The following is a 91,997-nucleotide window of genomic DNA, read 5'->3' as shown; positions in this document are numbered from 1 at the left end:
GTCCCACTACGGCACGGGCTCGGCAACGACACGACCGGTCCGTCCGCGGGCGGTGGCGTGCGGTGGACACCTCCTCACAAGCCGAGTAGGGAGGGGGCATGGCGAACACATCGGCAGAAGACACTGATCCCGCCGACGGACACTCGGCGATCCAACACGACGTGGTGATCGTGGGTGCCGGATTCGCTGGCCTCTACGCCGCCAAGCAACTGGGACGCTCCGGCGTGGACGTGCTGTTACTCGACCAGAACAACTACCACCAGTTCCAGCCGCTGCTCTACCAGGCGGCGACCGCGCAGATCGCGATCTCCACCGTGGCGCGCCCGCTGCGCGGCATCCTGCGTCGCCAACGGGAGCACGTGACGATCAGGACCGCGCGCGTGGCCTCCGTCGACGCCGCCGCCAAGACCGTCACCACCGACGACGGTCTGACGTACCGCGGCCGGATCCTCGTGCTGGCCACCGGGTCCGAACCCAACTTCTTCGACACCCCAGGAGCGCGCGAGCTGGCGTACCCGCTGTACTCCGTCGACGACGCCACCAGCCTGTCCTCGGCGATGCTCGGCGCGCTCGAGCGAGCCGCCGCCACCCGCGACGCCGCGGAGCGTCGGGGCACATTCGCGGTGGTCGTGGTGGGGGCGGGCCCCAACGGGGTCGAGACCGCCGGCGCGATCGCGGAGAACATCAAGTTCGTGGTGTCGGAGTACTACTCGGACGAGTTCGCCTCCGCGCAGTGCGAGGTGCATCTGGTCGACATGGTCGACACCGTCCTGCCTCCGTTCTCGGAGCGCTCGCAGAAGTACACCCGCCGCAGCCTCGAAGAACTCGGGGTCAGGATCCACCTGGGCAGAGCGGTCTCCTCGGTTTCCACCAGCGGCGTGGCGCTCGAGGACGGCACCGAGTTACCGGCCGCCATCGTCATCTGGACCGCGGGGCTCAAGGCCTCCGGTTTGCTGGAGCCCGCCGGTCTGACGACCGGCCGGGGCGGGCGTGTGGACGTCGAACCCGACCTCACCGCCCCCGGACTGCCCGACGTGTACGTCCTCGGCGACGCCGCGAACATCACCGATGCCAAGGGCCGCGCACTGCCCCAACTGGGCTCTGTGGCCAAACAGTCCGGCACCTGGGCGGCCGACAACATCTGCGCGGACCTCCAAGGGCGGGAACGAAAGCCGTTCCGTTTCCGCGACATGGGCGTGATGGCTATGGTCGGCCGCGGCCACGCGGTCGCGGAGATGGGCCCGCGCCGGTTCCAGATCCAGGGCATGCTCGCCTTCCTGGCCTGGCTCGGAGTGCACCTCGTCCTGCTGTCGGGCTGGTCCCAGCGCGCCGCCGCACTCGTGTCGTGGTTCCGCGACTACCTCACCCGCAGCCGCCCGCAGGTCGTGGTGCACCAGCCGGACGAGTACGCGCGCGCCCGCCGGAAGGGCCCCACCGAGCCCGCCACACCCACCACCGGCGCCAACGCCGAATCCGCGACCAGAACCGCAACCGGGGTCGCCACCCCGGGCGAGAGGAGTCAGTCATGACGGACATCACGAACGTCACCGTGTTCGGAACCGGTGTACTCGGTTCCCAGATCATCATGCAGGCGGCCTACCACGGGAAGACCGTGACGGGCTACGACATCTCCGACGAGCTCCTGTCCGAGCTTCCGGAGCGGTGGGAATGGATGCGCGACTACTACAGGCGCGACCTGCCGGACTTCGACGAGAAGCGCTTCGACGAGGCCATCGCCTCCATCCGCACCACCACCGACATCCCCGAGGCCGTCGCCGACGCCGAGCTGGTGATCGAGGCAGTGCCGGAGAAGCTCGAGCTCAAGAAAGACGTGTGGACGAAGATCGGCCAGAGCGCGCCCGAGAAGACCATTTTCGCCACCAACACCTCCACGCTCCGTCCCAGTGACTTCGCCGCCGAGACCGGACGGCCCGAGAAGTTCCTCGCCCTGCACTTCGCCAACCTCGTCTGGCGCTACAACACCGGCGAGGTGATGGTCGCGCAGCAGACCGACCGGAAGTACTTCGACATCGTGCTCGGGTTCGCCGCCGAGATCGGACTCGTGCCGGTGCCCGTCCTCAAAGAGACGCCCGGATACCTCCTCAACGGGCTGCTCGTCCCCTGGCTGAACGCCGGCGCGGAGCTCTACGTCAACGGCATCGCCAACCCCGCCGACATCGACAACGTCTGGCGCACCGCCACCGGCTCGCCGGCCGGCCCGTTCCAGGTCTACGACACGGTCGGCTTCAACGTCGCCGCCAACATCGCCCGTGCCTCCGGCGACCCGACGCGGATCAAGTTCGCGGACATGCTCCAGAAGGGCATCGACGCCGGCAAGGCCGGCCTCGGCGACGGGGAGGGCTTCTACACCTACGACTCCGACGGCAACGTGCAGGAGCCGGTCACCAGCTGGAACCACACCTGAGCCGACGCGGGAGAGCTTGGCCACATTTCCTTGCACGGCCGTGCAATCGTGCAGAGTTCCTGCAAAACTCCTCGGGTCAGCACGTCCCCCGACCCGAGGATCCTGCAGCATGGCGACATTTCTCTACCGCATCGGACGATCGGCCTATCTGCACAGATGGAGGTTCATCGCCGCCTGGCTGCTGCTGATCATCGGCATGGGCACCGCCGCGGCCACCCTGTCCCAGCAGACGAGCACCACCTTCTCCATCCCCGGACTCGAATCCATCGAGACCCAGGAGGCCATGCAGGAGCGGTTCGCCGGATCAGAGGATCAACTGCAGGCGCCCACGGGCACCGTCGTGATCCAGGCCCCCGAGGGCACGACGCTCACCGACCCCGGGGTGAGCGAGGACGTCGACGCCTTCCTGGCCGACGTCCGTGAACTCGACTACCTCACCGCGACGGACGCGATCGTCAACCCCGTCCTGGCGGCCGCGGGCATGACGCAACAGATGACGGAGGCCAAGGCCGCGCAGGGGCTCCCTCCCGAGCAGATCGACGCCGACATTGCGGCCCTGAGCCCGTTGAGCGAGGACGAGACGACCGGCACCGTCCAGATCGAGTTCGCGGCCGAGAGCACGATGGAGGTCGAGGCCGCCGACCAGGAGGCCTTCGCCGATCTCGTCGCCGAGTACCAGGACACGCTGACCATCGCCTACTCGGGCAATGCGTTCCAGATGAACGAGATCAGCGCGACCGGCGAGATCATCGGCATCGCCGTCGCCGCGGTCATCCTCACGCTGACCTTCGGCTCCCTGATCGCCGCCGGCATGCCGCTGCTCACCGGTGTCACCGGTGTGGGAATCGGCATCGCGGGCGTCTTCGCGGCCACCCGGTTCACCGACACCATCAACACCATGACGCCGACGCTGGCGTCCATGATCGGTCTCGCGGTGGGCATCGACTACGCCCTGTTCATCGTCTCGCGCTACCGCACGGAACTCGTCAAATACATCGGTGGCAATGACCTCGAGCCGCGGGAACTGGCCGCCAAACTCAAGGAGATCGACTTCCGCCAGCGGGCCCACTTGGCCGGATTGGCCGTGGGTAAGGCCGGTTCCGCGGTGGTCTTCGCCGGGTTGACCGTCCTCATCGCGTTGGCCGCGCTGTCGATCATCAACATCCCGTTCCTCACCGCGATGGCGCTCTCCGCCGCCGCCACCGTCGCGATCGCGGTACTCGTCGCGATCACGCTGCTCCCGGCCATCCTCGGCGCCGTCGGCACCAAGGTGTTCGGCGCTCGCATCGGGGGCGTCAAGGCCCCCGACCCGGAGGATGAGAAGCCGACGATGGGCCTGACGTGGGTCCGCCGGGTGCGCGCGCACCCGATCCTCTTCGGCGCGGCGAGCATCCTCCTGCTGATCCTGCTGGCGCTGCCCGCCGTGAACCTGCGACTGGCCATGCCCTCGGACGGCACCATGGCCCCCGACACCCCCAACCGGATCGCCTACGACATCACCGCGGAGAAGTTCGGCCCCGGGCGCAACGCCCCGATGATCGCTTTCGTCGACACCCTCGAGGTCCCGGAGGAGGAGCGGCCCGCAGCGTGGGCCACCGCGGCGACGGACATCCAGTCGATCGACGGCGTACTTAATGCCCAGATCATCGAGCCGAACGAGGCCGGCGACGCGGCACAAGTGCTCATCACCCCCGAGTACGGCGCCACCGACGAGCGCGCCGCGGACGTGTTGGAGAGCATCCGCGGCGGAGTCGGTGACTTCGAGGCGCAGACCGGAGGCACCTACTCGGTCACCGGCGTCACCCCGATCTACGAGGACATCTCCGAAAGGCTCTCCGAGGTCCTGCTCCCCTACGTCGGCATCGTGCTCGCGCTCGCGTTCCTGCTGCTCATGCTCGTCTTCCGATCGATCTGGGTGCCGCTGATCGCCGCGCTGGGCTTCGCCCTGTCGGTGGCAGCCACCTTCGGACTCACGGTGGCGATCTGGCAGGAGGGCTGGCTCGGGATCGTCTCCGATCCGCAGCCGGTCATCAGCTTCCTGCCGATCATGCTCATCGGCATCGTGTTCGGCCTGGCCATGGACTACCAGGTCTTCCTGGTCACCCGGATGCGCGAGGGCTGGGTCCACGGCAAGACGGCGCACAACGCGGTCTCCAACGGGTTCAAGCACGGCGCCCGCGTGGTCACCGCCGCCGCACTGATCATGATGAGCGTCTTCGCCGCCTTCATGACGATCGACGAGCAGTTCATCAAGGTGATGGGCTTCGCCCTCGCGGTCGCGGTGTTCTTCGACGCCTTCATCGTCCGCATGACCATCATCCCGGCCGTGATGTTCCTGCTCGGCGAGAACGCCTGGAAGATCCCGCGCTGGCTCGATCGGATCCTGCCCACCGTCGACGTCGAGGGCTCGGCCCTGGAAGAGAAGGACGACGACGACAACGTCGCCGGTGGACCGGACGAGTCCCGGGACGCCGTCGCCGCCGGACGCCACTCGTCGATGACGGTGGCCGACCAGTCTCCCACCGCCGGGAAGCACGAGGACCGTGGCGAGACCTCTGACGGAGGTGCCGGGAGCCGGCAGCGTGACTAGTCTGCGCGAGCGCAAGAAGGCTGACACCCGGACACGGCTTTCGGTGGCGGCGGTGGAACTCCTCATCAGCCACGGTGTGGAAGGGGCCACCGTCGCCGCCATCGCCGAGCGGGCCGGCGTATCCACGCGGACGTTTCACAACTACTTCGCCCGCCGTGAGGACGCGTTCCTGCACTTCGTCCGCGAACAGGTCGCGCGGTGGGCGGAGCAGGTGAAGAACGCACCCTCTGACATGTCTGCGCTGCGCATCCTCCACGGCATCCTCAAGGAGGCCTACACCCGGCCGGCGGACGACATCGTCGCTCTCGGTAACCTCGTGGTCCTCGGTGAGCGGATCGGGTTCCTCCTGGGCCCGGAGAGGCGACCCGACATCGAGGACATCCTCGGTCCCCTGTACGAGGCGGTCCGTCAGCGTGTGGCGAACGGCACCGAGTTCCGTGCCCGGCTCACGGTGGATCTGAGTATGGCCGCCAGCGGCGCCGCGCTGAGAAAGCACGCGACACGGCAACGCGAGGGCGACCCCTCCCTAGCCGATCTGCTCGACGAGGCCTTCGAGGTGCTCGCTCACGGAGTCGGCAGTTAGCCCCGAGGAGGTTCGGGCGCCCGCAAGAGCGGCCGACCCGCAGGGCGCGGCCACACGGCACAGCGCGCCCGTCCTCCCCGTCGGCCCAACGAGAAGAGCGTTCCGCGCACATGCCTCTCGGGCGATGTGCGCGGAACGCTCTTGGCGACGCTCGAACGCTACTTGACCAGCAGCTCCGCGATCTGGATGGTGTTGAGCGCCGCACCCTTACGCAGGTTGTCGCCCGACACCACCAGGTTCAGCCCCTTGTTGCCCTCGATCGACTGGTCCTGACGGATACGACCGACCAGCGACTCGTCGATGCCCGCGGCCTCGAGCGGGGTCGGCACGTCCACGACCTTGACGCCCGGCGCGTTCGACAGCAGCTCACGCGCCTGATCGGGCGTGATGTCCTTGTCGAACTCCGCGTTGATGGTCAGCGTGTGGCCGGTGTACACGGGCACGCGCACGCAGGTCCCCGCCACAGGCAACTCCGGAAGCCCGAGGATCTTGCGCGACTCGTTGCGCAGCTTCTGCTCCTCGTCCGTCTCCTCCGAGCCGTCGTCCACGATCGACCCCGCCATCGGCAGCACGTTGAACGCGATCGGCGCCACGTACGGTCCCGTGTCACCGGCCTGCAGCGCGCTGCCGTCGTGCACCAGCTCGTGCCCGGCCGCCACATTGTTGGTCACCTGCTCGTTGAGCGTGTCCACGCCGGCCAGGCCCGAGCCCGAGACCGCCTGGTAGGTCGACACCACGAGCCGCTTGAGCCCCGCCGCGTCATGCAGCACCTTGAGCACCGGCATCGCGGCCATGGTGGTGCAGTTCGGGTTGGCGATGATCCCCTTCGGCGGGTTCTGCGCCTTGTCGGGATTGACCTCGGAGACCACGAGGGGAACGTCCGGGTCCTTGCGCCAGGCGGAGGAATTGTCGACGACGACGGCGCCGGCCGCCGCGAAACGGGGCGCCTGCTCCTTGGACATCGTTCCGCCGGCCGAGAAGAGGGCGATGTCGATGCCCTTGAGCTCCTCATCGGTCGTGGCCGCGGTGTCCTCCACCACGATGTCCTCACCACGGAACTCCAGCGTGGTGCCCGCCGACCGGGCGGAGGCGAAGAAACGGACCTTGTCAGCCGGGAAGTTCCGTTCCTCGAGCAGTGTGCGCATGACGCGCCCCACCTGGCCCGTTGCTCCGACTACGGCGACAGTGGTCATCTGAGAGGTCAACTCCTGAAAGTCTGCACTAGCTCCGGCCCGTCGCGGACGGGTTCTCCGTCCTGCGCTCGACCGACCGGCAAAGTACCATCTTACCGTTCACGCGGCACGCCCACCGTTGCCCGCGTCACAGGAAGCGCTCAGGTCGTCGAGAGAGTGGGCTCGGCGCGGGCGCGCTACGGCCTCCCCCGATCAGCCGTCAGTCCGGTGCTGGCCTCCCCCGATCAGCCGTCAGTCCGGTCAGCGTTTCGCCAGGTCGCGTTTCGAGAAAGCGTTCCGGAGTGACGGCTGAGCCGTGGAATGCGCGCATGCGGCCCGTGGATTGCTCGCGTGGTCCCCATGGGTGGCTCATGTGCGGCCCGCGGAGGGCGCGTGCCCCGGGCTACTTCCACATCCGCCGTGCGCCTCCACAGGCCCGGGCGAGAACGCCGGTTTTTGGGCAGGTGCAGCGGACGGCCACCCCGATGATGTGCCCATGGCCCACTCCGACCTCGAACCGCTCCGCTTCCATGACCTCGTTCGCGCCCGGGGCAGACGGCGCGCCACGGTCGGCCGACGCCGGTCGCACATGGGCGTGTGGCTCCCGTCCGAGTCCCCACGCAGTCTGCTCGGTGAGCTCGAGGCGCTCACTGTCGTCTGCCCACGTGTCGTGGCAACCGGATGGACCGCCGCCGCGATACACGGACACCCGTGGCCGCCGCGGTCCCACGATCTCGAGGTGGCCAGCGGATCGAATCGCGTGCGGCGTCCGGGCGTGCTGTCCCGGCAGTTCGAGATCCCGGAGGAGCACTGGCGCGAGATTCGTGGTCCGCACGGTCGACCGGTCCGCGTCGCAGTGCTCGACCGGGCGCTGTTCGACCTCGCCCGGTACCTTCCCCGCGACCAAGCGGTGGTAGCGCTTGACGGTGCCGGCCGGCTCGGCATGGACGCGGGGGCGGCAGTCGCCCGGATGGCCGAACTGAACCCGGGGGTGTCCAGGCGGTCGCTCGCACTGAGCCACGCATCGCTATGCGATCCCCTCAGCGAGTCCCCGATGGAGAGCAGGTTGAGGCTGTTCGCCCGAGATCTCGGCCTCGACCATCTGGTGGTCCAGTACCGCGTGCCCGGAACCATCTATCGCCTGGATCTCGCCGACCCGGCCCGCAAGATCGCGATCGAGTACGACGGGGCGCACCACGGGTACTCCGACCAGCACACGATGGACGTCGAGCGGCGCAACCGACTGGAGGCGCTCGGCTGGACGGTCATCGTGGTGACCAAGCGGCAGCTGTTCGGTACCCCGGCGGAACTGGCCGAGCAGCTACGCCGGGCGTTCGGGCTCTCGGCGTGATCGGAGCCGCGCGGACAAGCCCGCCTCCCGCCCCCGCCACGCAGCACGCCCCCGCGGCTGCACTGCCCCGCCCCCGCGCCCGCAACGCAGACGAGCCGTCACTCCGGTCAGCGTTTCCCCAGGTGGATTTCCCGGAAAACGTACCGTAGTGACGGCTCGCGTCGACAGCGTCAGGTCAGCGGCCGGTGCCGGCGTAGACAATGGCCTCCTCGTCGCCGCCGAGCTCGAAGGCGTCGTGCAGCGCGCGCACGCAGTCGTTCAGCTCCTCCTCGCGGACGAGGGCCGAGATGCGGATCTCGGAGGTGGAGATGAGCTCGATGTTGATGCCGGCGGCGGAGATGGCCTCGCAGAAGGTGGCGGTGACGCCGGGGTGAGACTTCATGCCGGCGCCGACGAGGGAGACCTTGCCGACGTTGTCGTCGTAGAGGACCTGGTCGATGCCCAGCTGGTCCTTGGCCTTGGACAGGACCTCGGTCGCCTTGGCGCCCACCTCGAGCGGACAGGTGAAGGTGATATCGGTCTTGCCGGAGGACTTGGACACGTTCTGCAGGACCATGTCGATGTTGATCTCGGCGTCGGCGACCATGCGGAACACCTTGGCGGCGTAGCCGGGCTGGTCGGGGATGCCCACGACGGTGATCTTGGCCTCGGAGGCGTCGTGCGCGACTCCGGTTAGCAGTGCGTCTTCCATGGGGATGTCCTCCACATTTCCGGCGACGAGGGTGCCGGGGTCGTTCGAATACGAAGAGCGGACGCGCAGCGGAACCTGGTTCCGGCGAGCGAACTCGACGCTGCGCAGGTTGAGGATCTTGGAGCCCACGGCCGCCATCTCCTGCATCTCCTCGTAGGAGATCGTGTCGAGCTTGCGGGCGTTGGGCACGATCCGCGGATCGGCGGTGTAGATGCCGTCGACGTCCGAGTAGATCTCGCACACGTCCGCGTCGAGGGCGGCGGCCAGGGCGACGGCGGTCGTGTCGGAGCCGCCACGGCCGAGAGTGGTGACGTCACGGGTCTCGCGAGACACACCCTGGAAGCCGGCGACGAGGGCGATCTTGCCCTCGGCGAGCGCCTCCTGGACGCGGCCCGGGGTGATGTCGATGATCCGACTGTTGCCGTGCCGGGTGGTGGTGATGATCCCGGCCTGGGATCCGGTGAACGAGTACGCCTCGTGCCCGAACGAACTGATCGCCATCGCGAGCAGCGCATTGGAGATGCGCTCGCCCGAGGTCAGCAGCATGTCCATCTCACGCTGCGGCGGGGCGGGACAGACCTGGTCGGCCAGGTCCAGCAGTTCGTCAGTGGTGTCTCCCATCGCCGAGGCGACCACCACTACGTCGTTCCCGGCCTTCTTGGTATCCACAATCCGTTCGGCCACCCGACGGATTCGCTCTGCGGACTCCACGGAGGAGCCGCCGTACTTCTGCACTACCAGTGCCACGCGGTCACACCCTTCCGGTGCTGATCGGTTCTACCCGGCTGGCCGGATCCCCCGGCATTCCCAGCGCGATCCGGAACACCCGGTTCACTCCGGCAATCCCGGCCTCGCCCGGCTCTGCCGGACCGTTTTATCTTTTCCATCTGATCCGGCTTCACTGACAATTTCCGGCCATTCGTGCCCCCACTTTACTGGAGGTGTTTACTCGTGATCGATGACGGAAACCTGGGCAGCGATCATTCTGGCCCTCGCGTCCGCACTCAGCCAGGCTTTCGGCACGGTGATGCGCCACCGGACGATGGGCCGCGCCGGGGGCCGGATCGAGAGCCGTTTCGGTGTCCTCTCCAGCAGGTACTGGTGGGCGGGAATGATCATCAGCCTCGCCGGATTCCTGTTCCAGGGCCTGGCACTGGCGTACGGCTCGCTGATCCTCGTGCAGACGATCTCCGTGATGTCGCTCATCTTCGCCCTCCCCCTGGGCGCGTGGATCGTGCGTCGCCGCGTCACCAAGACCGAACTCTGGTGGGGCCACGTCCTCACCGCGTGCGTCATGGTGCTGATCGCGTTCGGCCGTCCGACAGGAGGGGACGCGCATCCGCCGCTGTGGCAGTGGTCGCTCGCGTGCGTGGGCGGCGGGCTCACGGTGGCGGCACTCCTGCGCGTGGCACACAGCCGACACACCAGCGGCGGCCGGGCGGTGTTGTTCGGCGTCGCAGGCGGCACGGCGTTCGCGTACGTCGCCCTGTTCACCAAGGGAGTGGCGGACCGGTGGCACGCGGGCGGTGTGTGGGAGGTGGTGACGACGGGCGAGGTGTACGCGCTCGCCGCGGCGGCCGTGCTGGCGCTGACGTTGCAGCAGAAGTCGTTCGAGGTGGGCGCGGTCCACCAGGCGGTGCCGGCCTCGACCGTCACGACGCCGGTGGTGTCCCTGGTGCTGGGCGTCGTGGTGCTCGGCGAGCGCTTCGGCGCCGACGACATGGAGCTGGTGCTGCTCGGAGCGACCCTGGCGCTGATGGGCGTGGCGACCGTCGCGCTGGCGCGCAAGGACGTGGGACCGGAACCGCCGGGTCGTCACCGCGAACTCGCGTCCGAGGGGGACGACGACGCCGCGGAAGTTGTTGCCGAGGTCGACGCTGATGCCAAGAATACGGCCGATGCCGAGGCCGAGGGTGATGCTGAAGCTGGTGCTGAAGCTGATGCCACGGTCGATCCCGACGGTCCAGTTCAGATCGAGAGGCCCCTACGACCTGGGAATTCGATCTAAGATCCAGCCATGAGAACCAGAAGCCGACGGTCCGTGGCCGGATACGTCGCCGTCGTCGTCGGAACCCTCGCCGCAACCCTGACGGCGACCGTCACCGCGACGGCCCCCGCCGCCGACGCTGTGGTCGCAGGCACCCCGGCCGGCCCCGCGCCCTGGGCGGTGCAGATCACCACCTTCCACAACATCCCGGGCACCCCGTGCACCGGAGTGGTGGTCGCGCCGCGCTGGGTCGCCACCGCCGCTCACTGCGGCCCGGCTGACCCGCGCGCCTACACCCTCGGCTTCGGCAACTACGGCGCGCTCCCCACCGGCCTCGCCCACACCGCCTCCGCGGGGACACCCACCTCAGTCGGCGGATTCGGCTCCCTCGACACCGGTAGCCTCGGACGACACTCCCCGGTGGCCGCCTACCACGCACCCGCCGGCGACGTGATGCTCCTCAAACTCCGCCACCCCGCGCCCTCGCCCTCCGTCAAGCGCGCCGCCGCCGACCCCGCCCCCGGGTCGATCCTGCGGTTCCACGGCTTCGGCAGCATCGCCCCCGGCCCCACCGCCCCGCGCTCGACCGAGCTCCGCACCGGGCTGACCCGCCTCGAGACCATGGCACCGCGCGGCGGCAGCTGGATCGGCAACAACCACACCATCGAGGGCGGGTACGGCTTCGGCGACTCCGGTGGTCCGATCTTCCACGGCGACCTCCTGGTGGGCCTCCACTCCGGATCTGACGCCGGGCGGCGACAGTTGAACGGCACGCTGCCCGGCCGGTACGAATCGATCCCCGCCCAGAACGGATGGATCGACTGGATGATCGCCCACCGGTGACCGTGGCGGTGCCCACGTGGTGAGCGTGGCGGTGCCCGCGTGGTGACCGTGGCGGTGCCCACGTCACGGGGCATCCCATGCCGAATCGCCGTGCTTTTGCCACACTGAACGAATGAACCCGGCGGATTTGGTCATACGTCGCGCCTCGCGCGCCGACGTCGACCTCGTGCTGTCCGGCGACGACCTGTTCGACTGCCCACCCACCGCCGAGTGGACGCAGGACTTCCTCGACCGCGGGTCCAACCTGCTCGTCCTGGCCCTCGACGGCGACACCCCCGTCGGCATGCTCGTCGCCGTGGAGACCAGCCACCTCGGTGCCAGCCCCGACCTGTTCGTCTACGGGATCAGAGTCCGCGAGGAGTTCCGCGGCCAGCGCCTGGCGCACCGGATGGTGGACAAGGCCGTCAAGGTGGCCGAGGAAGCCGGCTGCAGCAGAGTGTGGGGATCAGTGCACCGCACCGAGACGCAGGACGTGCGCATCCTCGGCGCGGGCGCCCCGTTCACCTCGCCCGACCCGACGGACAGCGGGGCCACCCACCTCACCACCTTCGAGATCCCGATCCCGTGACGCCCCGGCATGAGGTCCGGCAATCCCGATCCCGTGACGCCCGGCATGAGGTCCGGCAATCCCGATCCCGTGAGGCTCGGCATGAGGCCCGGCACATGAGCCCCGGCGAAACGGTGTATCGTGACCGCCATGCAGCGCGTGCTCCTTCTTGGGTGCCGCGGCGGGGCCCGCTGAGGCGGACCGGCTCCCCGTCGCGGGGTCTCGTCGCGCCGGTCCGATCCTCACGATCGTTTTGAACGGAAAGTAGCCCCCTGCAATGAATCCTGCTGACGCATTCATCTCGTCGTCGTCGACCATCACTCCCCCCTCCAAGCCCGGTCACCCCGACCAGCCCGCTTGGAACACCCAGCGCGGTTCCTCCATGCCGGCGCACCGGTACCGGCCGTTCGCCGAGGAGGTCGAGGACGTCACGCTGACCGACCGGACCTGGCCCGACACGGTCATCACCCGCGCCCCCCAGTGGTGCGCCGTGGACCTGCGCGACGGCAACCAGGCCCTGATCGACCCCATGAGCCCCGCCCGCAAGCGCCGCATGTTCGAGCTGCTGGTGCGCATGGGCTACAAGGAGATCGAGGTCGGCTTCCCGTCCGCCTCGCAGACGGACTACGACTTCGTGCGCGAGATCATCGAGGACAACGCGATCCCCGAGGACGTGACCATCCAGGTGCTGGTCCAGTGCCGCGAGGACCTCATCCGCCGCACGTTCGAGGCCTGCGAGGGCGCGTCGAACGTGATCGTGCACTTCTACAACTCCACCTCGATCCTGCAGCGCAAGGTCGTGTTCCGTAAGGACCGCGACGCGATCAAGAAGATCGCCACCGACGCCGCCGAACTGGTCACCACCGTCGCGAAGGACTACCCGGACACCACCTGGCGCTGGCAGTACTCGCCCGAGTCGTTCACTGGCACCGAGCTGGCGTTCTCCAAGGAGATCTGTGACGCGGTGACCGAGGTCGTGGGCGCGACCCCCGAGAACCCGATCATCATCAACCTGCCGGCAACGGTCGAGATGGCCACGCCCAACGTGTACGCCGACCAGATCGAGTGGATGCACCGCAACCTGGCGCACCGCGACGCGACCATCCTGTCGCTGCACCCGCACAACGACCGCGGGACCGGCGTGGCCGCCGCCGAGCTCGGCTACCAGGCCGGCGCCGACCGGATCGAGGGCTGCCTGTTCGGCAACGGCGAGCGCACCGGCAACGTGTGCCTGGTGACCCTGGGCATGAACATGCTGACCCGCGGCGTGGACCCCCAGATCAACTTCTCGGACATGGACGAGATCCGGCGCACCGTCGAGTACGCCAACCAGATGCCCGTCCACGAGCGGCACCCCTACGGCGGCGACCTGGTGTTCACCGCCTTCTCGGGCTCGCACCAGGACGCCATCAACAAGGGCTTCGACGCCCTGCAGGCCGAGGCCGACTCCCGCGGCGAGGACGTCGCCGACATCACGTGGGAGGTGCCCTACCTGCCCATCGACCCCAAGGACGAAGGCCGCACCTACGAGGCCGTGATCCGCGTGAACTCGCAGTCCGGCAAGGGCGGCGTCGCCTACATCATGAAGAGCGACTACGGCCTGCAGCTGCCGCGGCGACTGCAGATGGAGTTCTCGCAGATCGTCCAGAACGTCACCGACTCCGAGGGCGGCGAGGTGACGCCCAAGGCGATGTGGGACATCTTCTCGCTGGAGTACCTGGACCGCGTCTCCCCCATGGAGCGCATGTCGCAGCACCTGGTGCCCGCCGAGACCGATGACGGCGAGGACACCATCGAGGCCGTGGTGAAGTGGAAGGGCGAGACCCGCGAGCTCACCGGCACCGGCAACGGCCCGCTGGCCGCGTTCGTCGCCGCCCTGAACGAGGCGTTCGACGACGAGGTTCGGATCCTCGACTACTCCGAGCACGCCATGACCGCAGGCGACGACGCCACCGCCGCCGCCTACGTCGAGGTGCAGTTCGGCAACCGCGTGTTCTGGGGTGTGGGCCGAGCCGGCTCGATCACCACCGCCTCGCTGCGCGCCGTGGTCTCCGCCGTGAACCGCGCCTACGCCGATGAGGCCGACACCGGGGCCACCGGCTCCACCGAGGGCGCCCGCACCTGGGCGCCCTGAGGGGCTGAGGCTCCTGAGCCGGGGCCGTAGTCCATCGCCGAGGGGGCTTCGCACACATCGCTCGATGAGCCGTGTGCGAAGCCCTCTTCGCGTTGTCCGGATCTGTGCGGTGCGAGGCTGCGCAGGCAGTCGGCCGGGGCCGCGAAGTCGCTTCCGGGATAGCGACTTTGACGGTCGTCCGGTCAACGCTCCGGGCACCGCTACCGATGACCGGGTGGTCGTTGTTGTCGTCGTCGTCCCCCTTCACTTCTCGTCGGGAAATGCCCCCGTCGAGCCTGAGCAGAACCTGTGCACTTTGCCCCGCACACCCCGGATTATCACCTCATCAGCCACATCGGTCACAGGTATCACTTCGGTAACGAAGGTCTCGATTTGGTTACGTATAGGGCGTAATGTGGCGGCCGTTCGCGCCGATATGTACGGCGTCTGTTCATCGCATTCTCTGTGTCTGGAGTTTCCGTTATGCCCGTGTCACGCCGTGGCTTCCTCACTGCCGCTTCGGTCGGGGTGGGCGCAGCCGTCGCCTCCACCGTCCGCGGCCCCATCGCCGGGGCCAATCCGCTGACCACCGGATCCCTCGGCGTCGCCCAGGACGTGATGCAGTCGATCTCCACCGGAAGCGGGATGATCCAGCCCAACGGCCCACTCGGCTACGTGGGCGTCACGTTCCCGAACGCCGACGACCTCGCCGCGCGCATCCGCTTCGCCTTCCCCGACGGCTCCGTGGGCGACTGGCAGAACCTCGAGCTCATGGACACCGCCCCCGACGCCGGTAGCGTTCCGGCCTCCGAGCTCGTCGCCGCGCCCGACGGCGCCGTGAGCTACGAGGTCGACGCCCCCAAGGGCTCCGAGGCCACCGTCTTCGACGACGGCCGCGGCACCCCCCGCAACTACTCGCTCGGCAGCGTCGACACCCTCGGCCTGCCGATCATCCCGCGCGCGGCGTGGGGCGCGGGCGACGTCCCCGGATTCCGCTGGGCCCCGTCCTACTTCCCGGCGCAGTCCATCACGATCCACCACACCGCCGGCGCCGTCAGCCCCAACCGGGCCGGCACCGTCCTGGCGACGTACAACTACCACGCCAACACCCTGGGCTGGGGCGACATCGGCTACCACCTGCTGATCGACCCCGAGGGCCGCATCTACCAGGGCCGCGGCGGCACGCCCGCCGGCAACGCCGTCTTCCAGTTCCCGCCGGTCCTCGGGATCGCCCCGCCGGTCGTCACCGGCGGCCATGTCGGCGGATTCAACAACGGCAACATCGGCATCAGCCTGCTCGGCGACTTCACCTGGAATCCGCCCACCGCGGCCGCCGTCGGCACCACCATCGACTGCGTGCGCGCTCTGTGCAACGCCACCGGCATCAACCCCCGCGGCGGCGTCAACTATCGCAACCCCGAGGGCGGCGCCGTGCGACCCATGCCCGCCGTCTCGGGCCACCGCGAATGGGGCGGGACCGCCTGCCCCGGCAACGCCTTCTTCCCGCAGATGCAGTTCATCCGCGACCAGGCCGCCAACGGCTGGACTCCACGCGCCGTCTCCTCCGCCGCACTCGGGTCCACTGGCGGCTCCTGAGCCCGGAGCGGCCCGAGCGCCCTGCGGCACACACCGGCGCACACGCCGGTACACGACGTCAGCCCCCGACTGGCCCGCTAGATTCCGCGGCCCGGTCGGGGGCTGACGTCGTGTCGGGGGCTGATGTCGTCTGATGCCGGGCCGGGCGGCCGTGCAGGCTCAAGCACCAACGAGCCGTCACTCCGGTCAGCGTTTCCCCAGGAGAGGGATCGCGAAAACGTACCGGAGTGACGGCTCAGCGGAAAAGGGGCCGGCGAGGCGGGCAGCGGCAGTGGCGCAGCGCAGCGCGGCGGCGGCTGGACGGCGCCGGAGGGTGCGTCAGTCGTCGCGGCGGCCCGGCAGGACGAGTCCCACGACCCAGTTGACGAGGGCGATAACGATCCCGCCGAAGAACGCCGCCCAGAAGCCGCTGACGAGGTACTCGGCGCCGAATGGCTGGAACGTCGTGGTGATCCAGCCGGTCAGCATGAGCATCAGCGCGTTGACGACCAGCAGGAACAGGCCGAGCGTGAGGATCGTCAGCGGCAGCGAGAGCAGCTTGACGATCGGCTTGACCACCGCGTTGACCAGCGTGAACACCACCGCCACGATGAGAAGCGCCGTGATGGTGGGCACGCTGATCTGGTCGTCGATGGCACCGGCGCCCGGCGCGTAGACGCCCACGGTCTCACGCAGATCGATTCCGGGCACGATCAGCGTGGTCACCCACAGGGCGAGCGTGTTAACGATGAGTCCGAGCACCAGTGCCATCTTCAGACCAACTCCCTAGACATATGAATCCGCCACCTCGAGCGCACGATCAAAGATATCCAGTCCCGCGTTGACCTCGTCGGCCGTGATGGTGCACGGCGGGACGATGTGGAAGCGGTTGTAGTTCATGAACAGCAGCAGGCCGTCCTTCTTGGCCGCACCGAAGGTCTTGTTCATGGCCTCTGAAGAACCACCGTACGGGGCGAGCGGCTCGCGGGTCTCGCGGTCCGCCACCATCTCCACCGCCCAGAACACGCCCAGACCGCGGACCTCGCCGATCGACTTGTGCTTCTCGGCGAGCTCGCGCAGGCGCGGACCGATCACGTCCTCGCCGATCGTGCGCGCGTTCTCGACGATCTTCTCGTCGCGCATGAGGTTGATGGTCGCCACCACGGACGCCGCCGCGAGCGGGTGACCGGCGTAGGTGAGACCGCCCGTGTACGGGGTCTTCTCGAACGACGCGGCGATCCGGTCGTGCAGGATCACGCCACCGATCGGGACGTATCCCGAGTTGGAGCCCTTGGCGAAGGTGATGAGGTCGGGCGCCCAGTCGTCGTCGCCGGAACGGAAGTTGTCCAGGGCCAGCCACTCGCCGGTGCGTCCGAAGCCGGACATGACCTCGTCGCAGATCATGACGATGCCGTACTTGTCACAGATCTCGCGGACACCGCGCAGGTAGTCGGCCGGCGGCACCATGATGCCGACGGTCCCGGGCACGGACTCGATGATCAGGGCCGCGAAGTGGTCCGGGCCCTCGAGCCCGATGAGGTTGTCGAGGTGCTCGAGCGCGCGGTCGCACTCCTGCTTCTCGTTCTCAGCGTAGAACTGCGACCGGTACAGGAACGGGGCGTGGAAGTGCACGGCGCCGGTGTTGCCGAGATCGTTGGCCCAGCGGCGGGTGTCGCCGGTGAGGTTCATCGACGTGGTGGTGGCTCCGTGGTAGCTGCGGAACGCCGAGAGGGTCTTGTGACGGCCGGTGTGCTTGCGCGCCATACGGATCGCGTGCTCGACGGCCTCGGTGCCGGCGTTGGTGAAGAACACGCGGTTCATGCCGGCGGGCGCGACCTCGGCCACGAGGCGGGCGGCCTCGGCGCGGGCGGCGTTGGCGTGCGCCGGGTTGATGGTGCACAGCTCGGCAGCCTGGTCCTGGATCGCCTTGACGACCACCGGGTGCTGGTGGCCGATATTGGTGTTGACCAGCTGTGAGGTGAAGTCCAGCAGGCGGTTGCCGTCGCCATCGGTGAGGTAGCTGCCCTCCGCGGCGGTGACGACCATCGGGTCCGATGCGCCCCACGCTGACCACGGGGCCAGGACGTGAGCGCGCTCCTTCTCGTAGACCTCACGGGCGGCGGCGTTCTGCGGAGCGGGCACGGTGTTCCTCTCGTCGACAACAAGGGTCTCGGTGCACCCATCATGTCAGCATTGTCGCGCCTGATCAGCCCAGGAATCCACGATGCGGAATTCGTTGGAGCCCCGAAGCAGAGCGGCCCGAGCAGAGCGCCCCTAGAAGCGTCACCCTGGAAGTGCGCCCGAAGCAGAGCTGCCCGAGCAGAGCGCCACTAGAAGAGCGACTCCTGCGCATCATCGACCGGACGGGCCGGGGTCACGGGGCGTCCGGGCGCCACGTCGGCGAGCATCTCCACGAGTCGCGCCGACGGGACCAGTTCGAGGCCCTTCTTCCGGGCGAACGCGGCGCGTCCGCGCACGGCGTTCGGGGCGTCGCACACCGCCAGGGACGTGCGGGATCCGAGCCGGTCCGCCACGTAGAGACCGGCGTCGACGACGACGGAGGCGATCTCGTCCGGATCGCAGTCCACGTCCTGCGTGAAGACCACCTCCATGCCCTGCACCAACCCGCCACCGCGCTTGAGCCGACCGGCCGGACGCCACACCCTCGGCGCCGCCAGTGCCTGCGCCCACACCGTCGACACGAGGTACCCCGTGTCGGGATGCGGGACCATCTCGGAAAGCCGCCGGACCGTCGGCGTGACATCTTTCTCGGCCGCCACGCCCAACAGGCCGGAGAACACCCCGGCCAACACCACCGCGTCGTCATACGCGTCATGGGCCGCCCGCTGCTCGACCCCGAAATGCCCGGCGAGCGTGGACAGTTTGAGGTCCGCCGTGGATAGGTGCAGACGGCCCGCCAGGTCGAGCGTGCACACGTACCGCGTCAGCGGCGGCTCCAGTCCCGCACGCCGGGCCTCCGCCGCCAGGAACGAGGCGTCGAACGCCGCGTTGTGGGCCACGACCGTCCTCCCCTCGAGCATCCGGCCGAGCTCTGCCGCGACGTCGGCGAAGCGGGGCTTGCCGGCGAGCAGGGCCGGGGTGAGTCCGTGCACGTGGACGGGGCCCGGATCGACTCCCGGGTTGAGGAGCGTCGTGAACTCGTCCGTCACCTCGCCGTCGTCGTCCACCACCACCGCGGCCACCGACAGCACCCGGTCGACGGCGGGCTTCATGCCCGACGTCTCCACGTCCACGACCACCCATTCCGCCATGCCGACCATCGTGGCACGGCCCTGCGACACCGTCCCCGCCACCCGCGATCCACCCGCGCCCCAACCCCAATCCACCCGCGACCCGCCCTACCCTGGATCGCCGTTCGCCCACTGTTTTCCGCGCTGTCGGACTCGGCGGATATTCTCGGGAGCGATTCGTTCAGGCCGGCCCTCGGGCACCGGCACGGTTCCAGGAGTGCGACGTGCGGCGTTACCGGTCGGATACCCCTGCCGCGCGGCGTCGCGACGCCCCGGCCCGGCTCCGGCGCACGCTCCTGACGTGGGCGTGCGGGTACCTGGTGGTCTGCCTCGGCGCCCTGGCCGGACTGGTGGCGACCGCGCCCGGCCCCTCCCAGCCGCGCACGAGCCCCTCCCACGCGTCGACGATGCACGAGTCCGGCAGCGATGCCCTGCTTCCGGCAGCCCGGGACGGCAAGGTCTCCGTCGACCCCTTCGTCGCGCGCCCGCTGCCCGACGGCTGGGCGAGGGTCCGGCCGATCCTGTCCGGCGCGGTCCGGGAAATGAACTCCGGGGGCAACGAGGTCGCGGCGTGCGTGCTGGCGATCGACGCCCCGGACGAACGGATGACCTGCGCGGGTGACGACGAGCCGAGGTACGCCGCTTCCGTGATCAAGATCGCCTTCGCGGTGGGCGCGCTCGAGGCCTGGAACGGCAACACCAGCGCCACGACCCCCTACGGCAGGCTCGGAACGCTTCTCGACAACGCGATCGAGGTGTCGGACAACGACGCCGCGAACCTCCTCTACGACCTCTCCGTGGACGGACCCACCGCGCCCGAGACCGACAGTTCCATCGAGGCCATCAACGACATCGCCGCCCGCGTGGGTCTGGAGGACGAGTTCCACACCGGCGGCGCGTTCCGCTACGTCTGGACCGGCGACATGAGCGTGGTGACCGCCAGCGGCAGCGTCCGCTACCTGGCCGAACTCGTCCGCGCGGCCGACGGGCGGGCGACCGGGGACGACGCGCTCACCTCCCAGAAGATCGCCCGGCAGGTGCTGGCGCGGATGCTCCGGCAGGAGCGGGACTGGAAGCTCGCCGCCGACCTGCCCAAGGGATCGGTCGCCAACAAGACCGGCGAGACGGACACGGAATCGCACGACATCGCCGTGGTCAACACCGCCACCGGCCGGTACGCGATCGCGGTGATCGGCTCGGTGAACGGGATGTTCACTCCCGCCGACGACGCGATGGCGGCGCTCGGCTCGGACGTCGTGACCGCGCTCGGCGGTGCGGCTCGGTTCTAACCGCACCGGGCTGCATAGACTCATCGCATGAGTTCCCGCGCGCAGAACGGCCCGGCCTCCTCCACCACCGCGCCCGGCGCCACGGCGTCGACGTCCTCCCCCACCGCGTTGTCGGTGCGCGGTCGCGCCGCGGCCGGCGCCGGTCGCCTCGCGGCGTGGGCGTCGCGGGTGTCGGGACGGGGGTCCGGCGGGATGATCGCCGGACTGGTGTCCCTGAAGTTGGATCCGGGCCTCATGGCGCAACTCGCCGCCGGGCGTCGGTCGGCGTTGGTGACGGGGACCAACGGTAAGTCGACGACGACGAGGATGCTCACCGCCGCCCTGTCGACAGTCGGCCCGGTGGCGACCAACGCCAACGGCGACAACATGGACGCCGGGATCGTGACCGCACTCGGGGCCGACCGTACGTCGCGGCTCGCGGCGATCGAGGTGGACGAGCTGCACGTGCCGTCGGTGGCGGTCAACACCCGTCCCGAGGCGATCGTCCTGCTCAACCTCAGCCGCGACCAGCTGGACCGGGTCGGTGAGATCAACTCGATCGAGCGGCGACTGCGCGCCGGGGTCGCCGAGCAGCCGCAGGCCACGCTGGTCGCGAACTGTGACGACGTGATGATCACCTCGGTCGCCTTCGACCATCCCGACGTGGTGTGGGTGGCGGCCGGCGCCCCGTGGGCCGGGGACTCGGTGAGCTGCCCACGCACCGGTGAGCCCATCACCCGGACGATCGACGCCACCGGCGCCGCGCGCTGGCGGTCCACGACGCCCCTGGACGACGGTCGGGAGTTCGCCCGCCCCGAGCCCGACTGGTGGCTCGACGACGAGAACATCTACGGCCCCGACGGCTTCTCCTCACCCATGACACTCGCCCTGCCCGGCCGGGCCAATCGCGGCAACGCCGCCCAGGCCGTTGCCGCCGCGGTGGCGATGGGCGCCGATCCGGCCGCCGCGGTGCGGGCCGTGGAGGGTGTCGACGACGTGGCGGGCCGCTACTCGACCGTCGCCGTGGACGGACGGGGTGCGCACCTGCTGCTCGCCAAGAACCCGGCCGGTTGGCAGGAGGCGCTCGGCATGATCGACACCTCCGCCGACGGACTGGTGATCGCGGTGAACGGCCAGATGGGTGACGGCGTGGACCTGTCCTGGCTGTGGGACGTGCGCTTCGAGTCGTTCGCGGGCGTGTCCGTGTTCGCCTCGGGCGAGCGAGCCGCCGATCTCTCCGTGCGGCTGACCTACGCCGGGATCGACCACGTGCTCGAGGAGGATCCCCTCACGGCGATCAAGCGGTGCCCGCCCGGTCGGGTCGAGGTGTTGGCCAACTACACGGCGTTCCGGGACCTGAGTCGCGCGCTCGCCACCGCCGGAAAGGGGAAGTGATGACCACACAGGATTCGGCAGCCTCGGGTAGCGCGGGCGCAGGCGCGGCGTCCTCGCCTGCGGCGCCTTCGGGCTCCGCAGGCGCAGGTGCGGCGGCCTCGCCGCTCGACACCGTCTCCCCCACCTCGGCGCGCCCCACCGAGTCGACGGTCCGGATCGGCCTGGTGCTCCCGGACGTCATGGGAACCTACGGGGACGACGGCAACTCGCTCATCCTCCGGCAGCGCCTGAGGTGGCGTGGCCACGACGCCGAGATCGTGCGGATCACCCTCGACGACGAAGTCCCCGACTCGTGCGACATCTACGCAGTCGGCGGCGGCGAGGACGCGGCGCAGAAACTGGCGTCCCGGCACCTGGCCGGATCGCCGGGCCTGCAGCGCGCCGCCGCCCGGGGTGTCCCGGTGCTCGCGATCTGCGCCGGCATGCAGGTGTTCGGTGAGTGGTTCGTCGTCTCCGACGGTTCCCGCGCGCCAGGCTTGGGGCTCCTCGACATCACCACGTCGCCGCAGACCGCCAGGTCTATCGGCGAGTTGGTGGTGCAGCCGAAGCTCGACGGGCTCACCCAGCAGTTGACCGGCTTCGAGAACCACATGGGCGCCACCGTCCTCGGCCCGGACGCCTCGCCGCTGGGCCGCGTCCTGGCCGGCACCGGCAACGGCGTCCCCGCGGACTCCGACGCCGTGGCCTCCCCGGCATCCGCTCCCGCGCCTGCCGGGGCTGGCGCTACGTCCGGTGCCGGCGCCACCTCCGGGGCCGCCAATGCCTCCGGTGCCGGCGCCACCTCCGGCGGGCGAGTCGAGGGCGTGGTCCAGAGCTCGATCATCGCCACCTATATGCACGGTCCGGTGCTGGCGCGCAATCCTGAGCTCGCCGACCTGCTCCTCTGCCGAGCGCTGGGCGTGGAGTCGCTGCCCCCGGTGGACGTTCCGGCGGTGGAGCAGCTGCGACGGGAGCGGATCGCCGCCGCTGGCCGCTGACCCCGCCGCTCCCCTCGCCGGTTGCAAGACATCGCCCCGCAGCTGCCTGACCTCAGGTGCGCTGCGGGGCCGATTTCTCGCGCATTCTGTCGGGCAGCCGGAGGGCGATGTCTTGCAGCTGTCGTGGGGTACGTCATGCAACTGTCGTGGGGTACGTCGTGCGACTCCCTGGAGGGACGGGCGGGGTGGGGTGGGCGGTCAGGTCTGCGACAACCGATAGGCGCTCGGGCTCAGTCCGGTTCTGCCCTTGAACCCACGACTGAACTGCGACACTTCCCGGTAGCCGACTCTCACGGCGACCTCGGCGATCGGCAGGTCCGTCACAGAGAGGAGCCGCTTGGCTTCCGACATCCGTTGGTCCATCAGCCAGGTCCTCGGGGTGGAGCCGACCTGGGCGAACAGCTTCTGTACGTACCTGACGGACATGAACATCGCGGCCGAGGCGGACGCAACGGACAGAGTCGGGTCGGCGAGATGATCCCGGAGGTAACCCTGGAGCCGTTGCCTGTCCATCCCGTGATAGTCCGGCGCCTCCACACACAGTGACGGCACGAGCGGTCCCCCTTCGTTCCGATCAGTCGGACTCGCAGCCCGGCCTGACACTCTGCCGCGAGAGTCAGGCCGGGCTCTCCGTCCTCAGCTCGATACGGAGACAGGCTCCTCCGCAGGTGCGGCACCCGGGCCGAAGTCCGCGAACTTCTCGCGATGCTCCGCCAGCGGCAGCGGGCTCGGGGTGCCGTAGGTGAAGTAGGTCTCCCACGGCAGCTTCGCTCCACCGATCGCGAGGCCCGTGTCTATATCCGACAGCTGCCAGATCTGGGTCTCCAGGTCCGGCTGGAGATGGAGGAAACCGGGCTCACCGAAGAGTTCGATTCGGTTTCCGCCGGGCTCGAAGACGTACAGGAACTGCCCCTGGGTGATGCCGTGGGTGTCGGGGCCGGCTTCGATCTCGATGTCGTACTCACGGAACATCTCCGCGGCATCGATGTTGTGCTGGGCATTGCCGTAGAAGAATGCGATGTGGTGCAGACGCCCCTTCCCACCGGTCATGTCCCGCATGCAGGCAACTTCGTGACCGAGGATGTTAGAGCTCATCCACGCGCCGATCTGAGTGTCACCATCGAGCACGCTCTCGGTGGTGCGGAAACCGAGGTTGCGCTCAAAGGTGTCGCGGACGCCGCCCACGTCGGAGGCCATGAGATTCAGGTGGTCCAGGCGCTTGACCGGCATGCCCTGCAGCGGCTTACGCGACTTGCGGGTGACGATCTTGCTGCTCAGCTCCGGTGGCGCCACGTAGTTGTCCGCCTCCCACATGATGTGGATGTTGTGGCCGTCCGCCGACTTGAAGGCGAAAGTCTTGCCGTACCCGAGCTCCTCGCCGTCAGGAATCCAGTTGCACTCGTTGCCGTCGGCGCGGAGAGAATCCAGCCGACGGTCGAGGGCCTCGGGCGATGTGGTGCGTAGGCCCATGTGTCCCAGTCCCGGCTCGGCGGACTCGGTGATCTTGAGGCTCCACTGGTACGGGTCCTCGTAACCCCGCAGGTAGGTGGATTGCCCTTCCCGTTTGGTGACGTACATGCCGAGGAGCTTGGTGAAGAAATCCTCCGTCTCCTGCGGCTTGGGGCTGAGCAATTCCACACGTGCGAGGTGCGCGATCTCGTGTCGCAGCGTGGCCTCCGTGATGTCACTCATGTGTTCTTCCTCTCGAGTGGGGGGCGCCCCGGCGGACGACCCGTGAGTGATGGATGCCACAAGTGTGGGTCGGCCTCAATAGTGGCGCCCATCACATTCGGATAGCAGGAATAGCTGATCCGTCCTGAATCCGGCTAATTCGGCAAAGCCGAACTCCAGCCGGATTTCGCCGCTTCCGTCCATATCGTCGTGGCCTACACCACATTCACTGCCATGAGGAGACAGACATGAGCCGTCTGACAGCAGCGATCGTCGGGTCCGGCAACATCGGCACCGACCTCATGTACAAGCTGTTGCGATCCGACACCGTCCAGCCGGTCGCGATGATCGGTATCGACCCCGCGAGCGAGGGATTGGAGCGCGCCCGCGCCGAGGGCCTCGAGGCGTCGGCCGGCGGCGCCGATTGGCTGTTCGAGCAGGATGTACGCCCAGACCTCGTGTTTGAGGCCACGTCCGCGAAGATCCACGCCGCCACTGCCCCCCGCTACGCCGAGGCCGGGGTCGTCGCGATCGACCTGACACCGGCCTCGGTCGGCCCTTACGTGGTGCCATCGGTGAACCTCGACGCTCACCTCGACGCTCCGAACCTCAACATGGTCAGCTGCGCCGGACAGGCGACCATCCCGATCCTGCACGCAATCAATACGGTCGCCGACGCCTCGTACGGCGAGATCGTGGCCGCGATCTCCTCGAAGAGCGCCGGGCCCGGCACCCGTCAGAACCTCAGCGAGTTCACCGAGAAGACCGGCGTCGCCCTGGCGCAGGTCGCGGGTGCGGACCGCGCCAAGTGCATCTCGATCATCAATCCGGCCGAGCCGCCCATGAACATGCGCGACACCATCTACGCACGAGTGCGTGACGCCGACGCCGCGGCGATCGAGCGGGCCGTGGTCGAGCGGGTCGCCGAGGTGCAGAAGTACGTCCCCGGCTACGGGCTCCATCTGGTCGACGTCGACGGCGACCTGGTCACAGTAATGGTGGAGGTGGTGGGCGCCGGGGACTACCTCCCCACCTACGCGGGCAATCTCGACATCATCACCGCGGCCGCGGCGCACGTCGCCGAGGTCATCGCGGACCGCAACCTCGTGAAGGGAACCGCACAGTGAGCTCAGAAAAGAGCATCACGCTCGTCGACACCACCCTCCGGGACGGCATGTCCAGCGTGTCCCACCAGTTCACCGCCCAGAATGTCGCGGACATCGCACGCGGTCTGGACCGGGCCGGGGTCACGACCATCGAGGTCGCGCACGGAATCGGCATCGGCGCCTCGTCGATCCAGTACGGACCCGCCGCCGAAACCGACCCCGATTACGTCCGCGCCGCGGTGGAAGCCGTGGAGAACGCCGACATCGCGGTGCTCTATGTCCCCGGCATCGCCACGGTCGGTAATCTCCGCGACGCGATCTCCGCTGGTATCTCCACCGTCCGCGTGGCCGTGCACTGCACCGAGGCCGACTGCGCTCAGCAGCCCGTCGAGTGGGCCAAGGCACAGGGCCTCCGGGTCATGTGCTTCCTCATGATGAGCCACAAGCTCGAGCCCGCTGACCTCGCCGCGCAGGCCGCGCTGCTCGACTCGTACGGTGCCGACGTGGTGTACGTGGTCGACTCCGCCGGCGCGATGGTCCCCCGCCAAGCCGGCGAGCGGGTCACGGCCCTTCGCGACCGGATCTCGGCGGATGTCGGCTTCCACGCCCACAACAATCTCGGAGTGGGTATCGCCAACGCGCTCACCGCCGCCGAGTGCGGTGCCACCTTCATCGACGGCTCTCTGCGGGGCCTCGGTGCCAGTGCCGGCAACGCGCAGACCGAGGTCCTCGCCGCGGCCTTCGAGCGTGCCGGCTGGGAGACGAACGTGGACCTGTTCCCCCTCATCGACACCGCAGAGCAGGTCCTGGCCCCACTGATGAAGGAGCCACAGATCATCGACGAGACCGCGCTGGTCCTGGGGTACGCGGGCGTGTACTCCACCTTCTTCCACCCGACCAAGCGCGCGGCCAAGAAGTTCGGCGTCCCCACCCGCGACATCCTCATGGAGCTCGGTCGACGCGGCGTCATCGGCGGACAGGAGGACATGATCATCGATGTGGCCTCGCAGCTCGCCGGCCGCTCGTACACCGACCCGACCCGCGCGGCGACCGTCCACGCACACTGAGTCACCGAGTACGCACACCGAGAGGCACGACATGACCACCACCATCAAGCACTTCATCGGCGGCCGGTGGACCGACTCCGCCGACGGACGAACCTTTGAGACCCGCGACCCCCACGACGGCAGCCTGCTGGCGGAGGTCGCCCGCGGCGGCGCGGTTGACGGGGAGGCGGCGATCGCAGCCGCCCGCCGCGCATTCGACGAAGGACCGTGGCCCCGGATGACCCCCAAGGAGCGCGCTGCGATCCTCCACCGGCTCGCCGACAAGGTGGACGAACACCGCGACGAGCTTGCCATGCTGGAGACGCGGGACGGCGGCAAGGCCATCTCGCAGACCAGCCACGCCGACATCCCGCGCGTGGCCCTCAACCTACGGTTCTTCGCCGACTACGTGGCGATGGCGGGCAACGAGGCCTACCCGGACGGGGACCTGTTCTCCTACGTCCTCTACCCGGCGGCAGGCGTGGTCGCGGCGATCAGCCCGTGGAACGCCCCGCTCATGCTGGCCACGTGGAAGATCGCCCCGGCACTGGCGTTCGGCAACACCGTGGTGCTCAAACCCGCACCACAGACTCCGCTCACCGCCGCCCGGTTCGCCGAACTCGCGGTCGAGGCCGGAATGCCGGAGGGAGTACTCAACGTCGTGCACGGCTTCGGCGGCGACGAGGTCGCGGGACCGCTCACCTCGGATCCCCGCGTCGACCGCATCACGTTCACCGGGTCCAGCGCAACAGGCGTGAAGATCCTCCAGTCCGCCGCGGTCAACCACACCCCGGTCTCCGCGGAGATGGGAGGCAAGTCCGCCAACATCATCTTCGCCGATGCCGACCTGGACATCGCGGTCCCCAAGGCCCTGCGCGCGATCTTCGCCGGCAACGGCCAGGTCTGCCTCTCGGGCACACGCCTACTGGTGCAGAACTCGATCCGCGACGAGTTCCTCGAGCGCTTCGTCTCCGAGACCGCCAAGCTCAAGGTCGGCGACCCCAAGGACCCGGAGACGTTCGTCGGCCCACTCATCACGGACGATCACCTGTCCAAGGTGTCGGGCTACGTGGATCTGGCCCGCGAGGAAGGCGGCGAGGTGGTCATGGGCGGCGCCCGCCTGACCTCCGCTGCGCACGCGGCCGGCTTCTACTACCCGCCGACCATCATCACGGGCCTCACGAATCAGGACCGCGTGGCGCGCGAGGAAATCTTCGGCCCAGTGGAGACCGTGCTCGGGTTCGACACCGAGGACGAGGCACTGCGCATCGCCAACGACAGCCCCTACGGGCTCGCCGGCATGCTGTTCACCACCAACCTCGACCGCGCCCACCGCATGGCCGCCAACTGGAAGGCGGGGACGGTCTGGATCAATACGTTCTTCGAGCGTGACCTGCGCCTACCGTTCGGCGGCGAAGGCATAAGTGGCCTCGGCCGCGAGGGCGGCCAGTTCTCGCGCGACTTCTTCACCGAACCCCGCGCGGTGACCATCCGGTTGAATACGGAGACCCGATGACCGGGATCTGCGTGATCGTGGGAGCGACCGGGGCGATGGGCGCCTCGGTAGCCCGCCGCCTTTCCACCGAAGGCAGACGGGTCCTCGCGATCGCGCGGAACGCCGAGCAACTCGACGCCCTCGCCGCTGAGCTCCATACCGCCGGCCGCGGCGGCGGCGCCAGACATGCGGGCGTCGTCCCATGCGTTGCCGACATCGGGGACCCGTCCTCCGTCGCCGCCATCCGCGGCACGTTGGACGCTGCGGGCGTGACCCGCGTCGACCTGGCCCTCATGGCGGCGGGCCTGCCCGTCGGCGGATCACTCGATGTGATGCCGACTGAGGACCTGGCACTGGCGGCCGGCTTCAAGTCGGTGGCGACGCTGCATCTGTTGCGAGCGGTCGAGGACCGACTGGTCGAGGGATCGCGCTTCGTCGCCGTCGCCGGGTCGCTGGGACTGGAGCCCGGCCCCGCGGACGCCGCACCGGGCACCTCCAACGCTGCACTGATCAATCTCATGCGGCAGCTGTCCCAACGAAAGGGCGCCGACGGGGTCACCGTCCATACCCTCGCGCCCGGTCCCGTCGAGACTCCCCGTCTGCGGGAGTTCGCGAGGCGCGAGTCCGCCGAGACCGGAGTTCCGGAAGCGGAGATCTGGCAGCGCTACATCAGCAGGACCTCGACCGGCCGCCTTCCCTCCCTTGACGAGATCTCGTGGTTTGTGTCCACGCTCCTCGCCCCCCAGGCGTCTGTGCTACACGGCGCCGTAGTCAGCCTCGACGGCGGAGTCCGAAGGAATCTATTCTGATGCCCATTGCACATGTACACCTAGTCGCAGGGACGTACCCTGCCGAGCAGCTCAAGGAGTTCCAGTCGCGGGTCACCGCACTGTATTGCGAGGTGCTGTCCAGCCCCGTCGAGCGCGTCCGCGTGTTCGTCGCTGAATACCCGGCCGCGCACGTCATGGTGGCCGGCCGTCAGGTGGCCTCCCGCGGGGACGCTGCGCCGTACTTCACCATGCGGGTTCTCGCGGGCCGACCGCCCGAGCAGGGGCGTGCCCTGCTCGAGGGGGTCACCGACCTGCTCGTTGACGTACTCGGTTACGAACGCGAGCTGGTCCGTGGCGAGCTGGTCACGTTGGATCCGGCGCACTGGGCCATCGGCGGGCGCGTCGCGGCCGACGTGCGCGGCGCCGAGATCCGCGCACGTGAGGACGGCGGATAGAGTCGTTCCCACCGGTGCCCGCCGCGCTGGACCGACGTAAACGACGACGACAACGCGGCCGACTACTTAAGTCGGTCGCGTTGTCGTCGTCATCATCTCCAGATCGTTCCCACGACCAAGCCCGGCTCCCAGCGGTGTGCGGGAGCCGGACGGACTCGTGTGGCGGTACCGAAAACCAGGTCAGGTCTCGGATCCGGCGTCGCGCTCGGCGATCGTCACGTCGGCGGCCGCGAAGTGCGTGCGCGGCACCTCACGGACGATCACTCGAACGCTGACGAGCGGCGCGTCGAGGGCTCGTGCTGCGGCAGCGCTGAGCTCGTGGATGAGCGAACGGATCGCCTCCGGGCTGCGGCCCTCGGAGACGGTCGCTTCGATGATCGGCACGGTGTCCTCCTCTACTGATTTGTGGCGGTGGCCCCGCGGACGGTGACCAGACCAAGGTTGGTGAAGTGCGCGGAGATCGCCCGGCCAGGAGTGAGCGGCACCGCGTCGGTCATGCCGCCGGTGAGGATCACCCAGCCGGGTTCGATCGCGAGCCCACGCTCGGCGAGCGTATTGGCGGCGAAGGCCAGCGCCTCGGCCGGGTGTCCGTGCACGGCGGCACCGGTGGCCGAGTCCACCACCTCCCCGTCCACCTCAAGCACACACGCCTCCAGCCCGAGGTCGAGCCCGTACGGCGAAACCGAGGTGGGCCCGGTGACGTACTTGCCCGAGGAGTTGTTGTCCGCGATCGCGTCCATCATGGTGAAGGTGTAACCGGAGAAGCGGGAGTCGATGATCTCCAGCGCGCCCACCACGCTGCTCACCGCGGCGATCGCGGTGGCGGCGGTCTGGCCCGGCCCCTCGAGCCGTTCACCCATCACGAACGCGATCTCGGGCTCGACCCGCGGATGGATCATCTCCTCGCACACGATCGGCTCGCCCGGCGGGAGATACATGGCGTCGGTGAGCCACGCCGTGGACGGCGAGTCGACGTTGACCTGCCGCTGCTTGGCCTTGGAGGTGACGCCGAGCTTGACCCCGGTCAGGGTCTCGCCGCGCCCGGTCCGAACCCGTAGGGCGATGTCCTGTGCGGCGTAGGCCGCCGGCAGGTCCAGCCCGTCCCACTGCGCCTTGATCGAGGTCAACGCCGTGACGGAGGCCTCGGCGTCGAGGCAGCGCTGCGCGACGACCGCGGGGCTCCAGGTGGTCTCGGTGGTCATCACGCAGCTCCTTCACTCTGGGGGCGACCCATGATGGCGGTGGTGGTGCCGATCCCGCCGATGTCGGCGACGATCACGTCGCCGGGTGACACGTCAAAGGCCGAGGTCATCGACCCCGGCAGCACGATGTGGCCGGGCTCCAGCGTCGTCCCGAGCGGGCCGACGGTGTTGGCGAGCCACACCAGGGAGTTGATGGGGGAACCGAGGACCGCGCCGCCGGCACCGGTCGCGACCAGCTCACCGTTACGGTAGAGGTTGCAGCCAGTCAGTCTCAGGTCCACGTCGCGGACCCCGACCGGGGTGCTGCCCAGTATCACCCCGCCCGAAGAGGCATTGTCGGAGACCGTGTCGAAGATCCCGATCTTCCAGTCGGAGACCCGGGAGTCGACGATCTCGAGGGCGGGCAGGACGAAATCGATCGCGGCGATGGCCTCGGCCGTGGTCACCCCGGGGCCCTTGAGTGGCTCACCCAGCACGAACGCGATCTCGGGCTCGATACGCGGCTGCAGGAACGTCCCGTGCGGGATGGGTGTCTGTTCCTGGTGGATCATGCTCTGCGTGAGATGCCCGAAGTCGGGCTGGTCCACGCCGACCATGCGCTGCATCGCCCGGGATGAGAGCCCCACCTTGTGGCCCACGACCCGGTCTCCATCTGCGACCCACCGGTCCACCTGCCGCTGCTGCACCCGGTACGCCACGTCGAGCCCGAGCCCGGGGAAGCGCTCGGTCAGCGGCGCGACGGTACGTCTGCTGCCGTAGGCGCCGAGCAACTCGTCGGCGATCTGATCGATCTGGTCCATGTTCTCCTCTGTTCTGTCGAAAAGGTCCGGGGCCCCGGTCACATCGCGGGGCGGATCTCCCGCACGTCGGGGGTGGTCTGCTGATCGACCGTCAGCTTTCCGGCCTTGGCGGTGTCGCTGACGGTCCTGGTGATCTCCGCCGCTGCGGCGACCACTGCCTGCGTGATCTCGGCTCGGCGGGAGGCGTACCTGTCCTTTGGCGCGCTCGAACTGACCGCAGCGATCACCACCCCCATGTCATCCCGGATGGGGGCTGCCGTGCAGTGGATCTCCGCGACCGCCTCGCCCCGGTCCACGGCGAACCCCTGCCTTCGGATGGCTCGGAGTTCCGCGAGCATCGCCTCGGGATCCGTGATGGTGGCCGGTGTGCGTCGGGGCAGGGTCTGCCGCTCGAGGAACATCTCGATATCGGCTTGCCCCTGGTAGGCGAGCAGGAGTTTGCCGACTCCTGTGCAGTGCAGGTCGAGGCGTGCGCCGATCCGGGCGCCCTGGACGGTGACATTGTGGGTACCCATGACCTTGTCCACGTACAGGACCTGCATGCGCTCCATCACCGCGAGGTGGGAGGTCTCGCCGTGCTGCGCCACCAGGTTGTCCAGGACGGGTGCGGCGATACTCCGGACGTCGAGGCGGCCGCGGAGCGCCTCCGCTAACTCGACCACCCGCCACCCGATCCGGTAACGGCCGCGGACGCGGCACTGGAGCAGGCCGATGTCCACCAGGCTGGTGAGCAGCGCATGAGTGCTGGACCGGGGTATCCCCAGCGCCTCCGACACCTCGCTTACTCCCCATTCAGGCGCGTCAACGCTGAACAAATCCAGAACCGGTCCGAGCTTGCGCACGGTGGACAGCGAACTCATCAGCTCCCCATTTCTCCGCGACAGGGTGGTGTTCCCACCATAGGTGGGGCGTTACCCGCATTCCATGACATAACACGCACATCTGGGCCCGGGCGCCTGACCGGGCGCGTTCCCCGATCACGCCCGTGACACCCCTGGCGGCGGTCAGTCACCGTCCACCACCACGATGAGGTCGTCGGCCTCGACCTGGGTGGCTCCGGCCAGCGCGACGCGGGAGACGGTGCCGCCTCGGGGGCTGGTGATCGCGGCCTCCATCTTCATGGCCTCGATGGTCGCGACGGTCCCACCTGCCTCGACGTGGTCGCCCGCAGTCACCACGACGGTCACCACGCCCGCGAACGGTGCGGCCACATGTCCCGGGTCGGCGTGGTCCGCCTTCTCCGCCACGGGAACGTCCACGGCCACGGACCGGTCCACCACCCGGACGGGACGGAGCTGACCGTTGAGGATGCACATGACGGTCCGGTACCCGTGCTCGTCCGCCTCCCCGATCGCCTCGAGTCCGATGAGCAGTTCCACGCCCGGCTCGAGCCGGACCCGGTGTTCGTCCCGGTCACGCAGCCCGTAGAAGAACTGGTTGGAGGAGATCGTGGAGGTGTCACCGTATGTCTCTCGGTGCTCCTCGTACTCGGCGGTCGGGCCCGGGAAGAGCAGCTGGTTGAGCCGTCGACGCCGCTCGGGGCCGGGTACCTCCAGCGCGGCGTGGTCCTCGACGCTCAGGGGGACGACGTCGCGGGTGGCCGACCGTCCGGCCAGAGCCGCGGTGCGCAGTGGCTCGGGCCACCCGCCGACCGGTTCTCCGAGTTCGCCGCCAAGGAAGCCGATCACCGAGTCGGGGATGTCATAGGAGCCCGGGTCCCGCGCGAACTCGTCGGCCGTGATCCCGCGCCCCACGAGCGTCAGGGCGAGGTCGCCGACCACCTTCGACGACGGGGTGACCTTGATCAGTCGGCCGAGGAGCCGGTCGGCGTCGGCGTAGGCGGTCTCGACCTGCTCGAACCGGTCCGCCAGCCCCAGGGATACCGCCTGCTGCCTCAGGTTGGACAGCTGCCCACCGGGGATCTCGTGGGTGTACACCCGACCGGTCGGCGACGGCAGGCCCGACTCGAACGGCGCATACACCTTGCGCACCGCCTCCCAGTACGGCTCCAGGGCGCATACCGACGCCAGATCGAGCCCGGTGTCCCGCTCGGTGTGTGCGGTCGCGGCGACGATCGCCGACAGTGCCGGTTGACTGGTCGTCCCGGCGAGGGCGGCACTGGCGCCGTCCACGACGTCGGCACCCGCCTCCCAGGCGGCGAGGTAGGTGGCCAGCTGGCCACCCGGGGTGTCATGGGTGTGGACATGGATCGGCAGATCGAACTCGGACCGCAGTGCGCCGACGAGCTTCGCCGCGGCCGGAGCCCGGAGCAGACCGGCCATGTCCTTGATCGCCAGCACGTGCGCGCCGGCGTCCACGATCTGCTCGGCCAGGCGCAGGTAGTAGTCAAGTGTGTAGAGGTCCTCACGGGGATCCATCAGGTCCCCGGTGTAGCTCATCGCCACCTCGGCGACGGTGGTGCCGGTCCCGCGGACGGCATCGATGGCCGGGCGCATGGCGTCGACATTGTTGAGCGCGTCGAAGATCCGGAAGATGTCGACGCCCACCGCAGCGGCCTCGTCGACGAACGCCGAGGTCACCTTCGGCGGGTAGTGGGTGTAGCCGACCGTGTTGGCGCCGCGCAGCAACATCTGGAGACAGATGTTGGGGATCGCCTCCCGCAGCCGGGCGAGTCGCTCCCAGGGATCCTCTTTGAGGAACCGGAGTGCCACGTCGTAGGTCGCCCCGCCCCAGCACTCCACCGACAGCAGCTCCGGGGTCAGCGAGGCGACATAGGGCGCCACCTCCAACAGGTCGTTGGTGCGCAGCCGGGTCGCGAGCAGGGACTGGTGGGCATCACGGAACGTCGTGTCGGTCACGCCGAGTGCGGGTCGGGCCCGCAGGTCGGTGGCGAATCCCTCCGGCCCCAGTGCGAGCAGCCGCTGCCGCGACCCGTCCACCGGGCGGGTCAGGTCAGCGGGGCCGTCCCCCGAACGCATATCCGACGGCGCCCCCCGGACAGCGCCGTCCCCTCCCGCGGCGCCGGGCCTCGGTAGCTTCTCGCTCGGATAGACCGTCGTCGGTCGCGGTCCGTGTGGCTTGTTGACTGTCACGTCCGCCAGGTACCGCAGGATCCGGGTCCCGCGATCGGACGTTGTGCGGGCGGTCAGCAACTCCGGCCGGTCCCCGATGAACGACGTGGTCACCTGACCGGCCCGGAAGTCCGGGTCGTCGAGCAGCGCCTGCAGGAACGGCACGTTCGTCGCCACGCCACGGATCCGGAACTCGGCCAGTGCGCGGCCGGCGCGTGCCACGGCGGTCTCCAGATCCCGTCCGCGGCAGGTCAGCTTAACCAGCATCGAATCGAAATGGGGGCTGACCTCGGCGCCGACGGACGTCCCGCCGTCCAGCCGGATCCCGGCGCCCCCGGGGGTCCGGTAGGCGGTGATGCGCCCGGTGTCCGGCCGGAAGCCGTTGGCGGGGTCCTCGGTGGTGATCCGACACTGCAGTGCCGCGCCCCGGATCCCGATCCGGTCCTGCGTCAGGCCCATGTCCGTCAGCGTCTCCCCCGAGGCGATCCGCAGCTGCGCGGCCACCAGGTCGACGTCGGTGATCTCCTCGGTCACGGTGTGCTCGACCTGGATTCGAGGGTTCATCTCGATGAACACATGCCGGCCTCGCTCGTCGAGCAGGAACTCCACCGTCCCGGCGCACGTGTACCCGATGTGTCGGGCAAAGGCCACGGCATCGGCGCAGATCCGGTCCCGCAGGTCTGCCGGCAGGTTCGGCGCCGGCGCCATCTCCACTACTTTCTGGTGCCGCCGCTGCACACTGCAGTCGCGTTCGTAGAGGTGGATCACCTCGCCGGAGGTGTCCGCGAGGATCTGCACCTCGATGTGCCGCGGATTGACCACGGCCTGTTCCACGTACACCGTCGGATCGCCGAACGCGGATTCCGCCTCCCGGGAGGCCGAGGCGATGGCCTCGGCCAAGTCCTCCTGGCGCTCCACACGCCGCACCCCGCGACCGCCGCCACCCGCGACGGCCTTGACGAAGACCGGGAACGCCATGCCCTCGGCGGCCGCCACCAGGTCCTCCGGATCGGCCGACGGCGGGGTCGACGCCAGCACCGGGATCCCCGCCTCCCGAGCCGCCGCCACCGCGCGCGATTTGTCGCCGGTGAGCTCCAGGACCGCCGCAGACGGTCCGACGAACACCAGTCCCGCCGCCTCGCACGCCGCAGCCAGGTCAGGGTTCTCCGAGAGGAACCCGTATCCCGGGTACACCGCATCCGCACCGGCGTCGTGCGCGGTCCGCACGACCTCCTCGACCGACAGGTAGGCGCGCACGGGGTGTCCGGGCTCGCCGATCTGATACGACTCGTCGGCCTTGAGGCGATGCACCGAGTTGCGGTCCTCGTACGGGAACACCGCCACCGTCTTCACCCCGAGCTCGACCGCCGCACGGAACGCACGGATCGCGATCTCGCCCCTGTTGGCGACCAGTACCTTGTCGATCATCTCGTTCTCCTCTGATTTGCGGGGAGCGGGTGTCTATCTCAGCGTGCCTCACGCCGGGTGGCGGAGCGGGCGATCGGGGCGCCCCGCCCCGGGGGGTCAGCCCCGGGGCTCGAAGACCTGCACGTCCCGGTCGTTGATCTCGAATGTCATGAGGTCCACGCCCACCGCGAGGGGGCCCGAGTAGGTCTCCCGGGTCCGCTCGACGAGCGTCTCCATGGGCAGGTCGGGGATGCGCGGGGGCGCACCGTTGACGATGTGCGAGTACGCGGCCATCGCGGGGGCGACGGAGGTGAAGATCTCGCCGGCCTGTCGCGGGTTGGTGTGGTGCGCGTACACCGTCTCAACCACCGGGAGGGTGGGGTCGACGAAGTCGGCCACCTCGTGGATCAGCAGGTCCACGCCCTCGCCGTAGGTCAGCACGTTGGGCGTGGGCCGCGTGTCGCCGCTGATGAGCACGGAGCTCTCGCCGTTGTCCACGCGGAAGCCGACCGCCGGGTCGATCGCGCCGACCGGATCGTGCTCGACGGTGAACATCGTCACCGTCACCCCGTCCTTCTCGAAGATCACGCCGTCGTCGTCGAACTCGTGCGGCTCGATCCCGGTGGTCGACGGGTCCACCTCACCGTCCGCCACGCGCACGTCGATGTCGTTCTGGTGGGTCAGCTGCAGCCCCTCCGCGATCTGCCCGACGCCGGTCGGACCGTACAGCTGGAAGCTGCCCTCGCGCCCTCCGAGCGCGGGGATGTAGGAGCTCATCCACAGGTCGGCGAGGCCGTTGACGTGGTCGGAGTGGAAGTGCGTCAGGAACACCCCGTCCACCTGCCCGGCCGACAGCCCCACCTGGTTGAGTCGGATCGTCGCGCCGCGCCCGGCGTCGAAGAGAAGGTCCTGACCGCCGGCCCGGACGAGAGTCGACATCCCGAACCGCTCGGCACTGGGGACGGGGCTGCCGGTACCCAGAAGCGTCACCGTCATCTCCGCGTCGCCGGTGGGGGTGGGTGCCGGGTCCCCGGCGTCGACGGATCCGACCGAGCCGGATGACGACGACGACAACGACTGCGCCTCCGATGTGGCGCAGGCGACGAGGGTGACGCTCAGAGCCCCCGCGAGGAGCGGGAGCGCGAACGAGCGGTTCGGGAGTCTCATGGGGTCCTCATGTGGTCCGGGGAACGGTGTCCCCCCACTTTCCCCCAGTGATGTGTCGACAATCACAGCGTTCTGGCACTCGGGATCTCGATGCCTATGCGACGCCCCCTATCCGGTCTTTCCGAATAGGGGGCGTCACAGGGGCGTTGCATTTACGACTACTTCCGCCCGGCCCGGACCTCATCCCCGGCAAGGGCTCACGCCGAGCGGGCCACCGCTACCGGATCGCCCGCGGCGGGCGTGAACTCCTCGCGGTGCATCAGTCGACTCGGCATCCGGCGGCGTCGCAACACCTTGACCCCGGCCTCGATCATCGCCGGCGGCCCGCAGAGGAAGGCGACGTGCCCGCGGCAGGTCGAGTAGTCCTCCAGCACCGCCTCGGTGATCAACCCGCGGGCCCCGTCCCAGCTACTCTCCCCCGGCTCGTCGCTGAGCACGGGGTGATAGCTGAAGGTGTCGGGATACGCGTCCCGGAGATCGCGGAAGAACTCCACGTCGTAGAGGTCGGACGCGGTCCGGCACCCGTGGTACAGGCTGATCTTCGGAAGCAGGTTGTTCTCCAGCGCGTGGACGGCGATCGACTTGAGCGGGGCCAGTCCGGTCCCGCCGCCGATGAGGATCGCGGTCTCCTCCTGCACCCCGTCCAAGAGGAAGGTTCCCAGCGGGCCACGTAGCTGCACCTCGTGCCCCTCGGCCAGGTCCCGGAAAATCCACCCGTCGGTGGCGGCGCCACCGGACACTCTACGGATGTGGAATTCCAACCTGGTGCCATCGCATGGGGTGCTCGCGATGGAGTACTGCCGGCGGAGGTCGGTGCCGGGAACGCTGAACTCGCAGTACTGCCCCGGGCTGAACTCCATCGGCTCGTCGACCTGCACGACCAGCCGGACCGTGTCGGACGCGACGGTGGTGAGTTCGATGACCCTGCCCGTGTGATCCTTCAGCGGATGCGAGACGCGACGCCCCTTGTCCTCGCCCAGCACCGACGCGGTGAGGTCCGACGTCGGCCGGGCCTGGCACGCCAGTGCCAGGCCCGCGGAGCGGTCGCACGGGGGCAGGACATCCGTGCAGGAGGAGCCGTGGTCGACAGTCCCTTCCTCGATCTTGAACTTGCACGTCCCGCAGGTGCCCTGCGAGCACGCATGCGCCATCCAGGCGCCGGCCCTCAAGGCCGATTCGAGTACCGGCTGGTCACCGGGAGCGTCAAACCGTGTGCCATCGCCGAGAGTCACGGAGTACGACATGACCTCACACCTCCCAGGTAACTCGCAAGCCCTGCGGCCCGCGGAAAGTCCAACCCCAGAACGTCACGTCCTCGTCAGGGTCTGCCTCGATGTTTGGGATCGCCTCGAACAGTTCCTCCAGGGCGATTCGCACGATCGACATCCCGACATGCACGCCGGCACAGGCGTGCCGGCCGGCCCCGAACGCCAGGTGCGGCATGGTGGGTCGGTCAAGGTCGAACTGCTCGGGGCTGTCCCAGGTGTCAGAATCGCGGTTCGCCGAACCGTACGTGAGCAGCACCGGGGTTCCAGCCGGGATGTCCACTCCGGAGACCGTCATATCGCAGTTAGCCACCTTGACCGCGGCTACCCAGATGGGCGCCACCCAGCGGGCGGCCTCGTTAGCCGCGCGCGGGATGAGAGCCGGCTCGTCGATGACCCGCTCCAGCTGCGCGGGGTCCCGCAGGAGCGCTGTCAGCGTCGTCGTCATGACATGGCCCGGCTCCTGGAGGGCACCGAGGAGGAAGACGTAGATGTTCGGGTAGATCTTTTCCCTGGACTGGAGCTCACCTTCTGCGCCACCGTCATGCAGCCAGTGCGAGAGCAGGGAGTGGTCCGGGTTCTCCGCCCAGTTGTCCAACAGCGGATCGACCACCTCTTGGATCTCCTCGCGCACCGCGTCCGCTGCCTCGAAGAGTTCGAGATTGAGGAAGTCGCCCTTGTCATCGACCGCTGCGTTTCCGAATGCCAACGCGAGAGTCTTGAACCACCGGACCAGAGTCTCTGCAGGAACGTTCGTCAGTCCCATGAGGTCGCCGACCGCCCGCACACTCACCGGGGCGAAGTACTCCTCCTGGATATCCGCCCGACCCTTCTCGTCGAGTTGCTCGAGCAGGTGACGGGCATAGGGCCGAACCATGTCGTCGATATACCCGTCCACCGAAGCGGGCCTCAGACCCGGGTCGATCATCTTCCGTAGTTCGACGTGCTCGTCGCCGTTGGCTGCGAGTACCGTACCCGTGCCGAAGGTGCGCTCGCCCGAGGGCAAGATCACCGTGGTCCAGTTCTCACTGTCCTGAGCGATGGCCATGCACGCCTCGCGCGTCGACGCGACGTGGAGCCCCACCGCGGGCACGAACGCCACCGGGGCCTCGTCTCGGAGCCGGTCGTGGACGGCGTTCGGGTCCTCGTTGAGCTGCTCCATCGTCACCGAGTCGATCCAGTTGGTTGTTGCGGACATCGGTTCTACTCCTTGAGCTGTCGGACCTGCCCGGTCCGGATTTGGCAGAACGTGCACGGCTGCTTCCGAGCAACGATCCGGCTGGTGTGATGTGGAACACTATTGACGAGTGGGAGGGGTGGCCATGACGCCGAGTGCACAGAAGTTTGACGAAAAGCGCACCGCCGGAAAGTGCGGTCCCGCACCGGATCCGGCGCCACGGTCCGGCGCCACGGCCCGTACCGTGTGCACGCGCGGACTGTCCGCGAGCGAGGGCCGCGAGCAGTGGAGGGAGGCCCTGGAGTCGACCTTCTGCGAGATGGATGTGAAGTGGCCGCGGCGGGACACCGGCTTCTCCGCCGACCTGTCCAGTAGCGACATCGACGTCCTCCATCTAAGCCGTGTCCGGGCCGATCCCCACCGGGTCACGCGCTCGCCCGCGATGGTGGGCACCGATCAGCGAGACGACCTCTTGCTGCTGCTGGCCGTGGGCGGGGAACTGACCGTGTCCCAGCGCGACCGGAGCGTCACGCTCTCTGACGGATCGTTCAGCATGGTCGACGCCGCGGCGCCGTTCATCGTCGAGGGGCGCACCGAGTTCGATCAGATCGTCCTGCACATGCCGAGGGCACTGCTGGCAGCGCGACTGCCGGACGACACGCTGGTCTCCTCACTCGGCGTGGGGCAGTGCGGGGCCACCGGGCTCGGCGGGATGCTGTCGCGCTTCCTCGTGGACTTGTCCCAGACCAACGACAACCTCTCCGACGGAGCCCTGGCCACCACGGCGAGCACGGTGCTGGATCTCCTGGCGACAACCGTCGGGGAGCGCGTCCCGACACACAACCCGACCGCGCGCGGGCATCGACGGGATCTCCTCCGCGTGCAGCACGAGATGATCCGAACCCTGCACCTTCCCGGACGGGGCCTGGCCGAGATCAGCGCCGATCTGGGCATGTCGGTGCGGTATGTCCATAAGCTGTTCGAGATCACGGAGTTCACCCCCCGCGGCTTCCTCACCGAGGAGCGGCTGAAACGGGCCCGGTGGCTGCTGGTGGACTCCGACCGGTCGGTCGCCGAGGTGGGCGCACTGGTCGGCTACCGGGATGTCTCGCACTTCAGCCGGGCGTTCAGCAGCCGATTCGGGACCAGCCCCTCTCGATTCCGCGCGTCCCCCCACTCGCCCAACCGCTGACCTTTCGGTTAGTCGTGACTTATCGTGTCGGCATGTGTGAGAGCTGCGGAACCGGGACCGACACCGCCTACGAGCCGGGCCGGGCGCCCGACATCGCGGAGGAGTCGCGGGTGGTCCGCGCGCTCTGGGAGCCGCTCGGCCTGCCGGGCATCATCGACGTCCACACACACTTCATGCCGAAGAACGTCATGGACAAGGTATGGGACTACTTCGGTACGGCCGGGCCGAAGATCGGGCGCCAGTGGCCGATCACGTACAAGGAAGCCGAGGACGAGCGGGTGGAGCGGCTGCGCGCGTACGGCGTGATCGCGTTCTCCTCGATGCTGTACCCGCACCGACCCGACATGGCCGCGTGGCTGAACTCGTGGTCGGTCGATTTCGCGGCCCGTCACCCCGACTGCCTGCACACGTCGACGTTCTTCCCCGAGCCGTCAGCCGGCGAGTACGTCCGGGACGCGATCGAGTCCGGGACGCGAGTGTTCAAGTCCCACATCCAGGTAGGCGAGTACGACCCACGCGACCCACTCCTCGATCCTGTGTGGGGCCAGCTCACCGAGTCCCGGATCCCGACGGTCATCCACTGCGGCGGTGGCCCGGTGCCGGGCGAATTCACCGGGCCGGAGCCGGTCGCCGCGGTGCTCGAGCGGTTCCCCGACCTGCCGCTCATAATCGCCCACATGGGCATGATCGAGTACTCGGACTTCCTGGACCTGGCGGAGAAGTACCCGAACGTCTACCTGGACACGACCATGGCGTTCACCGATTTCACCGAGAAGATCGGCCCGTTCCCCAAGTCGGACTACGGCCGGCTCGCGGACCTGGGCGACAAGATCCTGCTGGGCACCGATTTCCCCAACATCCCGTACCCGTACGCGGAGCAGCTCAAGGCGCTGTTGTCGCTCGGAGTGGGCGAAGAATGGCTGCGCGCGGTGTGGCACGGCAATGCTGCGAGGCTGTTCGACCTCTGACCCTCGCGCCCGCCGGGAGCGGGGCGGGGTCGGCCCCTCCCGGCGCGCGGTCGGGCCTCCGGGCTCAGACGCCGAAGGCCGCCGGGTAGCGGATGGTCCCGCTCGGCGGGGTGTGCGCGTCGTCGAGGACGAGCGCCATCATGGACTCGTCGGGCACCTCGAACGGCGCGCGGATGCCTATCCGGGAGGCCGGTGTGAACCCGAACCGCGGGTAGTAGTCAGCATGTCCCAGCACCAGCACGAGCTTCTCCCCCATCTCCCGGGCCGCGTCCAGGGCGGCGCGGATGGCGGCGGAACCGGCCCCACGCCTCTGCACCTCGGGCAGGACGGAGCAGGGGGCCAGTGCGAGGGCGGGTTCTTCGTCGACATGACACCGGGTGATCAGCGCGTGCCCGACGGGAGCGCCGTCCGGCGTGGTGGTGATCCAGCTCAGTCCGTCGATCCACGCCTCGTCGTCAGCGCGCAGGGCCTCGACCAGGTCGGCTTCCTCGGCTGTGGGAAATGCCTGCAGGGTGATGTGGCGGATCGCAGGGATGTCGCCCGCGGTCTCAGCGCGGGTTATCCACGTGCTCATTGGAGCTCCGTTCCACGTCGTCGGTCGTCGGACGGGACGCCGCGGACGCCTCTGTTCGGTGCTCGGTCCGGGGCCACGAGACCTCTGACTCAGCGATCGCGGCCTCAGAGACCTCGACCTCTGCGGGATCGGGCTCAGTGGGTTCAGTCGGGGGCGGCGGGGTATCGATGTGCTCGGGCGCCAGAACTCTGGCCGAGCCCTGGGGTCGTGACCTCTCGCCGGAGAGGATGCGTCGACCGGAGAGTGCACTGCCCAGGGTCAGCTCGTCGGCGAACTCGAGGTCCGCTCCCATCGGCAGGCCGGAGGCCAGACGCGACACCACGAGATCAGGGAACGGACGCAGCAGCCGGGCGAGGTACGTGCTGGTCGCCTCGCCCGTGGTATTGGGGTCGGTGGCGATGATGATCTCGGCGATCTCGGTGCCGTCCGTCTCCTGGCCGACGCGGCGCATAAGTCCGGCGATCCGCAGCTCGTTGGGCCCGATTCCATTGATGGGATCGAGCGCACCGCCGAGGACGTGGTACAGACCGTGGAACTCACGCGTCCGCTCGATGGCCTCGATGTCCTTGGGCTCCTCGACCACGCACACGAGGCTCGGATCGCGACGGGGATCAGAGCAGATCCGGCAGCGCTCCGCGGCGGCGACGGTGCCACAGATCTCGCAGTAGGTGATCCCGTCGACGACGGCCTTCAGCGCGGTCCGGAGCCGTTCGACTGACTCCGGCTCACTCTGGAGCAGGTGGAACGCCAGGCGTTGCGCCGACTTGGGCCCGATGCCCGGCAGCTTGCCGAACTCGTCGATGAGGTTCTGGACCGGTCCTTCGTACATCGCGCTTTCCCGTGCTCTTCCTGTCCCGGCGGTGAGAGCACCGTCGGGTGGCGGGCCTTCCACCTCACAGCGGAATCCCGCGGGACCGGGTCGATATCACCAAAGGGTCGGATCGACCCGGTCCTCGTGGGCGGTATCCGGCATGCACCGGATCCCGCGGGCTCACATTCCGAGGCCGCCCATCATGTCGCCGAGGCCGCCGCCGGAGGCCAGCGGGCCGAGGCGGGTCTCAGCGAGGTTCTGGACCTGGGTGTGGGCGTCGCCGAACGCGCCGACGAGGAGGTCCTGCAAGGTCTCGATGTCCTCCGGGTCGACGACCTTCGGATCGATCGTCACGCCGGTGACCTCGCCCGTGCCGCGCATGGACACGGTGACGAGCCCGCCGCCGGCCTTGCCGTCGACCGTGCTGGCGGCGATCTCCTGCTGCGCCTCGGCGAGCTGGGCCTGCATCTGCTGGGCCTGCTGGAGGAGTGCGTTCATGTCGGGTCCGGGCTGCATATCGGGGTCCTTTCGGCGGGGTGATTGTCCGTGCCTGTTCCTGCCCGGGGGCAGCCCCGGTCGGTCGGCACCCAGGGTAACCGTCCGTTCCGACAGTGCGCCGCGCCCGCGCCGCCTACAGCCCCTTAGCGGTCGATCGGGCGGGCTCCGAGATGCTCCTTGAGCAGCGCTAGGGCCATGTCCTCACCGGTTCGGTGGTCGAGATTCTGCGGGCCACTGGTACGCGCCTCATCGATCATCTCGTCCTCGGTGATAGGCGGCGCCTCGGGCTCGTCCGGCTCGGGCTCCTCGGGCGGCGGCGGGATGTCGTCGTACCCGCCCGCGCCGCTGCCGTGTGCGGCACCGGCGTCGCGGACCCTCCGCTCCCATCCACGGGGCTCGGGCTGTTGGGCAGTCGCGGGAGCCTCGCTGGCAGGCGTGGCCGGTCCGCCCGGTCCGACTCCGGCAGGGCCCTGGGCTGCGGACCCCTGGGTGGCGGGTCCCTGAGCAGCGGGGGCCGGTGCGGGAGTTGTGCCGCCACCGGCGGGCTGGCGACCGGCGGGGGCGCCGCCTGACGGTGTGCCACCTCCCGGGGCACCACCGCGTGGTGCACTGCCGGACGTGCAGGTGATCTCCCACTGGCCTCCGACGACCTCGGTGATCGAATCAGTGATGGCCGTGGCGTTGTGTGGTTGCGTCAGACGCTTGGCGAGCGGCGCATAGTCGTGAACCAGGTGTATGACCTGGCCGTCGACCCCGGCGACCGTAGCACCGGCGAGCATGACCTCCACGGTCCGGGTCCGCGTGCGCACGGCATCCCTGATCGCGGGCCAAGCTCGGCGGATGTCCTCCGCCTCGATCACTGTTCCGGAACTGCTGGCTGCAGGCGCGGACTCAGGTGCCGGTGCAGCAGCAGCAGCGGCCGGTGTGGGCTCCGCAGCAGGTGCACTCGACGGAGCGGGCGCTGCCGCCGGCGTAGGTGCAGACGCCGATGTGGGTGCGCACTGGTTCTGCGGGGAGACAACGACGTCCTCGGACGGAGCATGATCGGCGTCCGTCGCCGGAGTGGGCCCGGGCTGACCCTGCGTCGTCGGCTGCCCGTTATGCGACTGCTCGTTCGGCGACTGTCGTGCCGCCTGCTGGCCGGCCACGGACTCACCCGGCACCGTCGGTGCGGCGGGGTTCGGGGCGACCACGGGCCTGGCGGCCTCCGATACGGGCTCCGGGAGCTCGTGCGCAGGCGGCTCGTGCGCCGATGACTGAGGTACCGCCGTCGCATGCTCGGGCACCGCTGACTCGGTCATCGCGGGCGCGGGAGTCGCAGACTCAGGGGTCGCGGCCGCCGGTGTCGGCGGCTCGACTGCCGGGGCAACCGGCGCAGGAGCCTGCGGCTGTGCCGCCTCCGCCGCGGGTTGCTTTTGCTGCTGCGACCGACGAACGAACTTGGGTCGGCCCTCGGCGGGAGCCGCCGTCCCGGCAGTCTGCGGAGCGGAGGCGCCGCCGGGGCCTGCGGCCGCCGTGTCGTCGTCGTCAGATCGTCTCCCACCACCGACGGCCGGCCGCGCACCCACGGGCGCGGCACCACCACCGCCCGCGGGCCGACCGGCCTCGAGGGACTCGATGCGCTGGAGCAGCGCGGCCACCGAGTCGTCAGCGGACGGGAGCAGCAACTTCGCGCAGAGGATCTCCAGCAGCAGCCGCGGCGAGGTGGCCCCGCGCATCGACCCCAGCCCCTCGTGCACCATGTCGGCACACCGGGCCAACGTGGCGGCGCCGATGTTCTCCGCCTGCCGGCGCATGGTCTCGGCCTGCTCCACCGGCGCGTCCACGAGGCCACGCTCGATGGCCTGCGGAACGGACTGCACCATGATCAGGTCGCGCAGGCGCTGCAACAGGTCGGCGGCGAACCGGCGCGGATCGTGCCCGGCCTCCACCACCTTGTCGACGGTCCGGAACAGAGTGGCGCCGTCCCCCACCGCGAGCGCGTCCACCGTGTCATCGATCAACGCGACCTCGGTAGCACCCAGCAGTGCGACGGCGCGCGGGTACGTGATGCCCTCGTCCCCGGCACCGGCCATGAGCTGGTCCAGGACGCTGAGCGTGTCACGCGGCGACCCGCCACCGGCGCGGATGACGAGCGGAAACACCGTCGGGTCCACCTGCACGCGCTCCTGGTCGCAGATGCGCTCGAGCAGTCCGCGCATGGACGACGGCGTGAGCAGCCGGAACGGGTAGTGGTGCGTACGCGAGCGGATGGTCGGCAGGACCTTGTCCGGCTCGGTGGTGGCGAAGATGAAGATGAGGTGTTCCGGCGGCTCCTCCACGATCTTCAGCAGGGCGTTGAAACCCGCGTTGGTGACCATGTGGGCCTCATCGATGATGAGGACGCGGTACCGCGAGGACGCCGGCGCGAAGAAGGCGCGCTCGCGGAGATCACGCGTGTCGTCCACACCACCGTGGCTCGCCGCGTCGAGCTCCGTCACGTCCAGCGTGCCGCTGCCGCCGGGGGCCAACGCAATGCACGAATCGCACTCACCACACGGATCGGGAGTGGGCCCCTGGACGCAGTTGAGCGAGCGGGCGAGGATCCGCGCGGACGAGGTCTTGCCACAGCCGCGCGGCCCGGAGAACAGGTAGGCGTGGTTGATACGACCGGAGGACAACGCCACCGAGAGCGGGTCGGTGACGTGCTCCTGCCCCACTACCTCCGAGAACGAAGCGGGACGGTACTTCCGATAGAGAGCCACGCCTTGAGGGTACCGACGGGGTCCGACATCGACTACGACGACGTGGTGCGCGGAAGCCGCCCGTGAAATGACCGGAGGGGCCGCGCTCTGCGCAGCCCCTCCCGACGTCCCTCGCGCGACGATTCGGGCCCCCTCAGACCCCCGCGGCGCGGTTCCCGAACCGGGTGCTTCGGCGTCGGCCCCTCGCAGCCCCTCAGCTGCACTCCGACGCCCGACCCATGTGGCTCGGACGTCTAGATACAACCAGAAGGCCACGGAGTGAACAAGGCCAAATCTTTGTTGACAGACGCTCAACACGGCCACCGGACGTCGTTCGCGCATGTCAGAGCGGTCGACACACGTCAGCGCTGAGGGAGCAGATTTCTAGAACGTGCCCTAGATCACGTAGGCGGAGCGTTGCAGGTCACTCCATATGGCCCACAACGATTGGCGACGTGCACGCCCAGCCGGGGCGCCGGACCAACACCGATACGAACCGCCGAACCGCGTTACACCGGCGGCCGGATCAATGCTGCCGCGTCACCTAGCGGCACGGCAGGCCGCGAGGAGCGCACACAATCCCACGATCTCCATCGCAGCCTCGACCTCGGCCAGCGGCGGGAGCGTCGGCGCCAGGCGGATGTGACGATCGTCCGGATCGTTGCCGTACGGGTACGCGGCGCCCGCCGGGGTCAGTGCGACCCCGGCCTCCTTGGCCAGTCGCACGGTCTCGGTCGCCGTGCCGTCGACCACCTCGAGATCGATGAAGTAGCCACCCTCGGGCATCGCCCAGGACGCGATCCCGTACTCCCCGAGACGACGGGTCAGGATCTCGTCCGCGGCCGCGAACTTCGGCGCGATGCTCTCGCGATGGGCGAGCATGTGCGCACGGACGCCCTCGGCGTCCCCGAAGAAACGGGCGTGTGCCAACTGGTTGACCTTGTTCGGCCCGATGGTCCGGACCGACGCGTGCTTCAGGTACCAGTCGAGGTTGGCCTCGGAGGAGGACAGGAAGGACACGCCCGCGCCCGCGAACGTGATCTTGGAGGTCGAGCAGACCTGGAGGAAGCGGTTCGGGTTCCCCGCCTCGGCGGCGACCGTGTCGACGTCCGGAACCTTGGGGAAGTCGGTGGTGAGCGTGTGGACGACGTACGCGTTGTCCCAGATCACGCGAAAATCGGGGGCAGCCGTGGTCATCCGGGCCAGGCGCGACACCGTGTGGTCGTCGTACACCGCGCCGGTGGGGTTGGAGAAGATCGGCACGCACCACATGCCCTTGATCGACGGATCGTCGGCGACGAGCCGCTCGACCACGTCCATGTCCGGGCCGGTCGGGCCCAGAGGCACCGGGATCATCTCGATGCCGAGCGCCTGGGTGATCCCGAAGTGGCGGTCGTAGCCGGGCACGGGGCACAGCCACCGCAGCGCGGGCTCGTCCTTCCACGGGCGCTCGGAGTCGGGAGTGCCGAAGAGCATCGCGAACGTCAGCGCGTCGTACATGATCGACAGGCTCGCGTTGTCCTGCGCGATCAGGCGGTCGGGGTCGACCCCCAGCAGCTCGGCGAAGATCGCCCTCAGCTCGGGCAGGCCGGCGCCGCCGCCGTAGTTGCGGACGTCGGTCGCGCCCGAGGTGTGGTCCCCCTCGCCCGGGAGCGCCAGGAGACGTTCGGACAGAGCCAACTGCTCCGGCGACGGCTTGCCGCGCGTCAGGTCCAGCGACAATCCCTTGTCCGCCAGTGCCGCGTATTCCGACGCCAGCTGCGACTCGAGGCCGGCGAGTTCGTCGTGGGAGAGATCGGACAGCGCCACTGTGGCCTCCGTCTGGTTCGACAACTGGGGATGTGGTGCCCTGTGAATACATAAGGGGACCCCGCGCACCCGCCAGAGCCCGCTGACCCTTGCTGCCTTCCGGCCCTGGGGGAGTTCACAGGATGGACGCCGCGCGGGGTCCACGGGTGAGTCTACCGGTGCCACCCGACCCGCCGCACACGACCCGCCTCCCCCACCCCTCCCTGTCCGGGCTCGCCATCCCGGTTTGCCTCCGATTCGCCGGGCTGGGTAAAGTGCTCCCCGGAGGATTCGCCTAGTGGCCTATGGCGCTCGCCTGGAACGCGGGTTGGGGTTTATAGCCCCTCAGGGGTTCAAATCCCCTATCCTCCGCCGCAGACGCGGCCCGGAGTTCTCGAGCCCGGGCCGCGTCTTCTTTTTCCGCACAAGCGCTCGCCCTTGCGCCCGTCACCTCAGTCGTCACTGCGTCCATCGCCTCAGCCCTCGCGAGTGACCGACCCCGCGTGACCATCGACGTGGACCTGCACACCAGGCGCGAGCCGCTCCATCGCCCCTCCACCGCGAGTACCGCCGGAATCCCGACCTCCCGGGCCACGATCGCCGCGTGGGAGAGCACGCCGCCCGTTTCCGTCACGACCGCGGCCCCGACGGAGAACAGCGGGGTCCACGCCGGGTCGGTCTCGCGATAGATCAGCACATCGCCCGGCCGCACCCGCCGGAAGTCCGCCGGACCGCGCACGTGCCACCGACTTGCGCTCGTGGACCGGGCTCGGGCGGCGGCAGCCGGTGATCGCGGCGGCGTTTGCCGTGCTGCTCCTGGCCCTGGCCGGGATCCCGCTGACCAGTGGGTTCATCGCCAAGTTCGCCGTATTCTCGGCGGCCGTTGATGCCGGTGCCGTGTGGCTGGTGGTGCTCGGCGTATTGGGGTCGACGCCGCACCCTCCGTGGCGTTCGTCCAGCGGCCTGCCGCGCTCGCGGTCGTCGGGGTGACCGTGGCGATCACCCTGGTACTCGGCGTCCTCCCCCAGCCGCTGCTCGACCTGGCCGGCGCGGCCTCGACGTTCGCGGGCGGGCTTCTCGGGGGTTGAGGTCGAGGGTTGAAGTCGGGAGTTGAGCGGGCCCCGGGCGTCGCGGGCCTGGGTCAGCCGTCGTCGAGGTCTGGTTGACGGTCGTACCGCCCACCGCCGCCGACCATCCGGACGACCACAGCGACCAGACCTGCCATCGGCACGATCATCGCCACGAGAATTACCACGGGCATGCCCCCGCTCTCCGAGGTCGCGGCGATCGTTATTCCGGTTTCTCCGAGCGCGAGCAGGAGCAGTGCCGCCGCGGCGAGCAGGTACAGGTCTTCCCGGATGAGTCGCTCGAACCGGCGCAGCCTCCCGGGAGCCGCGGTCCACCACGGGCTGTTCGGGGCGCTGACCAGGTTAGGGGCGCGGAGCACGACCCGCGATATGAGCAGAGCCGGCGCCACCATCACCGCGGCGAGCACCGCGGACAGGATCTGTGCGGGCCACTTGTCCCACCGGCTCGTGGGCTCCCCGCTGAAGTCGAACCGGATCGCGAAGGTATCCGGCAGCACGACAACCTGCCAGCAGAACACAGCAGCCCACACCACGGCCGCGCCGGCGAATGTCGCCAGGATCCACCGGCTGGTGGGCTCAGGCGGCAGTCGGCGGGCCTCGTCGGCGATCAGGTTCGGTGCCATGGTCCCGTCGTACACGAGCCGGATGCCCGGGCGCCAGCAGGGTGCCACGTCGGGCGCGGTATCCGCGGCACCGGACCCCGCAGCCAGCCCCATCCAGCAGACTCCGCAGCCTGCCTCATCGAGCAGAGGGTCCGGCCCGCATCACCCGGGTGGGATCGTGCGAAACCATCTTAACGATGAGGGAGCAGGCGGGTCAGGCCTCGTCGAGCCCCAGCGGGGTGGCGTCGAACTCCCCGGACAGCGCGGACACGGCCCGCGCCAGCCGCAGGTCCCGGTTTGTCACTCCGTCCACGTCGTGGCTGCGAATGTCGAGGGTCACCTCGTCGTAGCTCCACAACAGGTCAGGGTGATGGTTCTGGCCGTTGGCCGCCTGGCCGATAGCGGCCACCAGGTCGATCGCGGCCTGCGGCGACTCGCATACCGCGGTGTAGGTCAGGGACCCTTCCGAGAACGCCCAGCCGGGAAGGTCGGCCAGCCCCTCGGCGATCTGCTCCTCGGTCAGGCGGGTGGTGTCGTCGGCATCAGCACTCATGCCGCCAAGTGTGTCAGTTCCCGGTCGCCAGCGCTCCCACCCTGTGGCAACTACGATTGCTGGTGTGTCCGATGCAAGCGAGCAGTCTGGGGCCCGGCGGCCTGCCAAGCCGGTAGGTGACCGCCACCAGCGCATCGCCCGGCTTCGTTCGGAGATCAACGCGACTTCGCGCGAGGACATGGTCTCGTACCACGAAGAAACGTTGGCTTGGGAATCGGCACACCTCGACTGACACCCTCTCCACCCCGGCAGCATCGACGCCCCAGCGACCCGCACGCCTACGCTTGAGCCCGTGATCTCCCCCAGCTCGCCGCGCGGCGCCGGCCGCTACGCCCCCAGCCCGTCGGGCGATCTGCACCTGGGGAACCTGCGAACGGCTGTCATCGCGTGGCTGCTCGCGCGCGATTCCGGCCGCGAGTTCCGGATGCGGATCGACGACCTCGACACCGCCCGCGCCCGCCCCGGCGTCGCCGAGCGCCAACTGGCCGATCTCGCCGCGATCGGCCTGGGCTGGGACGGCGACATCATGTGGCAGTCCGAGCGGTTCCCCGCCTACGCCGCAGCCACCGACCAACTGGCCGAACGCGGCCTGGTCTACGAGTGCTACTGCTCCCGCCGCGAGATCGCCGAGGCCCCGCGTGCCCCGCACTCCCCGCCGGGTTCGTACCCCGGTACCTGCCGCGACCTGCCGGAATCCGAACGAGCCCGCCGCCGCGCCGCGCTCGGGAAGGGCCGGGTCCCCGCGCTCAGGCTCCGGGCCGAGGTCACCGAGCTGACGATCACCGACCGGGTCCACGGCGACTACACGGGAGTCGTCGACGACGTGGTCCTGCGCCGCGGCGACGGCGTATGGGCGTACAACCTCGCCGTCGTGGTCGACGATGCCGCCCAGGGCGTCGACCAGGTCGTGCGCGGCGAGGACCTGTTGTCCTCCACGCCGCGCCAGGCCTACCTCGCCGATCTGCTCGGCCTCCCGCGCCCCGAGTACGCGCACGTGCCGCTCGCGGTGAACGCGGCCGGTGAGCGCCTCGCCAAGCGGGACGGCGCCGTCACCCTCGCGGATCTCGCCGCCCAGGGGACGACGACGAGGGACGCCGTCGCCCGCATCGTGGCCTCACTGGGTGGGCCCGAGGGCTCGGACTCGATCCACGACCTCCGGGGACTGGTCACACCCGAGGGCCTGCGATCCGGCCCCTGGGTCTTCGCCTGATCCACACTCCCGCCCCGCACCCCTGGAATCCGCTACTCTCCCTTCACATTCGCTACCCGTCCGGGAGTAGCGGATCAGGGGGCGGAGTAGCGGATTCCAGGGGTGCGGGGCGGGGCGGCGCTGGATTCGAGCAGGACGCAGATTCGCCGGGTGTGGGCCCTTGCGCGGATAATCGACGCCCGTGACTACTTCATCGCATTCCCATTCCCAGCCGCTCGGGTCTGGGCGGCCGGACGGGACCACTCCCGAGCCGGCTTCCAGCACCCAGACCGCCTGCCCCACCGCCTCCGCAGGCCAGGCGACCGCCACAGCCGCCCCCGCCTCTACCTCCGCTCCCACCTCAGAATCGCGTGGCCGAGCCGTGTTCGCCGCGGTCGCGAGCCCGTACTACGGCTATCTGATCGCCCTGTTCGTCGGCGTGATGCTCATCAGCAACGTCGCCGGCACGAAGGGCGTCCTCCTCTTTCCGGACCTGGGCTTCGAGCTCGGGTTCCTCGTCCTCGACGGATTTGTCACCGACGGTGCCTTCCTGCTCTTCCCGCTGGCATATGTACTCGGCGACGTGATCAGTGAGGTGTACGGCTTCAAGGCCATGCGGCGCGTCGTGATCTCGGGCTTCGCTGTCCTCGCGTTGGCCGCACTGACGTTCACCATCACCACCGCACTACCCGCCGCACCTTTCTACGAGAACCAGGACGCGTTCGAGGCCGTGGCCGGAGTTGTCCCGCAGTTCTTCATCGCCGGCCTGGCCGGCTACGTGGTGGGCGAGCTGCTCAACTCCTATGTGCTCGTGTGGATGAAGCGCCGCAGCGGCGAGAAGAGCCTGTGGGTCAGGCTGCTCAGCTCGACGATCGTCGGCCAGTTCGTGGACACGATCATCTTCTGCACCATCGCGGCGCCAGCCCTGGGCATGGTGCTGGGATCGGGCGACTACTGGAACTACGTGGTGATCGGCTTCGTGTGGAAGACGCTGGTCGAGGCACTCTTCATGCCGGTCACCTACCTGGTGATCGGCTGGATCAAGAAGCGAGAGCCCACCTACCAGGCCGCTCTCGCCGACACGGCTGCCTGACCGTTCGTGCCCGTGCTCGCGGGCTCGACTGCCTGACCGTTCGCTCCCGTGCTGGCAGACTCGGGCGCATGACCTCAGCCCTCGATCCGGACGGCGGACCCGACACCGGGTCCGCCGTCCGGGTCCTGGGCCCGACTGTCGACGGCCAGACCCGCTGCATCCACTACTCCAGCCCGCTGGACATCGTCGCGATCCGCTTCCACTGCTGCGGCGAGTTCTACCCATGCTTCCGCTGCCACGCCGAGACAGTCGACCACCCGATCTCGGCGTGGCCGGCGGACCGTTTCGATGAGCACGCGATCCTGTGCGGGGTCTGTCGCACCACGATGCCGATCAGCGACTACCTCGAGGCCGAGGCCTGCCCGTCGTGCGCCTCACCGTTCAATCCTGGCTGCTCACTGCATCACTCGATCTACTTCGCGTAGTCGTCCACGCACCGGGGCCGCACTCATCCGCGATCGCTCCCTGATCACCGGCTGACACGTCCCGCAGCCCGCCCCTCACCGTTTCTGAGCGTAGTACCGCCCCATGAACTCGGCCTTGTACGCGAGGTACTCGTCGGGCCCGGCGGCCATGGCGGCACGGACCTCGTCGACGAGCCGCACCACAAACGCCAGATTGTGCAGGGTCAGCAGGGTCTGACCGAGGAACTCCTTGGCCTTGAAGAGGTGGTGGATGTAGGCCCGCGAGTACTCCCGCGACACCTCGGAGGCGCCTTCCGGGTCGAGCGGCGAGTGGTCGTGCCGGAACTGCGCGCGAGTCATGTTGACGCGCCCGTCGAGGGTGTAGATGCCGCCATGCCGAGCGAGCCTGGTGGGGGCCACGCAGTCGAACGTGTCGGCGCCGTTCTCCACCGCGGTGAAGATGTCATCGGGTTCGCTGATCCCGAGCAGGTGCCGCGGCCGGTCCTCGGGCAGTTCCTCGGTGCACCAGCCGACGATCGTGCCGAGATTCTCCTTCTCCAGCGCGCCGCCGATCCCGTAACCGCCGAACCCGCGCCGCCCCTCGGCCTCGGCGCGGTCGCTCATCTCGACGAGTCCCCGCACAGCCTGCCGCCGCAGGTCCTCGAACTGCGCGCCCTGCACCACGCCCCACAGCGACTGCCCGGGCCGGTGCGTGCGTTCCAGCGACTGCCGCTCGTGCTCGTCGAGGCACCGTTGCGCCCAGCGCCGGGTCCGCTCGACCGAACTCTCCTGGTACGTCCTCGTGTTCATCAGCGTGGTGAGCTCGTCAAACGCGAAGATGATGTCGGCGCCGAGCCCGTGCTGGATCTGCATGGACACCTCGGGCGAGAACCGGTGCCGGGAGCCGTCGAGGTGCGAGGTGAACGTGACGCCGTCCTCGTCGACCTTGGCCAGTCGCCCCTGGTTCTTGTTGGTGGCGGCGTCATCCGGCTTCGTGCCGGCGCTCATCTCGATGACCTTCTTGAACCCCACCCCGAGGCTCATCACCTGGAACCCACCGGAGTCGGTGTAAGTGGGGCCGGACCAGCGCATGAACTCGCCCACGCCGCCGGCGGTGTCCACGACGCCGTGTCCGGGTTGGAGGTAGAGGTGGTAGGCGTTGGCGAGCACGGCCTGTGCGCCGGTGGATCGGACCTGGTCCGGGGTGAGGGTCTTGACCGTGGCCTTGGTGCCGACGGGGATGAACGCCGGCGTGGCGATGTCCCCGTGCGGGGTGTGGATGACGCCGGTGCGCCCGCCGGCCGTGCCGTCGAGCACCATCCTCTCTCCCACGTCGAAGGTGGTGGGACGGGTCGAGGAGAGCGCGTGGTCCGACATGCGTCCATCGTGGCACGCCCGTCGGACGGGCCGGGCGCGGCCCTAGGATGGCCTGTGGTGGCGGCGGTGCGGGGCCCGTCCGTGACGTGCCGGGATCATGGAACAACCGGGACGACGACCACGACGACGACAGTGGCGCCAGCGCCAGCATCAGCGCTCACGGCTACCACCACCCACGACAGGTACGACATCGAACGACGAGGTGAGCCATGACCGCAGCCGGAGGCCGCCGACTCTCCAGGGGGGAACGCCGGTCCCAGCTGGTCGCGTTGGGGATCAGACTGCTCGAGACCACACCCTTCCACGCGCTGTCGCTGGATGACGTGGCGGAACGGGCCGGGGTGTCCCGCAGTCTGATGTTCCACTACTTCCCCACGAAGCTGGACTACCTCACCGAGGTCGTGCGGGCGGCCTCGGATCACGTGTTGTCGCTGACGGAGGTTCCGGAGGACACGCACGCCGTGGACGGGACCCGCGCGATCATCACGGCGCTCGTCCGCTACATCCAGCGACGGCGCGACAACTACGTGGCCGTCCTGCGCTCGGGACGCGCGGTGGATCCGGTGCTCGAGCAGGTCGTCAACGACATGCACCGCACGATCAGCCTCCGGATCCTCGCGAGCATCGGGATCGACGATCCCGCACCGATGTCGCTGGTCCTGACGCGTGCCTGGTTGGCGGGGATCGAAGAACTCGCGCTGCTGGGCGAGGAGTCGGGCCAGAAGCAGGAGTCGGTCATCGACTCCGCCCTCACCACGCTCTACGCGGTGGCGTCCCTCCCGGACTTCGCCGACCCGGTCGGTGGCACCGGCCGGACCGACGATGCCGGCGCTACCGGCGATACCGGCGATACCGGCCGCGCTGAACGCCGGTTCCCCTGACCCGCCGCGTCGGCAACGCGACAGCACGGCAACGGACAGATCGGCAACGCGACAGCCCCGGATCTCATATCGAGATCCGGGGCTTCTCACCTGGCGGTGGCGGTGGGATTTGAACCCACGGTTGGGGGTTACCCAACACAGCATTTCGAGTGCTGCACCTTCGGCCGCTCGGACACGCCACCGCGAAGTACGTTACTAGAAACCGACCTTCAGAATAAAATCGGTCGCTCACACAGTGGGTATCCGCCGGTCAAGCCGCATGCAGGGCCGTGTCCGGAGCCCGGACCCGCCACAGGCCCGGGCCCGGCGGAGATCAGTTGTTGCCCGTGAGCTTCCCGGCGACCTCGTTGGCCTTGTCCTTGACCTGCTCGGCGCCCTGCTTGAGATTCGCCGAACCCTGGTCCGCCTGGCCCTCGGCCTTCAGGTCTCGGTCACCGGACGCTGCGCCGGCCGCCTCCTTGGCGCGGCCACCGAGCTCCTCGGCCTTGTTCGAGAACTTGTCTGCCACTCCCATGTGGTGCCCCCTTGAATCACGGCGCCTGTGGAGTCGGCGCCTCGTGACCACCACGGTACGGAGACCGAGGCGACCAGCACCACCGGTGACGATCACCGCCTGGCGCGGAAGAACTCCTCGAGGACCGTGGCGCACTCGGCTTCGAGGATCCCGCCCCGCACCTCGGGCCGGTGCACGAGCCGACGGTCCCGCACCACGTCCCACAACGAGCCACAGGCCCCGGTCCGAGGTTCCCAGGCGCCAAAAACGATGTGGCCGATCCGCGACGCGACCGCCGCCCCGGCGCACATCGTGCACGGTTCGAGCGTCACCACGAGGGTGCAGTCCTCGAGCCGCCACCCGTCGCCGAGGACGCGGGCGGCCTCGCGCAACGCGAGCACCTCGGCATGCGCGAAGGGGTCACCATCGACCTCGCGACGGTTGGTGGCGACGGCCAGCTCGCGGCCGTCGGGCCCCAGGACGAGAGCGCCGACGGGCACATCCCCCACCGGGGTGCCCGCGGCGACCTCCAGCGCGCGACGGATCACCGCCTCGTCGGCCGCGCGACGGGCCGGCGAGGTCACGTGTCGGGGAGGTGCCGCTCGAGCTGGGCGCCGAAGCCCATCCGCTCGGCGACCGACTGCAGCTGCTCATCGGCGTAGAGATCGGTCTCGGAGACGATGATCTCCAGCACTCCCTCCGGAAGCCCCAGGTCCTCGAGGATCGCCATGTCTCCCTCGCCCCAGGGGTCGGTCTCCTCGAGCTCCTCGTCCGTCAGATCGGGCGCCTCGACGTTTAGCTCGTCGAGCACGTCGGCCGCCAGGTCGTAGTCCAGCGCCGCCGTGACGTCCGACAGCATCAGCCGCAGTCCGGACGGGCCGGGACGCAGGATTACGAAGTACTCGTGGTCCACATCCACCAGCCCGAACGACGCCCCCTCGGCGCGCAGCGACCGCACCTGGCGGGCCGCGTCGTCGAGGCTGGTCAGCGCCGAATCGTCGAGGCGAGTGACATGCCAGTCCCCTCTCTCCTGGGTGATCCCGAGGGCGACGCCGGTCACCGCGTCGTCAGAGGAGTCCCCTCCACTGTCGCGGGAGCTTCGGTCGGAGCTGCTGGCCATGGGCTCAACCGTAGTCGGCTGTGAGAACCTTGTCAGGTGACGAGTGAGGGGACCCCCGCGAGGACGACAGCCGCATCCACCCCGCCGTCCCCGCCCGCAGGAGCACCTGCCGTGTGCGTGCTCGGCGTGGGTCTCATCGGCGGGTCGCTGATGCGTGCGCTGGGGCCCGACAGGACGTTCGGCTGGAACCGCTCCGCCCCCACCGCCGTGGCCGCCACCGCGGACGGATATGACGTCTCCACGGATCTGGCCGACGTCCTCCGCCGGGCCTTGGAGCGGGACGCCCTCGTCGTCGTCGGCGTCCCCCTCCCCGCCCTCGACACGGTTCTGGGCGCGGTGGCCGAGCACGCGCCGGGCGTCGCCCTGACCGACGTGATCAGCGTCAAGGGACCCGTCCTCGACGCGGTGCGGCGCCACGGCCTCGCCGCCCGGTTCGTCGGCGGACACCCCATGGCCGGCACCGCGCACTCCGGGTGGGAGGCCGGCGAGGCCGACCTGTTCCGCGGGGCGACGTGGCTGGTGGCGGCCGACGACGACGCCGACCCGGACACCTGGGCACGCGTCGCCGCGATGGCCACCGACTGCGGCTCACGCCTCGTCTCGGCGAGCTCGACCGAGCACGACGGCGCGGTCGCCCGGATCTCGCATGTGGGGCATGTGCTGGCCGAGTCGCTCGCGCTGACGGGACAGCGCGGCGCGGACCTCGCGCTGGCGCTGGCGGCCGGCTCGTTCCGTGACGGCACGCGCGTGGCCAGCACCGCGCCCGACCTGGTGCGGGCGATCTGCGAACCCAACCGGGACGCACTGCTGGGGGTGCTCGACGAGGTGCTGACGGACCTGACCGCGGCGCGCGAGGCGCTGGCGGCAGGCGGGAGCCTGGGGCCGCTGATCGACGAGGGACACCGCGCGCGGCTGGCCTACGAGCAGGCGCAGGTCGAGCGGGAGGCGGTCGTGATCCGTCCCGGGGCACCGGGATGGCTCGATGCCCTGCGGGCCGCGGGGGCGCAGGGTCGGCCTGTCAGTCTGGCCGACTGAACCGCGCAGACCGACCAGACTGGACCGGCCCGATGGCCGGATCTACCCAGCGGGAAGGCACCGACGCGGCGGCTCAGACGCGTCGGCTCAGCCCGTGGACCTCGAGGATCATGCCGTCGGGGTCGACGGTCGCCGTGGTGGACCCGGTGGCGGTGATGCCGTAGATCTGCTCGTCGTCCGAGGACATGGTCACCGTGTCGTCACTGACCTCGAGCGTGAGGGAGTCCACCGAGAGCACGCGCGCCTCGGCGGAATCCTGCTGGGTGTCCAGGCCGAGGCGACGGATGATGAGGCTGGCGAAGAAGACGCTGTACGTCAGGTCGATGTCCTTGACGCCCACGCCGCCGACGCGGGAGCGGGTGTCGGAGGGATCGTCGAGCTGCCACGACCCCTCGGCGTCGCACGTCAACTCGATCGTGCGCTCGAAATCCTGGGTGGCGGTGGTCAGCCGGACCCGACGCAGCTCGAACGCGGCCGAAATCTCGGCCTCGTACTCGATGGTGAAAGCGTCATGATCTGAGTGCGTGGCCGAGACGACACGACCGCGGGCGCGACTCGCGCCCTCCTCAGAAACCACTCTGACCTGCTCGATCACCCGACCGGTGTCGGAGACCCACGTGTACATGCGAGGTGCCGACGCACGCTGAGCTTCGGGCATCGGCACGGGCGACTCTGAAGCATTCACAGGATCCACGGTAGGGGGGCCGGGGAGAAAACGCACATCAGCGTCCTCTCAGCGTCACACGCGCACGCTTCCACGGGTACAGAGTCACGTTGCGCGCCCGGGGCCACTCGCGGCCGCTGCCGATGGGCTCGATCCGGTACCGGCGTAGGACCTGCTGGAGGATGACCTGCCCTTCCATCATCGCGAACGACGCCCCGATGCACCGGCGGGCCCCACCGCCGAACGGCAGCCACGTGGTGGGCGTGGGCACGTCACCGAGGAAGCGCTGCGGGTCGAAGTCCCGCGGCGAGGGATAGGCGTCGGAGGAGCGGTGGGCCAGCACGATCGACGGCGATACGGTCACGCCCGCGGGGTAGGTGCGGCCGTCCACGGTCGCCGGCTCCTGCAGTTCCCGCATGACCATCGGGACCACGGGGTGCAGGCGCAGGACCTCTTTGATCACCGCGTCCAGGTACTCCGTGCCGCCGGCCTCCATCTCCTCGACGCACCTGTCCTGTACGTCAGGGTGACGGGCCAGTTCGAGCATCGCCCAGGCCATCGCGGTGGCGGTGGTCTCGTGACCGGCGGCCACCAACGTGATGAGCTGGTGCCGCAGTTCGGTGTCCGACAGCCCCTGGGCGTCCTCGGCGGAGGCCCGCACGAGCAGGGCGAGCAGGTCGCGCCGACCGGCCAGGTCCGAGTCGCGACGAGCCCACTCGATCTCCTCGGAGAGGAACTCGTGGATCGTCTCCAGGTCGCGGACCTCACGGCTCCACGGCCAGAACCGGTGCAGTGCCGGCTTCCCCAGCCCGATCATCACCACGGGACCGGCGTCCACGGCGCGCGCGACGACCGGCCGCATCCGGTCCAGTCGCGCCGTGTCGGTCACGCCGAACACCACGCGCAGGATCACCTCGAGCGTGAGCTCGTTGAGAAGGACGTGCGCCCGCACCCGACCCGTCGCCGGCCACGTCGCCACCTGGTGGGCGGTGACCTCCTCGACCATCGCGCGGTAGCCCGCGATCTCCCGCCTGCCGAAGGCCGGCGCCAGCAGTCGGCGGGCACGGGCGTGCTCGTCGCCGTCCTGCAGCAGCAGGGAATGCTCCCCCAGCAGCGGACGCAACAGGTCATTGCCCTTACCCGCATGGAAGACGGACGGGGACCCGGCGAACACGTCCTTGACCTGGGCAGGTTCGGACACCGCGACGATCCGGCGGCCCTGGAGGAGCCGGAGCGAGAACGGCACCCCGTAGCGCCGGGCCGCGGCGGGGAACGTGACGGTGGGGGCCGCGAGCGCGCCCAGCGTCTGCACCAAACGAGGCAGGCGCGGGCCGGAAGGTAGACGAGTGTCCATATCCACCACGGTACGAGCGCCTCGTATCCCGCGGGTGGCTTTACCCAGACGCGCACTCTGAGAGTCCGTCGCGCTCCCTGACAGTCCGGCTACGCCCCCCGAGAATCCGGCACGCTCCCCCCGAGAACCCGCGGCGCGTCGGGGCAGCACGGGACGCAACCGGGAGTCCACCGGACGTTCATCGACGGGGTCTCGTCGTCGTCGTCATTTCCCCCTACCGTGGGGCACATGGCCCTGCTCCCCGTCGCCATGGACGCCACGCCCGATGACATCACGTCCTTCCTCGCCGTGGACGCCGCCGTACGCGCGGCCGTCGGGGTGGACCACCACCGCCCCTCCCCCACCGCGCTGCACTGGACCCGCGGCGACGAGATGTGGATGGCCCTGCTCCGTCCCGGCGACGGTCGCGCCCTGCTCGCCGGCTGGCACCACGAGTTCTCCCTCACCGAGGGCAGCGGACGCGACGGCGAGTCCGGAACCGACCTGGTGGGCGACGCCCCCGGCTGGTGGCGCCGCGGCGTCGAACACGCCCGCGCGCACGGCTCCTACCTGGGCTTCCTGTACGGCTGGGACGGCGCCCGGTGGTGGCGCCTGGACCAGCCGGTCGACGACGGCTTCGACCCCGACCTGTTCCCCGCCACGCCGCTCGCGCTGCGCGACATCATCGACGAGCTCGCCGACGACACCCTCCTCGACGCCCCCGACACCGCCGCGGTCGACGCTCTCATCGCCGCCGGCGCCGAGCTCACCCCCGAGCACCTCCGGGCCGTCCTTCACGCTCCCGACGGCTGGCCCGAGGTCGACATCGCCGCAGGTGTGGCCGCAGCGCGCGACTTCCGCTCGCCCGTGCTCGCCTAGCTCACCCGCGCCCTTCCCTGCGGCCGTGGGCCATTTTCTGCAACCATGGCTTCCGTGAAACGACTCGGCTACGTCGCCGTCAAGCGCCTCCTGCTCGAGACGCTCGGCTGGGTGCTGGTCGTGCTGGGGATCGCCGCCCTGTTCCTGCCCGGCCCCGGACTGCTCATGCTGTTCGCCGGCATGGTGGTGCTCTCGCAGCAGTACGAATGGGTCGAGAACCGCGTCGATCCGGTCAAGCGGATGGCACTCGAGGGCGCGTCGAAGGGTGTCCAGACCTGGCCGCGGATCGTCGCCTCCCTGATCGGCGTGGCCTGGCTGGCCGGCATCGGCATCGTCTGGGGCCTGCACCCGCCCGCGCCCGACTGGTGGCCGGTCAGCGACGAGTACTGGCTGTTCGGCGGGTGGGGCACCGGCGGGACACTCCTGTTCTCCGCGGGGATCGCGCTGTGCCTGCTCGTCTACTCGTTCCGGCGCTTCCGCGGAAGTCCGTACGACCACGAGGTGGAGCGTCGTCGCGAGGCGGAACGGCACGCCGCCCGGAGGCTCGACCGGGAGCAGCGCCGGGCCGCCCGCTCGCACCCGCCGGCCCCGTAATCGTCACCCATCCGTCACCTGCCCAGCCGGGCCAGCTTGTATGATACAGATCACAGTCGGGACGGTTCGGGTCGCACCACTTCCCCCTTTCTCCCGAGGCTGTCCCGCCTCAGATGAAGGGATCTGCCATGACTGTTCAGCTCATCTCCATCACCGACGACGTAGCCGCACGCATGCAGGTCCTCACCACCCCGACGCCCAGCCAGGTGGGCGACGCCCGAATGGTCCTCATCGACCTGTTGGGAACCGGCCCGTCGTGGCCGCTCGCCGTATTGGTGGATCGCGTCTGCATCGCCTACGAGGCGCCGGACGGCGAGCGCCTGATGGTCGATCTCCGCGACCGTGAGGAGCTCGCGGACGACGAACTCCGCGACGAGCCCGCCCTCAAACACGTGCGGTGGGTCCGCGCGACCCGGGCGGCACTGCATCTGCTCACCACCGCGAACGAGGTGGTGTGGAGCATGCCGTCGGACGACCCGGACGAGGTCGACCATCCGGAGATCCAGGTCCTCATGTCCGGTGAGACACCGCGCGCGTTCCAGATCTACGTCGGCGAACCGCTCCCCGACGGCTCGGTGTCCCTGCGGTAACCGGCCGACTCCGCCTCCGCCGCTACCGGCCGGGCTGCCAGGGACCGTCGCCGGAACCAGCGCCGACACCACCGCCGGGCCCACCACTGGGCCTGCCGCCGCCCTCACGGTTCCCGCCCGCACCGGTCTCGTCCTCCCGGTCCCCGTCCTTGCGGTACCGGACGGCCACCGCGAGCATGACCGCACCCACCACGATGAAGGACAGCACCCGGAACAGTCCCGGCAGCGTGGCCAGGTCGAGGAACAGCAGTTTGGCCAGCGCGAGTCCGCCCAGCACGAACCCGAGCGTGCGGGCTTCCGCGAAGCGCGGGCTGGCGGTGAGCACGAGCCACGCGGCGCAGCAGATCCACAGCACGGTCACCACGAGGTGCGCGGCGAGGAACCCGTTGCGCGCGAAGCCCGAGAGCCCGCCGATCACCACGCCGGCCGCGACCACCATCACCGACAGCGCGGCCAACGCCACCACGGCCCCGGCCATCATCGCGCGCGTCGCCTCGGAGGGATGGCGCCGGCGGATCCACCAGGTCGCGGCCACCGCGAGGACCCCGATCGCGAACGACGCCACCACGTCGAGGTACGTGAACTCCCGCACGGCGAGGCGCTCGCTCAGCGAGAGGTGCGGCTGGTTGACCACCAGGTAGACCAGCAGCGCGAGCACCGTGGTGATGCCGGCGACCCATTCCACCCAGGCCCGGGCCCACTGTCCGGCGACCAGGACGTACGCGACGGCGGTGAGCGTGATCGCCAAGGCGGTGGGCCCGTCGTCCCCAAGCCGTACCCAGGCGGCCACGAGCAGGACGCTGCCCACACAGCCGGTCACCGCGGCCAGCACCATCCCTGCGCCGTGTCGGGCCTCGACCTCGGATCGGGTACCGGGTCCGGCGGGAGCGGCAGGGTCGCTCGCCGCGCCCCCGTCGGCCGGTGCGCTCGCTTCGGTCAGTGCGCCGAGTCCCGCACCGGCCATCGCGACCCGTCCGACGAGGGCCGAGATGACGAGGTAGGCGGCGGCGAGAAGGAGCCCCACCACCAGGCCGGGGCGGGCGAGGTCGAGGGGCGGGATCACGAGGAGGGGAACCGCAGTGGGGACGACGACGAGGGACGCGGTCTCGTTCACCGGGCTCCGCCGGAAGGTGTCGTACCAGGCCACCACCACTGCCACGGCGGCAAAGGCCAGGGCGGCCACGACGAGCGCGATCACGTCGCTCGTGGCGGTGGTGCCCGAGTTCGCGAGGTAGCCGGTGAGCAGGAACGCTGGCGGGACAGACCACAGTACGCGCACGACGGTGCCGAGCTCGCCGGCGAGGAGGGCGGTGGCGATGCCGATGATCGCGTAGAAGATCGGCAGTTCGACGCCGGAGGAGATGAGCGGCGACAGGGCCATGGTGCCCGCGGTGACGAGGCACGCCAGGACGGCCGATGACCAGCGGTGAGCCAGGGCGATTCCCCCGAGCGCGAGGCCACCCACGAAGAGGTAGGCGGCCGGCATCGGCACCCACTGGTAGAGCACGGTGCTGGCGATCACGTCGAGCATTCCCGCGGCCAGACCGGTTCCGACCAGTGCCAGAGCGCCGGGATTCACCGGCCGCGAGTCGGTGGGCTCATGTCGCGACTGCAGCCACAGGCCGAGTCCGAGTAGGACGGCGGCGAGGACGGCCGCCCCGATCACGCGGGCGATCGGCGGGAACAGTCCGGCCTGGATGGCCACGACCAGCAGGAAGGCTACTCCGGCGAGCATCACGGCGCCGCCGATCGCGGCGATGATCGTCGCCGCGTTGATCTTGATTCCGCGGGAGCGCGGGGTGCTACCCGCCGCCTCCGGCGTTGGTCCGACCCCGGGACGCCACGGCTGCTGCTGGCCGGGTGCAGGCTGGCCCGGTGCTGGCTGGCCGGGGGCCGGACGCCCCGGTGCCGCAGCGGGGGCGGCTGGTCGCCACGGGCCACTCGCCGGTGCGGGACCGGGTCCAGAATGTGGAAGAGGGCCGGAAGCAGGTCCGGGGCTCCACACCGAGGCAGATGACCCGCCCCTCGCAGGGCCCGGCGCCGCAGCCGACTGCCTGGCCAGGTCCGACAGCCCGGCGCGGACGTCCGCGAGCTCGGCGGTGATGCGTCCGAGCCGGGCGTCGAGTTCCGCCAGTGCGCGATGAACGGGATCAGGCTGTTCAGGGGTCACTCCTGAATCCTCCCCCGCCCTGTGCACGCCCGTCCACACCCTCACCGGACATGTGTGGACCGCCCGGTGCGACTGCGAACCACTAAATGCGTCCGTGGACCACGCGGGGCGACGTCGCGGGCGTCACGCACCCACAGCAACCGCGAGCTCCTCAAGCCGCTCGCCGGTCAGCCCCGGGTAGCCGTGAAGCATGCCCCGCCACCGGGTGGGGAACGCCGAGGCACCCCAGCGCGCGCCGAGCAGGCCGCCCGCGATCGCGGCGACCGTGTCCGTGTCGTTGCCGATGGCGAGGGCCGTCGCCAGGGCCTGTGTCGCGTGGCGGGACGGATCGTCCGCGGGCACCGGCGTGTGGTGGATGGCCGACCACGCGGCCTGCAACGCTCCCACCGCCCAGGCGTTCTCGACGAAGCGCGAGGGCGGACCCTGCTCGGCCTCATCGATCGCGCCGGTCCAGTAGTCGCGCACCTCGTCGTCGTCGAACCATTCCAGCCCACTACGGACGTCGAGCACCCCGTACCGCACGGACCGGTCGATCGCCAGGGACCACAGCACGCACGCCTGCGCCGCCAGCGGATCGGCATGGGTGAGCTCGCTTACCGCCGTCGCCGCGCGCACGATCTCGCCCGGCTCGCCCAGGTGCGCCACCGCGACCGGCGCGGTGCGCATGAGCGATCCGTTGCCCGCCGACCGCGCGCGCCCGGTCGCGAACTCCGCCGACGCCTGCAGCAGCCCCGCCGACGTGGGCCGCGGACCTCCCGCGGCGAGAACCGCGCGCGTCTGGGTGCCGATGTCCGGCGGTCGGGAGTCGTACCACTCGCGGAAGTTGCGGGCGACCGCGTCGAGCGCGGCCTCCGAGCGCAGGCCTCTGTGCTGCGCCGCCGCGTCGAGGACGCACCAGGCCATGGTGGTGTCGTCGGTCCACTCGCCGGGTGCGAAGCCGCCGAGTCCGCCGCCGATCATCTGCGGACCATCGGTGCCGAGGGGCGCGGAGCCGAACTCGTAGCCCGCACCGAGCGCGTCCCCCACGGCGGTGCCGATCATCACGCCGGCGATGCGGTCGCTCATCGTGTTCATTGCTCCACTCCATTCTTTAGCACTCCATGCGCGCTAAACATTAGCACTAAATCCGCGCTAATGTGACAGGCGTGTCCACACTCAGCACCTATCCCCGACCCGCCGTGGCCGTGGACCTGGCGATCCTCACCGTGACCGGCGCCGGCGGAGCCGATCCTGAACTGCGGATCCTCGTCCAGCACCGCAGCGACCCGGACGGCATCGCCCTGCCCGGGGCGTTCCTGCGCGAGCGCACCACAGTCGCCCAGACCGCCGACATGGTTCTGGAGAGCAAGGTCAGGATCGCGCCAGATGTCACCGCCGGCCCGCGACTCCTGCGCCTGTTCGATGATCCCGCCCGCGACGACCGCACCTGGGCCGTGTCCGCCGCACACTCCCTGCCACTGCACGAGGCCGACCTCGCCGGGGCCCGGGGCGAACTGGTCCCGGTCACCGCGGACGGCCAGCTCGAAGGCGTGGACAAGCTCCTGTTCGACCACGCCGCCATCGTCGCCGCCGCGATCGCCGACGTCCGTGAGCGGTACGAGATCCGGCAGCGCTACGCGGGCGTCGGCCCGGACCCCGACCACTTCCTGCCCGAGCCGTTCACCCTGCACCAACTGCGCCGCGTCCACGAGGCCGTGCTCAGCGAGGAGCTACACAAGGACAACTTCGCGCGCCGGATGAAGCCGCATGTGGAACCGGTATATGACGACGACGGCGAGGTGCTCCTGTCCACCGCGCTCCGCGGACGGCCCGCGGCGCTCTACCGACGAGCCCAGTGAGACGCTGCTGCCGACCGTGATCTCAGAACCAGGGTGACTCCAACCGCGCTGATGGTCATCCCCAGCACGGCCGTGAGCGTGATCGGCACGCCGAACATGAGCCACACCCAGAGCATGGTCGTGGGCGGGGTGAGGTAGAGAAGCACGCTCGACACCGTCGCCCCGCGCGTGCGGGTGACGTACTGGAAGAGGGCGTAGCCGCAGAGAGTGGACAAGAACACCAGCCACAGCACGGCGAGCCAGAAATCGAGCCGGGCCGGCACCGCGGCCTGCCCCACCACGACCGACACAACCAGCAGCGCGAGGGCCGTGACCACCATCTGCATGGTGATGGACTGCAGCAGCGACTCGGTGGGTCGCAGCTTCTGAGTGAGCACCGTACCGGTGGTCAGCGAGAGCATCCCGACCGCCGGGAGCAGGTAGGCCCACCACTGCGCCGACCCGCTGCCGAGATCACCGGAGACCGCCACCGCCACCCCGGCCAGCCCCAGGACCATGCCGATCCACATGACCGGCGTGATGCGCTCACCGAGGATCCGGCCCGCGACCGTGGCCACGAGCAACGGCTGGAGCGAGGCGATGAGGGCGGCGAGCCCACCGTCGACGCCGTTGTTGACGCCCTCAAAGACGAGATACAGGAACGCAGCCTGGCTGAGCAGCCCGATGAGCGCCTGCCTGCCCCACGCCCGCCGGTCGGTGAGGTCGACACGCAGTACCAGACAGACCGACACGAGCATCACCGCGAGAATCGTGAACCGCCAGCTCAACAGCTGTAGCGGGGTGCCGCCGGAACGAACCCCGAGCTCGGCTCCCACGAAGCCGGAGCTCCACATGACGACCAGGGCCACCGATGCAAGATGGCCGACGTTGCGGCGGAGGGCGTCTCGAGCGGGGCCGGGCATCTGCTGAGACTACGAAGCGCACGGCCTCGTCGTCGTCATACGTCGCGCCCCACCCCCGGACGTCGGCGACGCAGGCGACGTCCGGGACGCCGACGCCCCCGGTGGTGTCCCCGGGACCTGAGGTCCCCGGTCAGGCGCCGGGTCGAGTCCAGTACTCGTCGTCGTCGAAAATCGGTATCTCGTGGCGGAAGCGCCCCGCGCACACGTACCGGACCGCGCTGAGCCGCACCCGCACGCCCGGGAGTTCCTCGGCCAGGCGGGCGGCGATCGCGTGGCCCTCGCGGTACCAGGCCACTGGGTCGACCCCGCCGACCCAGCGCGGCAGGGCGAATCCGTAGCCGGGCAGGCCGAGCGCGGCGCCGGAGTCCGCGTCCGGGCCCGACCCCGTAGCCGGGCCGTAGCCGAGAAAGCCGTGGCGCCAGTCCTCGTTCCACCTGCGCAGACGCTCCTCGAGGTCGGAGGTCAGGCCCAGGGAGCGTGGCGTGGTGAAGCCTCCCCGACCGGGACCGGCGCGCAGCCGCGGCGGCTGGTGGTACGGCAGCCACCCGTCCCACAGTCCCCACTCGACACCGTATTCCGGCATCAGCTTCAGCTCGCCCGGCTGGTCCGGGTCAGGCTCGTTGCCCGGCATCCGCCAGCCGTCCTCGCGATAGTGGGGGCCGGTCAGCGCGCACACATAGTTGAGCTGCTCGGCGGCGAGTTCGCACACCACGTATTCCTCCGCGCAACAGAACGCGGCATGGCCCGGATAGTGCGCGCCCAGCTCCTCCGCGAGCGCGTGGCCCCGGCGGAGCCAGGCGATCTCGTCGAACCCGTCGCGCCACACCGGTTGGTCGACCGGCCTGTCCCCGAGGTGGAGAAAATTGCCCGTGAACTCGGCGACCCACTGCTCGATCCGCTCCCGCAGCGGCGCCGGAATCTGCAGGTCACCCGCCACGCCCTGGTCGTAGCCGGGGTGGCCGGGCGGGAAGACGTCGGGCGAGGCGGCGATGTAGGGGCGGTAGTTGATCATCGGGTGCAGCGCCACGAACGGCTGCTCCGGGCCGAAGTCATGTGGCACCCGGCCCGACGCCCGGCACAGGTACCACGGGAGCCGCCCCTCGACGCCGCCGTCCGTCGCAAGCCTCATGGACGCAGGGTAACCGGCGGGGCAACGGGACCGGGTGCGGCGGCGGGAGCGACTGCTCGCCATGGCGAATGAGATCGACTGGACGAGGTGATTCACGCACGCGGCCGGTGGATCAGAGCACACTGGACCCCATGAGTACACAGCCACAGAACGATCCGCAACCCGAGGTCCCGGACTGGATCCGCGACCATCTCGAGGAGTACGCCAGGGACCCCGAGAGCGCGCGCCTGTTCGACGCCAGCGTCGGGCGGACGGGAGGACACTCCGACGCTGCTGCTGACCACCCGCGGTCGCCGCACCGGGCGGATCCTCACCATGCCGCTGATCTACGGCGAGGCCGACGGCGCCTACGTGGTGATCGCCTCCAAGGGCGGCGCCCCGACCCATCCGGGCTGGTTCCACAACCTCACCGCCGAGCCCGAGGTGCGGATACAGGTGGGCGCCGAGAAGATGACGGCGGTCGCGCGGGTGGCCGACGGCGAGGAGCGGGAGCGCCTGTGGTCGCAGATGGCCGAGCTCTACCCGCCGTACCTGAAGTATCAGACCCGTACCGACCGGCTGATCCCCGTGGTGGTGCTCGACCCGAGCTAGGAACTCAGCCCGAGGTAGGAACTCGACCCGAGCTTCGAAGCAGGAACGACGAACGCCCCCGCCGAACCGGCGGGGGCGTTCTTCCTGTGCGCCCGAAGGGACTCGAACCCCTAACCTCTTGTAATCGGGTCACTCTCCGTGGGGTCATTCCATGAGATTCGTTTACGGCTGCCGACGTGGGATTATGGCCCCTACGAACATGTGTCGGGCACTGCCGGGATTCGTCTAGGTTTCCGTCAATGTGCTGGATAAAACATGGACGGGGTAGAAACCTCCAGCACTATCGCGCGCGCGGGGTTTCGACAAATGCACGACGCCCCCCACGTCGCGATGACGTAGGGGGCGCTGCCCTGCCGGCCACCGGGACCGCAGTGGCAGGGCATTCGGCGTGATGCGAGCAGACCGCACGCCGGGGGTCCAGGGTTACGCGGTGAGACCGGCCACGTCAGGCACGACACCGGTAACACTCATCCCGGCGAGGGCGTACTCACCGGGCGGCGGGGTCGCAGGATCTTCGATGAGTGCCCGCAGGTAGTTGATCTTCTCGCGGGCGATGGTCAGCGCATTGTTCGCGGCACCGGCCACGTGCGCGGCCTGGGCGTACTCGGGAGAACGATCACGTAGTGCCTGTTCGACAATCTGCGCACCTGCACTACCGATATCCCCGCCAACAGACTCGTGATGATCGTTGATGTGTTCCAGCAGGAACGGCAACTCGGCGTCGTCGGCGGTGGCGATCAGGTCCAGCAGCGGCCCGGTGCCTCCCGCGTTGAGGACGGCCTCAATCCGCTTCATGCGCCGATTCATGCGCATCTCCTGGGCGAGCGCCGCATCACCGTCGGGCATCGTCGTCATCGTGGCGCGGGCGGCTGCCGCCTTAGCCTGGGCCGATTCCAGTGCGGTTGTCAGGCCGGTGGCGGTGGCGTCGAACTGCTCGGCCCACCGTCGTTCATTTGACCACGCCCGGTGGCGGCGCTTCTTGCCCTCGTCGGTGAGGTCGGGGTCGCCGGTGACCATGTGGGCGGTGGCGCGGATGTCGGCCTCCAGCCGGGTCATGTCGGCTTCGTAATCGGTGACGGTCTTCTTGGTCATGCTGTGCCTCCCTGGGCATCGTCGGCGGTCTGGTGGTGGTCTAGTTGTTCGACGTGCGCGGCCCACTCGGAGAACCCGGTGGCGAGCCGGTCGAGCAGCGTGTCGCCGGTGGTGGCGTCGCCTGCGGGCAGATGTCGCGCGAGCGCAATCTCCTTGTCAGCACTCACACCGAAGGCGACGGACAGTGGCCGGATGGCGTCGAGGTCGTCCCGGTCCAGTGCGTCCACAAGCTTGTTCCCGGCCTTCACCGCGATTTGGTGGGCGAGTCCTGCCAACTCCAGGCGGGCGTGCTCGGCTTGCCTCGCTCGTCCTGCGGTAGCTGCTGCTGGTGCCGCGTCGAGGTCGATCCCCGCGTGCTGCGCTGCCTTGGTCACGGTGGACTGGGCAACGTCGAGCTGGTCCGCGATGCGATTCCTGCCGATGCCCTCGGATGCCAGGCGGGCCACATCGGGGGCGATCTGGACATATAGCGGAGGTTCATCTTTGTCCCCGCGTCCAGTCGCCGCGCTCATGCTGCGGCCTGGTCTTGTCGCCTGGGATCGTGCTGTGCCACGGCATCGGACAAGGCGAGCATGTGCGGGGTGATCGCGTACGGGTTCTTGATGAGGATCGCGGCGATGTCGCGGCGCATCTTTTCCTGGTCGACGGTGCCTGCCGGTAGCAGTGTGTTCGTGTGGGCCGGGAACCGCCACCTGGGATCGACAGATGTGACGGCGGCGAACAGGAGCAGTCTCAGCTCGTCCTCGGGCAATGCCCGGATGAGTCGTGCGGCACGTTGTGAGCGGGCGTCCACGAGGGTGTCGAGGGCGTCCTGCACGCGGCTGGACCGGGCGTTCAGCAGGGTCAGCTTTGGGGGTTTCTTCTGTGTCATGCGGCGGTCTCCTGGGCGGTGGCGAGTTGGTACTTGGTTCCGTCGAGGGTGGCGATGCCTTCGGTGACGAACTGGTCGAGGATGTCGTTCACCTGGTCGCGGTAGCGGGGGGACACGGACTGCGTGAGGACTCGGGCGTCCATGCCGTACGTGGCGGACAAGGCTCCGAGAACATCCCGTCGGGCGTCGTCGCGGGGTGCGGGGGCCGAAGATTCCGGCAAAGGTGCCAAAGGTGCCTTCACACGTGCATGGGCATCTTTGGAATCTTTGGGCACCTTTGCCTCTTCGGGCACGTCCCCGTCGGTCGGCGCGTTGTCGATGGTCCACACCCAACCGACGCCGGTGCCGCCGGCCTTCTCGGTCTTGACACCCATCTTTCGGCGGGCCTTCTTGACGGCGTTGTCGTCCAGTCCTGCGTCGCGGGTGGCCTTGAGGACTTCCTTGGCCGGGGCCGATCCCCCGTTGCTCTCCAGGTAGTCGAGGATGATCTTCTCGATCTCGGTGCGTTCGTCGCCGTCGATGGCGTCGCCTGCGAGGAAGTCTCGGGCGTCAGCCTTTACTTCTCCCAACCACTTGACCTTGCCGACTTCGGTGGGGCCGTCCTCGGTGTCGATGGTCTGGGACACGATGCGGGCGGCTTCGGAGCGGACGCAGGTGGCGAGGTTGCCCTTGGTGTTGGTGATGACCAACTGGTCCTGGTCTTCGTCCAGGGCGACGGACAGAACAGACCGGGCGACCTGAGACCAAGCGATTGAACCGAGGATGAGCTTGCCGGAGTCCGCGCCATCACGCTTGCCGAAGTGGACCAGCCCGAGGACGACCATCTTCTGTCGTGCCGCCATCTGTGCGAGAGGTTCGAGGAACTGCCGGACTTGCCGGTCGTCCTTGCCGGACAGTTCTGACGACATGGAGCTGGTGGCCGCGTCGAGGACCATGAACGTCACCCCGTATTCGGCGATGACCTGTTCCAGGGCGGTGTTATCCAAGGGCAGGGTGATCGTGCCGCTATCACTGGTCTCGGTTTCCACGTCTACGAAGATGACCTTCGACATGTCCGCGCCCGCTGCCTTGAGCCTGGGAGCGACTGTGTGTTCCCGACTGTCCTCGGTGTGGACGTACAGGACGTAGTTGCCTTTGATGGTCTCTTCTGCCGTCCAGGCGACGGCGATGGTGGACTTGCCGAGTCCTTCTCGTCCTGCAAGGAGGGTGAGGGCGGATCGGGGAATCCAATCAGGGATTAGCCATTCAATCTTGCGGGTCTTGACTTCGTGGCCGAAGGTGATCTTGAGGCGTCGCCCGGTGGGCTTGGTCTCGATCTTTTGGAACTCGGTGATGGTGTGGCCGGCGGCGATATGGTCCGCCGCATCCTTGCCGGTCTTGGCTGCCACGACGGTGATGCTGGCGGCGATGTTCTCCAGCTCGGCTGCGACCTGGTCGGCGTATTTGTGTCCGGGCTGGTCGTCGTCGGCGACGATGGTGACGTGCCGGTCCTGGAGCGGGGACCAGTCGCGCTTGCGGGCGGTGTTGGCTCCACCGGAGGTGACGGCGTACGCGCCGATGGATTCGAGGGCGTGAACGTCCTTCTCCCCCTCTACCACGAACACTTGTAGGTCTTTACCCTCGGGCAGGTTTTCGACGCGGTACAGGGCAGTTCCGGCGGTGTTCCCGGCCTGCCTGAACCGCTTGTTCGGAGTCCGGTGGACCTTGCGCCCATCGGCGTACTCATAGGTCACGCCCTGGGGGTTGTCGAACAGGTCGGCGGTGGTGAGATTGACGGACCCGAGGACATCTTCGGTGGCCTCGCCCGCGTGGCAGTGCATAAGTGCTTGGCCGTCGATCTGAGTGATGCTGACGGACTTGTCGGCTGGCGAGTGGCCGGGGGCTTGTGCGGACGCGGTGTTGGCACTGGTGTCGGTCCAGTTCAGTCCTGCCGCGTGCCAGGCGTCGCGTAGTCGGTCGATGGCGGTCATGTGGTCTCCTGAAACCCCGTGGCCAGTGCTAAACTGACCACATTCGGTTGGTTTTAACGGACCCCTGGCTTGGCGGCGTGGGGTCCGTTTTTTCTGTCTGGGGCGGACGCGGTGGGCGTCCTCGGGAGTAGTGAGTTACGCGGCTGGGCGGATGTCGCCCAGGAGCGCGTCGAGTTCGTCGATGTCGATCCAGGTGATGCGGGCATCACGGGGAGACCTGTAGCGGGTGAGGCTGCCGTCGCGCAGTCGGGCGAAAAGCCAGTGCCGTGACTTGTGCGCGTAGGCGGCCGCCTCCACTGCGGACAGGTATTGCCGGTCCGGGCCGGGTGGTGTCGTCGTCATGACTGGGATTGTCCGACGACGGTCCGGGTCCGAGTCACACACGAAACTACGGTTCCGCGATGGTCTCGGCGATGTGGTCGAGAAACAGTTCCCGATCCCGTTCTGTCACGTGACTACGGATCACCGCCACCCCCGTATCCACCAGGTCGCGGTACTCCAGTTCAACCAGTCGGCGGGCCACCCCGACGGGTAGACCGTGCCGCCTGCGCACCTCCTGGGCGATGTCCTCCGTCGAGTGCCACGCCATCACGGTTCGCCCCACAGTGCGTCTTGGAGGCGTTCCCGGTGTAGGCGTGCCAGTCCGTACCGGTGCGCGGCGTCGAGGAACTTCTCGGGGCCAACGTCACCCGCGAGGTATGGGCGGGCGTGGTCGTGGAGTTCCAGGGCTAACTCGGTCTCGTCCCGGCACGCCCAATCCAACTCGTCGCGGGTGCTCATGCCGCACCGTCCTCGTAGTGGTCGAGGTAATCGGCGATGTCGTCCAGGTCGAACATGAACCCCGGCCCCTCACCGCCAGCCACGGAAACCCCGTCCATCGCGAGCATGAACCCGCCGTACGTGACATCGAGCGGATTACGGGCCTTGGACTTGATCAGTGTGAATCCGAGGTCGCGGGCCTGTCGTCTCACGCGCTGTTCCGCGTTGCGCTCCAGCCGGTCGAAGTTGGCTTCGGTCATGTTGATCTCCCATGTTCGATTACTCATTCCATGTCCCCTTCACTCATTCCGGCCCCGAAGAACGCCTCCAGGAACTCGCCGGTGGCCATGCCCGATGCCTGGATCAGGTCCGCGCCGGTCACGCCGCGTCTCCCGTCTTGACGGTGTTGGCGTCCAGCCAGGCGTCGACATCCGACATGCGGTAGCGGACACGGCGACCCAACTTGATGTAGGTGGGGCCGTTGCCTTCGTGCCGCATGAGGGCGAGGGCCTGGACGGTGAGGCCGCATCGCTCGGCGACAGCGGGCGGGGCGTAAAGCGGTTCGGTTGGCATCGGGCCACCCCTTCATTCTGGAGCATTCAGAGCCTTGTTGCTCTATATGCGAACTTTAGCCTAGGCTGGGGGCAGGTTCAACCGCCGGCCACAATTAGTCTGTTCGCATGGAGAGCGGATACAACGGTGTGAGCGCAGCGGACTGGGCCGACGAACTGACCCGGCGAGTAGGAGACGCGATGCGCACCAGGAGAACCGAACTCGGCATTACTGCCGCTGCAGTTGCCGACAGGACTAAACGGCTCGGCTACCCGATCACGCGATCCACGCTTGCAAAGATCGAGTCGGGGTCGCGGGCGAGCAAGCTGGACATATCCGAACTGTTGATCCTTGCCCTAGCGCTAGAAACAACTCCTGCATTGCTCATGTACAGCGATGCCCCTGACGGCGAGTCCCGAATATCTCCATCCAGCCCCCCGTTCCCCTCGGGCGACTCATACGAATGGTGGTGCGGTGAAACCGGAGGAATGGGCATCTGGAGTGCCGAACATGAGAGTGACTCAGTAGCTCGTATCTCGTCACTGCGACGACTGCTCAGGATTCGGAAGGCTCGCGGGCGGGAACGGTTGCGGCTCTACCGGGAACAGGGAAGCCCTTACCGGGACAGTGCTCTGGTCCTAGAACTTGACGAGGAGGAGTCGGAGGCTGCAAGGCAAGCTGCCCGCGACGGCTGGACGGTCAAGGGTTACGGGGAGCACGACAATGGCTAGGCGACGTCTCCGCGTAGGAGAACTTGGAGAAGTCCGAATCAAACAACTCGGCCCACGCTCATACCGGGCCTACGTCAATGTGCGATGCCGCGACGACCGGCTACGGCAAGTCCAGGCGGACGGCGAGTCCGTCGAGAAGGCGCGTGCCGCCGTACGCATCGCAGCGAAACGCCGCGCCGGAGTCATCGAGGACGGCATCGGCCCCCAGACGAAACTGTCCACCGTCATCAACATCTGGATCGACGGGAAGCTGGAAGCCGGTGAGATCGCCGTACAGACGGCAGAAACATACCGGGCTGACGCCCGCGCCATGTCCGGCGACAACGGTGGCATTGCCGACATGAGGCTGGAGGACTGCACCGCTGAGATCGTCCAGACATGGTTGAAAGACGTGTCCAGGTCTCGGCCCGGATTGGCAAAGCGGTTCAAGGTCATCGTGCGTGGCGCGTTCGCACTCGCCGACGAACGTGGAGCGAACCTAGATCGACCCGACCCTGTAGGACAAGTACGCCTGACACGCCCCAAGCGGACAGCGCCACGCGCCGCAACCCTCGATGATCTCCAAGCGGTGCGCCGCCGAATCGCAGCATGGCAGGCAGGCGACGACGACAAGCGACGCGGCGGACGGCCACGGTGGCAACACACCGGGCACGCCCTGGACATCATGCTGGCCACCGGATGCCGGATCGGCGAACTGCTGGCGCTCACCTGGGACGACGTTGACCTCACGGCCACACCTCCCACCGTCACAGTGTCGGGAACCATCATCCGGCTGGAGGGCACGAAGGCTGAAGGCGGCGGACTGGTCCGTCAACCGACCCCGAAGACTGCGAGCGGCTACCGGACGGTGGCGCTGCCCCGGTTCGCCGTCGACGCGCTTATTGCGCTGAAGGTGAACGCTCCACGCTCCGACCAGAACCTAGTGTTCGTCAATGCCGTGGGCGGACCTATCGACCCCCACAACTGGCGTCGGCGGTGGCGTGAGATTCGGGGCGACGAGTACGCCTGGATCACTCCCCACACTTTCAGGCGGACGGTGGCGACGCTCGTGGACCGGGAAGTCGACGTTGAGTCTGCGGCGGCGGTCCTCGGCCACTCCGGTACTGCGGTGACGAAGAAGCACTACGTCGAACGGGCGTCGGTCGCGCCGGACATGTCACTGGTCCTAGATCAGCTCGGCCCGCAGGACGTAAACACTGGATAAGTGCTGGATCGGTGAACCCATAACCGACCAAACAGAAACCCCCGCCGGCCTCATTCGTGCAGGTCAGCGGGGGTTTTCTCTTGTGCGCCCGAAGGGATTCGAACCCCTAACCTCTTGATCCGTAGTCAAGTGCTCTATCCATTGAGCTACGGGCGCATATTCATCTGTCGTGCCAGATCCCCGGTCACCCGGTTCCCCGACATGGCGGAGGCGAGAGGATTTGAACCTCCGGTCCCCTTTTAGGAGGACAACTCATTAGCAGTGAGTCCCATTCGGCCGCTCTGGCACGCCTCCTGGAGGCTCTTCCGAACCAACGAGAAACAACAGTACACAACGGGTCCGCAGGATCGCAAAACAGCCGGTCACCCCCGCGAAAGCTACTGGAACTACGCTGTTCATATGAGCCCCGACGTGCGTACCGATCTCGACGCCATCCCCGCCTACGTGCCGGGTGCGACTGTGCCCGGCGCGGTCAAGCTCGCCTCAAACGAGACGACTGCCGGCCCGCTGCCTTCCGTGGCAGCCGCGATCGCCGAGGCAGCCGCCGGCGCCAACCGCTACCCCGACATCATCGCGCGGGCACTCGTAGACAAGCTCGCCGACTTCCTGGGCGTCCAGCCCTCCAACGTGACGGCCGGGTGCGGCTCGGTGGCCCTGTGCCAGCAACTCGTCCAGGCATCGTGCGCACCGGGCGACGAGGTGATCTTCGGCTGGCGCTCCTTCGAGGCCTACCCGATCGTCGCCCGCATCGCGCACGCCGTGCCGGTACAGGTACCCAATCGCGCCGACGGGTCACTGGACCTGGACGCGATCGCCGAGGCCGTCACCGACCGCACCCGGTTGATCTTCGTGTGCACGCCCAACAACCCGACCGGGCCGGCCGTCTCCCGCACAGAACTCACGAAGTTCCTGGACCGCGTCCCCGAGCGGGTCACCGTGGCACTGGACGAGGCGTACTACGAATACCTCCGCTCCGACGATGCGGTGGACGGCGTCGCCGAGGCGATGGCGCGCACGAACGTCGTGTCCCTGCGGACCTTCTCCAAGGCATACGGTCTCGCGGGACTGCGGGTCGGCTACCTGGTCGGCCCGGCGGACCTGGTCACGCCGGTGGTGAAGATGGTCGTGCCGTTCTCGGTGAGCTCACTCGCCCAGGCCGCCGGGATCGCCTGTCTCGAGGCCGGCGACGAGCTGCGATCCCGGACCGACGCGGTGGTCGCCGAGCGCACCCGGGTCCGCGAGGCACTGCTCGCCAGCGGCTTCGAGGTTCCCGAGAGTCAGGCGAACTTCATCTGGCTCCCGCTCGAAGACCGGGCCACCGCGTTCAACGATCACTGCCGGGAACGCCTGGTCATCACCCGGTGCTTTGCCGGGGACGGGGTTCGCGTATCCATCGGAGATCCGGCCGAGAACGATCGCTTCCTCTCTGCCGCTCAGGAATTCGTGACCGTAATGTGACAATTCTGGCGGGGTCTCGTGACCTCGCGGCGGCACCATGGTCCCAGTCACGGAAGCAACCACGGTGTCCGCTTCCGCTTTTGCCGCGTCCACGAGCGAGCGGCGGTTGAGGAGTCGGTGTGCAGTTGCAGGGTTCGAAGGGTGATCCGAACTCTGCATCTGTCTATACGTCCAGGTTGCGACCCGCCGCTGCGGTCGTGCTCGCCGTGTCGGCGATGATCCTGAGCCTGGTCCACCCTCCGTTCGCCGCGGCCCAGACCGGCGCGACCAGCAAGCCGTGGAGCCCGTCAAACCAGACGCAATCGGTCCGGATCCTCGGCATCGGAGAGTTCGCCGGCGCGATCTCCCGACCGGTCGGCTTCCAGGGCGAACTCCGTGACGGATCCGGGAACGTCCGCCCCGCCGGCGGCGGCCCCCACCTCGCGACCACGGTCGACAAGCTCCGCGCACAGGCCGGCGACGCACTCCTCCTGGCGACCGGCGACTCCCTCGGCGGCACCGCGCCGGAGGCGGCCCTGCTGGGCGACCGTCCGACAATCGAGTTCTTCAACCAGATCGGCGTGGACGGGGCCGGCATCGGCCGTCGCGAACTGGACAAGGGTACTGACCGTGTCCAGTCCCTGGTCAAGCCGTCCTGCCACACCGAGCAGGAATGCCGCGTCGATCCGCCGCTGCCGCCGTTCCGCGGGGCGGCGTTCCCCTTTCTCGCCTCCAACGTTATCCCGTCGCACGACGCCGCACCGACCTTCCCCTTCGCCATCCACCGCATCGGCGACGTGCGGGTGGGCGTCGTGGCGGTGACCGTTCCGTCGGACTCGGGTCCGGCCACCACCACCCGACTAGCGGACCCGCTGCGCTCAGTCGATTCCACTGTCGAGACCCTGCAGTTCCTCGGGGTCGAAGCGATCGTCGGCATGGTCCAGATGACGGCGGTGCACGACAACCTCGACCCTGGAGCGTGCCCGGACGAGCTCGCCGACAACGACCTGGTGAGGAAACTCAACCCGGCGGTCGACGCCCTCATCGTCGGCGCATCGGGAGGGCCCGCGACCTGCCGCGTCTTCGACCCGGAGAGCGACGAGCGCGTCGTCGTCGCCCCCGCGTCCCACGGACGCTCGGTCACGGTCGTCGACCTGGCCGTCGACACCGCCACCGGCCAGGTTGTCCGCCCCCAGACCTCGGTGTTCAACCAGACCGTCAACCTCGACATCGAGCCCGACCCACGGACCGAGGAACTCGTCCGTCAGGCCACCGCCGCCGCCGCGCCACTCGCCCGGAAGGTGATCGGCGAGGCGTCGACGCCCATCCCGCGCGAGATGGACTCGAACGGCGAGTCCCCCCTGGCCGACGTCATCGCCGACGGTCAACTGCACGCCGCGCGCGGCCGGGGAGCCGACCTCGCCCTGTCCAACCCTGACTCCCTGCGCGCCGACATGCCCGCGGGACCGCTGAGCTACGCCGACCTCCACACGGTCCAGCCCTACGGTGACCGGCTCTACCTGGTGACTGTCACGGGTAAGGAACTGGAGGACGCCTTCGACCTGTTCGCCGACGACATCGGACGCCACGGCCCCGCCGTCTCCTCCAACGTGCACTACACCGTCGACATGACCGAGCCCGAAGGATCGAGGGTCACCGAGATCCTCATCGACGGCCGCCTCGTCGACCCCGACGCCGAATACACGGTCGTGGTCAACGAGTTCCTCTCCTCCCCCGAGTGGAACGGATCGCCGTTCGCCGTCAACGGCGCCCGCCGCGAGGCCGGACTGACCGACATCTCCGCACTGGAGCGGTACGTCACCGACGAAGGCCCGCTCTCCGCTCCGGAACCGGGACGCGTCACCGTCATCCGCTGACATCCGGCAGACCCCGGACGTCACCCCCGATCAGCGGTCACACGGTCGTGTGCCCCCGACCGACGGAGTACGAGAAAGTAAGCTATATTTCACGTCGTGCGTCGAGGTCGATTGTTCATGAGACAGGCCGCTGCGGTCACACAGGCTCGGGGTACAGGGGATGACATGGCAAGACGCGGGCTCGCACGGCGGATCAGTCGCCCGCTTGCCGCTGGCACCGGTGCCCTCATCCTCGTGGCCACACTCACCGCCTGCGTGACCGGGTCGCCGGAGCCGCGCACCGTCACCCACCCGGACTCTCCCGCCCACCTGGCCGAGGTGACGGTCCAGCGCATCGAGTACCCCACGAGCCACGAGGCCCCCGACCCGGCCCAGAACTGGGCCGATCTGTACCTGCCGGCCGGCGAGCACCGGGACCATTCGGTGCCCCTGGCCGTGATCATCCACGGAGGGGTCGCGCAGGACGGGCAAGGTGCCGACTCGTTCGATTCGCTCGCCCGCGCCCTGACCGTCCGCGGGATGGCCGTGTACAACATCGAGTACCGGCGGCTCGGCACAGGCGGTGGCTGGCCCACCACCTACAACGACATCGCCGACGCCCTCGACCACGTGGTCAAGGTCAACGAGAAATTCCCCGCCATCGCCACCGACGACGAGGTGGTGGTGGGACACAGCACGGGTGCCCAGTTCGCCGCGTGGGGCGGGACCAGACACACGCTGAACCACAACGAGGTGGGCGCGTTCCCCGCATTCCGCCCGACGCGGATCGTGTCCATCGCGGGCACTCTGGACTCGGTCTTCTCCGCACGCGCCGGCGACGACCGGGTGCTCAACGCGATCGGCGGGACCCCGCTCCAGGTCCCGGCCCGCTACGCGACGGTGGACCCGGCACAGAACGTCGACCCCGGGACCCCCGTGGTCGCGATCCACGGCACCGAGGACACGGTGGTCCCGCCGGAGAACTCGCGCCGCTACGTGAAGGCCGCCCAGAAGGCTGGCGGCAAGGCCGAACTGACCCTCCTCGAGGGGGAGGACCACGCCTCGATCGTGTCCGTCGACTCCCCGGCGTATCCCAAGGTCGTCGACGCGATAGTCAACGCGTCAGTGGCCGAACTCGACAAGGTCGTCGAGGCCGTCAATCCGTGAGCAGGTGCTCGGACAACGCCATGTAGCCGGCGGTGTCCGGCCGCATGGCCGCAGCGATCAGCTCCCACAGGACCTCGTCGGAGCCGCCGCCGACGCGTCCGAGCTTGATGTCCTTCCACCAGCGGCCCACCGGGGTCTCGTTCAGCAGGTAGCCGGAGCCGCCGAAGATGTGTAGGCACTCTCCCGCGACCTCCTCGGCCAGCCGCACGGCGGTGACCTTGACCGCGGCAGCGGTGCGGACGTTCATCGGCCCGGCCGCGGCGATCCCGTCGAGCGAGAAGCGCAGCATGTCGACGCGGGACTGCAGGTCCGCGACCCGCAGGCGCAGCGCCTGGTGGTCGTACAGGCGCTTGCCGAACTGGCGCCGGTCCATCATCCGGGCCAGTGTGATGCCCAGCAGCATGTCGCAGGCCGAGGCGACCTGGGCGGCCACCGACAACCTTTCGTGAGCGAGGCCCCAGCTGATCACCGCCAAGCCGGTCCCGGCACGCGCGACGATGGCCTCCTCGGGAACCCATGTGTCGATGTCGACGGGTGCGGTGTCGAGCGGCCCGGCCGAGAGCTTGCGGTACCGTTCGCCCACCACCACGCCGGGCGACTTCATCGGCACGGCCACCACCACGTTGTTGCCCTGCGTGCTGCCGTCCTCGGCGCTGCGCGCGACCGCGATCATGTGGCCGGCGATCGGCGAGAGCGAACAGAACTTCTTCCGTCCGCGCACCCGGTAGCCCGCGGCGCCGCCCGAGGTCTCGGGCGTCACCAGGGTCTCGACGATCTGGAGGTCGCTGCCCCCGGACTCCTCCGAGGCGCCGATGCACAGCACCTCGGTGGCGTCGATCGCCCGCTCCGCCAGGTCGGTGAGGTAGTCGGTTTTACCGAACCGGCGCAGCGTGGCGATCCCCGCGTCGTGCAGGCTCACCCCGACGCCGATGCCCGTGGATCCGGTGCGGCCCAGCCGATAGCCCAGCTCGAAGAGCTTGGCGACGTCCGGCCTGGTCGCCCCGGCCCACTTGGCGCGGAAGACCCCGGCCGATCCGAGCTTCTCCAGGAGGGCCCGCGGGAAGATCTCGGTGCGCTCGGCCTCGTTCACCATCGCCGTGACCGTCTCGTCGAAGACGCCGTCGAGCAGGTCCCGGTACTCCGGCAGCGAGACCGGCTCGGTGAACCGTCGCGCGCCGGCGCCAGCGGTCATGTCCGCGGTCGCGCCGGCCGTCACGTCCGCGGCAACGTCCGTGGTCACGCCCCCGGTCACGCCCGGCCCTCCGACGCCGATCCGGCCACGAGATACGGGGCGACGCTCCCGAGCTTCTCGCAGGTCTCGGTGAACTCCCGCTCCGGGTTGCTCTGGCGCACGATGCCGGCACCGGCACGGAGCCAGCTCCGGTCACCCTTCTTGTACACCGAACGCAGGACGAGGGTGGCCTCGAGCTCGCCGGCCGAGGACGCCTTCACCACCGCCCCGGAGTACACGCCGCGCCGCGAGGCCTCGAGCCGGTAGATCGCGTCAATCGCCGGGGCCTTGGGGATACCCGAGGCGGTCACCGACGGGAACAGCTCCTGGAGCGCGTCCCAGGCCGAGTGCGGCTCGGCCAGCTGACCCACGACGGTCGACGCCAGGTGCTGCACGCTGCCGCGGGGTCGGACGGTCATGAACTCGGACACCGCGGTGGTGCCGGGGACGGCCACCGCCGCCACCTCGGCGCACGAGGTCCGCACGGAGATGGCGTGCTCGACGATCTCCTTGTCGTCGTTCTCCAGCTCGACGCGCGCGGCGGCGTCCGCGTCCGGCGAGACGCCGTGGGCGCGGGTGCCGGCCACCGGCTCGGTGGTGATCAGGCCGGACTCGTCGACCGAGCCCACGATCTCCGGGGAGAACCCGGCCGCCTCGAGACCGCCGAGCCGGAACGTGAACGAGCGGGCCGGAGTGTTGGCCAGCCGCCCGGTCAGGTAGGTGGCGGGGATGTCCACGTCGAAGGGCACGGTTACCTCGCGGGAGATGATCACCTTCTCGTAGCGGCCGGCATGGATCTCGTCGATCGCGGTGGCGACCCGCTCGCGGTAGCCGGTCGGGTCCTCGGTCACCGGCAGGGGTCGCCGCGCCTCGTCCTCCACGAGGAGCGGGTTCTGGGCCAGCGACCGCATCCGCGCCTCGAGCTCGGGGTCCACGCCGACGAACCGCAGATCGCCCGAGTGGTCCACGAAGGCCTCGAACTCCGGCACGAAAAGGTGCGCCAGTTCGTCGTCGTCGTCCAGATGGTCGGTCGCCCCGTGGAACGGGGCGCAGAAGTCGAAGCCGATCCAGCCGTAGACGCGCCAGTCGTCCAGGTCGAGTCCGGCCAGGGCCTCCTCCAGCGCTTGCGCGGGGCGCACGGAGTAGCCGGAGGTGCGGACCTGGGCCCTACCCTCGGCGTCGTGGCTGGTCACGCGTACTTCGGAGGCGGTGAGGACGATCTCGCAGCGGACGCCGCCAGCGTAGACCCAGCCGTCGGTGCCCTCGTAGACGAGATGGTCCTCGGCCAGTCCGGCGTGCGCCCAGGTGGCGCAGATCTCCGGCTGGCTCACGCGCGTCGCGATCGCGGTCATGGTGTGGTGGTCCTTCCGGTTCCAGGGAGGTGGTCAGTGCTCGGAGCACCGGGCCCGTCGACCAGGTCGTCGTCCGGCCCGAAGCTGATGAATGCGGTGCGCTGCGGCAGCCGGTACGCCTCGCGGCCGAGCACCGAGTTGAGGATCTTGGCGTTGCGCACGGCGCCGATGTCGAGGTTCGGAGCCGAGACACCGAACGCGTGGTGCTCGGCATTGGCCATGAACAGGCGGTGCGCGAGCGCGGACCCGGCGTCGGCCGGCGCGATCGAGTGGTCGGCCAGCACCACGGGGCGGCCGTGGGCGTCACGCTGCAGGAGGTCGGCGAGCGGCGCCAGGACGGCCGGCGGGCGCTCGGTGTATCCGGTGGCGGCCACCACGAGGTCTGCATCGTGGGCGAGCGTCGCCCCGGTGTCGCGGTGGCGACCGGTCACGCGTAGCCCGCCGCCGCTCGCCTCGACGGAGGCGATCTCCACGCCCGGGCGCAGCTGCACCGGCGCCGCGTCGGCGACGAACTGCCGGCGGTACAGCAGGTCGTGAATGCGGGCCAGGGTGTCCTCGGAGACGCCCTTGTGGAACTGCCAGTGCCCGCGCCTCACCTCGTCGCGCGTCGCCTCGGGGAGACTGTGGAAGTACTCCATGTACGCGGGCGTGGTCATCTCGAGCGAGAGCTTGGTGAAGTCCAACGGCGCGAACCACGGCGTGCGGGTCCACCAGCGCACCGCCGGCCCGCCGGTCAGGTTCGCCTCGAGCAGGTCGGCAACGATCTCGGCGCCGGACTGCCCGGACCCGATCACCGTCACGGCCTCGGCCGCGTGCAGGGCGTCGCGGTGGTACAGGTACTGGCTGCTGTGCACGAGCGCGTCCGAGTCGGTGCGGACCGCCTCGGGGATCGCCGGTTCGGTCCCGATGCCCATCACCACGTGCTCGGCGTGCAGCGTCGACGGGCCGTCCGGGCCGGTGAGGTCCACCTCGAAGTGCCCGGCCTCCTCATCCCAGCGCACCTCGGTGACGGTGGTGCTCCAGCGCAGGCCGGTGAGCTTGCCGATCGCCCAGCGGAGGTAGTCCTCGTACTCGCGGCGGGTCGGGAAGAAGTCCTCCCGGACGAGGAACCGGTAGAGCCGGTCGACGTCGGCGAGGTAGGCGAGGAACGACAGCGGGTGGCTGGGGTCGACGAGCGAGACCAGGTCGGAGAGGAAACTGACCTGGAGCGTGGCGTCGTCGAACATGAGTCCCGGGTGCCACGCGAAGGTGTCGGAGGAGTCGACGACGACGACGTCGGCGCCGTCGACAGTGGACGCCAACGCGGCGAGACTCAGATTGAACGGCCCGCACCCGATCGCCAGGATCGACACCCGTTCGGGTGCGGTGGGCTCGGGTTCGGTGGGCAGTGTCGTGAGTGTCAGTTCTCCGGTCACGGCAGGATCCCCGCTTTCTGCCCGGCGTGGGCGCGTGCGCCCGGGGCGAGTCGGCCCAGTCCTTCGGACTCCACCTCCAGGGCGACGCGGAGGATCTCGTCGACGAGCCCGTCGATGCCGGCGGCGTCGGTCTCGGGGTTGAGCAGGGTGAGCTTGAGGCAGGTCCGCGGCTCGCAGAGGGAGGGGACCCGGACGCGGGTGCGGCCGATCAGGGCGCTCCCCGAGGTGAGGAGCCGGCGGCGGACCTCGGCGTTGACGGTGTCGCTGTCCAACTCGTGGCAGCGGTACCGGAACACCACGGTGGTGAGGGTGGTGCCGGTGACCAGCTCGAGTTGCGGCTCGGACTCGATGCGGCGCTGGGCGTGCAGGGCCAGATCGTGGCAGGACTCGAGCATCTCACCGAGTCCGCTCCGGCCGTATGCCAGGAGCGTCGTGGCGACCTTGAGGACGTCGGGCCGACGGGTGGTCTGGAGCGTTAGTCCCAGCTGACCTCCGAGTCCGGCCTCCAGGTCGTCCTCTGGGTTGAGGTAGGCCACCGACCGGTCGAGGGAGGCGAAGCTGTCGGTGTCGGCGAGGAGCAGCAGACTGGCGGCGGCGGGCTGCCAGCCGACCTTGTGCAGGTCGAGCGTGATCGAGTCCGCCAGCGCGATCCCGTCGAGGAGCCCGGACAGGCGCTCGGAGAAGAGCGCGCCGAAGCCGTAGGCCGCGTCGACGTGCATCCACAGTCCGTACCGGCGGGCGATCTCCGCGATCTCGGGCAGCGGGTCGATGGTGCCGAAGTCGGTGGTCCCGGCCGTGGCGATCACGGCGAACGGGGTCCGCGTGGCACCGGTTGCCGGATCCACGCCGGGGTCGGCGAGGATCGCCTCCAGCGCGGACGGCAGCATCCGGTGCTGCTCGTCGCAGTCGACGGTGATCACCGCGGACTCTCCCAGGCCCAGCGCGGCGCAGGCCCGCTGGACGGAGAAGTGGGCGACCCGGCTGCACAGGACGACGGGCGAACCGAGCGCCGCCACCCCGTCGTGCCGGATGTCGAGGCCGCGGGCGGCACCGGCCTGGTCGCGGGCGATGAGCAGGGCCAGCAGGTTGGAATAAGAGCCTCCGGGACCGAAGACGCCGCCGGCTGTCTCGGGGAGTCCGGCCAGCCTCGCCAACACGTCCACCGCCCAGGTCTCGATCGCCAGGGTCGCCGGGCCCGAGTCATAGGTGTCGAGCGAGGCGTTGGTGGCGCTGGCCAGGGCGTCCGCGGCCACGGCCACCGACAGCGGCGGTGGCTGGAGGTGCGCCGCATAGGTGGAGTCGGTGAGGTTGAGGCCGTAATCGTGCACAATCCGCGCCATGTACTCCAGCGCGGCGGACTCGCCGATGCCGTGGGTGGCCAGTTCCCGGGGTCCGAGCTCGGCGGCCACCCGGGTCAGCACGTCGTTCGGTGCGCCGGCGGGCAGGACCGACGGCTCGCGGCGTCCGCCCGTGGAGTCCGCGGCGCTGATCAGCTGGCGGCCGATCTCACCCCAGCCGCTGCCGGGCCGGACGAACCGCGTCGCCCGGATATCAGTTGGATTGCTCACGTGGTGCCTCACTGTCGAAAGCGGGGATGGGTTAGGGCATCGATCAACGACGACAGCGGCTGCTGCCCGTCGGTCGGGATGCGATGCAGAAGATCGGAGACGACGTCGGCGGCACGCTCGGCGACGTCCTCGCCGGTGCCGTGTTGGTAGTCGACTTCCAGGTGCGCCCGGCTCGGGCCGGCGAGTTCGATCGCCAGGGTCAACGGATAGGGCGCGATCCCGGACGAGACGGACCGGTAGTCCACCTCGACATCGGGCGGGGTCTCGATGTGCCGCATCGGTGACGGTCGCACCGAGGCCATCACCTCCATGACCGGGAACCGGCCGCCGCTGGAGCGCAGTGCGGTGAGGATCGGACCGAAGTCCACGTCGGTGAACTCCATCGCGGCGTAGATCGCCGCGACCGAGTCCCGCATCGCCTGCTCGGTGGTGCCGGAACTGTCGAAGGTGAACCGGATCGGGATGATGTTGCCGCAGTATCCGACCCGGTCCGGCGGCTGCCCGGGGCGTCTGTTGTCGGCGGGGACGGCTATCACCAGGTCTTCCGCGCCGGTGAGGACCGCGGTCGACACCGCGCACAGGGCGACCAGTGCCGCGTTCGGGGTGCCACCGACGGTCGGGGCGAACGCGGCGAACGCCGCGAGGTCGGTCGGGTCAAGGTCACGCCGCAGTTGCGCGCCCGGGGCCTCGTCGACTGGGGCCAGCCAACTGTCCTCGGCAGTGGTGTCCGGCAGCTGCCTTGTGAGCGGGAACCGGATTCCCTCTACCGCCCAGGTCCGGCGGGCGTGCGCCACGGCCCGCTCGACCCGCTCGGGCGAGGCCTCCACGGACGCGCCGGTTGCGCCAGCTGCACCGGCCGGACCTGCCGGGGTATCCGGCTGCGGCCCGGGCCAGCGGCCCGCGAGGATCGCTCCGATCAGGAGCGGCCACGACGTGTCGTCCACCGCCAGGTGGTGGACGCTCAGCACGAGTGTGCTGCCGTCCACCCAGGCGCGGATCGGGAGTTCCGCGGTGAGGTCGAACGGCGTGCGGGCCAGGTGCGCGGCGACCTCGGCGGCCGTGCCGCCGTCCGACTCCGTAGTGCTGGCCCCCGCGACAGCGCCGGCACCCGCGACGGTGCCGGGTCCCGCCACGCCCAGACCCCAGCGTGTGCCCGGGACGATCCACTGGCCCGATGCCTCCCGCGGGACGCGACGGGGTGTGCCGGCGGCGGCGTTGTCGTCGTTGTTCCTGTCGTCGTCGACGATCACCGACCCCAGCACCTCGGCGCCGCGCACGGTGGCCTCGACCCCCTCCACGAGCTGCTCCGCGGTCACCCCGCGGCAGGAGAGCACGAGGGTGATGTTGTGGGACACCGACGCGGTGTCCAGGCGGTGGATCCGCCACATCCGGCGTTCGGCCACACCGAGCCCCGCCGACACGACATTTGTAGAGGCGTGCGTCTTACCCGGCGACTCCACGGCCGCCGGCGCCGAGCCGGCCTGCTGGCGTCGTCGACGCAGCAGTTCCCTCCGCGCGGCCCGCGGGTCGGTCACGGAACTGGTCATCGGTCCTCCCCCACTGTCGCGGTCGCCTCGGCGACCAGATCTCCGCCGCGGTCGCGGGCGACCGAATCGGTCCGCCCCGCGCGCAGGCGCTGCCAGTCACTGACCACTGGAACGGCGTCCCCCACCGCCCAGCTCGACAACTGATCCTGGAAATGCGGACTGTCCGGATGCCCGGCGGCACCCATCGGCACCGACCACACACTGCGGTCCCGCTCGGCGAGATCCCAGACGTAGCGCGCGGCCGAGCCGAGCCGGCAGACGTCGCCGAAGCCCACCGCGGCGGCGTTGGCGAACACGCAGTCCGAATCCCCGCCCAGCGGCACCGGATCGGGTCGGATCCGCGCCGACATCTCGGGATGCGCCGGGGTGGCGCCGATGAGGTCGAACCCGTGGATCGGCGTGAAACGGTGCACATCACCCCAGGTCAGACATCTCTCGCCGCCGTCCGTCTCCGCCGCCAGCTCATCCAGGCACGCCGCGAGGCACCGCACCATGTCCACGCCCGGCACGCGCGTCACCACCGCGGCGAGGCCGTCGGCCATGCGCGGCGCGGGGACGAACCACGGGTCGAGGAAGGACGAGAAGCCGTGCGGCGCGGTGAGTGCCGCCATCGCCTCGTGCCCGGACAGTGCGCGGACGAACCGCGAGCGCAGGGAGCCGAACAACCAGGCCTCGGTGCTGCCTGAGGCCATGGACTGATCCCAGGTCAGCAGGCGCGTGCGCACCCGCTCCGCTGGCTCGCTCAGGTCGGTCGTCGACCGCAGGAGGTCCAGCAGGACGGTGGCGGCGCCCAGGTGGACATCGCGGTAGATCTCGGTGCAGTCCTCGAGACTGACCTCGCCCCGCCCGGTCAGCAGTTCCTCGATCCGCTCGAAGCGGGCGGGGCCGGCGGTCTCGGTGGTGAGCGGCTGCAGCCACGGCCGGGAGTGGGTGCGCTGGTTCGCGATCACCGCGTGGTCCGTCGCCCGGCCGCTGGTGGCGGGGTCGGTCACCGATCCGTGGTCGATGACGGTCCAGGTGTGCCGGGCGTCCCAGCCCGGGACGGGCAGCCAGTAGTTCTCCGGGGCGCGTCGGGGCATGGCGCCGACCAGGTGCTGGCGGACGTCGCCCGCGGCATCGGCGATCACCACGCGGTTGACCGGCTCCGCCCATCCGGCGAGCGCCTGCTCGACCTCGTCGATCGTGCTCGCGAACAGCAGGTCGAGGGCGGCGTCGAAGCCGTAGCCCTCGACGTCGGCGAGCATCGGCGTCCGCAGGCTGATCGCATGCGGCTCGTCCACCCCGCCGAGCACCACAGGCCCGTTCCCGGTCACGATGATCTCCAGCTCCACGGACTCGCCGCCGCGCACGTCGATCGTCTCGGTCCACACCTGCGCCGGCGCGGTGCACTCGGGCGACTGCGCTGTGTCCTCGGTCGTCTGCGCGGTGCCCTCTGGCGACTGCGCGACCACGCCGTCGTCGGTCCGGGTGAGTCGCTCGAGGTAGAGGTCGTGGTAGTCGCCCATCGCGTTGGTGATCGCCCACGCCACGTCACCGGCGTGCGCGAAGTGCGGCACCCCGGGCACGCCGGCAAAGGCGAAGCCCACCACGTCGAACTCCGGGCACGCGAGTTGGCACTGCACGTACAGCCCCGGGAGTTCCAGGAAGCGGTGCGGGTCGCCGGCGATGAGCGCCGCGCCGGTCGCCGTGCGGGCGGAGGTGACGCCCCAGGCGTTGCTGCCGGACCCCGCGGCGCCGTGGGCGACGGCAGGCGTCGGTGCGCCGACCGGCGTCGGAGCGCCGGTGGCCATCGGTGCGCCGACCGGCGTCGGTGCGCCGGGAGCCGCAGTAGAAGACCCGGACGACGACGACACCGACCCGTCGCCTCCCCCGGTCGCTCCTCCCGCGAGTTCGGCCAGGACGAGCTTGATGAACTCCTCGTCCGGGAGGCCGGGCATGGTCTCAGACAGCTCGACCCCGCCCTCGAACTCGAACATCCGCAGCCCGTCTCGTCCAAAGGCGCGCGCGGCCTGGACCCGCCAGAGCTTGTTGGGGAACTGCCCGAACAGGATGTTGTGCATCAGAAAAACGCTGATCGGGGTCCAGGGCTGCCACGGCCTGGGCCGGTGGTCCAGTTCCTCGAGTTCCACCGCGCTGGCCTCGTCCAGTGCGCTGTTGACGCCGTCGGAGTACGCCTCGAGGAGTTCCCGCGTGCGCGGGGAGGACTTGTCGTAGATCGCGCGCGCGGACCGGTGCAGTCCGGCCCGACGGGCGAAGCGGTCCCACTCCACGGCCACGGTCCCGAACACCTCGGCGGTGCGGCCCTCGGCACGCAGTCTCATGAATTCGATCTGCCAGGCGCGATCGAGTGCGCAGGCCCGGCCCTGCCCGTGGAGGGTGTCGGCCGGGGTCTCGCCCCACACGTGCGGGATGCCCCAGTCGTCGCGCAGGATCTCACTGCGCGGCCGGGTCATCGAACGCCCGCCAGGGTGGAGTGCGGGGTGGTCGGCGTCGGACGTCGGCCGGCGATGGGGTTGGCCAGCTCGTGGCCGGCGGCGACCATCGAGGCGTAGGAGTCGTCGTGGTCGACCATGCGTGTGCGGTTGCCGATCTGTAGTCGGTTGAGATGGATGGCACCGAAGGTCTGCGCCCACAGGTCCCAGCGGGCGAAGCGGTCGGCCAGTGCGGGGTGGGCGGACTGGAAGGCGTCCACGCTCGCGGCGACCTCGTCCCAGAACTCGTCGTCGGTGAGCAGTCCGTGCCCGTGCAGGACGCAGGCCAGGGGCCGGAAGAAGTCGTCGAAAACGTCGGAGAGGATGCCCAGGTTGCGGGTGGAATCCGGCTCGCTCGCCTGAGCCCGCTCCCCCTCAGGCGGGAGGTCGGAGCATTCGCCGAGGATGAACACCTCCTCGCCGATGTCCTTGAGGATCACCCGGGTGACTGCGCCCTCGACCAGCACCAGAATGAGGTTCTCGCCGTGTGGCGAGAACTTCAGTTCGTGCGCGTAGAGCAGATAGATGACCGGGTGCAGGTAGGCCTCGAGGTAGCGGCTGAGCCACTGCCTTGGGGTCAGCCCGGAACGGGCAATGAGCGCGCCGATCATCGGGTGGCCGAGGTGGTCGACGTGCAGAAGCGACGCCATAGTGGCCAACTGCTCGCCCTCCCGCAGGACCCCGACCGGCGACTCGCGCCAGAGTGCGGCGAGCATCTTGCGGTACTCCGATCCCGGCGCGGTGACGGCCTGGATCGCGGGGTTGCGGTAGCCGATCGCCGCTGCCTCGTAGCGGACCTCGAAGCCGATCGACCGCAAGTACTCGTCCCCGCCGATCCGGCTGTGTACCCAGTCGTTGATGAGCGGGGTGCTGCTCATGTAGTCCGCGGACATTCCTCGCGTGAAGCCCATGTTGGTGATGGAGAGCGAGACCTTGACGTAGCGGCGGGTCGGTTCGGTGCGGTTGAACAGCGTGCGGATCGACTGTTGCGGTTGGTACTCGTCGGCCCCGGGCCCCAGGTCGACGATCTCGCCGTCGGCAATCTCGCGAGCGAACAGGCGCGCCGCTGTGGACCGCCACTGCCAGGGATGGGCGGGAAGTAGCCGGTACGCGGCCGGGTCGAGTCCACGACCTGCGAGAGTCGCGGCGAAGGCGGCCCGCTGCTGCGGCCCGAGCTCGGAGTCGATCAGCTCGTCGTAGCCGACCCCGTCCATCGCGGCGAAGGTGACGTGCTCGGCCCGGATCGCGAGCCAGTTCAGCGGCGTGGTCCCACCGTGTTCGGGCGCGTATCGGGGCAGGTCATCGGTGGTGAACCCGATCCGGCCCGCGTTGGCGATGAAGCACGGGTGCCCCTCGGTCATGGCCGCCTCGACGGCCTGGAATCCGGCGACGGGGTCCGCGGAACCCGCCGCCAGTTCCGCCACGGGGATCCTGCGCTCCGCCGGGCGATCCGCCCCGAGCGCGAGGGTGTGGGTGAGTTCCTCGAGATACGCGGCCAGCTCTTCGCCGGGACGGCCCTGGCCAGCTGCGCCCTCACCGACTGAGCCCCGCCCCGCGGTCCCCTGTCCGGCGGTGTCCTGCCCAGTCAGCCCCAGGGTGGTGCCGAAGTCGGCGATCAGGGCGATCGGGTCCGGGCGGACCGGGGTGCCGTTAACGGTGCGACGGATGCTCGCCTCGTCGATGCACCACGAGTCCAGCGCGAGAACCTGGGCGGTGAACGAATACTCGGTGGCGCCGTCGTCGGACCGCACCACGTAGGTGTCGGCGTCCACACGCAGCGGCGTCAGGAACCGCTCGTGGCTCAGCTCGGAGAGGATCTTGCGGGTGAGCCGGAGTCGGTACGTGTCCCAGGCCTCCGCGGTGGTCAGCGATGTCGTCCCCACGGATCAGGCCTCAGCATCCACAGTGGAGCCGGCCTGGCCCGCCTGGCCCGCCTGGCCCGCCTGACCGGCCTGCGGCGCCGGTCGACGGCCGCCGTCGGTGAGACGCATGAAGTCCTCCCGCAGGCAGTAGCTCAGCCGGGCGATCTTGTTCCCGACCGGGTGGTCGCCGGCGACGGTGAAGCCGACCGCCGCGTTGAGCTGATGGACGTGGGTGTTGCGCACGTCGGGTTCCACCACGACGCGGCGGACACCGGCGACGGTGAACGCGGTGCGCATGATGTGGAGCATCACGGCGGTGGTGAACCCGGGGGTGCGGACGTCACTCGGGGCGACGAGTAGATGCATGCCGATGTCCCCCTCGGCCGCCACGTATCCCGAGGCGGGGTCGGCGAGTTCGCTGACCGCCGGGTCGTACAGCTCGAACAGGAACTGCGGAATCCCGTCGACGTAG

General features: G+C 69.3%; 84 protein-coding genes, 4 tRNA genes, 1 other RNA gene and 2 pseudogenes (1 of these 91 only partly in view). 37 read left to right on the top strand and 54 right to left on the bottom strand.

All coding sequences use genetic code 11. The annotated features are described in order from the left end of the window. Positions 1–98: 98 nt before the first annotated feature. The 4 genes from OPF83_RS08795 to OPF83_RS08780 all read left to right on the top strand — a co-directional run bounded on the left by OPF83_RS08795 (position 99) and on the right by OPF83_RS08780 (position 5,598). A complete protein-coding gene (locus OPF83_RS08795) occupies positions 99–1,529 on the top strand; it encodes an NAD(P)/FAD-dependent oxidoreductase (protein ID WP_264886999.1) in 1,431 nt (476 codons plus the stop codon). Next, positions 1,526–2,425, top strand: coding sequence for a 3-hydroxyacyl-CoA dehydrogenase (locus OPF83_RS08790; protein ID WP_264886998.1), 900 nt, complete (start codon positions 1,526–1,528; stop codon positions 2,423–2,425). The genes OPF83_RS08795 and OPF83_RS08790 overlap by 4 nt, the downstream gene beginning before the upstream one ends. A gap of 109 nt (positions 2,426–2,534) precedes the next feature. Then, positions 2,535–5,015 carry an MMPL family transporter gene (locus OPF83_RS08785; protein WP_264886997.1) on the top strand — a complete coding sequence of 827 codons (2,481 nt, stop codon included), beginning with the start codon at positions 2,535–2,537 and terminating at the stop codon, positions 5,013–5,015. Then, positions 5,008–5,598, top strand: a complete 591-nt coding sequence (locus OPF83_RS08780) for a TetR/AcrR family transcriptional regulator (protein WP_264886996.1) — start codon at positions 5,008–5,010, stop codon at positions 5,596–5,598. The genes OPF83_RS08785 and OPF83_RS08780 overlap by 8 nt, the downstream gene beginning before the upstream one ends. 158 nt (positions 5,599–5,756) lie before the next feature. On the opposite strand, the gene OPF83_RS08775 is transcribed toward OPF83_RS08780, so the two are convergent. After that, positions 5,757–6,791 (bottom strand): aspartate-semialdehyde dehydrogenase, encoded by a 1,035-nt coding sequence (locus tag OPF83_RS08775; protein ID WP_264886994.1) that lies wholly within the window; start codon positions 6,789–6,791, stop codon positions 5,757–5,759. 475 nt (positions 6,792–7,266) lie between these two features. On the opposite strand from OPF83_RS08775, the gene OPF83_RS08770 reads away from it, so the two are divergent. Continuing rightward, positions 7,267–8,121: an endonuclease domain-containing protein gene (locus OPF83_RS08770; RefSeq protein WP_264886992.1), complete on the top strand. Its 855-nt coding sequence runs from the start codon at positions 7,267–7,269 to the stop codon at positions 8,119–8,121. A gap of 175 nt (positions 8,122–8,296) precedes the next feature. On the opposite strand, the gene OPF83_RS08765 is transcribed toward OPF83_RS08770, so the two are convergent. Next, positions 8,297–9,559, bottom strand: a complete 1,263-nt coding sequence (locus OPF83_RS08765) for an aspartate kinase (protein ID WP_264886990.1) — start codon at positions 9,557–9,559, stop codon at positions 8,297–8,299. Between the two features lie 211 nt (positions 9,560–9,770). On the opposite strand from OPF83_RS08765, the gene OPF83_RS08760 reads away from it, so the two are divergent. From OPF83_RS08760 to OPF83_RS08740, 5 genes are all read left to right on the top strand, one after another. After that, positions 9,771–10,820, top strand: a complete 1,050-nt coding sequence (locus tag OPF83_RS08760; protein WP_264886989.1) for a DMT family transporter — start codon at positions 9,771–9,773, stop codon at positions 10,818–10,820. A gap of 9 nt (positions 10,821–10,829) precedes the next feature. After that, on the top strand, positions 10,830–11,642 hold the full coding sequence (locus tag OPF83_RS08755) for a trypsin-like serine protease (protein WP_264886988.1): 813 nt from the start codon (positions 10,830–10,832) through the stop codon (positions 11,640–11,642). A gap of 112 nt (positions 11,643–11,754) precedes the next feature. Further along, a complete protein-coding gene (locus OPF83_RS08750) occupies positions 11,755–12,210 on the top strand; it encodes a GNAT family N-acetyltransferase (RefSeq protein ID WP_264886986.1) in 456 nt (151 codons plus the stop codon). Between the two features lie 256 nt (positions 12,211–12,466). Beyond that, positions 12,467–14,323 (top strand): 2-isopropylmalate synthase, encoded by a 1,857-nt coding sequence (leuA, locus tag OPF83_RS08745; RefSeq protein ID WP_264886985.1) that lies wholly within the window; start codon positions 12,467–12,469, stop codon positions 14,321–14,323. A gap of 462 nt (positions 14,324–14,785) precedes the next feature. Continuing rightward, positions 14,786–15,898, top strand: a complete 1,113-nt coding sequence (locus tag OPF83_RS08740) for a peptidoglycan recognition family protein (protein ID WP_264886983.1) — start codon at positions 14,786–14,788, stop codon at positions 15,896–15,898. A 318-nt stretch (positions 15,899–16,216) separates the two neighbouring features. On the opposite strand, the gene OPF83_RS08735 is transcribed toward OPF83_RS08740, so the two are convergent. The 3 genes from OPF83_RS08735 to OPF83_RS08725 all read right to left on the bottom strand — a co-directional run bounded on the left by OPF83_RS08735 (position 16,217) and on the right by OPF83_RS08725 (position 19,149). Then, positions 16,217–16,648 (bottom strand): phage holin family protein, encoded by a 432-nt coding sequence (locus tag OPF83_RS08735; protein ID WP_264886982.1) that lies wholly within the window; start codon positions 16,646–16,648, stop codon positions 16,217–16,219. A gap of 15 nt (positions 16,649–16,663) precedes the next feature. Further along, the gene (locus OPF83_RS08730) at positions 16,664–18,019 is read right to left on the bottom strand and encodes an aspartate aminotransferase family protein (RefSeq protein WP_264886981.1); all 1,356 of its coding nucleotides are present in this window, start codon (positions 18,017–18,019) and stop codon (positions 16,664–16,666) included. Positions 18,020–18,207: 188 nt separating this feature from the next. Further along, positions 18,208–19,149, bottom strand: coding sequence for an exonuclease domain-containing protein (locus OPF83_RS08725; protein ID WP_264886980.1), 942 nt, complete (start codon positions 19,147–19,149; stop codon positions 18,208–18,210). A 203-nt stretch (positions 19,150–19,352) separates the two neighbouring features. On the opposite strand from OPF83_RS08725, the gene OPF83_RS08720 reads away from it, so the two are divergent. The 3 genes from OPF83_RS08720 (at position 19,353) to OPF83_RS08710 (ending at position 22,768) form a co-directional block, all read left to right on the top strand. Further along, on the top strand, positions 19,353–20,417 hold the full coding sequence (locus OPF83_RS08720) for a class A beta-lactamase-related serine hydrolase (RefSeq protein ID WP_264886979.1): 1,065 nt from the start codon (positions 19,353–19,355) through the stop codon (positions 20,415–20,417). Positions 20,418–20,444: 27 nt separating this feature from the next. Continuing rightward, on the top strand, positions 20,445–21,791 hold the full coding sequence (locus tag OPF83_RS08715) for a MurT ligase domain-containing protein (RefSeq protein WP_264886978.1): 1,347 nt from the start codon (positions 20,445–20,447) through the stop codon (positions 21,789–21,791). A 155-nt stretch (positions 21,792–21,946) separates the two neighbouring features. Next, positions 21,947–22,768 carry a type 1 glutamine amidotransferase gene (locus OPF83_RS08710; RefSeq protein WP_264887014.1) on the top strand — a complete coding sequence of 274 codons (822 nt, stop codon included), beginning with the start codon at positions 21,947–21,949 and terminating at the stop codon, positions 22,766–22,768. A gap of 198 nt (positions 22,769–22,966) precedes the next feature. On the opposite strand, the gene OPF83_RS08705 is transcribed toward OPF83_RS08710, so the two are convergent. Both OPF83_RS08705 and OPF83_RS08700 read right to left on the bottom strand, forming a co-directional pair. After that, positions 22,967–23,281, bottom strand: a complete 315-nt coding sequence (locus OPF83_RS08705; protein ID WP_264886976.1) for a helix-turn-helix transcriptional regulator — start codon at positions 23,279–23,281, stop codon at positions 22,967–22,969. A gap of 123 nt (positions 23,282–23,404) precedes the next feature. Beyond that, positions 23,405–24,460 (bottom strand): VOC family protein, encoded by a 1,056-nt coding sequence (locus OPF83_RS08700; protein WP_375546235.1) that lies wholly within the window; start codon positions 24,458–24,460, stop codon positions 23,405–23,407. Positions 24,461–24,687: 227 nt separating this feature from the next. Here OPF83_RS08700 and OPF83_RS08695 point away from each other — a divergent pair, with 227 nt between their 5' ends. Genes OPF83_RS08695 through OPF83_RS08675 form a run of 5 tightly spaced genes read left to right on the top strand, consistent with a single transcriptional unit; the run spans position 24,688 to position 29,311 of the window. Next, complete coding sequence (locus tag OPF83_RS08695; protein WP_264886975.1) at positions 24,688–25,566, top strand: acetaldehyde dehydrogenase (acetylating); 879 nt, start codon at positions 24,688–24,690, stop codon at positions 25,564–25,566. Continuing rightward, complete coding sequence (gene dmpG, locus OPF83_RS08690; protein ID WP_264886973.1) at positions 25,563–26,612, top strand: 4-hydroxy-2-oxovalerate aldolase; 1,050 nt, start codon at positions 25,563–25,565, stop codon at positions 26,610–26,612. Before OPF83_RS08695 ends, dmpG begins: the two co-directional genes overlap by 4 nt. A 31-nt stretch (positions 26,613–26,643) precedes the next feature. Beyond that, positions 26,644–28,107 (top strand): aldehyde dehydrogenase, encoded by a 1,464-nt coding sequence (locus OPF83_RS08685; protein ID WP_264886971.1) that lies wholly within the window; start codon positions 26,644–26,646, stop codon positions 28,105–28,107. Continuing rightward, the gene (locus OPF83_RS08680; RefSeq protein ID WP_264886970.1) at positions 28,104–28,895 is read left to right on the top strand and encodes an SDR family oxidoreductase; all 792 of its coding nucleotides are present in this window, start codon (positions 28,104–28,106) and stop codon (positions 28,893–28,895) included. The genes OPF83_RS08685 and OPF83_RS08680 overlap by 4 nt, the downstream gene beginning before the upstream one ends. Continuing rightward, on the top strand, positions 28,895–29,311 hold the full coding sequence (locus OPF83_RS08675; RefSeq protein ID WP_264886968.1) for a tautomerase family protein: 417 nt from the start codon (positions 28,895–28,897) through the stop codon (positions 29,309–29,311). Before OPF83_RS08680 ends, OPF83_RS08675 begins: the two co-directional genes overlap by 1 nt. Positions 29,312–29,491: 180 nt before the next feature. Here OPF83_RS08675 and OPF83_RS08670 read toward each other — a convergent pair whose 3' ends face one another. From OPF83_RS08670 to OPF83_RS08635, 8 genes are all read right to left on the bottom strand, one after another. Beyond that, positions 29,492–29,695 carry a tautomerase family protein gene (locus tag OPF83_RS08670; protein WP_264886967.1) on the bottom strand — a complete coding sequence of 68 codons (204 nt, stop codon included), beginning with the start codon at positions 29,693–29,695 and terminating at the stop codon, positions 29,492–29,494. An 11-nt stretch (positions 29,696–29,706) separates the two neighbouring features. Next, on the bottom strand, positions 29,707–30,513 hold the full coding sequence (locus OPF83_RS08665) for a 2-keto-4-pentenoate hydratase (protein WP_264886966.1): 807 nt from the start codon (positions 30,511–30,513) through the stop codon (positions 29,707–29,709). After that, positions 30,513–31,313, bottom strand: coding sequence for a 2-keto-4-pentenoate hydratase (locus OPF83_RS08660; RefSeq protein WP_264886965.1), 801 nt, complete (start codon positions 31,311–31,313; stop codon positions 30,513–30,515). The genes OPF83_RS08665 and OPF83_RS08660 overlap by 1 nt, the downstream gene beginning before the upstream one ends. A 38-nt stretch (positions 31,314–31,351) precedes the next feature. After that, positions 31,352–32,173, bottom strand: a complete 822-nt coding sequence (locus OPF83_RS08655; RefSeq protein WP_264886964.1) for an IclR family transcriptional regulator — start codon at positions 32,171–32,173, stop codon at positions 31,352–31,354. Between the two features lie 144 nt (positions 32,174–32,317). Continuing rightward, positions 32,318–35,773 (bottom strand): pyruvate carboxylase, encoded by a 3,456-nt coding sequence (locus OPF83_RS08650; RefSeq protein WP_264886962.1) that lies wholly within the window; start codon positions 35,771–35,773, stop codon positions 32,318–32,320. A 96-nt stretch (positions 35,774–35,869) separates the two neighbouring features. Continuing rightward, complete coding sequence (locus tag OPF83_RS08645) at positions 35,870–36,919, bottom strand: MBL fold metallo-hydrolase (RefSeq protein ID WP_264886961.1); 1,050 nt, start codon at positions 36,917–36,919, stop codon at positions 35,870–35,872. Between the two features lie 197 nt (positions 36,920–37,116). Beyond that, positions 37,117–38,163, bottom strand: coding sequence for a 2Fe-2S iron-sulfur cluster-binding protein (locus OPF83_RS08640; RefSeq protein WP_264886960.1), 1,047 nt, complete (start codon positions 38,161–38,163; stop codon positions 37,117–37,119). Positions 38,164–38,167: 4 nt separating this feature from the next. Beyond that, positions 38,168–39,382, bottom strand: a complete 1,215-nt coding sequence (locus tag OPF83_RS08635; RefSeq protein WP_264886959.1) for a cytochrome P450 — start codon at positions 39,380–39,382, stop codon at positions 38,168–38,170. Between the two features lie 124 nt (positions 39,383–39,506). On the opposite strand from OPF83_RS08635, the gene OPF83_RS08630 reads away from it, so the two are divergent. Both OPF83_RS08630 and OPF83_RS08625 read left to right on the top strand, forming a co-directional pair. Next, positions 39,507–40,553 (top strand): AraC family transcriptional regulator, encoded by a 1,047-nt coding sequence (locus tag OPF83_RS08630; protein ID WP_264886958.1) that lies wholly within the window; start codon positions 39,507–39,509, stop codon positions 40,551–40,553. Between the two features lie 32 nt (positions 40,554–40,585). Continuing rightward, complete coding sequence (locus OPF83_RS08625) at positions 40,586–41,521, top strand: amidohydrolase family protein (protein WP_264886957.1); 936 nt, start codon at positions 40,586–40,588, stop codon at positions 41,519–41,521. Between the two features lie 64 nt (positions 41,522–41,585). On the opposite strand, the gene OPF83_RS08620 is transcribed toward OPF83_RS08625, so the two are convergent. From OPF83_RS08620 to ffs, 6 genes and pseudogenes are all read right to left on the bottom strand, one after another. Beyond that, positions 41,586–42,095 carry a GNAT family N-acetyltransferase gene (locus tag OPF83_RS08620; RefSeq protein WP_264886956.1) on the bottom strand — a complete coding sequence of 170 codons (510 nt, stop codon included), beginning with the start codon at positions 42,093–42,095 and terminating at the stop codon, positions 41,586–41,588. 223 nt (positions 42,096–42,318) lie between these two features. Beyond that, positions 42,319–42,924, bottom strand: a pseudogene (gene recR / locus OPF83_RS08615) (recombination mediator RecR); the annotation flags it as partial. A 162-nt stretch (positions 42,925–43,086) separates the two neighbouring features. Next, positions 43,087–43,422, bottom strand: a complete 336-nt coding sequence (locus OPF83_RS08610) for a YbaB/EbfC family nucleoid-associated protein (protein ID WP_264886954.1) — start codon at positions 43,420–43,422, stop codon at positions 43,087–43,089. Between the two features lie 125 nt (positions 43,423–43,547). Beyond that, positions 43,548–46,148, bottom strand: coding sequence for a DNA polymerase III subunit gamma and tau (locus OPF83_RS08605; protein ID WP_264886953.1), 2,601 nt, complete (start codon positions 46,146–46,148; stop codon positions 43,548–43,550). A gap of 519 nt (positions 46,149–46,667) precedes the next feature. After that, complete coding sequence (locus OPF83_RS08600) at positions 46,668–47,936, bottom strand: aminotransferase class I/II-fold pyridoxal phosphate-dependent enzyme (protein ID WP_375546234.1); 1,269 nt, start codon at positions 47,934–47,936, stop codon at positions 46,668–46,670. Positions 47,937–47,986: 50 nt separating this feature from the next. Further along, positions 47,987–48,081, bottom strand: an RNA gene (gene ffs, locus OPF83_RS08595) — signal recognition particle sRNA small type. 118 nt (positions 48,082–48,199) lie between these two features. Between ffs and OPF83_RS08590 the strand changes: the two genes are divergently transcribed. Further along, positions 48,200–48,287, top strand: a tRNA-Ser gene (locus OPF83_RS08590). Between the two features lie 238 nt (positions 48,288–48,525). Here the strand turns inward: OPF83_RS08590 and OPF83_RS08585 are convergent. After that, a pseudogene (locus OPF83_RS08585) lies at positions 48,526–48,612 on the bottom strand (hypothetical protein); the annotation flags it as partial. A 53-nt stretch (positions 48,613–48,665) separates the two neighbouring features. Between OPF83_RS08585 and OPF83_RS08580 the strand changes: the two are divergent. Further along, positions 48,666–48,905, top strand: a complete 240-nt coding sequence (locus OPF83_RS08580; RefSeq protein ID WP_264886952.1) for a proton-conducting transporter membrane subunit — start codon at positions 48,666–48,668, stop codon at positions 48,903–48,905. 151 nt (positions 48,906–49,056) lie between these two features. Here the strand turns inward: OPF83_RS08580 and OPF83_RS08575 are convergent, their stop codons facing one another. Together OPF83_RS08575 and OPF83_RS08570 are read right to left on the bottom strand one after the other, a co-directional pair. Next, positions 49,057–49,626 (bottom strand): DUF1648 domain-containing protein, encoded by a 570-nt coding sequence (locus OPF83_RS08575; protein ID WP_264886951.1) that lies wholly within the window; start codon positions 49,624–49,626, stop codon positions 49,057–49,059. Between the two features lie 193 nt (positions 49,627–49,819). Continuing rightward, positions 49,820–50,158, bottom strand: a complete 339-nt coding sequence (locus tag OPF83_RS08570) for a 4a-hydroxytetrahydrobiopterin dehydratase (protein WP_264886950.1) — start codon at positions 50,156–50,158, stop codon at positions 49,820–49,822. A gap of 292 nt (positions 50,159–50,450) precedes the next feature. On the opposite strand from OPF83_RS08570, the gene gluQRS reads away from it, so the two are divergent. The 3 genes from gluQRS to OPF83_RS08555 all read left to right on the top strand — a co-directional run bounded on the left by gluQRS (position 50,451) and on the right by OPF83_RS08555 (position 52,865). After that, entirely contained in the window at positions 50,451–51,368 is a 918-nt protein-coding gene (gene gluQRS, locus OPF83_RS08565; protein WP_264886949.1) for a tRNA glutamyl-Q(34) synthetase GluQRS, read from the top strand. A 361-nt stretch (positions 51,369–51,729) separates the two neighbouring features. Continuing rightward, a complete protein-coding gene (locus OPF83_RS08560) occupies positions 51,730–52,440 on the top strand; it encodes a queuosine precursor transporter (RefSeq protein WP_264886947.1) in 711 nt (236 codons plus the stop codon). Between the two features lie 68 nt (positions 52,441–52,508). Beyond that, a complete protein-coding gene (locus tag OPF83_RS08555; protein ID WP_264886946.1) occupies positions 52,509–52,865 on the top strand; it encodes a CHY zinc finger protein in 357 nt (118 codons plus the stop codon). Between the two features lie 75 nt (positions 52,866–52,940). On the opposite strand, the gene tgt is transcribed toward OPF83_RS08555, so the two are convergent. Further along, positions 52,941–54,221, bottom strand: a complete 1,281-nt coding sequence (gene tgt / locus OPF83_RS08550; protein ID WP_264886944.1) for a tRNA guanosine(34) transglycosylase Tgt — start codon at positions 54,219–54,221, stop codon at positions 52,941–52,943. Between the two features lie 209 nt (positions 54,222–54,430). Between tgt and OPF83_RS08545 the strand changes: the two genes are divergently transcribed. Further along, the gene (locus tag OPF83_RS08545; RefSeq protein ID WP_264886943.1) at positions 54,431–55,102 is read left to right on the top strand and encodes a TetR/AcrR family transcriptional regulator; all 672 of its coding nucleotides are present in this window, start codon (positions 54,431–54,433) and stop codon (positions 55,100–55,102) included. 91 nt (positions 55,103–55,193) lie between these two features. On the opposite strand, the gene OPF83_RS08540 is transcribed toward OPF83_RS08545, so the two are convergent. From OPF83_RS08540 to OPF83_RS08525, 4 genes are all read right to left on the bottom strand, one after another. After that, a tRNA-Ser gene (locus OPF83_RS08540) sits at positions 55,194–55,284 on the bottom strand. Positions 55,285–55,415: 131 nt separating this feature from the next. Continuing rightward, positions 55,416–55,616: a CsbD family protein gene (locus OPF83_RS08535; RefSeq protein WP_264886942.1), complete on the bottom strand. Its 201-nt coding sequence runs from the start codon at positions 55,614–55,616 to the stop codon at positions 55,416–55,418. A 92-nt stretch (positions 55,617–55,708) separates the two neighbouring features. Continuing rightward, a complete protein-coding gene (locus tag OPF83_RS08530) occupies positions 55,709–56,179 on the bottom strand; it encodes a nucleoside deaminase (protein ID WP_264886940.1) in 471 nt (156 codons plus the stop codon). Beyond that, the gene (locus OPF83_RS08525) at positions 56,176–56,715 is read right to left on the bottom strand and encodes a tRNA adenosine deaminase-associated protein (protein ID WP_264886939.1); all 540 of its coding nucleotides are present in this window, start codon (positions 56,713–56,715) and stop codon (positions 56,176–56,178) included. Before OPF83_RS08525 ends, OPF83_RS08530 begins: the two co-directional genes overlap by 4 nt. Before the next feature lie 111 nt (positions 56,716–56,826). Here OPF83_RS08525 and OPF83_RS08520 point away from each other — a divergent pair, with 111 nt between their 5' ends. Beyond that, on the top strand, positions 56,827–57,750 hold the full coding sequence (locus tag OPF83_RS08520; RefSeq protein ID WP_264886938.1) for a prephenate dehydrogenase: 924 nt from the start codon (positions 56,827–56,829) through the stop codon (positions 57,748–57,750). Positions 57,751–57,823: 73 nt separating this feature from the next. On the opposite strand, the gene OPF83_RS08515 is transcribed toward OPF83_RS08520, so the two are convergent. Continuing rightward, the gene (locus OPF83_RS08515; protein WP_264886936.1) at positions 57,824–58,435 is read right to left on the bottom strand and encodes a putative glycolipid-binding domain-containing protein; all 612 of its coding nucleotides are present in this window, start codon (positions 58,433–58,435) and stop codon (positions 57,824–57,826) included. 37 nt (positions 58,436–58,472) lie between these two features. Continuing rightward, positions 58,473–59,768, bottom strand: a complete 1,296-nt coding sequence (locus OPF83_RS08510; protein WP_264886935.1) for a cytochrome P450 — start codon at positions 59,766–59,768, stop codon at positions 58,473–58,475. A gap of 228 nt (positions 59,769–59,996) precedes the next feature. On the opposite strand from OPF83_RS08510, the gene OPF83_RS08505 reads away from it, so the two are divergent. The 3 genes from OPF83_RS08505 to OPF83_RS08495 all read left to right on the top strand — a co-directional run bounded on the left by OPF83_RS08505 (position 59,997) and on the right by OPF83_RS08495 (position 61,810). Beyond that, on the top strand, positions 59,997–60,626 hold the full coding sequence (locus OPF83_RS08505; protein WP_264886934.1) for a hypothetical protein: 630 nt from the start codon (positions 59,997–59,999) through the stop codon (positions 60,624–60,626). 45 nt (positions 60,627–60,671) lie between these two features. Continuing rightward, positions 60,672–61,220 carry a PGPGW domain-containing protein gene (locus tag OPF83_RS08500; RefSeq protein ID WP_264886933.1) on the top strand — a complete coding sequence of 183 codons (549 nt, stop codon included), beginning with the start codon at positions 60,672–60,674 and terminating at the stop codon, positions 61,218–61,220. Positions 61,221–61,348: 128 nt separating this feature from the next. Further along, complete coding sequence (locus tag OPF83_RS08495) at positions 61,349–61,810, top strand: hypothetical protein (RefSeq protein WP_264886932.1); 462 nt, start codon at positions 61,349–61,351, stop codon at positions 61,808–61,810. 22 nt (positions 61,811–61,832) lie between these two features. Here the strand turns inward: OPF83_RS08495 and OPF83_RS08490 are convergent, their stop codons facing one another. Together OPF83_RS08490 and OPF83_RS08485 are read right to left on the bottom strand one after the other, a co-directional pair. Next, positions 61,833–63,980 (bottom strand): DUF2339 domain-containing protein, encoded by a 2,148-nt coding sequence (locus tag OPF83_RS08490; protein WP_264886930.1) that lies wholly within the window; start codon positions 63,978–63,980, stop codon positions 61,833–61,835. Positions 63,981–64,103: 123 nt separating this feature from the next. Next, positions 64,104–65,054 (bottom strand): ADP-ribosylglycohydrolase family protein, encoded by a 951-nt coding sequence (locus tag OPF83_RS08485; RefSeq protein WP_264886928.1) that lies wholly within the window; start codon positions 65,052–65,054, stop codon positions 64,104–64,106. Between the two features lie 71 nt (positions 65,055–65,125). Between OPF83_RS08485 and OPF83_RS08480 the strand changes: the two genes are divergently transcribed. Then, positions 65,126–65,818, top strand: coding sequence for an NUDIX hydrolase (locus tag OPF83_RS08480; protein ID WP_264886927.1), 693 nt, complete (start codon positions 65,126–65,128; stop codon positions 65,816–65,818). On the opposite strand, the gene OPF83_RS08475 is transcribed toward OPF83_RS08480, so the two are convergent. Both OPF83_RS08475 and OPF83_RS08470 read right to left on the bottom strand, forming a co-directional pair. Then, positions 65,800–66,720: a DMT family transporter gene (locus tag OPF83_RS08475; protein WP_264886926.1), complete on the bottom strand. Its 921-nt coding sequence runs from the start codon at positions 66,718–66,720 to the stop codon at positions 65,800–65,802. The genes OPF83_RS08480 and OPF83_RS08475 overlap by 19 nt on opposite strands. 130 nt (positions 66,721–66,850) lie before the next feature. Continuing rightward, positions 66,851–67,849 (bottom strand): hypothetical protein, encoded by a 999-nt coding sequence (locus OPF83_RS08470; protein WP_264886925.1) that lies wholly within the window; start codon positions 67,847–67,849, stop codon positions 66,851–66,853. A 153-nt stretch (positions 67,850–68,002) separates the two neighbouring features. On the opposite strand from OPF83_RS08470, the gene OPF83_RS08465 reads away from it, so the two are divergent. Next, on the top strand, positions 68,003–68,440 hold the full coding sequence (locus OPF83_RS08465) for a nitroreductase family deazaflavin-dependent oxidoreductase (protein ID WP_309297760.1): 438 nt from the start codon (positions 68,003–68,005) through the stop codon (positions 68,438–68,440). A gap of 423 nt (positions 68,441–68,863) precedes the next feature. Here OPF83_RS08465 and OPF83_RS08460 read toward each other — a convergent pair whose 3' ends face one another. The 9 genes from OPF83_RS08460 to OPF83_RS08420 form a co-directional block, all read right to left on the bottom strand. Then, complete coding sequence (locus OPF83_RS08460; protein WP_264886924.1) at positions 68,864–69,532, bottom strand: hypothetical protein; 669 nt, start codon at positions 69,530–69,532, stop codon at positions 68,864–68,866. Next, positions 69,529–70,044 (bottom strand): hypothetical protein, encoded by a 516-nt coding sequence (locus tag OPF83_RS08455; protein WP_264886922.1) that lies wholly within the window; start codon positions 70,042–70,044, stop codon positions 69,529–69,531. The genes OPF83_RS08460 and OPF83_RS08455 overlap by 4 nt, the downstream gene beginning before the upstream one ends. Further along, entirely contained in the window at positions 70,041–70,403 is a 363-nt protein-coding gene (locus tag OPF83_RS08450) for a hypothetical protein (RefSeq protein WP_264886920.1), read from the bottom strand. The genes OPF83_RS08455 and OPF83_RS08450 overlap by 4 nt, the downstream gene beginning before the upstream one ends. Further along, positions 70,400–72,373, bottom strand: a complete 1,974-nt coding sequence (locus OPF83_RS08445; protein WP_264886919.1) for an AAA family ATPase — start codon at positions 72,371–72,373, stop codon at positions 70,400–70,402. The genes OPF83_RS08450 and OPF83_RS08445 overlap by 4 nt, the downstream gene beginning before the upstream one ends. Before the next feature lie 135 nt (positions 72,374–72,508). Beyond that, complete coding sequence (locus OPF83_RS08440; RefSeq protein ID WP_264886918.1) at positions 72,509–72,715, bottom strand: hypothetical protein; 207 nt, start codon at positions 72,713–72,715, stop codon at positions 72,509–72,511. A 46-nt stretch (positions 72,716–72,761) separates the two neighbouring features. Beyond that, the gene (locus OPF83_RS08435) at positions 72,762–72,962 is read right to left on the bottom strand and encodes a hypothetical protein (RefSeq protein ID WP_264886916.1); all 201 of its coding nucleotides are present in this window, start codon (positions 72,960–72,962) and stop codon (positions 72,762–72,764) included. Beyond that, the gene (locus tag OPF83_RS08430; protein WP_264886914.1) at positions 72,962–73,153 is read right to left on the bottom strand and encodes a hypothetical protein; all 192 of its coding nucleotides are present in this window, start codon (positions 73,151–73,153) and stop codon (positions 72,962–72,964) included. The genes OPF83_RS08435 and OPF83_RS08430 overlap by 1 nt, the downstream gene beginning before the upstream one ends. Further along, a complete protein-coding gene (locus OPF83_RS08425) occupies positions 73,150–73,419 on the bottom strand; it encodes a hypothetical protein (protein ID WP_264886913.1) in 270 nt (89 codons plus the stop codon). Before OPF83_RS08425 ends, OPF83_RS08430 begins: the two co-directional genes overlap by 4 nt. 91 nt (positions 73,420–73,510) lie before the next feature. Next, positions 73,511–73,705: an AlpA family transcriptional regulator gene (locus OPF83_RS08420; protein WP_264886912.1), complete on the bottom strand. Its 195-nt coding sequence runs from the start codon at positions 73,703–73,705 to the stop codon at positions 73,511–73,513. 107 nt (positions 73,706–73,812) lie between these two features. Between OPF83_RS08420 and OPF83_RS08415 the strand changes: the two genes are divergently transcribed. Together OPF83_RS08415 and OPF83_RS08410 are read left to right on the top strand one after the other, a co-directional pair. Further along, entirely contained in the window at positions 73,813–74,415 is a 603-nt protein-coding gene (locus tag OPF83_RS08415) for a helix-turn-helix domain-containing protein (RefSeq protein WP_264886911.1), read from the top strand. After that, positions 74,330–75,619 (top strand): site-specific integrase, encoded by a 1,290-nt coding sequence (locus OPF83_RS08410; RefSeq protein ID WP_264886910.1) that lies wholly within the window; start codon positions 74,330–74,332, stop codon positions 75,617–75,619. The genes OPF83_RS08415 and OPF83_RS08410 overlap by 86 nt, the downstream gene beginning before the upstream one ends. Before the next feature lie 83 nt (positions 75,620–75,702). Here OPF83_RS08410 and OPF83_RS08405 read toward each other — a convergent pair. Together OPF83_RS08405 and OPF83_RS08400 are read right to left on the bottom strand one after the other, a co-directional pair. Continuing rightward, a tRNA-Arg gene (locus OPF83_RS08405) sits at positions 75,703–75,775 on the bottom strand. Between the two features lie 46 nt (positions 75,776–75,821). After that, positions 75,822–75,913, bottom strand: a tRNA-Ser gene (locus tag OPF83_RS08400). 105 nt (positions 75,914–76,018) lie between these two features. Here OPF83_RS08400 and OPF83_RS08395 point away from each other — a divergent pair. From OPF83_RS08395 to OPF83_RS08385, 3 genes are all read left to right on the top strand, one after another. Further along, positions 76,019–77,077: a pyridoxal phosphate-dependent aminotransferase gene (locus tag OPF83_RS08395; RefSeq protein WP_264886909.1), complete on the top strand. Its 1,059-nt coding sequence runs from the start codon at positions 76,019–76,021 to the stop codon at positions 77,075–77,077. Between the two features lie 119 nt (positions 77,078–77,196). Beyond that, entirely contained in the window at positions 77,197–78,933 is a 1,737-nt protein-coding gene (locus tag OPF83_RS08390) for a bifunctional UDP-sugar hydrolase/5'-nucleotidase (RefSeq protein WP_264886908.1), read from the top strand. 165 nt (positions 78,934–79,098) lie between these two features. Next, a complete protein-coding gene (locus OPF83_RS08385) occupies positions 79,099–80,079 on the top strand; it encodes a S9 family peptidase (protein WP_264886907.1) in 981 nt (326 codons plus the stop codon). Here the strand turns inward: OPF83_RS08385 and OPF83_RS08380 are convergent. The 8 genes in view from OPF83_RS08380 to OPF83_RS08345 are tightly spaced (at most 56 nt apart) and all read right to left on the bottom strand, a layout consistent with a single transcriptional unit that may run on beyond the window. Beyond that, on the bottom strand, positions 80,069–81,271 hold the full coding sequence (locus tag OPF83_RS08380; RefSeq protein ID WP_264887010.1) for an acyl-CoA dehydrogenase family protein: 1,203 nt from the start codon (positions 81,269–81,271) through the stop codon (positions 80,069–80,071). The genes OPF83_RS08385 and OPF83_RS08380 overlap by 11 nt on opposite strands. 56 nt (positions 81,272–81,327) lie before the next feature. Beyond that, positions 81,328–82,662, bottom strand: a complete 1,335-nt coding sequence (locus tag OPF83_RS08375; protein WP_264886906.1) for a salicylate synthase — start codon at positions 82,660–82,662, stop codon at positions 81,328–81,330. Continuing rightward, a complete protein-coding gene (locus OPF83_RS08370) occupies positions 82,659–84,077 on the bottom strand; it encodes a lysine N(6)-hydroxylase/L-ornithine N(5)-oxygenase family protein (RefSeq protein ID WP_264886905.1) in 1,419 nt (472 codons plus the stop codon). Before OPF83_RS08370 ends, OPF83_RS08375 begins: the two co-directional genes overlap by 4 nt. Next, positions 84,074–85,645, bottom strand: a complete 1,572-nt coding sequence (locus OPF83_RS08365; RefSeq protein WP_264886904.1) for a pyridoxal-dependent decarboxylase — start codon at positions 85,643–85,645, stop codon at positions 84,074–84,076. The genes OPF83_RS08370 and OPF83_RS08365 overlap by 4 nt, the downstream gene beginning before the upstream one ends. An 8-nt stretch (positions 85,646–85,653) precedes the next feature. Next, positions 85,654–87,192, bottom strand: coding sequence for a peptide synthetase (locus OPF83_RS08360; protein WP_264886903.1), 1,539 nt, complete (start codon positions 87,190–87,192; stop codon positions 85,654–85,656). After that, a complete protein-coding gene (locus OPF83_RS08355) occupies positions 87,189–89,645 on the bottom strand; it encodes a penicillin acylase family protein (RefSeq protein WP_264886902.1) in 2,457 nt (818 codons plus the stop codon). Before OPF83_RS08355 ends, OPF83_RS08360 begins: the two co-directional genes overlap by 4 nt. After that, a complete protein-coding gene (locus tag OPF83_RS08350) occupies positions 89,642–91,546 on the bottom strand; it encodes an IucA/IucC family siderophore biosynthesis protein (RefSeq protein ID WP_264886901.1) in 1,905 nt (634 codons plus the stop codon). The genes OPF83_RS08355 and OPF83_RS08350 overlap by 4 nt, the downstream gene beginning before the upstream one ends. A gap of 3 nt (positions 91,547–91,549) precedes the next feature. Continuing rightward, positions 91,550–91,997 carry the end of an amino acid adenylation domain-containing protein gene (locus OPF83_RS08345; protein WP_264886900.1) on the bottom strand. The gene runs 3,809 nt beyond the window's last position, so 448 of the gene's 4,257 nt are visible here — the last part of the coding sequence; its start codon lies off the right edge, out of view; the stop codon is at positions 91,550–91,552.

Origin of the sequence: Dietzia sp. NCCP-2495 (assembly GCF_026011735.1) — a bacterium.
Classification (GTDB): Bacteria; Actinomycetota; Actinomycetes; order Mycobacteriales; family Mycobacteriaceae; genus Dietzia.
The sequence above is the reverse complement of the archived record's forward strand: the minus strand, read 5'-3'. Positions and strand labels throughout refer to the sequence as shown.

What these genes read in the sequence shown, in the direction of transcription:
- OPF83_RS08795 (WP_264886999.1), top strand. Translation starts at nt 99, where the DNA reads ATGGCGAACACATCGGCAGAAGACACTGATCCCGCCGACGGACACTCG.
- OPF83_RS08790 (WP_264886998.1), top strand. Translation starts at nt 1,526, where the DNA reads ATGACGGACATCACGAACGTCACCGTGTTCGGAACCGGTGTACTCGGT.
- OPF83_RS08785 (WP_264886997.1), top strand. Translation starts at nt 2,535, where the DNA reads ATGGCGACATTTCTCTACCGCATCGGACGATCGGCCTATCTGCACAGA.
- OPF83_RS08775 (WP_264886994.1), bottom strand. Translation starts at nt 6,791, where the DNA reads ATGACCACTGTCGCCGTAGTCGGAGCAACGGGCCAGGTGGGGCGCGTC.
- OPF83_RS08770 (WP_264886992.1), top strand. Translation starts at nt 7,267, where the DNA reads ATGGCCCACTCCGACCTCGAACCGCTCCGCTTCCATGACCTCGTTCGC.
- OPF83_RS08760 (WP_264886989.1), top strand. Translation starts at nt 9,771, where the DNA reads ATGACGGAAACCTGGGCAGCGATCATTCTGGCCCTCGCGTCCGCACTC.
- OPF83_RS08755 (WP_264886988.1), top strand. Translation starts at nt 10,830, where the DNA reads ATGAGAACCAGAAGCCGACGGTCCGTGGCCGGATACGTCGCCGTCGTC.
- OPF83_RS08750 (WP_264886986.1), top strand. Translation starts at nt 11,755, where the DNA reads ATGAACCCGGCGGATTTGGTCATACGTCGCGCCTCGCGCGCCGACGTC.
- leuA (WP_264886985.1), top strand. Translation starts at nt 12,467, where the DNA reads ATGAATCCTGCTGACGCATTCATCTCGTCGTCGTCGACCATCACTCCC.
- OPF83_RS08740 (WP_264886983.1), top strand. Translation starts at nt 14,786, where the DNA reads ATGCCCGTGTCACGCCGTGGCTTCCTCACTGCCGCTTCGGTCGGGGTG.
- OPF83_RS08735 (WP_264886982.1), bottom strand. Translation starts at nt 16,648, where the DNA reads ATGGCACTGGTGCTCGGACTCATCGTTAACACGCTCGCCCTGTGGGTG.
- OPF83_RS08725 (WP_264886980.1), bottom strand. Translation starts at nt 19,149, where the DNA reads ATGGCGGAATGGGTGGTCGTGGACGTGGAGACGTCGGGCATGAAGCCC.
- OPF83_RS08715 (WP_264886978.1), top strand. Translation starts at nt 20,445, where the DNA reads ATGAGTTCCCGCGCGCAGAACGGCCCGGCCTCCTCCACCACCGCGCCC.
- OPF83_RS08705 (WP_264886976.1), bottom strand. Translation starts at nt 23,281, where the DNA reads ATGGACAGGCAACGGCTCCAGGGTTACCTCCGGGATCATCTCGCCGAC.
- OPF83_RS08700 (WP_375546235.1), bottom strand. Translation starts at nt 24,460, where the DNA reads ATGAGTGACATCACGGAGGCCACGCTGCGACACGAGATCGCGCACCTC.
- OPF83_RS08695 (WP_264886975.1), top strand. Translation starts at nt 24,688, where the DNA reads ATGAGCCGTCTGACAGCAGCGATCGTCGGGTCCGGCAACATCGGCACC.
- OPF83_RS08685 (WP_264886971.1), top strand. Translation starts at nt 26,644, where the DNA reads ATGACCACCACCATCAAGCACTTCATCGGCGGCCGGTGGACCGACTCC.
- OPF83_RS08680 (WP_264886970.1), top strand. Translation starts at nt 28,104, where the DNA reads ATGACCGGGATCTGCGTGATCGTGGGAGCGACCGGGGCGATGGGCGCC.
- OPF83_RS08675 (WP_264886968.1), top strand. Translation starts at nt 28,895, where the DNA reads ATGCCCATTGCACATGTACACCTAGTCGCAGGGACGTACCCTGCCGAG.
- OPF83_RS08665 (WP_264886966.1), bottom strand. Translation starts at nt 30,513, where the DNA reads ATGACCACCGAGACCACCTGGAGCCCCGCGGTCGTCGCGCAGCGCTGC.
- OPF83_RS08660 (WP_264886965.1), bottom strand. Translation starts at nt 31,313, where the DNA reads ATGGACCAGATCGATCAGATCGCCGACGAGTTGCTCGGCGCCTACGGC.
- OPF83_RS08655 (WP_264886964.1), bottom strand. Translation starts at nt 32,173, where the DNA reads ATGAGTTCGCTGTCCACCGTGCGCAAGCTCGGACCGGTTCTGGATTTG.
- OPF83_RS08650 (WP_264886962.1), bottom strand. Translation starts at nt 35,773, where the DNA reads ATGATCGACAAGGTACTGGTCGCCAACAGGGGCGAGATCGCGATCCGT.
- OPF83_RS08645 (WP_264886961.1), bottom strand. Translation starts at nt 36,919, where the DNA reads ATGAGACTCCCGAACCGCTCGTTCGCGCTCCCGCTCCTCGCGGGGGCT.
- OPF83_RS08640 (WP_264886960.1), bottom strand. Translation starts at nt 38,163, where the DNA reads ATGTCGTACTCCGTGACTCTCGGCGATGGCACACGGTTTGACGCTCCC.
- OPF83_RS08635 (WP_264886959.1), bottom strand. Translation starts at nt 39,382, where the DNA reads ATGTCCGCAACAACCAACTGGATCGACTCGGTGACGATGGAGCAGCTC.
- OPF83_RS08630 (WP_264886958.1), top strand. Translation starts at nt 39,507, where the DNA reads ATGACGCCGAGTGCACAGAAGTTTGACGAAAAGCGCACCGCCGGAAAG.
- OPF83_RS08625 (WP_264886957.1), top strand. Translation starts at nt 40,586, where the DNA reads ATGTGTGAGAGCTGCGGAACCGGGACCGACACCGCCTACGAGCCGGGC.
- OPF83_RS08620 (WP_264886956.1), bottom strand. Translation starts at nt 42,095, where the DNA reads ATGAGCACGTGGATAACCCGCGCTGAGACCGCGGGCGACATCCCTGCG.
- OPF83_RS08610 (WP_264886954.1), bottom strand. Translation starts at nt 43,422, where the DNA reads ATGCAGCCCGGACCCGACATGAACGCACTCCTCCAGCAGGCCCAGCAG.
- OPF83_RS08575 (WP_264886951.1), bottom strand. Translation starts at nt 49,626, where the DNA reads ATGGCACCGAACCTGATCGCCGACGAGGCCCGCCGACTGCCGCCTGAG.
- OPF83_RS08570 (WP_264886950.1), bottom strand. Translation starts at nt 50,158, where the DNA reads ATGAGTGCTGATGCCGACGACACCACCCGCCTGACCGAGGAGCAGATC.
- OPF83_RS08555 (WP_264886946.1), top strand. Translation starts at nt 52,509, where the DNA reads ATGACCTCAGCCCTCGATCCGGACGGCGGACCCGACACCGGGTCCGCC.
- tgt (WP_264886944.1), bottom strand. Translation starts at nt 54,221, where the DNA reads ATGTCGGACCACGCGCTCTCCTCGACCCGTCCCACCACCTTCGACGTG.
- OPF83_RS08545 (WP_264886943.1), top strand. Translation starts at nt 54,431, where the DNA reads ATGACCGCAGCCGGAGGCCGCCGACTCTCCAGGGGGGAACGCCGGTCC.
- OPF83_RS08535 (WP_264886942.1), bottom strand. Translation starts at nt 55,616, where the DNA reads ATGGGAGTGGCAGACAAGTTCTCGAACAAGGCCGAGGAGCTCGGTGGC.
- OPF83_RS08525 (WP_264886939.1), bottom strand. Translation starts at nt 56,715, where the DNA reads ATGGCCAGCAGCTCCGACCGAAGCTCCCGCGACAGTGGAGGGGACTCC.
- OPF83_RS08510 (WP_264886935.1), bottom strand. Translation starts at nt 59,768, where the DNA reads ATGGACACTCGTCTACCTTCCGGCCCGCGCCTGCCTCGTTTGGTGCAG.
- OPF83_RS08505 (WP_264886934.1), top strand. Translation starts at nt 59,997, where the DNA reads ATGGCCCTGCTCCCCGTCGCCATGGACGCCACGCCCGATGACATCACG.
- OPF83_RS08500 (WP_264886933.1), top strand. Translation starts at nt 60,672, where the DNA reads ATGGCTTCCGTGAAACGACTCGGCTACGTCGCCGTCAAGCGCCTCCTG.
- OPF83_RS08495 (WP_264886932.1), top strand. Translation starts at nt 61,349, where the DNA reads ATGACTGTTCAGCTCATCTCCATCACCGACGACGTAGCCGCACGCATG.
- OPF83_RS08485 (WP_264886928.1), bottom strand. Translation starts at nt 65,054, where the DNA reads ATGAACACGATGAGCGACCGCATCGCCGGCGTGATGATCGGCACCGCC.
- OPF83_RS08475 (WP_264886926.1), bottom strand. Translation starts at nt 66,720, where the DNA reads ATGCCCGGCCCCGCTCGAGACGCCCTCCGCCGCAACGTCGGCCATCTT.
- OPF83_RS08470 (WP_264886925.1), bottom strand. Translation starts at nt 67,849, where the DNA reads ATGAGGCTTGCGACGGACGGCGGCGTCGAGGGGCGGCTCCCGTGGTAC.
- OPF83_RS08460 (WP_264886924.1), bottom strand. Translation starts at nt 69,532, where the DNA reads ATGACCAAGAAGACCGTCACCGATTACGAAGCCGACATGACCCGGCTG.
- OPF83_RS08455 (WP_264886922.1), bottom strand. Translation starts at nt 70,044, where the DNA reads ATGAGCGCGGCGACTGGACGCGGGGACAAAGATGAACCTCCGCTATAT.
- OPF83_RS08450 (WP_264886920.1), bottom strand. Translation starts at nt 70,403, where the DNA reads ATGACACAGAAGAAACCCCCAAAGCTGACCCTGCTGAACGCCCGGTCC.
- OPF83_RS08445 (WP_264886919.1), bottom strand. Translation starts at nt 72,373, where the DNA reads ATGACCGCCATCGACCGACTACGCGACGCCTGGCACGCGGCAGGACTG.
- OPF83_RS08440 (WP_264886918.1), bottom strand. Translation starts at nt 72,715, where the DNA reads ATGACGACGACACCACCCGGCCCGGACCGGCAATACCTGTCCGCAGTG.
- OPF83_RS08435 (WP_264886916.1), bottom strand. Translation starts at nt 72,962, where the DNA reads ATGGCGTGGCACTCGACGGAGGACATCGCCCAGGAGGTGCGCAGGCGG.
- OPF83_RS08430 (WP_264886914.1), bottom strand. Translation starts at nt 73,153, where the DNA reads ATGAGCACCCGCGACGAGTTGGATTGGGCGTGCCGGGACGAGACCGAG.
- OPF83_RS08425 (WP_264886913.1), bottom strand. Translation starts at nt 73,419, where the DNA reads ATGAGTAATCGAACATGGGAGATCAACATGACCGAAGCCAACTTCGAC.
- OPF83_RS08420 (WP_264886912.1), bottom strand. Translation starts at nt 73,705, where the DNA reads ATGCCAACCGAACCGCTTTACGCCCCGCCCGCTGTCGCCGAGCGATGC.
- OPF83_RS08415 (WP_264886911.1), top strand. Translation starts at nt 73,813, where the DNA reads ATGGAGAGCGGATACAACGGTGTGAGCGCAGCGGACTGGGCCGACGAA.
- OPF83_RS08395 (WP_264886909.1), top strand. Translation starts at nt 76,019, where the DNA reads ATGAGCCCCGACGTGCGTACCGATCTCGACGCCATCCCCGCCTACGTG.
- OPF83_RS08385 (WP_264886907.1), top strand. Translation starts at nt 79,099, where the DNA reads ATGGCAAGACGCGGGCTCGCACGGCGGATCAGTCGCCCGCTTGCCGCT.
- OPF83_RS08380 (WP_264887010.1), bottom strand. Translation starts at nt 81,271, where the DNA reads ATGACCGCTGGCGCCGGCGCGCGACGGTTCACCGAGCCGGTCTCGCTG.
- OPF83_RS08375 (WP_264886906.1), bottom strand. Translation starts at nt 82,662, where the DNA reads ATGACCGCGATCGCGACGCGCGTGAGCCAGCCGGAGATCTGCGCCACC.
- OPF83_RS08360 (WP_264886903.1), bottom strand. Translation starts at nt 87,192, where the DNA reads ATGACCAGTTCCGTGACCGACCCGCGGGCCGCGCGGAGGGAACTGCTG.
- OPF83_RS08355 (WP_264886902.1), bottom strand. Translation starts at nt 89,645, where the DNA reads ATGACCCGGCCGCGCAGTGAGATCCTGCGCGACGACTGGGGCATCCCG.